Below are 115,343 nucleotides of genomic sequence, written 5' to 3' on the forward strand. Positions count from 1 at the left end.
CGGGACTTACACCCGTTAGATAATGCTCATGCCGAGCGTACAAAGTTCTCACCACTATGAGAATTTTTTCTCATAATGGTGAGAATGCTTGAGAATTGTACTTCCCTGCTAATGGTTGACTAGTTTATTTCTTATCCCTGCTTTGGGTTGACTTGAAAGATTACTAACCCTATCTGCAGTTGACCTTGTTATTGATAATTCCTATATGGGGTTGACTTGTTTCTGTATTTTCTCTACTCCCAGTTGCCTCCCCCTTTTGAAAGCAGACAAAAGAGAGGGATTCCTCGCTTTTTCCTCTTTCTGTCCTGCTAGCAGGGCATTCTTGGTCTTTTCATGGGCAAATGTATATAATTATTTCACATAAGTGCTGCATTTAGATACTTTTCTCTATAGCTGACCCATCTTTTTTTGATAGTACCTACCATTTCCCTAGCTTGTGCAGGAGTAAGCATATCCAAGCTCATATGGGGCCTTTCGTGATTGTAGAAGTGGACAGCCGTTACTAAAGTTTGACGTACTTCTTCCATTGAACTAAAACGTATTCCTTGAAGCAACTCATTCTTTATAATACCATTCACACGTTCAGCTATGGCATTATCCTTCGGATTACCATCTTCTGTCATGCTGGGAAGAATATCATTTTGCCGCAATATAGTAATATAATCCGCACTGGCATATTGTACCCCTCTGTCAGAGTGATGTATCAAGCCTTTAAGCTCCACTGAGGATATGTGGCCGATTGCCATTTCCAGAGCTTCCACCGTGTAACAGCTTCCCAGAGTATCACCTACACAATATCCGATTATCTCCTTGGTATAGGCATCTGTAACCAGAGACAGGTAACAAAACACATAACTGCCATCCGGCAACCAAATGGGAATGTAAGTAATATCACTTACCCACAGCTGATTAGGATGATCTACCAGTAATGTTCGTGTCAGATCTGGATATCGTGGAAGATCGTGAGAAGAATCGGTCGTACGGGGAGCCCGGAGGCGTTTACGCACTGTCAACTTATACTTCGATAATATATCACAGAAGCAGTCACGACCAACGCAAGCCAGACTAGTACCAAACTCATTACGGTACATCAGCCACAACTTTTCACCTCCAATTCCAGGATCTTTTGCACGTACACGCTTTACAAACTCAAGTACAAAATGTTCACGTATATAGCGGTCCATGCTATGGTCAACATACTTATAAAAGGCTTGCTTTTATACTTACCTGATAATGGTTGACTAATCCGAGTACTGATAAACTTTTAAATCAAACTTCGGAACCATTGCCAGCAAATGATCGAAGATATCGGACTGGATACGCTCGTATTCTTTCCAAACCTTATTACGAGAGAAGAAGTAAACCTGAATAGGTACTCCGTACATGGTAGCTTCTTTTTGGCTGATAATCAAATCCAAATCCTGATTGACCACAGGCAGACTGCACAAATAGCGCTCAATATACACCCTGTACACTTGAGAATTGGTAGGAACCACTCCTTCTTCCGGTTGATAATCCGCCATTAATGGAATTTCTTTCCGGTAACGGTCCAGCATTTCCGGCGTACAGAATTGAAGTGTAGTTAAATCCAAAGTGATATTCTTCATCACCCGTCGTCCTCCCGACTGTGTCATTCCCCGCCAATTCTGGAAAGTACTGCTCACTAATGTATAAGGAGGGATAGTGGAAATGGTATTATCAAAATTCTGAATCTTGACCGTATTCAATGTTATCTCCTGTACCGTACCATTTGCGTCGCCGGAAGGTAACGTTATCCAGTCGCCCGGACGGACCATGTCATTGGCAGAAAGCTGAATACCTGCCACAAAGCCTAATATGGAATCCTTGAACACCAACATCAAAATAGCTGCCGAAGCACCCAGCCCGGCAAACAAAGTGGCAGGAGATTTATTCACGATAATGGCAACGATTACAATTCCACCTACAAAGAAAAGAAGCACCTGCAAGACCTGGATAAACCCTTTCATCGGGCGGTCCTTCATCGTTTCTTTTCCGTCATAGATATCCATTATCATCAACAGAATCCCATTAATAGCCAATAGTAAAGAGAAAATAATATAAACGACACACGCCTTTTGAGAAATCAACAACAACTCTTTTCCCCGGATAAAAGCCATCGGCAACAAAGCATAAACCAGAAAAGCCGGGATGGTATGAATCAAATGATGAAACACCTTGCGCTTCATCATCAACGTATTCCACTGATGGGGCTTCCGCCTCGTATACTGTTTCATTCCTCCGATCAAAATCGCCTGGCAGAGGTAATTCAAAACGATGGCAACCACTATCATCAGTAAAGCCATAATAGTCTCATCAAAACGATCGGCAACGGCCGGATCTATTCCCCAATTTATGAGGGTTTTATTCATCCATTTTCCTAAATCTACTACTAACATAACTTCTGTCTTTTTTAATAAATAACAGTAAAATATTCATTTGGTTTAGAAAAAAAGAGACCGGCACCTGATTCATTAAAAATCAAGATGCCGGCCTACACTGCTATTCTCTAAACATATCTTCCGATGAGGGCTCTATCAGGGAGCCACCATCACTCCTATTTCATCCATATTTACTTTTGCAACGGCAGCATCAGGCGTAGTGGCCTCCAGTTTAATGAAACGCGCCTGCACTTTCTGATTGAAAGCAACCGTCTGTGGCAACGGATTATGCATGATATTGCTGAACTCCCCACTGGTAGGAACCTCTTTCCAATTCTTGCCATCCATACTTACAAAGAATTTATAACGGAATGCCATCGTCGGCTTTGCCTCCGCTTTCGCGGGAGCATACGTAAAACTGTTCAACGTTACTGTCTTTCCCAGATCAATCGTTAACGGAGAGGCAGCCACTTGTTTCCATCCGGAACGCGGCAAATTATTCCAGTCTTCTTTCGTTGTTTCTTCCTGCAAAGGTTCCGCATAATAGGCAGCAACCTGACTAATAAATGCAGTCAACCGGCATTCGTCTATTTTCACGCGGAGCTTACTGGCCTTCACTGCCGGAAAACGCAACATACGCTTATATCCTATCGTCGTACCTTTTCCAACTTCCTTCCAGCCATTATCAGTCAGGGCTTCCACCGTAAAGGCTTCTACCCGCTGCCCTTTCGTTATATCTTCCTGAAGCATCACCACATTCATCTCTGCATTCGGCTTCAATGAATAAATCTTTTCACTGCCAGGGGTTGTATTCCAGTATTTTCTACCATTCACAACCTTGTTAGAAGCGAATACCCGCTCACGATAAGCTGCAAATTCATTCAATCGCCGCACATCGGCTTCATTAATCAGTCCCCTACGATCCGGAGGAATATTCAGCAACAAAACAGAATTATAACCTACTGATTGAAAATAGATATCCGCCAAATGTTTCAATGACTTCACTTTGCTGTCTTCTTCCGCATGATAGAACCATCCCGGACGAATGGATACGTCCACTTCCGAAGGATACCAGAATAATTCCGTAGCTTTCTCCAATATCTTACGGCTTCCCAAATCTTCCGCTTTACCAAAAACTCCCAGACGGTTATTATTCTCTTGTGAACGGGTATATATGCCGGGAGTTAGCACAGTTGCACTCCATTCTGTTTCACGTCCTAATCCTTTTTCGTTTCCTACCCAGCGGACATCATCCCCCATAATTGCCATCACAGCTTTGGGTTGAAGGCGTTGGATGGTCTGATAGAAAGCATCCCAGTCATACACCTGTTTCTTTCCGTTCGGACCTTCTCCATTCGCTCCGTCGAACCAGACTTCATGCACTTCGCCATAATTGGTGAGCAATTCAGTCAGTTGCCGGATGAAAAATTCATTGTAACGGGGAGAGTCCCCGTAACATTCCGCATTCCGGTCCCAGGGAGAAAGATATACTCCAAACTTCATATCATATTTATCACAGGCAGCACGAAGTTCTTTCACTACATCGCCTTGTCCGTTTTTCCAGGGAGAAGAGGCTACGGAATGTTTGGTAGTAGCCGTAGGCCACAGGCAGAAGCCGTCGTGATGTTTGGCAGTCAGAAGCACCATTTTAAAGCCGGCTTCCTTGAGGGTACGCACCCATTGTTCAGCATCCAGTTCCGAAGGGTTAAAGAGTGCGGGATCTTCTTTTCCGTCACCCCATTCACGCCCGGTAAAGGTGTTGATTCCGAAATGGAGGAAAGCTGTCAGTTCCAATTGTTGCCAGGCATATTGCTGCGGAGTGGGCACCAGCCGTGCTGCCATATCGACTTTCTGTTCGAGAGTTGCACCTTGAGGAAATTCAACATGCTTCACATAATAGTTTTCTTTTTTCTGCGCCTGCACTCCGCTCATGAGAGCAACAGACAATAAAAGAGAGGTCAGTAGTTTATTCATGGTCTATTATTTATTGCAATCGTACAAAGATAAAATAAAGGTGCAGATTTCACGATTATCACGGAATACTTTCTTACGATATTCCATCCAATCAGTGTAACCCCCACCTTTATATATTATCTAAAAACCTATTGATTCAGTATCCATTTCACCGGATAAAGGGTAAATTCAAAACTCTGTTTCCTTAATGGAACCAAGTATTGCGGTAATACTCCGGGGCCACAAGTGGCCGTTCCCACACCTGCCTGTTCGGCATCCAGATGTACTGTCAGCAATCCATCACGTTCCAGTTCGTTGATATGGCGGGCTTTCTCTAATAATACATCCGAGAAAGGAATGATACTAAACTGGAAAGCACGATCCGACTCAACAAAGATGCCTTCGCCGGAAGTATCTGCCAATTTCGCCCAACGTACATCGGTGCGGTTGCCCGTAGATTGCGGAGCAACATAATAATGGAACATCCGTTCCGGTGTAGTCTGATATACACCGATTTTGCCGGATTGATTGCGGTCAGCGTATGTTTCATTGTCCCCGCGTCCCAAGTAAGAAACCTGATCGTAAGAGTTCGCTACCCGGAATGTCAAGCCCAGACGGGCCATGGATTTCACGATGGTCGTATCGGGCTGGAAAGTAGTGTGTACCTTCAGTGCACCGTTTTTATCCAACGAATACACAAAATCGGCTGTTCCTACCTTTTGATTTTTCGCATTTAGAATTTCTACACGGGCGGTAGTCGAAGTCTTACTTTCCTTCAGTGATATTACTTTCTGGGTCAGACCATCCAGTCCTGCATCACGCCACAGGCGTGCGCCGTTTTTATCCCGGTTGTCATTATCCGTTGCCGGGCGGAAAAGGCTCAATGTCAGCGGAGCAGCCAATAAATCTTTGCCGTTCAGGTTCAATGAAGTAAGCGCACCTGTTTTCTTATCAACGGTGAAAGTTGTTTCACCTGCTTTTTGCGGACGGTAGCCTGTGTAATTCTTATTACCGGCAAGTACAAACTGGTCGTATGCCACTTCCCAGTCCTTATCTATCATTGAAGAAGCTTCACGACGGGTCCAGCTGATATTCAGATAAGCCTCACGAACTGTATTCGGAAGTTTTACAGCACCCAAAGTAATATCGACGGTGGCGTGCGGCGCACAATCAACCGTTTTCGTACCTTCCGCCAAGATCTTACCATTATCTGCTGTCACATTCCAGGTCAGTATATACTCGTTCAAGTTAGAGAAGTCGTACCAGTTCTTAACACGGATATTCAGATTCTTCTGATTTGCCATCGTTGCTTTTATGTTCTGATATACTTTCTTTACTTCGAGCAAATGCGGGTGCGGTTCACGATTAGCGCCTACCAAGCCGTTACAGCAGAAGTTGCCGAAACTTGGAATTCCTTCCGGTCCGTAATCGCCGCCATACGTCCAGTACCATTTACCGTTCTTGTCTATTTCGCGGAATGACTGATCCACCCAGTCCCAAACGCAGCCGCCTTGTGCCATCGGGTTGTTTTCAAATACATCCCAGTATTCTTTCAGTCCACCGCAACTATTACCCATTGCGTGAAGGTATTCACAAAGAATAAAAGGACGATAGATGTCTTTCTGGTTTACATACGCTTTGATGTCATCCACACCGCGGTACATACGACAGTAAATATCTGTGTTATAGTTCAATTCGGCACGTTCATACTGCACGGGACGAGTTTTCTCTACCGATTTCAGCCAGTCATAGGTACGTTCGAAGTTGATTCCGTTTCCGGCTTCATTTCCCAACGACCAGATAACGATAGCCGGGTGATTCTTGGAACGTTCATACATACGTTGGGTGCGATCCATGTGCGCGGTCAACCAGGTACTATCCTTGGCAAGGGAAGCAGGCCCGTATCCCATTCCGTGAGATTCGATGTTTGCCTCATCAATCATGTACAAGCCGTAACGGTCGCAAAGTTGATACCAGTAAGGATGCGTGGGATAATGCGAGTTACGTACGGTGTTGATATTGTGCTGCTTCATCAGTTTGATGTCCAGTTCCATCAGTTCCTTGCTCACGGTACGTCCCAGCTGGGAGTGTTCGTGGCGGTTGGTTCCCTTCACCAGTACCGGAACGCCGTTGATACAGAAACGTCCGTCTTTGATTTCCGAGGTACGGAAACCTACTTCACAGCCGGTCAGTTCAGTGACCTTGCCTTGTTCATCTTTCAGTTCGAGCACTAATGTGTAAAGATAAGGATGCTCCGCACTCCAAGCCTTTACACCGGGGAGCTTCTTTTCGTCAAATGCGATAAAATTGCTCAATCCACGGGATTTTATCCGGATGGCATCCTGCAAAACTGCTTTGCCTTCAGCATCTTTCAGTGTATAAGCAATGGAAGAAGCAGTAGCGGAAGGTCCTTCCACGGCCACTTCAAGTCCGAAAATACCATCTTTGTATTTCTCTTTTTCTAAAGAAGCATTCAGTTTATAGTCTGCAATGTACTGCTTGGGGGTGCTGTAAAGATACACGTCACGTTCGATGCCGCTCAAACGCCACATATCCTGACATTCCAGATAAGCGCCCGAACTCCAACGGTATACCTCCAAGGCGACCACATTTTCGCCTTCATTCAGGACATCTGTAATATCCCATTCGGCAGCCGTCTTTGATCCCTGGTTATATCCCAGTAATTTTCCATTCACCCATATATAATAGAAAGAAATAACTCCTTCACAACAAAGTACTACCCTACGTCCTTGCCAGTCGGCAGGCACTTTGAAAGTACGGCGGTAGGAGCCGACTTCATTCTCTGCATAAGGTACCAGCGGCGGATTCTTCTTGAAGTTGAACATTTTATCATCAAACTCGTACGTCTCGTTGACATAGATAGCTGTGCCATACCCCTGTCGTTCCCAGTTACCGGGCACGTTGATATCCGCCCATCCTCCTGTATAATAAGAAGGTTGGTAAAAGTCCTTCGGACGGTTATCGGGATTCTTCACCCAATGGAATTTCCACTTTCCGTTCAGGCTCATATAAAAAGGAGACTGTTCATATCCTCCCGGCTTTTCAATGTCGGAAGCGTTGGCGTAAGGCCATACGTATGTGTGAGGAGCGAGTTTGTTCAGTCCCACCGCATATTGGCTTTGCCATTCGGGCAATGGCTGTTGCTGCGCTAAAGTGAAAGTAGTAGCAGCCAGCACTACCGATAAGATAAAAAAAGTTCGTTTCTTTAGGTTCTTCATTGTCATTGTTATTGATGGTATTATGCTATACAATAAATGTTATTCAATCCTGATTTCATCAAAATAAACTCTCGCCTCTTGTCCCGGACGTACATGATCGGCAGGACATACTCCCGCCCCTTCTGCCGTTACACGGACATATCTTGCTTCCGTTCCTTTCATATCCACGGAGAAATCTTCGATAAAAGCTCCTTCACGGAAGATCTCTTCAGCAGTAAAATGCAGACCGGCTATCTCACGATAGGTTTCATTATCATCCGAAACTGCTATGCGGATTGATTTCGGTTTATGTACCGCCATGCCGTAGTTGGTGATACAACCTATGGTGAAAGTATTCAATTTGTCTTTTTGCAGCAAATCTATCGTGAAAGAAATATGATCGCTCTTCTCCCAACAACACCATTCAAAGTCTGTATACTTCAAGCTGCCACGTACCCCGTTCGTCATGAGTTTCTCATTCGGCTTATTTCCGAGGATAGGTTTGCCGGTCGCTTTGTTCCAGGCAATAGGCAACACAAGCGTCTGCCCCATCTGCTCACCTTGTGCAAAAGTAGCACTCTTAATGGTTTGAGCCGCCGTTACTGTTAATGAATCGGTATATAAGGATGAACTTGCCGTCGGCTCGCTGCCATCTACTGTATAACGGATTTCCACATCGGGACGAATACACTCCAGCTTCACTCGCAACACTCCGTTTTCGGGAGTCACTTTATGCTGAATATTATACATGGAACGAGCATAAACAATTCCTTTCTCTGCAAGATGCTCATTATACCTGTCCATTCCTTTCAGGAATAAAGCCCAGTCTTTCTTATCCGGTTGTGTCCAAGCGACTTCTGCCACTGCTGCCAGACGGGGGAATAAAAGATAGTCCACATCTTCCGGCTTGTTACAGAATTCTGTCCACATCGAACCTTGCACTCCCATCAATAAGGAAGCATATTCCGGTTTCCAGTCTTTCTGCACCGGTTCGTAGTCATACACATCTTTCAGTGTGTTATTTCCAAAGTATGTCAACGGCTCGAACCACTGTGGTCCCTGATAGCGAATCAAATACATGATGCGCGCCGGAGTCATGATAAACCGATGTCCCTCTTCCGCTGCTTTCAATGCAGCCTGTCCAAATCCCTGCCAACCAAGAATGATAGAGTTGTCGGGCAGAAAGCTGCTATTGGTCAGTTCATCCCAGCCGATCACTTCCCTGCCTTTACTGCGCACATAGTCGCTGATCCGCTTCATGAAGTATCCCTGTAGATCTTCTTCATTAGCCAGCTGTTCCTTTTTCATCCGTGCCTGACACAACGGACACTGTTTCCAATGTGTCTTTTGAGCCTCGTCACCACCAATATGAATATAGCGTGAAGGGAATAATTCCATGATTTCATCCATCACATTTTGCAAAAAGGTGAAGACACTATCGTTTCCCGCACAATAAATAATTTCGGAATTTCGTCCTCCTAAACCGGGCAGTACGCCGATATATTCTTTCACTACCGGACAAGCCAGTTTGGGATAAGCCGCCAATGCAGCATTGCTATGAGCAGGCATATCTATTTCGGGCACAATCTCAACCTGACGTTCAGCAGCATAAGCCACCATTTCCCGAATATCCTCTTGTGTATAGAAGCCTCCTACCGGGGTAGGTTCTCCCTTTTTCGGATTGCGACGGGCAGGAAAAGGTAAATCCTGACGATCCACCCGCCATGCACCGACTTCCGTCAATCGGGGATATTTCTTTATTTCCACCCTCCAGCCGTTGTCGTCTGTCAAATGGAAATGAAGTGTATTCAGTTTAAGCATTGACATACAATCAATGATACGCAATACATTTTCTTTAGGAATAAAGAAACGGGATGCATCCAACAGCAATGCCCGGTATCCAAAACGTGGTTCATCCTGGATGGTCACGACCGGAATGCTCCATTCCAAATTCTTGTCCGACAAGCTTTCTCTTTCAATGGAGGGAGGAAGTAATTGGCGAATTGTTTGCAAGGCATAGAAAAAGCCTTTATTATCCGAAGCTTTAATAATGATCTCTTGGGGAGAAACTTCCAAAGAATAGGCTTCGCTTTTCAAAGATGGGTCTGTCAGTAAACGGACATTTCCCTCTCCTCCTACATTCAGTTTGGGGGTGAAACCGGCTGTACGAGTAAACAAAGCAATCAAACTCCGGGCAACTTCCGCCTGCTCTTCATTCTCCACCACAAAAACGGTCTGATCGGAGAATAAATGGTTGCCACTGCCCGGCATCATCTGTGCCGGGCGTGGAACCATAGAAATACTGTGTGTTAAGTTTGTATTATCACATCCTGTCACTATTGATACCAGAAATCCGGTCAACAGTATGAAGATATATTTTATCATGATATTATTTCAGGGTTATTCCTTGTCTCTTTCGGGGGAGAATCGGACAGGGTCATTATATTGTTCTTGTAGTTTCAACATCTCTTCTTTCAACTCTTTCACTACCGGTTCGTATTCAGGTTGCTCGTAGAGGTTATGCATCTCTGTCGGATCTGCCTGCATGTCATAGAGTTCCCACCAATTGATATCATTATAGAAATGAATCAATTTATAGCGTTCCGTGCGTATTCCATAATGACGTTTCACCATGTGCTCGGCCGGATATTCATAGAAGTGATAATAAAGTGCCTTGCGCCAGTTCTCCGGATGTTCTCCTTTCAACAGAGGAACAAGTGAGACTCCCTGGATATCCGATGGCACCTCTGCTCCTGCCAATTCGAGGAAAGTGGGTGCATAGTCGATGTTCTGTACCATTTCGGTGATATCCCCTCTACGGTCGAAGCCTTTCGGCAAGCGCATGACAAGCGGTGTGCGCATGGATTCTTCATACATAAAGCGTTTGTCGAACCAGCCATGTTCACCCATATAGAAGCCTTGGTCGGAAGTGTAGACAACGAGTGTATTATCCAGTAATCCTTTTTCTTTCAGATAATCGAGTACACGGCCTACATTGTCATCCAGAGACTTCACTGTCTTCATGTAGTCGCGCATATAACGCTGGAACTTCCAGTTAGCCAGTTCTTTTCCTTTCAGATTTTGCTTATAGAAGTCGTCGATAATCGGAGCATAGAATTTGTCCCATGCAGCACGTTGTCCTTCGTCCATTCGGCCCAAGAATCTTTCATACAGTGATTTTAACCGTGAGTTTTTGTCGGGACGCAGCATTTTGAGGTCATAGATCATATCCATATCTTTCACAATGCTCATTTCTTGTGCGGCAGCAGCCGGACGACCTTCATAATCATCAAAGAAATTATCCGGCAATGGGAAAGTCTTGTCCTCATACAAAGCCAGATTGCAGGTATCCGCCATCCAGTTACGATGAATAGCCTTGTGATGAATCAAAAGGCAGAAAGGTTTTTGCGGATCACGCTTGTTTTCCATCCAGTCGATGGCATCATCCGTAATAAGATTGGTGATATAGCCGTGTTTCTGAATGGTATCATTGTTCTGCGTGATAAAGTTCGGATTATAGTAGTCTCCTTGTCCGGGGACAATTTGCCAGTAATCAAATCCTGATGGCAAACTCTCAAGGTGCCATTTACCAACTAATGCGGTCTGATAACCGACTTTTCTCAAGAGTTTAGGGAAAGTCTGTTGAGAACTGTCGAAAACGCAAGTGGTATTATCGTAGAATTTGTTTGCACAGCTATGTTTGCCCGTTATCATGCAGGCGCGGCTGGGACCGCTTAGAGAATTGGCTACAAAACTTTGAGTAAAACGTACTCCGTCGGCAGCAATACGGTCGAGATTCGGAGTTTCCATATAGCGAGTGTCATAACAGCTCATCATTTGAGCCGTATGGTCGTCTGTCATGATATAGACAATGTTCAGAGGTTGCTGTTCCGCAGGTTTTTGCTTGCCTGCACAAGAAGCAAGGGAAGCTACAGCAGCTACTCCCGCTAAAGGAAAGAATAAGTTGGATTGCAGTTTTTCCATAAAAACAACTTTATATTAGATTATAGCGACAAAGGTAGGGGATGCCATCTATTCAGACTTCCACAAATCACCAATTAATGTCCAATATTCTACAAATCTTTTTGTTTCACCAAAAAATACAGGAAATCACTATTTACTTGCTATACTTATAAGTGGCAAAAAGGGGGATTTTCCCCCTTTTGATTGAAAGGTATTCATGTCATTAAAAAATCTGATGACAAAATAGACCTTTTACTCTCCTGCTTCGGGAATCGGTTTGATCTTATCCGCTAGTGCACTCCAACCCGCTTTATATGCTTCTACTTTATCTGTCGCTACAAAGATAGATTCCAAAGCATCACAACCTTCGAAAGCCGTAGCATTATATCCTAAGGTAGTTGCTGATAAAATAGTCAAGCTTTTTAAAGCAACACAGTTCTTGAATGCCAGATTGAAAATATTAATAGTCCCCTTCGGAAGAATAATTGTTTCAATGGATGTGTTCTTGTCCTTTTCTGGCAAAGCAGGAAGATTTATATAAAATGCGTTAGCTGGAATAGCCGCACTATATACCAATTCCGATAAATCAATATTTACCACACCACTTGCTGTCTTCAGAGGTGTAGCGATGTGATCTCTAAAACTTGGAGCTCCTCCAGAACACGCTCCTGTCACCTTAATACTCGATACCCCCTCCGGTATTGTGATAATTGCACCTGTATATTCTATAGTAGTCCACTGGATACCCGGGTCTGTAGCTGCCTTAAACGTCACTGTTTTAATTACTGTTTGAGTTTCTCCATCCGAAAGCAAGAAAGCGACTGTAGCTTCTCCGGTTGCCGGATAAACAACTTTCAATTTTGTGTTATTTCCCGAACCTGTCACTTGGATTGCCCAGTTTGAAGGATTGGTATCCAACATTCTCATAATACAGCCTTCCGGAAGCACTATCGGATAAATTTCTTCTCCTGCAGTCTCTTTACTATATTCCGCTGCTAAATAACCATTCCAGTTGATATATTTAGGAAGTTCTACCGTTGCACCTCCGTTCAATGTAATTGTAACAATATTACCCGATTGAGTAACTCCTGTCACAGGATGGGCAACCGGATATGACGGTATCGTCACTGAATTATCTCCAATGGTTAATTTGGTAGAACCGTCCTGATTTGTTTCCATTTTGATAGCATCTCCACTATTTACGTAAATAGTTTTACCATCTACCTGCAAGGGCTCACCGCCCAATGTCCAATACCATTTACCATCATCGCCTTTATCCACGCCAATACTTTCTTCATTCGTTCCACTCACCTCACCGTCTTTGTTGTAAAACAACGTAATAGGAGATGCATGAAGGAATGAGATTTTATAGCCTTCCGTTCCATCTTCTTTTGTCACCTTCTCTACATCGGTAATATAATCTGTAGCAGTAAGAATTCCCTGCAAGGAATTCAGTTGCTCAACCACTGTCTTCTGCCATTTCTCCAAAGCGGAAATTCTCTCTTCCTGTCCGTTGACTGCATCCCACAAATCTCCGTCATCATAGCTACAACTGCCTAATAAAGTTGCCGCAAATACTACACATAAAATTGATTTCAGTTTCATATTATTATCTTATTAAAAAGGTTTATTTATTCAGTTTATTAATAAAGGATCAGATCTTTCCGATATGGCATATCATGATCGGTATAGGTATCGTCGATATAGAAACGAACCCAGTCTATCTCCATACGGGGAATCAGCGCATTCGGATTATTTTTCAACATATTCCTTGCTGTCAAATAACTCATTTCCATTGATGGATAATTCGGAGCCTGTTTACCTAGGAACATCATCGTCAGAATGTAATAAAGTCCCTCGGTATTTACTTTATCTGTAAACGGCCATCTGGCACCATTAGCCAACGCTTGTGCTTCAGTTATGGTTATTGTAGTCTTACCATTGACTCCCATACGCACGGTCTGATTATCCACCCATTCCATCCAATAAATCTGGAACTGATCTATTGTTCCCGCAATGTCAGTTACGGCAACAGTCGGATTATAATGCCGGCTTCCCCCTGTTCCAGGAGCTGTATTTCCGATATGGAAAGTTTGCTCCGCTGATCTTCTATAGCTTAGATTTCCATGTTTGGTGTTATTTTCCATCACGTCTATTTCTCCAAAATCCGGCCAAACGTTCCACTGCGAGTCGCCTCCTACCTGCTCATTACCCTGGAGCCAGATACCCGGTAACATTCCGCTATTTTCTGCACCACGAATGCGTGCGCGTGTCTCGATACGCATTCCCGGATAAATACGGATGTTAGAGGATGCCCAAGTAGGACTATTTACATTTCCTCGCATAAACTTACAGGAATAAAAAGCAGAAGTTCCAAAATCTTTAGTACCATTATTTCCTGGAGTACGCTCTTTCAGTGAAATCATTCTCAAATAACCTTCGTCTGTAACCCATGCATATTTAGCATTATCCACAGAACCTGCAGTTTCTACCGCCGCTGTGTTCTGGTCAGCAAAACCTAAAGGATATTCATTACTCACATATGTTTTATCATTGCTTTCTTTTGTCGTTAAACACGAAGATATTTTATGAAATTCGTATGCACGGAAGAACTTCCATTTTCCTTCCGGAAGCACTTTTCCACTATTCGGATGAGGATCGCCCTCATTCATTACCTGATAATTAGTCTGTCCCCAAGCTTTTATAGCCGCTTCATTTTTCGGTGAAACAAACAACTGATCTGCATCTTCATATAGCCAGCGCTCATCTCTTACCTCACTGCCCATATTCTTATGAATATCAATCTTCTTTATAATCAGCTTCGTATCTTGCAAAGGATAACGGCTAAGAACAGGAATTGTAGCAAGATCAAGAGTCAGCTCTTCATCCTCGGTAGTATTCACATCTTTTATCATAGTAACCGGCGCACTTTCTACCGAGTTCGCTCCGGCAGGAATAGTCAATTCTAAAGGAAGATTTTCATAACGTTCTCCTTCTCCGGCTTTAGGAGTAATAGTAATGGTAAGTTCGTCTTTCAATGTAGTATTGACGGAAGCTACCAATACAAAAGTCTGTCCCTCCTTCACCGTATTATCGGCATTATTTTTCAATGAAACTTTAGAGTAGTGATAGTCACTGACAGTCACAATTTGCAAAGCACCTGCCATTCTATATCCACGTGCAAATGCAGATATTTCGACGGAACGTTCTCTATTCAGTCCTTCTTTCTTTACAGGAACCCGGACGGTTTTAGTCGTCTCTCCCTGCTTCATGGTAACCACCGATGGAAAATCATCAAATACCAACTGGTCGACTGCTCCTTTATCAGTAGTGGCACTCAATCTGATATTCAGATCCTCATTCATCGCTTTTTTTCCTTCTTCCGTACCTGTCACGTCAAAAGTGATTTCCATCACCTCTCCCATTACCAAATCTGTACTATTCAGTGTCATCTTTAAAGGTACAGGTTCTGCCAACGGGCTTACATTATCATCGTCAGAACATCCTGACATACTCACTGCCACCAATATAAGCAGCATCCACAAATATGTCCATTCTAAAATCTTTTTCATACAGTATATCTTTAATTATAAAGTCTATGATTATTATTTCCACCCCGGATTCTGTTTCATCTGCTTATTCAGTTCCAGTTCACTTGGAGGAATAGGTAACAGATAGTCTCTCTTAGGATTGAATTGATAACCACCCGGTATCAACTCCTGCAAAGGATCCATCCATCCGTTGCCATCTACCAATACTTTGGCCAATGCTTCATGTTTATCTTCCGCAAATGATTTGTATAAAATACCATCATGTCCCAAATATGCTCCTTTGCCACGTTTGCCAACAATTACTTTATCAGCAGCCCAACGCATCAGATCATCCAGACGATATCCCTGCAATGCCAGTTCCACACGACGCTCACGACGAATCTCCTGCATAACGGGAGTCAACGTATAACCATAATCTGTAAAGTTAGGATCTCTGACAGGTGTCACATAAGTGACTCCGGCACGTGCGCGCAGAGGTTTCAATGTTTTACTTAACACTTCATCATCACATTTGCCCAGTTCCTCGGCAGCTTCGGCATAGCTCAATAATGCATCAGCATAACGCATGAGTACCAGTCCGGTTTCACAGTCCCCCGACACGTATGTCGTATCTACTCCAAGACGAATGTGATACCCTGTTACATTTTTGGCATTACCATCACCTGCCAGAAAAGGAGGATTGATTGTTTTATCACCGGCAGAAGCATCTGCCACTTTCATCGGACGAGAACCTTTCGCAGTAGATTTAAACTTATAGCCAGTGCTCATGATAGTTTCTGTGAGACGCAAATCCCTGCTTTTAAAGGTTTCGTTAAAATCCTTAAACTTGCTATTGTTCGGATCAACGGGCGTTCCATCAGCATTCAAATAGGTATTTACCAAATCTCCGGCTATACCGGCAGGTCCATCCTGATCGACAACTCCTCCACCCACTAATCCGGTCAAAGCATGAAATACACCATCAGTAACCGAATATTTTCTCCAGAACAATACTTCTGAAATGTTGGAATAATCATTTTGATTAAACAGACGTCCGTAAGCATCTCCCGAATTGACTACACCGCCATCTGTTTCTTTCGTATTTAATTTTATACCTTGCTCGAAAAGCATATCTCCCCATCTCAACACTTCTCCAAAGAAATAAGCCGATTGGTCAGTGGCAGCCGCAAATTCATCATTCTTGTGGTATTTCTCCCACGAACCTTCATATAGCGCAACCTGCATGGCAAGCAACATAGCCGCTTCCTTACAAATACGCAAACCGCTGTACTTGCTTCTATTGAACAATAGTTTCTCTGCTTTGTCCAGATCTTCCAAGATAAATTTAGCAACTTCACCACGATCTTTCTGCGGGATCTGCAAACCAGCTATCGTGGCATGTTCATCCCAGAAAGCATCCATAATAGGAATATTACCGAACTTCTTCAACTGAACAAAGTGCCAGTAAGCCCGTAAGAAGTAAGCTTCGCCTTTCAATGATTTTACTTCTTCTGTTTCCATGTCTTCCGGTACCAGGTAATAGTGAAAGAAATAGTTCACATTACGCAGATTCCTATAACCGTTTTCCCAGTCTTCACTGCTGGAAAACAAGGTTTCCTCACCATTCAGACGCTTATTGTAAATTTCAGAAAGAATATTATCACTGTTCTTTTCTTCTCCACGCACTCCCATCCCGAATTTTGCCAATGAAGGAAGCGCTGTATAAAGACCATTGATATATCCACGCACTTGGGCTTCACCGGACAAGAACGATTCGTTGTTCGGCACGGTAAGCGGCTCACGATCCAAAAAGTCGGCACAAGAAGATACACATGTGCCAAGACCTGCCATCAATACTATATATAAATAAAATCGTTTCATACTTCTCTATTATTTATTAAAAAGTAAAATCAAGACCAAACACAAAGTTTCTGTTCATCGGATATACTTTACCGTTACCGTTTTCATTGGCAGCGGAGGTAAGTCCCGGTGCTGTGGCATTGCTACCACCCGCCCAAGTATTTACCTGATTCAATGTTTCAGGGTCAAAAGCCTTAGGCAACTTAGTAATAGTGAACAGATTGTCACACGTAAAATATACTCTCAAATTTTCCAGTCTCATCGTTTTCAGGAGTTTCTTGTCGAATGTATAAGACACGGTTAGGTTCTTCATACGCATATAGGCGGCATTGACCATATAGCGTGTTGTATTGTAACCAATATTTGTATTATAATCTACTGTTTTGGGGTCTGTCAGACGAGGAAGATATCCACGGGGATTCGACGGGCTAAAATAGTCGAGATGTTCTTTAAAGAAGTTCTTTCCACCAAAAAGATAAGTACTTCCCGCTAATGCAAAATCACGTTTCGCCACTCCCTGGAATAAAGTAGAGACAGAGAATCCTTTATATCCCAAGTTCAAATTGATACCAAATGAATATTTAGGTGTAGCATTTCCGATTACCTTCAGATCGCCATGATCCTCCAATGTTCCTTTTCCCGGATCTACTTTACCATCACGATTAGTATCCAGATATTTCAAATCACCTACTTGCCAAAGGTTGTCATTCTTAAAGAAAGAAAGGTCTTTACTATTCAGATATGAATCAATCTCCTGATTGGTCATAAACAAGTCATCTGCTACGAATCCCCAGATTTCACCTATATCCATTCCTTCATAATAACCTTTGTTGCGATCCAAACCGGTATGGTTGTTATAAATAATGCCTTCAGGATTGTTATACTTCGTTATAACAGCCTTGTAATTGAATAAATTGAATCCTATTCCATAACTAAAACCACATTTCAACTTATCCTGCCAGTTGACAGAGAGTTCCCAACCACGGTTACGAAGAGTAGCATTATTTATTTTTGCACGATCATCAGGAATGATACCGCTGACAGCCGGAATCGCTTCAGCAGGACCAATCATGTCTTTGGTCGTACGTTGATAAACATCAAACGTTACAGACAAACGATCTTTCAATAACATAAGATCCAAACCGAAGTTGGCAGTATCTACTTTCTCCCATGTGATGTACGGGCTAATCATTTTCGGAGTTAATGAGATTGTTCCTTTACCTATTACATCACCTCCTCCCGGAAGTAACCATGCATTCACATTATTCGGGTCAAGACTCATCACTCCCAGATAATCATATAATCCGGCACCATTCTGATTTCCCAGACGTCCATAAGAGACACGTACTTTAAATTGTGATACCGGCATATTTAAATCGGTAAAGTATTTAGTACGGGCAATGTCATAACCGGCAGAAAAAGACGGGAAGAATCCCCAACGATGTCCCGATGCAAAGCGGGAAGAGCCGTCATAACGTCCGCTAAGTTCCAAGAAATAAGTATTCTGATAGTTCCAGTTGATTCGAGTATAAAATCCCATCGTAGCCCAGTGGGTACGAGCCTCTCCGGCATATACGGTTCCATCAGCATTGTCAAATGAATAAGTATCTTCGCTCAACATTCCATCTTTATACATATATTCACTGGAATTTTCTTGCAATTCCATTTGATAACCTGCCATGATTTTAAAGTCATGATCCCCCCATTGATTCATGTAGGTACTGGACAAACTGGGAGACAGATAGTAATTGAAAGCACTACCGCGTGTCAGTGAACCGAAACGTGTATTTTGCCATCTCATACCCGGATATTGATACCCCTGACGGTTGCCGGAAGTCTCTATAACTTGCCCGTTAGGCAATGCATGATTGCTTTTTTTCAGTTTAAAACTATTATTTTCCACATCCAGACGAGCTTTCATTTCTCCCATGATGTCCCACCCTTGCAGCGGGGTAATAATAGCCGAGAAAGATAATGCATCCGAAACACGGTTCTGATTATAATTGGACTTTTTTAAGTATAATAATTCATTCCAGGTTGGAGTAAAATACTCCGTCTGTTCAATGGGTAATTGAGTCACACGGGTTGGAGCCGTATTGGCTATCGTACCATAAAAAATAGTCTGATTAGCCATCGGGCGATTGATTATGTTTATCGTTGCATTATTATTAAAGTGGAATTTCAACCAATCGGTTGCTGTAACCGAAAACTTAGTATTGATATTATACTTTTTTAGATCATCCTGAACCTGATCCATCAAACCTTCCTGATAAGTATATCCTAAACCAATGTAATAAATAGATTTTTCTCCACCACCCTGTACACTCAAATTATGAGAATGACGTATCGCACGGTCTTTGAAATAATAATCAAACCAATCTGTATTACCATACTGAACATTATCGGCTGCAGCCCAACCGTCACCCGCTTGATTAGGACCGATGCCGGGAAATTCTGCCGAATAAGGATTAGCCATAAAACCTTTCATTTTTTCGATGGTTGCATTTGAGATCTGCGCCGTACGTCCCATATTCACATCCCGCTGATTGCAATAGTTGGCATACTCTAATGAGTTCATCATTTGCGGCATATTAATAGGAGAACTGAAACCAACTGTTCCGCGATAGGTAACACGTGTCTTTTCCTTCCGTCCGCTTTTAGTGGTCACCAATACTACTCCATAAGCAGCACGGGCACCGTACACTGCTGATGCGGAAGCATCTTTCAAAACACTGATACTTTCGATATCGGCAGGATTGACATTCTGCATACTTTGTTCCACACCGTCTACCAATACATAAGGTTCGCCACCATTGATAGAACCAACTCCACGAATATTAAATTTAATTTCAGCACCAGTCTCACCACCTACACCGTCCGCTGCAGCATCTGACGCAAAGTTTAAACCAGCGACATTACCTTGCAGCGCACTAGTCACATCGGTTACCGGACGATTGACAATCGCATCCGACTTAACAGTAGCTACGGCAGCCGTAATTGTATTGCGTTTCTGCTTACCCATACCTACCACTACCACTTCATCAAGTACTTTTGAATCTTCTTTGAGCACGAAACGATTACCCTCCAGTTTCGTTACTTTTACTTCAAGAGGAGAAAAACCTACATAAGAAATAGTTAATGTGGCTCCAACTTTACCTTTTACAGAGAAATTTCCATCAATATCGGTTATGGCACCTTCTTGCCCTCCTTTTACCATGACTGTAGCACCAATAACAGTTTCACCCTTATCATCTACTACTTGTCCTTTAATCATTTGTTGCTGTGCAAATACTCCCGACGGAAACAACAGGAGCAGCATCAGAAGAACAACAAAGCAGCTTTGTTTTTTCATAAGCTTCTTTCTTTTCATAATATTACATTTAATAATAAAGACTTTATTTATTAGCTAACAAAAATAAATCTCAAAGATTATTAGTTTGAAAGAGTTCCTAAAAACCATTATTTGGCAACTCTTATCGGCTACAAAAATAAGAAGGCTATAAAAATAAGATGTTCCAAAATCGCTATTTTATATCCAATTTTGTCTAAAATCATCCATTTCATCGATAAATTATAGCGTTGTAGACATTATTGAACACTTTTCAAGTCAAATAAGGAAATCTATAATTATGATAAGGCCTAACTTTTCTTTTAAGCTGGATACATGTTCTATTTTTCATATCCAGAAAGATGAAACGGTTACAGAAAAAAGTACCCTGGTATAAAAAAGCATTAAGAAATTACATATATATGCATATTAGAAGAGAAATACTACATTTGTTTTCGGATAATATGCATTCTTCCCAAAGAAATTAATAAACTTCCCCGGTGAGCAACAAATCGTTCCTCGGTGAGCAACACCTCCTTACTCACCGAGAAATCTATTCAAAGCCACCGACCAAGATACAAAAGCTCTCTAAAAAGACTATTTGCAAGCTAATTCATCTTTAAATAAGCAACCGAAATAAAAAGCAGAATATTCTCTATATAGGAAAATAAGAAGCATATAAACATAAAAATGAACCAACAAGAAGCATTTTCAACTGTTATACAGTCAAACGACATATAATTTCACACTCTATAAATGAAAATGAAGCGCGTTTTTCTGCAAACTATAAGCCAGTGATCGAAAAATTGAAAGCTGGATGAATGGAATATACATTTTTTCAGATCAGCACATTTTTAATCCAATCCTTTCAGCAACCATACTCTTTCAACGTCTGCATCAACTTTGCTCCATTGATCGGCTTCACCAGATAATCATCACAGCCGGCTTTTAAAGCAGCTACCCGGTCGGCATCAAAAGCATGAGCGGTCAGGGCGATAATTGGAATTTCCGTATTGAATTTCCGAATCTCGGAGGTTGCAGCGCGCCCATCCATAACAGGCATCTTCATATCCATCAGTACCAGATCTACCGCTTGGGTACGAACAATCTCAACCGCCTTCAGCCCATTCGGTGCATGTAGCAGCTGACATTTGTTTTTTAAAATAGAAGATACTAAGAAGAAATTACTCTGAATATCTTCTACTACAAGAATTCTCTTTGGAGACTTCATTTCTCCGGAAGCATGAGATTCATCTTTCTCCCCATTCACTTCTCTTCCAAGCCGTTGACGGGAAGCCCCCGGTTCACTGTCGACCGATTCGAACTGACACGGCAAAACTGCCCAAAACAAAGATCCTTTATTAAATTCCGACTCAAAACCTATCTCTCCTCTGCAAGCCTCAACTATAGCCTTACAAATGGACAATCCCAATCCGGTTCCTTGTGCAAACTCATCCAGTTTCTCGAAACGATGAAACACCTTGTCTTTTTTATCTTCCGGAATACCGATGCCTGTATCGCGAACATAAAGATGGACACTCCCGTTTATCTTTTCATACCTCATTTCAATGGTTCCTTCAGAGGTATATTTGATGGCATTAGTTACAAAATTAGTGAGAATTTGTGCCAACCGGTTCTTATCCAGACGAACAATACAAGACTCATAAGGATTTATAGCAACCAAACGAACCTGTGGATTCACTACACGATGATGCATTGCAGCAGCCAATTCGTTGAAATAAACAGCCAGATCAAAATCTTCGTATTTCAATTCTACCGAGCCAGCTTCTATTTTCGAAAGATCCAGTATGTCGTTAATCAGTTTCAGCAGTAATTCATTGTTGGCATTGATAATCTGGATGAATTCTTCTTTTTCTTCTTTATCTTCCGTCACCATCAGCAAGTCGGAAAAACCTACGATAGCATTTAACGGAGTACGGATTTCATGGCTCATATTTGCCAGAAAAGCAGATTTCAGTTTATCGGATTGTTCCGCCCGATTCCTTTCCTTTTCAAGTTCACCAATCATGTGCTGCCGCTCGGTAACATCATCTACACGAATCACGACACCGTCAACATCTCCCTGTTCATTAAATATAGGAGTAGCAAATACTTCAATGACGTGCTTATTGTCCAGATTAAAAAAGATGGACTCTACCTGACCGGATTTCCGGGCACGTTGCATCACACAATTCTCACAAGGAGTAGTACGATTATGGGCTGTCAGATAGCAAGGTTCTCCTTTTTTGTAAGCCTCATAAGAAAGGCTTTTACTACAAAGTGAGATATTCTCCCATTGTACGATATAGTCGTTTGCAATATACGCTAATCCTGAATTAATATTGTTCAAGACCAATTCATTCTGACGAATCAAATGAATCATCCTTTGCTCGCTCTCAAGAAGTTCTTTTTTCGAGCGCACAGCCTCTTCGTAAAGATTGTCATATTTGTTTTGCCACAAAACACGTTCGGTGACATCTTGAGTTATCACCATATAGTTGGTAATTTCAGACTTATCATTATGTACGAAAGAAACGGTAATCTCGAAGAATTTGATACCGGACAAATGGGTAGGAAAAAGACGTCGCAAAGTTTCAAAATCATATTTTGCCACAAAGCGTACGGTTTCTCCCTTTCGGATCTGCTCCTTGATTTCATCAGAGAAACTGGTGTAGTTGAATAGATTATAGCCCAGAATGTCTTTTTTGTCTTTTATCCCCATTGATCTCAACCGCGAATAATTGACATCTATCATAAGACCATCCTTATCATACAACTCCAAGCCTACAGACAAGTCATTAAAGATATTATGCAAGAAGTTATCAGCTATCCCATTTACCAAAGTCTGTTCCATGCAGCAAAATTTGTATAGTATTACAATATTGATTGTTTATCTAAGCAAAGTTACTTAAATATTTTGTTACATAGAAAGAAAGAGGCCTTTTAGCCTCTTTCAGTATCTTTATCTAGTATTTTGGTATAGGAATTTTTCTGCTTTCGCCAATGTTTCGGGTTTACCGATATCAATCAGATGCAATTTTTCTGCCAGGTAACCGCCATAGTTCACTTGCCGGCAAGTGGCAAGATAGAAATCCATAATTGAGAATTTCCCATCCCAGCAAGGAGAAGTCATCCACTGGAAAATGGCTGGTGAAAGTACATGGATGCCACTGAATGCGTATTCCTGATAAAGAGAACGATCATAATAAAGACCTTCCGGTTTCACTTGTTCGGTATCCTTGTTGATCCATCCGCAAAGTCTCTTATCCATATCAAAAAGAAGATAGCGGGACGTTTTACGCCGGCTGGCCAGTAAAGTGGCAACAGCGCCACTTTGTAAATGATAGTCATATAATTCTTTCAGATTCACATCTGAAAGAATATCTACATTATGTATCAGGAAAGGTTCATCGGAATTTTCAAAGAAAGGACGGGCTTTCCTGACTCCCCCACCCGTATCGAGCAACAGCTCACGTTCGTCGGAGATATGTATGGTAAGCCCGAAATTCCCGTTGGCTTTCAGGAAGTCAAGTATTTGATCGCCAAAATGGTGGATGTTAATCACTATTTCCGTGAATCCGGCAGCTTTCAGTTTTAAAATCACATGTTCCAACATCGGACGTCCGGCTATGGGAACCATGGCCTTAGGCATGGTATCGGTAAGCGGTTTCAACCGGCTACCCAAACCGGCTGCAAATATCATTGCTTTCATTTTGCCTCAAACGTACGTTCTATATTCTGTTCCCGGTGCACCAGTTCGACTTTCACACCAAATTTCTGATTCAGGTGTTCTGCCAGATGCTGGGCTGAGTAAACGGAACGATGTTGTCCACCGGTACAGCCAAAGCAAACGGACAAATTGCTGAATCCACGTTCCATATAGCGTTTCACGGAGGCGTCTACCAAAGCATAGACATGATCGAGGAAACGGAGTATTTCACCATCTTCTTCGAGGAAAGTAATTACAGGTTCATCCAGTCCGGTAAAGGGTTTGTAACGCTCATACTTACCGGGATTGTTGACGGCCCGGCAGTCAAACACATACCCTCCTCCATTGCCGGTGGAGTCATCAGGAATCCCTTTCTTATAAGCAAAGCTCATCACCTTGACAGTAAGCTGCCGCTTTTTCAGGTCATCCGTAAACTGTTTCAGTCCGGTAAGTTCCCGTAAAACTTTGCAGAGATACGGATATTCCGGGTATTCTTCTTTTAGCAATTCACGCAGGTTTTCGATGGCATAGGGAACACTCTGAATAAAATGCGGTTTCTTTTCGAAGTATCCACGGAACCCATAAGCGCCCAGCACTTGCAACGTACGGAAAAGAACAAAGTGACGAAGTTGGCTATAAAAATAGGATTCGTCAATCGGTTGGTATTTGCGAAGAGCTTCTATATATTCTTGCAGCAGTTCTCTACGGAGACTATCCGGGTATTTCGCTTTCGCTTGCCACAGGAAGGAGGCTATGTCATAATAGAACGGTCCTTTGCGTCCTCCCTGAAAGTCGATGAGCCACGGTTCTCCGTCTTTTATCATCACATTACGGCTCTGAAAATCACGATACATGAAAGTAGCGGAAGAACTACGAAGCAAGACATCACTCATTTTCTGGAAATCGTCTTCCAGTTTGTCTTCCTGGAACTCCATGCCGGTAGCTTTCAGGAAACAATATTTGAAGTAATTCAAATCCCAGAGAATAGACCGTTGATTGAACTCCGGTTGAGGATAGCAGCGAGAAAAATCGAAACCATCGGCACCGGCAAACTGGATAGCAGGAAGCAGGCGGATCGTCTTTCGAAGCAACTCTTTTTCGTCTTCGGAAAAAACACTGGTAGCACGTCCTTTCTCTATGGCATGAAACAATAGGGTATCTCCTAAATCTTCCTGCAAGTAATAGGCTTTATCCTCCGAGACGATGCGAACTTCGGGAACAGGCAGACCGCATTTGCGGAAATGTTCTGCCATATAAAGAAAAGCTTCATTCTCGTCGATAGAAGCTCCATAAACGCCAATCAAGACTTGTATACCCGTCAACCGAAAATAACGGCGATTGGAACCGGAAGATGGTAATTCAGTGATGTTTTCAGCGGGAACACCCGTATATGACTGATAAAGGTTCTGTAGTTCTTCGATAATCATAGTCGTATATTTTCGAGCAAAGATAGAGAATCTAGCTAAATAAAGAAAAGAAATTTCATTCAAAGACTATTCTCTTACTCAAAGGAATAATAAAATAAGCTTGTTTTATAACAAACATTCATTTGAATATATTATCTTTGTTTCAGTTTAACTGACCTAATTCCATGAAAACAAGAATCTTTATTCTACTATACATAGCATTTTTTATGCAGCTTGCCGGTATTCTTCCAATACAAGCCGGGCATTACTTTTATAAACAAATTTCGCTGAAAGACGGACTCCCCTCCACCGTACGATGTATCTTGACAGATGAGCAAGGTTTTGTGTGGATAGGAACCCGTTCCGGACTAGGACGATATGACGGACACGAACTAAAAAAATACATTCATCAGGCGAATAATCCGGATTCTTCCCTCCCTCATAACATAATTAATCAAATCACAGAGGACAAGCAGAATAATATCTGGGTTCTGACGGATAAGGGATTGGCATGTTATCAACGGCAAAGTGATAATTTTTTTATTCCTACAGATGAAAAAGGGAATAATATCTGGGTCAATTCGACTTGCCTGATTAAAGACGGGGTATTGTTCGGCTCGCAAAACAAGTTTTATTTCTATAGTTATCAAGATTCCTCTCTCCGCCTTTTGCAGTCACTCAATCAGGAGTCCAATTTCAACATCACGCAACTGAGTCTATGGAATGACCATACTCTCCTTTGCTGTAGCCGATGGCAAGGGTTACTACTTTTAGATTTAAATACAGGCAAATATAGTCTTCCTCCTTTTGACTGCGGAAAAGAAATCATGAATATGTTGATCGATTCACAGAACAGGATATGGATCGCTCCTTACAACGGAGGTGTAAGCTGTTTTACTCATGATGGAACACGACTGGCTTCGTATACCACGCAGAACTCTGAATTGAACAATGACGTCGTACTAAGCCTCGCTGAACGAGAAGGGAAAATTTGGATCGGAACAGACGGAGGTGGTATCAATATCCTCGAACCGAAAACAGGAAAATTCACCTTGCTGGAACACATACCGGGAAGCGACAATTATTCCCTCCCTGCCAATTCCATCCTCTGTCTTTACAATGACCGAAACAACAATATGTGGGCAGGAAGTATCCGCAACGGACTAATCAGTATTCGGGAAGTATCCATGAAAACTTATACGAACGTATTGCCGGGAAATGATAACGGACTAAGCAACAACACTGTACTAAGTATTTATCAGGAATCCAGCGATCGTATCTGGGTAGGTACAGACGGTGGAGGTATTAACCTGTTTAATCCTGTCACAGAGAAATTCACTCACTATCCTTCTACATGGCAAAACAAAGTGGCATCCATCTGTCCCTTTACCTCCGGCAATCTGTTGCTCTCCATTTTCTCACAAGGAGTATTTGTGTTCAATCCGGCAACCGGCAAAAAAACTCCGTTCATTATTATCGACCCGGAGACATCCACACGTCTCGGAAGCCGCGGGAAAACAGTGAACTTATTTCAGAACACTCCTCACAGTGTATTACTGCTCGGAGATCATGTTTATCAATATGACTTAAAAAAACAGACGTTCAGTATCGCTACCGAGCAACAGGGAGCGGACATTATCGGCACTATTCTCCCCATAATGAATGATAAAAACCTCACCTATCTGAATGATACTAAACATATTTTCAGTCTGAATAACGAGACTAACCGACTTGAGACCTTGTATCAATGCATTAAAGATACGCTTATCAACTCCGTCTCCCGGGACGAATATGGTAATTTCTGGATAGGCAATAATTACGGACTGGTACATTACAACCCTGCTACGCAAAAACAAACCCCGATACCCACTTCTCTTTTCAGTGAAGTCACACAAGTAGTGTGCGACCAACAAGGAAAAGTTTGGATAGGAACAGATAATATGCTCTTCGCATGGTTGATTAAAGAGAAGAAATTTGTTTTATTCGGTGAATCTGATGGGGTGATCCAGAATGAGTATCTATCCAAACCCCGTTTGCTAAGTTCACAGGGAGATGTCTACATGGGAGGCGTGAAAGGATTGCTTTACATTAACAGTAAATTGCCGCTAGTTACTACCGGAGTGCCCAAACTCCAATTATCAGAGGTTGTCATCAATGGTGAATCCGTTAACGATAAGCTTACTGGCAATCCGACAGGTATATCCGCACCTTGGAACAGTAATATTACGATTCGGATCATGTCGAAAGAAGAAGACATCTTCCGACAGAAAGTGTATCGATATCAGATAGAAGGACTAAACGATCAACAAATCGAATCATATAACCCTGAACTGGTTATACGCTCTCTCCCTCCGGGAAGTTACAAGATCATGGCTTCCTGCACGGCCAAAGATGGTAGTTGGATTCCCAATCAGGAGGTACTGGAACTGACGATTTTACCTCCCTGGTATCGGACATGGTGGTTTATCATTAGTTGTGCGGTGTTCATTACTGCTGCTGTCATCGAAACTTTCCGAAGGACGTTAAAACGCAAAGAGGAAAAACTGAAATGGGCAATGAAGGAACATGAGCAACAGGTATATGAAGAAAAGGTGCGCTTCCTGATTAATATCAGTCACGAACTGCGTACCCCATTGACACTCATACATGCACCGCTTAGCCGAATATTAAAATCGCTTTCTGCCGAAGATACACAATATCTGCCAATAAAAGCGATATATCGCCAGTCACAGCGAATGAAGAATCTTATTAATATGGTACTTGACGTGCGTAAGATGGAGGTTGGAGAAAGCAAATTGCAGATACACCCGTATGCGCTCAATCAATGGATTGAACATGTATCACAAGATTTCATCAGCGAAGGCGAAGCAAAGAACGTATGTATTCGTTATCAGCTTGATCCGCATATCGACACTGTTAGTTTCGATAAAGACAAGTGTGAGATTATTCTAAGTAATCTGCTCATCAATGCCTTAAAACACAGTCCGCAAGATGCAGAAATAATCATTACTTCAGAGTTGCTTTCAGAGGGAAACAGGGTTCGTATCTCCATCATAGATCAAGGAAACGGTCTCAAACAAGTAAATACACAGAAACTCTTCACCCGTTTCTACCAGGGTACAGGAGAACAGAGCGGAACTGGAATCGGACTATCTTATTCCAAGATTCTGGTCGAACTGCATGGAGGGTCTATCGGTGCCCAAGATAATCAGGAAGCCGGTGCAACATTCTTCTTTGAACTCCCGCTGCGACAACAGTCGGAAGAGATTATCTGTCAACCGAAAGCCTACCTGAACGAGTTGATGAGTGATGACAGTAAAGAACAACTGCCGGAGGAGAGTAATTTCGACACGAGTCCTTACAGTGTGTTAGTAGTAGATGATAATCCGGACCTGACGGATTTCCTGAAAAAATCACTGGGGGAATATTTCAAACGGGTAATCATTGCTTCGGATGGTGTGGAAGCTCTCCAACTGACCAAAAGCCATGTTCCGGATATTATCGTCAGTGACGTGATGATGCCGAGAATGAATGGATATGAACTTTGTAAAAATATAAAGGAAGACATTACCATCAGTCACATTCCCATTGTGCTGCTAACTGCAAGAGATGATAAACAAAGCCAGTTTAGTGGTTATAAGAACGGGGCAGACGCTTATCTTACAAAACCTTTTGAGGTAGAAATGTTGATGGAAATCATTCGCAACCGGTTAAAGAACCGTGAATCTATCAAGAAGAGATATTTGAATACAGGATTGGTCCCTGCACCGGAAGAAAGCACATTCAGCCAGGCAGATGAAACTTTCTTATTGAAACTGAATAAAATTATTCAGGAGAATCTGGATAACAGCAATCTGGATGTCACTCTTATTTGCAAAGAAATAGGAATGAGCCGGGCTTCCCTTTACAATAAGCTGAAAGCTCTAACCGATATGGGAGCCAATGATTACATTAATAAATTCCGGATGGAGAAAGCGATCACATTAATCACTCATACGGATATGTCTTTCACGGAAATTACCGAGAAGATCGGATTTACTACTTCACGCTATTTCAGTACGGCTTTCAAACAATACACAGGAGAAACGCCGACCCAATACAAAGAAAGGCAGAAACGAGAAAGGAAAGAATGAGAATAAAAAAAGGTGAACATCATGCGGATAGGAAATATCCACGATGATGTTCACCATCCATTTTATCATTGCATCTCACTTAATTTCAGCCATTCACTTTCTTATAATCCTCCAGGAACTTCTTCAATCCCGAATCAGTTAACGGATGAGTGAGCAATCCTTTGATAGCACTTAACGGACAAGTAGCCACATCAGCTCCTACTTCCACACACTCGATAATATGTTTTGTATTGCGAATAGAAGCAGCCAGCACCTGTGTTTTATAATCATACGTACGATACATACGTACAATATCTCCCACCAGTTTCACTCCATCTTCACAAATATCGTCCAGACGGCCGACAAAAGGTGAAACATAGGTCGCTCCGGCTTTAGCTGCCAACAATGCCTGCCCTACTGAAAAGACTAATGTACAGTTGGTACGGATTCCTTTTTGCGTGAAATGTTTGATGGCTTTGATTCCATCGGCAATGCAAGGAACTTTCACTACGATATGCGGATTGAGTGCGGCAAGTTCTTCGCCCTCACGAATCATTCCTTCATAATCGGTTGCTATCACCTCGGCACTTACATCTCCGTCAACAATCTTGCATATCTTGACGTAATGTTCACGCTGGTTCTGCGTTCCTTTAATGCCTTCTTTCGCCATCAGCGAAGGGTTGGTAGTCACACCGTCAAGCACTCCGAGGTCATAAGCCTCCTGAATCTGCTCCAGATTAGCTGTGTCAATAAAAAACTTCATACTCTTAATTTTTAATGGTTAACGATCTAATAGTCAAAGATAAGAATTTATTTCTATTCATCCCTGATTAAGCGATCGTAATTGACGGATCAAGATATACATCCTGAATGGTATTCAATAATTCGACTCCTTCGTTCATTGGCTTCTGGAATGCTTTACGTCCGCTAATCAATCCCATACCTCCGGCACGTTTGTTGACTACGGCTGTAATGACAGCATCACGCAAATCGGAAGAACCATGAGATTCTCCACCCGAGTTAATCAAGCCTACACGTCCCATATAGCCGTTGGCTACCTGGTAACGGCAAAGGTCAATCGGATGTTCGGAAGCTAGTTCAGTATACATACGCTCGTCGATCTTTCCGAAACCAATGGCTTTGAAGCCACCATTATTAGTAGGAAGTTTCTGTTTCACAATGTCAGCTTTGATAGTGACTCCCAAGCGGTCGGCCTGGCCTGTCAGGTCGGCGGCAGCATGGTAATCGACTGCACCTTTCTTAAAATCATTGTTGCGCAGATAACACCAGAGGATGGTTGCCATACCCAATTCGTGAGCATATTCAAAAGCTTCGGCAATCTCTACCAGTTGACGGCGACTTTGTTCCGAGCCGAAATAAATAGTAGCTCCTACGGCCACTGCTCCCATGTTCCAGGCTTCTTTGACAGTGCCAAACAACACCTGGTCGAAGCTATTCGGGTAAGAGAGCAGTTCATTGTGGTTCAATTTCACAATGAAGGGTATCTTATGCGCATATTTACGTGCTACGGATCCAAGAATTCCAAACGTGGAAGCTACTCCGTTACAACCGCCTTCAATAGCCAGTTTCACAATATTTTCAGGATCGAAATAGATCGGATTGGGAGCAAATGATGCTCCGGCAGTATGTTCGATGTCCTGATCGACAGGAAGTATAGACACATAACCGGTATTTGCCAGCCGTCCATGTCCCAACAGGGATTGCAGGTTATTTAATACTCTTATGTTTCGATCCGAATCAATCCAGATTTTATCTATCGTATCGGGAGACGGAACATGAATTAATGATTTATCGATGGTTTCACAGGTATGTTCCAAATAATAACAGGCCTGATCTCTTAATAATTCAACTACTTTACTCATAACTTTACTTTTTAATATGTAACTATTTTATTTTTTCTTTCCCTGATTGGCAACTGCTTCCATTAGCTTTTTGATCTCTTCCGGATTTCCCAGGAAGTAGTCGCTGGATACATTCAGGTTTTCATCAAACTCAAACACGTAAGGCACAGCCGTAGGTAGATTCAGTTTGACAATATCTTCATCGGAGATGTTTTTTAGATGTTTGATGATGCCTCTCAAACTATTGCCATGAGCGACCACCAACAGCGTATGAGCTGTTTTCAGACTGGGGAATATATCACTTTCCCAATAAGGCATAATACGTTCAATGGTATCTTTCAACGATTCAGTGCGAGGTAATTCTGCATCGGGCACTTCATGATAACGGTAATCAAAATGCGGATTTCTCAAATCTTTTTCTGAAAGTGGATTAGGGGCTATATCATAACTACGGCGCCAGATGAGCACTTGTTCTTCACCATACTTCTCGGCAGTCTCGGCTTTATTCAATCCCTGTAAGTCCCCATAATGTTTCTCGTTCAGGCGCCAGTTCTTTTCGACAGGAATCCAGTCGAGATTCATTTTATCGAGTACACAATTCAACGTTTTCACTGCACGCTTTAAATAAGAGGTATATGCTTTATCAAAATTAAAGCCATACTCTCTCAATGTTTCTCCGGCTTTTTCGGCTTCGGTAACTCCTTTTTCTGTCAGGTCTACGTCGGTCCAACCGGTGAAACGATTCTCTTTGTTCCATGCACTTTCTCCATGACGGAGCAATACTATCTTTTTCATTGCTAAAAGTCTCCTTTCTTCTGTTTATATATACAACAGATTGTTTCTTCACAAAGTTCACCAGAAAACAAATAGTTGGCAATACCCAGAAATAATGATTCTTTTAGTTGAAAAGTAAAATGTAGTAATTAGACATATAAAAAAATTACCCTCCTCTAACTCTAAACTTGCATGGATTGATCGATTATGAATCAAAACAAGTTTATTGTTAGAGAAGAGTAAGCCTGTTAGAGAGAGAATTTATTTATCGGTATTTTTCCCGTAATACGCTTCTTTTGCTTTCTTTATATTCCGTAGTAAAGCCGTGTAATGTCTATAATTAAAATCGCCTTCCTTGCATACGGCAAGTTGCCTTTTCACATATTCTTCAATCTTATCCAGATGCATTTCTATAAAAAGCAAAATATCAGAACGATTCACCGTCGTATTTACATTTCCGGCCTCTTTGTCACTTGGATTCATCATACGTTCAATAAATCCCAGATAAGTCCGTTGCTGCTGACGGCGGAAATTATTCTCTAATTCATTTGAATCATTCAAAGGTTTCCACACTGTACCAAACACATCGTCCAAATATTCCTCGAGTGGATAAGGATCCGAAGCACACATCGAAGCCGAATACAAATTCTGCAACATTCCCGGCGCCAGTAATAAGGCCATAATAGAACTTTGGCGGTCACGAATTTCATCCACAGCTTTCACTCCTGTGCAATTCACTACCTTATCAGGATAAAGCCAAAGTGGAGCTACAAGCAAATTCCGTCCTAACCATTCTACAGCTTCTTTTTGCACACTACGCGGCAGGTAATCATGAGGTTCCTGTCCTGGCAGATTATTAGTATACCGCCCTCCCAAGTTTCTCTGTACATGCAGCGTATATTTCATATATTGGGCACGAACTGATTTATAAATCGTATTTAAATCGTCATATTGACCGTCAGGTTGTGCAGTCCAAGTCATAATATTTTCCATCACCCTCTTCAGGTTCTTCATACCGTATTCATTGGCCTTCATATTATTATCCCCCAAGTCCTCACTCTGGCTGCGGGGATCAGCTCCTTTTCCTTCATCACCGATAAACAACAGGCGATGGTCGCCTTGAAGTTTCTTCGTGACTTCAGAACGCAACACAGCTTTCTCCTTAAAGGGATCTTTAAACTCCGGACGATATTGATACCCCCATTTTATAGCCCATTTATCATAATCGCCAATACGGGGGAAAAGCCCTTTTTCTGAAATCCGGTCTTCGGGTTGTGCCACATAGTTAAACCGTGCATAATCCATAATAGATACTGTGTGACCATTGGCCTCCACCCATGCTTTATCACGTAATTTCTCTACCGGGGTAGCCGAGCTGGCAGCCATATTGTGACGCAAACCAAGCGTATGTCCTACCTCGTGCGAAGAAACAAATTGAATCAGAGTCCCCATTAATTTATCATCAAAGGTCATTGATTGTGCACGTTTATCCAAAGGTCCGCACTGCACCATATACCATTTCTTAAGTAAGTTCATTACGTTGTGATACCAACAGATATGACTTTCCATGATCTCTCCGCTACGAGGATCTACAATACGCGGACCATAAGCATTTTCTGATTCCGAAGGTAGATAGCGCAATACGCTATAGCGTGCATCGTCCAAGCTCATTGTGGGATCGTCCGGCCATTCTTTGGCAATAATGGCATTCTTGAATCCGGCTGCTTCAAAAGCTACATTCCAGTCATTCACACCAGCTTTAAGATAAGGAATCCATTTTTTGGGTGTCGCCGGGTCTATATAATACACAATAGGACGTTTGGGTTCAGTAAGTTGTCCTTTCCGATAACGTTCCGGATCTTTCGGTTCCAACCGATAACGCTGGATAATGGCTCCACGAGTCGTAACTTGCTGGTCATCAGAAAACTCTATCACCGGATTTTGGAAGAATCCAACCCGTTCATCTGCCAATCTCGGCTGCATAGGCTTTTTGGGTAACATCACCATACTGGTATTCAGTTTCACTGTCACCGAACCTGTTGCCGCAGCCGGCAACTTGCCGGAAGTTATGTTGTAAGTACGTAAGGTAAGCACTTCCACATTAATGGGATAGGTTTTTATGGTATCCATAAATGTACGATCCTGCGCTAAAGAACCAATGCCAAGAATAGAACGGTCACTCGATGTAAAGCCACACGTCTTATTATCACTCAAGAGAAACTTGGATACATTGATAAGCTGCGCCTGAGTCTTCGGATTTCTACCGATAACGTCAAACTTACAAATAACCGGGTCTATCGTTGACTGCTTCAATGCTTCCGCAATTTTATCACCTGTGGGAGCAAACTGTGACTGTACATATTCACGTAAAAAGAGCGTCTTGTCGTTATGCTGTTCCCAATAAACCACACTACGGTTCACCTCTTCCCCACTAAGCATTTTGAACCCTTGCGGTACAGCTTTAAAGCGAGTGACAACCAATAACAATCGTCCCAACAAAGAATCCGGTACTTCAAAATACCAATCATCCTTGATATGACGCACTGTAAACATGCCCTCACATTCACTTCCTCCATCTTTCAAAAGTTTCTCGTAAGCTGTCGCTTTCTTAACAGTGTCTTTCTTAACTGTATCTTCACGGACCACCAGACTTTTCTTTCCATGTTCAAGCGGATTTATAACACCGGACCGTGCTTCTGCTCCTTGCAGTGCCAAAAGTAGCAATACAGTTATCATCAAAATCTTTTGCATTGTTTTTCTATCTATTTTATTCGTTAGTATTTAATGTCAGGTTCGGATTTTTTTCACGGGCAGCCACCGGGAACGGAATGATGTACAAACGTGAATCCGGCTTCAACGTATATGTCTTCTGTTCGACATTAGTAGAAACTAGCGGGAAAACACGGGTGATCGTCTTTGCATAGTCCGGTTCCGTATTAAACCGCTTCAAATCCCAAAAACGACTAAAACCAAGAAGTAACTCTTTACGACGCTCATTAATAATTTCCTGCATCATCTCACGCTGTGTAGCCGGCTCCGGTAATATCGCCTCACTTCCCTTTATTCGTTTTTCACGCAACAGATTCAAGACTTCAACAGCTCCAGACAAATCGTTCTGACGGGCTTTGGCTTCTGCTAGAATCAGATAAACTTCGGCTGTACGCATACCTACAGCCATATACTGGAATTTGGCATAAGTAAGTGACGTATTCCACAAAGCAGCCCCAGAACCTTCATCAAAATAGTATTCAAGATTTCCAGTCGTCTTGAAAAACAGATTCATACGCTCATCATTCGTACCAAAAAGTTGTACCAGTTCCGGGCTGATCATACCATAAGTAAAAGCCGGATTTTCGGTAACGCCACCCATATAAGCATAATTCAAAACTTCAGGGTTTCCACCTTTAGCATAAGTTGAAACCTTCATTGGCCCTCCCTCATCCTCCAAAGCTATATAATCGATCAAACTGTTATTTCGTTTTAATGATTCCTCCGCTGCATCTTCAGCTTTTTTCCAGTCGCGATGAAACAAATAAACACGGGCAGCCAAAGCATAGCCAAAAGCTTTCGACGGATGATAGACATTCACCGGTTCTTCTTTCAAATAAGGTAATGCATCCTCAATATCTTTGATGATAAAATCATAGACCTCGGCCACAGTCGCTTTAGTAGGAGTAGCTTCAAGATCATACTCTCTGACAATGGCAACACCACCGTCAGTAGCCGCCGTCTCTGGATTATAACTTTTCGCAAAAGTGTTTACTAAAATAAAGTGGTCCCAAGCACGCATTATCTTTGCTTCCGCTTTTGCCAGTTCTTTAGTATCCTTGTCACCTGTACTATAATCCACCAATGAAATCACGATATTCGACCGCAAGATATATTCATAGCAATTCGCATACAAATTATTATCACTCAACTCCTTACGATCAGCATCTTCATTAAATGTCATATTGATTCCATCCCAAGATAGATATTCTTTGCCAATAATATTCGATTCTTTTGACCAGACATTATCACTCAACAGGGCAAAGGCCGACGGATAATAACACCGGTTAGGCAAAGCTACCAGTTCGTAATAAGTATCAGTAGAATCCACAGTCTTCTTACCTGTGGGAGTTATATCCACGTAATTCTCACAAGCCGCAAGTCCCAATATCAGCAGAACCGGCAATATATAAAGTAGTTTACGCATATTCTATAGTCTTTTTAATAATTAGAAACTTGTTGATAATCCAATAGAGTAAGTCTTGGGCGAGGCCATGCCACGAGTACCTCCGTTTAGATCGTAGCTCTCCGGGTCTATATCATTTCCTGCCTTACACCAGGTAAAAAGATTGTTCACCTGCAATTTCACCTTCAGCGAACTAAGCCGGAGTTGACGACAAATGTCAGACGGCAAATTATATCCCAAACTCAGACTACGTAGTTTCACATAGCCGGCATCTTTTACATTGATGTCACCATACCGCCACCAATCCTGAAAAGTCCCCGCATAAGTTTTCACTTTTGCAGGCATATCAATATACATACGTACATCTCCATTCGGATCATCAGAGCTCCAACGATTAGTAATATCTTTCAATGTCTGACTTCCCACCTGATCATTCATATCTACTACACTATTACGTAATTTATTACCTCCTGCATATACAAGGAAAGCATTCAGATCAATTCCTTTATAGCTTAGTCTGAAAGTCAGCGCTCCATTGAATTTAGGCGTCAGTGAACCAAGATTTACCAGATCATCTGTACCTTTAAGGGATGATCCGGTAGTAATGTTAGCCACCGTTCCATCTTCATTAAATGTTACAAGATCATTCCCGTCCTTATCCACCGCTACCGGATATCCATTCTCAATACGATCGATGCGGTAAGCCCAAAGCGTGTTATGACTGGTTCCCTCCATAAAGTAGTTCAGCGGACTCTTGATAAAGCTTGTCGATGTGTCCGAATCGCTATGATCCACTTTTATCATTTTATTTTTGTTATGAGCGAAGTTGAAATCAATGGCAAAGTTCCAGTCTTTCTTTCTGATAATATTGGTTGTGAGTGATAACTCAATACCCCGGTTACGCATTTTGCCATTGTTCACGACACGTGATTTAGCTCCCAAAGTGGGATCCATGTATCGACGTACAAGCAAATCTGACGCAGAACGGTTATAATATTCCAAGCTACCGGCAATCACATTATTGAAAAGACGGAAATCCATTCCCACATTATAAGTAGCAGTTTTTTCCCAACGAAGTTTAGGGTTCGGAAGATCATTATCTTCATAAGTCAGATAATTCGTCTTAATCGGATTACTCTGAGTTTTTTGCTTTACCACAAAATAGGTAGTCGAACTTTGGTCTACATTACCATTAATACCATAGGTCATACGTAATTTCAAAAAATCAAGCCAAAAAAGTTCTTTCATAAATGACTCGCCCGACACAATCCAAGAAGCACCGACCGACCACAGAGGGTGACGTTGGTTACGGATATCAAGTCCGAACAAGTCTGCCTGATCCCAGCGAATACTTCCGGAGACATTGTAACGTGACAGATACGAATAACCCGCATTAGCATAAAAAGACGCATAACGATGGCGTGATTCTTGCAATGTAGCCGACAAACCTGTTAACTTAATAGTATTACCGGAAAGAGCACTTGTCCCTATTCCATCGCGATATGCTTGCCAATCTATTATATCAGAAGTTAACGTTTGGGGATCGTAACCGTACATTAGCTGTCTGGTTAATTTAGGAATTTTATTTTCCCGAAATTCCAATCCGGCGATAGCTGTTACAGAATGATCCTTCCAATTTTTATCAAAATCTATCTGGTTACGGACCGTATAACGGTTACTTCCCACTTCACTTTGATAGAATCGTCCACCTTTCGGCATCCCCGAGTTCCCATCCGTATCAATCATGGAATTGTGCGTCATACGCATCAAATAAGAATCTTCTGCATCATACACCTCACTTTTACTATTGTTCCATTCATATTGATACATAAAATTGTATTTGAACATCTTCAAAAAACGAGCCTGCAAGCTGACAAACGGACGTATACTAACATCATGCGATTTTGTGCCACTTTCACCTAAGGCATCAAGCACATTGAAGCCAAATGATTTATAAGGTGAAACACCTTCCGCCTGACTTACCACTCCCCCATTATAAGAGCCACCTGAATATCCGCTTACATTTACATAGGGAGAATTGTAATGCCCGCCATCGTCATCCAGTATTCTTTCATAACGTTGTTGTAAGGTATAACCGGTAAATAGACTATTAGGCGTGTCACTACGTCCCAAGCGGGCATCCACTCCGGCATTCACATTCAGCCAACTGGTGATAGCATAGTTCGACTTGTAGTACAAAGAAAATCTATTGCTTTTGTCATTTATAGTACGCCCTTTGTTATTTTCATAATTGAAAGAAAGAAAATGATTACTGTCCCCTACTTTTTGAGAAACAGTCATATTATAACGTTGCGTCACAGCTGCACGCCAAGCATTATCACGATACTCTTTATAATAGTCGTTATTACGCCACTGATTCAGTGTATTTTCTACTTCACTGTTACTTACCGTTCCATTCTCCTTATCTAAATAAAGCTGAAATAATGGATAATAGTAACCTGATTTATAAGTGGATAGAAAACTGGAAGCACTGCCGGATTCAGCCACATTAGCATCAAATACCGCAGTCTGATAATCAATGATATCGCTTGTAGAAGCCAGATTTAAACTATTGAAATTAGGTTTGCTAGTGATGAACCAGTCTGCATTGATACTTACATGTGCTCCTTCTTCTTTAGCCTGCTTGGTTACTACCACAATAACTCCGTTTGCAGCCAAAGCACCATAAATACTAGCTGCCGCTGCATCCTTCAAGACAGTCACGCTCTCCACATTATAGGGATTTATCTCACTTAGAGTCAAGTTTGTCGGCATATCATCTACAACAATCAGCGGATCTGTTCCTACATCATTCGAGAATGTACCTACACCACGAAGGATAGGACTCATATCACCATTATTCGGATTAATATTCATACGCAAGCCGGCCACTTGTCCTTCCAGAGAAGAAGTCAGGTCCGTGTGCATCTGTCTTGTCAGTTGTTCGGAATCCACAAAGCCGAAAGCAGCGGTAGAACGCTCCCGACTAATACGCTGATAACCGGTCACTACGACATCTCCCAACTGTTGTTTGTCTTCGTGCATAATCACATTGACATGAGTACGTCCTTTAATAGAAACTTTTTCTGTCTGCATACCGACAAAAGAGACTTCCAAAGTGTGAGTTTCCTCCAACACCTTACAGGTAAAATTTCCTTCGACATTGGCAATAGCTCCGAACGGGCTATTGATTCCCCGAATATTTGCGCCTGGTAATGGGGTACCTTTTTCATCTACCACCCTTCCCTCTACACTTCTAGTTTTCCGTACAGCACCTGTGGAAGTGGTTTTCACTTTACGGATAGTAATGAAATGCTGGTTCACCTCATATTCAAAAGGTTTTCCCTCTAGAATTTTCTGAAGCGCAGACAAAGGTGCCAACTGGCGTATACTGACACTTACCCGGTACGGACCGACATCTTCACTAGGGAAATTCACCTTATAACCGGACACATTGCTGAACTGCTTCAAAGCCTCTCCCAGCGATGCTTCTTTCAGTTCCAAAGAAATCAGTTTGTTGTCCGTACTTTGTGCCCATCCATGCAAGGCAGTTACAAACATCAGCAATAAAAAGGCGGTTTTCATCCACACGATCCTTCCCGTTGCCTTTTTGTAAGACAATGTAAATTGTTGCTTTTTCATAAGAGTTGTATTTGTAAAGTTATATATGTTTAATCGTGATCGTTTCGTCTTGATAATCCACACGTACTTTCTCCAATTTATTCAGAAGTTCCAAAGCTTCTTCCAAGCGGGCATCACGGTTAGCCCAGAAGTTTAACCGGATATGGTATAGTTCCGCTTGTTCGAAATCAATATTCACGTTATACCATCTGCCTAAAGAACTCATAATGTCTTTCAATGATGCATCTTCAAAATAAAACATTCCTTCAGTCCAAGCTGTATAAGTCGCAATGTTCACACGTGAGATATTTTCTTCTCCGTTTTCCGTATAAGTGAGATCCTGACCTGGCTGAAGTATAACGGATTGATGACTGGTCATATTCGTAACCTCCACCTTTCCTTGTACCAAAGTCACGTGTCGGTCCTCCGTTTTATATGAACGTATATTGAATTTAGTACCTAAGACCCTAGTTTCCATACCATCGGCACTTACAATAAACGGACACTTTTCATTCTTCGCAACCTCGAAACAGGCTTCCCCTTTCAGTTCTACACGCCGTTCCTTCCCATTAAAAGCCACAGGATAACGCAGGCTACTTTCAGCATTTATCCAGACTTTAGTACCATCTGACAACACCAATAGAAAGCTCTTCCCACGTGGGGTAGTCAAAGTCTGACAACATATTGTGTCCGGAGTTAATGCTTCCACTTCTTTAAGATTCATCACACTATCCTCCAACAGTTGTTCACTATGACCATCTGTTTGCAGCATCACATATTCTCCATCAGTGATTGCAGCAAAGAACCGTATCGGTTGTTCCATTGACTGGGGCGTAGTTGGAAATAACGAAGGAATCAGAAAAACCAGCACTAATACGGCAGCTGCAGTAAAAGCCGCCACCCCTATATACATTCTTGATCTGACTCTACGTTTCCGTTCCAGATTCTCACGTATCACAGCTTCCTTACAAGCCATTAATTCCAAGAAAAGTTCTTTATTTTCAGGTATACTTATCCACTGAAGAAATTCATCAGTTTCCCTTAATTGCGGATGTTGTATGGCACGAAGTGCATAATCTAAATTTTTATCTGAATGGTCTATCATAGTGTCAATAGTTTCATTAAACACGTAAAGGTTACTGAAACTGATGACACCCCGATAGGATTTTTTTTTAAAAAAAGATGGTTAATTGTTTTCGGAGTATCTTTAAAGCTCTGGCAATGTGCGTTCTAACGGTATTATCACTAATACGTAACTTTTCACTGATTTCCGCACATTTCTTTTCATTTAAGAAGAATTCTTCCACTACGGTTCGCATTTGCGGAGCCATCTGGCGAATGCTCTCCTGCATCCGGTTTATCTTATCTTCATACTCACGGTATTCTTTCACAGTCCAGCCACTGTAAAGTTCTTCCAGATATCTTTCCGCATTTTTATGCACCACGTTCTGATGGCGTATTTGGTCAATACAACGATTTCGCACCATGACGAAGAATAACGGCAACAGATCCTCTTCCGTTGTCAACCGTTCGTTGCTCTCAAGCACCGAACAAAAGACATCGTTCACCACATCTTTTGCGCTTTCCTCATCATTCAGCAGATTATATGCATGAATATAGAGTTTTTGCCAATGTTCCCTGTATATAACAGTTATAGCATTTTGACTATTATTCATGTATTTATAGTTACTTTTTGCGTTTCATAGAGCGCAAAGATAACCAATTGGAGCAAAAAACATTCTATTTATTAAAAAAGATTATAATTCATATAAATACATTTGTTGTTATAGACATATTCTATTCCCATCGTCTGACTCTTAATATTTTGACACCCTGTTTCTCTCCAGAAAGATACGATTCAGAACTATATCCGGCCGTTTCCATTCATCTGGACGTTGATTTAATCTTCGCTTTATCTTTACGCTTACAGAATGTTTCGATTACTTTTTTTACACGAAGATAATTTATTGATATTCTGCTCATATATGCCCATTTTCTTTGTAGTACGGACTTTCCTCGTGATACAATCATACTATCTTTTACTTTTTTAAGGTGGAATTCAACAAAAATGATTATTTTTACGAGCAAATTATTGTCTAACTACCTGATAATACAGACATATCTTGAAAATAAACGAACAAAACGAAAGCGAATTCCTACAAAAGCTTATGAACAAAGCGAATATAGGATGGTGGGAAGCTGACTTGAAAGCAGAGACTTACAAGTGTTCGGAACTTATCTCCCAACTACTCGGAATAGGAGAAGACGGGCTCATCAGTTTCGAAGATTTCAACAAGCGTATTCTAAAAGAAGACCAAGGATACGCCACTTTTCCGTCTTTTGACAAAGTACAACAGACTGTAGAAGAAATATACTTGTTTGATACTCCCAAAGGCCATGTATGGATTCGCAGCAAGGCATGCTTTCAGGAAACAGACGAAAATGGTAATACCAAAGTATATGGAATTGCCGAAACACAAGAGGGAATTCATATTGCATCTGCTCATCAGGCTCTACAAAATAGCGAGCGTATCCTGCATAATATTTATAAGAATCTTCCAGTAGGCATCGAATTATATGATAAGGACGGTCAAATGGTCGACCTGAATAAAAAAGATATGGAAATGTTCCGTATTTCCAATAAAGAAGATATTCTAGGAGTCAACATTTTCGAGAATCCTATATTGCCGGAGGAGATAAAACAAAAGATTAGAGACAATGAGAACGCAGATTTTACATTCCGGTATGACTTTTCCAAAATCAACAAATATTATCAACCTAACAGTACAACCGGCTTCATTGACTTAACAACGAAAGTCACCACTCTATACGATCACAATCACGAACCTATCAACTACCTCTTAATTAATGTAGACAAGACCGAAGATACAATTGCTTATAATAAGATTCAGGAATTCGAGAGTTTTTTCGACCTGGTAGGAGATTATGCCAAAGTAGGTTACGCGCACTTCGATGCTTTGAGTCGGGATGGGTATGCTTTGAGAAGCTGGTACAGGAATGTAGGTGAAGAAGAGGGTACCCCATTGCCGGAAATCATCGGCATTCATTCCCATTTCCATCCGGAAGATCGGGCTGCGATGATCGACTTTCTGGATAAAGTGATAAAAGGAGAAAGTTCCAAGCTATCCCGCGATGTCCGCATTCGCAGAGCAGATGGAAATTACACTTGGACACGGGTTAACGTATTAGTCAGGAATTATCAGCCGCAGGATAATATCATCGAAATGCTGTGTATCAACTTTGATATTACCGAACTGAAAGAGACAGAGCGGATGCTGATTGGTGCCAAAGAGAAAGCTGAAGAAGCCGACCGGCTAAAATCTGCTTTTCTTGCGAATATGAGTCATGAGATACGTACCCCGCTCAATGCGATAGTAGGCTTTTCCAGTTTGCTTGAGGAAGCGGAGGATGCAGAAGAAAAACATCTGTATGCAAAGATTATTGAAGAGAACAACAAGCTCTTGTTACAACTGATATCGGATATTCTTGACTTGTCAAAGATTGAGGCAGGGACTTTCGACATTATTCCGGAACAAGTGGATGCACAACAGCTTTGCAACGAACTGTTACAATCTATGCAGGTAAGGGCTACAGAGCAAGTAGAGATTCTCTTAGCACCGGAACTGCCCGAGCTTACTTTTACCAGCGACAAAAACAGGTTGTATCAAGTATTGCTGAATTTTGTAACGAATGCTCTGAAATTTACTTCCGAGGGCAGTATTGTTATTGATTACCGAATCAACGGAAATGAAGTCAGATTCTCGGTTCAAGATACGGGAATGGGCATCGAACCGGAAAAGCAGGAAGCTATCTTTACCCGATTCGTGAAATTGAATAATTTCATTGCCGGCACAGGGCTGGGACTCCCTATCTGTCAAAGTATCGTCACACAGTTAGGCGGCAAAATCGGAGTGGAATCTGAACCGGGGAAAGGTTCTTGTTTCTGGTTTACACATCCGATTAACTAAAATCTAAATTCAAAATAAATATCAGAAAACAATGTTTACCGGTTTCTCTTTAAGAAAATACGATCTGTTATAGTGTCGGGAAGTTCCGATTCATAATGTGTCACCATAATCATCGCCTTATCTTTGCGTCGGCAGAAAGCCTCGATCACTTTCTTTACCCGCCGACGATTATAGGTGTCCAAGCCATGAAGCGGTTCATCCAGAATCAGCAGTTCCGGATCTTTGACGAAAGCTCTTGCCAACAAGGCCAAACGTTGTTCTCCACTGGATAGTTGCAAGAATGGCTTATCTTTCAAATCTGCAATGCCAAATATATCCATCCACCACTCACAGATAGCCATCTGTTCCGGTTGAGGACGTTTATACAGACCGATACTGTCATGCAAACCACTGGCTACAATCTCAATAGCGGGCAGATTTTTAAGATAAGCACGGTGCATCTCCGGACTTACGTAACCGATATGTTTCTTGATTTCCCAAATACTTTCTCCCGTCCCTCTTTTCCGTCCGAAGAGACTGATGTCACAAGCATACGATTGCGGATTGTCTGCACAGACAAGGCTTAACAGAGTCGATTTCCCGGCACCGTTCTCACCACTCAACGCCCACTTCTCACCACGACAGACTGTCCAGTCCAGTTCTTTCAGAATAGTTCGGTCGCCATAACGGATACTGACCTTATTGAGTTTTACTACTTCCTCCGAATCGTAATTGTTGCCATCAGATGGCAAATCTATAATCCGTTGCTGCAAATCATCAAAAGAGGTAACCACATCTCTACTGCGGAAAGCGTCCAGATAGGCTTCACGTTCCATTTTAGGAAAGACCTCCATTTTGTCCACAGGAATGACATGAGTGATGAATGAAGGTATATCATCGAGCATGGAAAGTACCAGAATGATCTGTACGGACGACATTTTTGTCAGACGTTCGAGCAAAGAAAACAACAGTTCACGCGTAGGAGCATCCAGTCCGATAAACGGATTATCCATAATCAACACGCGGGGAGCAGTCAACAGGGTTTTGGTTAGCTGGAATTTACGTAATTCACCGCTGGAAAGGAGAATAATTTTCTTGTCGAGCAACGGTTCGATACGGAAGAGTTCAAACAGTTCGCGTTGTAGTTGCTCGTCCTTGATTTCTCCCAACATCTCACGAACATCAGGAGCTTCATCCTGATCGTGAGCATTCCAACGCTGCTGGTAGTAGTAATTGGCATCGGCGGCTCCATAGGTATCACGGAAAGCAATGTATTTCACATTATCATAAAGAGTCTGGGTGGCAGAGGGGGAAAAATCATATTGTACGGTTCCTTCACGCAATGGATATTTTCCGATCAGGGTATCTACAAAAAGACTTTTACCACCACCATTGGGACCTACAATAGCTATGTGTTCATTCGCTCCGATAGTTGTCGTGATGGGTTTGGCTAAACGCACAAGCGGGTTGCGTGCTACGCCCCCCGCCATGCAGAATGTATTTTGGTTCATATTCTTTTATTCTGTTTTATTATTGCCCGCAAAGGTAACAATTTTATCATAAAAGACGCCAAATTGCAAACATATTCTTATTCGTTGCGTAGAAGGAATATCTTTATTTACTTACTAAACCCATAAGGTGGACATTCAAAATTGGTAATATCCAATTTGTATTCCATCATATCTTTCAACTCGTGTATGGGACGTTCCAATTCGTAAGGTATCGGTTGTCTGCTGAATTGCTGGAAGTAAAGCAAACAAGCATCCCGCCACCAGACCGCATCCCGTGCCTGAATCTTCAGGCGGTGTTGCACATCACGAAAACGTTCGGAATCAATATACGGTTCCATCCTGTCCCACACTTTTTGAAAGTTTCTCACTTCGTTTACACCACGATCATACGCGTAGCACAGTTCTGCCCAAAGTGTACGTCCGTTCTTCATCTGATGATTCCAAGGGACATGGTGAAACCAAAGGAGCAGATTCTCCGGACAAGTATTCACATTGTCCAGTTGCTCGCATAATGGAGAATGGTATTGTCCGGTAGCATTACTTCCTGTACTGCTGCGGTCGAAACCTATTCCCATGTTGTCGGCACGGTGGTAATAAGGAGGTAGCCAATCCGGGCGGGCATCGGGAATATCACACCAGGGTTCCGGTCCGTAATGATGTCCCCATGCAAAGATATGATGCAAGCCGAGAGGCATCATGTAGTCTACTACTGCTTCTCTCGATTTCTGAAGCACTTGAGAGTTGAGAAAAGAGAGTTGAGCGTCGATTTGCTCTTTTTGAATGACTTCTCCTGCCGGAGTATCGGTTTGCGCACCGGTAACGGGAAGAAAAGTTTGTTTCAACCATTCTTCTCCTATCTGTTCGGAAGAGAGCGAATGTTTCCATGCCAATCGTCCGAAAGCATACCAGTTGGCTTGAGCAAAAGGATGTCCACACCAATTAGTATCATCACCGATGTTTGCCACTCCGGAAATAGCCGTGAGCGGATGAAAGAATAAAGAACCATCTGTCACACGGGCAACGGTAGAGCCTTTGCCTTGTAGATAAGTATCACTGTCTAAACACTCTTTCCACATAGGAGCAAGGAACGCAAGATGATTGGAAAAGCCAAGATACTCTTGTGTGATCTGAAACTCGGGCATAACTGCCGTCTTCTTCATAGCTCCGAACAGCGGGCTGAATGGCTCACGGGGTTGGAAATCTATCGGACCGTTCTTGATCTGCACAATAACATTATCCCGAAACTTACCATCCAAAGGTTCAAATTCAAGATAGGCTTGTTTGGCACGGTCGCTGTCGGTAGGAGAATAAACGAAAGCACGCCACATCACAATTCCATGATAAGGCCTCAACACATCAGCAAGCATATTGGCTCCTTCGGCATGAGTGCGTCCGTAATCACACGGACCGGGCTGCCCTTCGGAATTCGCTTTCACCAGAAAACCTCCGAAATCGGGAATCAGAGAATAAATCTCTTTGGCTTTCTGCTTCCACCAGTCTATCACTTCTTTATTCAACGGATCGGAAGTGGATAAACCGCCTAAAGCTGCGGGAGAAGAGAAATTGATAGAAAGATATATTTTCAAGCCATAAGGGCGGAAAACGTCGGCCAAGACTTTGACTTTCTGCAAATAATCATTAGATAGTATCTTAGGACTTGCATTGACATTGTTTATTACGGTGGCATTAATGCCGATAGAAGCATTGGCACGAGCATAAGCTTCATAACGGGGAGAGACAACAGACGGAAGTTCGTCCCATTTCCAAAGTGAATGTCCGGCATATCCGCGTTCGATTGTACCATCCAAGTTATCCCAATGATTCAGGATACGAATTCGATAATCAGGTCGTTCGGAGATATTGAGGGATTGCAAAGCTGATTCCGGTAGTTGTCCGGTAGCTTGCAGACGGAGTAAATGATACGTTCCATAAAGTACTCCTTGTTCACCGGAAGAAGCTATCGTTATTTGACTGCCATCTTTGGAGGTCTGAATCGTATATCCCTCATTTCCAAGTGCACGAAGTTCTTTATTGTTCCGGACCTCCAAAGTAACCGGGATTCCTCCCTGCCAGAAGTTCTGTAATTCGGAAACTGCAATACGTAATGTAGGCGATTGTTTCTTACTGCTAATTTCCGCTTTCGCTCCCGATGCATAACGAAGCCACAAGGCACTTCCATCTTCTGCCCAAATAGAAGAAAAGCAAAAAAACAAAGTGAATGTCAATGCAAATATATTTCTCATAGTACAAAGTATGTTATCACAATTAATTTACAGTATGATAGCATAAGTCAATTAAGCATTCATACTTAATAATAACCGCCTCTACCTGAAAAATCCCTATTACCTAATATTCTGGTAAAAGTAGGTATGTTTTTCAAATAGAGGCGGTTGTTTTAATGTATCCTATTATTCATCTTTTCCCTCAATGGTAATAATTCGTCCGTCTGCATCATACTGAAGTTCGCAGACTTTCAAGCTACGGAGCCAAGTCTTCCCCTCCGATGGTACACAATCGTGATGAAACAGATACCACTTGCCTTTAAACTCCACGATGGCATGGTGAGTAGTCCATCCTACCACCGGAGTCAGAATGACTCCCTGATAAGTAAACGGACCATAAGGGTTATCACCTATTGCATAGCAGAGCAAATGAGTGTCTCCCGTAGAATAGGAGAAATAGTATTTACCATTATATTTATGCATCCACGAAGCTTCGAAGAAACGGCGTTCTGTATCCCCTGCTGTCAACGGCTTACCGTTTTCATCCAGAATTACCACTGCACGGGGTTCTTCGGCAAACTCCATCATATCTTCACTCAAACGAGCGACACGCGAAGGGATTGCTTCCTCATCTCCTTCCGGCAAAACAGCAGATTCCAAGGCTTTATTATTACGGTAACGTTGAAGTTGTCCACCCCACAGTCCACCGAAATACATATAATAGTTACCATCTCCGTCATCCCACACAGCCGGATCGATACTGTAACTTCCCTTCATCGGATTAGCTTCCGGTATAAAAGGACCATAAGGTTTATCACTCACAGCTACCCCGATACGGAATATATCATTCTGATCTTTCAAAGGAAAATACATATAGTACTTACCATCTTTACAAACCACATCACAATCCCATAGTTGACGACCCGCCCAAGGAATATCCTCTGTGGAAAGCACCACTCCATGATCTTTTATTTCACCGTTCATCACATCATCCATAGAATACACGTGATAATCTTTCATATTGAAATGATCGCCATTATCATTTTCGGCAATACCACTTTCCCAATCATGCGAGGGATAAATATACAGTTTGCCATCAAATACGTGTACGGCAGGGTCAGCCATATAATCACCGGGAACTAAATATCTTTTTTCTGTTTTCATGCTTTTTCGGTTTTTCTGTTAGAAACTTATTTTGTTTTTTCAGCCTCTTTGATAATCAGGTCGACTACCGGTTTCGGCTGATAATTGCGATCAAAAAGTAACGGATAATCCGTGCGACCTCTCATCGGCCAGTCATTACGCCAAGAGTTCTGATCGGCTACTCCCCAAAGAGTAACCCTAGTAATGAGGTTATGGTGTTTCAGGAACAGACGGAAAAAGTCATTCATTCTTTCAGTCCATGCTTTCGATACCTCTTCCGGTAATCCATCCGGATAAGGATTCATCTCTTTCTTATATTCAAAGGAAGCGGAAACCTCTGCACCTACATTGGGATTCGGTGATGGTATCACCGTCAAATCCAGTTCTGTTATCATTATCTTCACTCCTGTTCCGGCAAAAGCCAGCATACTCTTCTCAAATTCACTGATTTTCGGGTAGTCCATGCCGATATGCCCTTGCATACCTACGGCATCAATACGGATTCCACGTCTTTTCAAATCGTTCACCATCTTCACGACGGCTTCTCTTCTCCCCGGTTGAGCCATTGAGTAGTCATTGTAGTAAAGTTCGGCATTCGGATCAGCCTCGTGTGCATATTGGAAAGCCAATGGGATATATTCTTCCCCCAGAATCTCATAAAACTTTGTCTTGCGATATGCTCCATTATCTTCAATCGCTTCATTTACTACATCCCAGCCTTTGATGCGGCCTTTATAGCGTTTCACGATAGTCATGATATGATCTTTCATCCGCTTCTTCAGGACTTCCGGAGAAACATTGTTCCCGTCCTTATCTACGCAAAACCAAGGAGCCAATTGTGAATGCCAAATCAGGCAGTGACCAATAATAGCCATTTGATTGCTCTCACCAAAACTGACAAATTCATCTGCCTGCGCAAAATTATACTTATTTTCTTTCGGATGAATGACAGAAGACTTCATGCAGTTTTCCGCCACGATGGAATTAAAATTCTTCTTTACAACTTCAACAGCTGCGACATCCTTACCGGAACTTTGATGTGTGTTCACTGACACGCCAATCAAAAACTTGTTTTTCAAAGCCTTTTTCAGCGAATTTCCATCTTTCGCAAAAACTTCTCCATAAGAAAAAGAAAACATCACTGTCAATAACAACAGAATTATTCGTTTGAGTTTCATACGTTATATTTTTGAGTAATAAACATTCTACTATCTTATCTATTCGCCTTTTTTACAGCGCGATTCTATCTCCTCATTTATATTGTCAATCACATTATCTTCCAATTCATATTTAGAAATAATGAACATAGCGACCAAAAGCAACAACGCCGGAATAACGGCTACGAGCCACAGTATTCCCTGTTCGGCAAAAGGCGATTGTGACACTTCATTTGTCTGGTCGAATCCGACAAAAGCCATAACAAGTCCCGGTACAACTCCTCCAAGAGCCATTCCCGCTTTATAGAAAATACCAGTCAAAGCATTGACTATACCCGAAATACGTTTACCATGAGTATATTCGCCATACGAAATTACTTCGGGAACCAAAGCCCACATATACCCTGTCGCAATAATGACTCCCGTCGATTTTATGAACTGCGCCACAAAGACCAACCATATCTGCGTTTTGAGTACCGGAACCACAGAAATAATATACAGCAATGCCATACCCAATATAGCGACTGAAAGGAATACATAAAACATTTGCTTTTTTCCAATGGCACGTTTAATGGCAGGTACCATCGGCATGAAAATGAATGCGGGTATCGAGCCCAAGGCCATGAAATAGGGTAACATCTCCGGTGCACGTACATTATAAATCATATAATATGAACCGGCAGAATTACCAATCGCCATCATTGCAAAAGCAGTAATGAAAAAGAACGCCAAAATACGCAAAGGTTTATTTCTACAAAATTCTACCCACAAGTCGGACACTTTTACTTTAGATGTCTCCTCCTGATCCATAACCACACGTTCCTTCGTCTGGCTAAAGCAGAACACCAATAACGCCAACCCGATAACAGCATAAATAGTCATCGTAATAAACCATGCGTTAGCAGATGCAGTAGTATTGATTTTACCATCGGGAGACAACACCTTCACCAGTATCGGAATACCGTATGCCACGGCCAAACCGCCCAAATTGGCAAGAAACATGCGCACTGACGTCAACACCGTGATTTCATTCGTATCGCGGGTAAGTGACGCATTCAGTGCTCCATAAGGCACATTAATCAATGTATAACACATGGATAATCCAACGTAAGTGAAATAGGCATAGAACAGTGAACCCGAAAAGCCGTTCCAAAAACAAAGAATAGCAAAACCAGTCAGCGGAATTCCTCCCCAAATAAGGTATGAACGGTATTTGCCTAGTTTAGGATTGTGTTTATCGACGAAAGCACCCACCAGAGGATCCCAAAGCACATCCACTATCCTGACAATAAGAAACATCACGGCTGCCACCTCCGGTTTAAGTCCATATACATTGGTATAAAAAATCAGCAGATACATACATACGGTCTGATAAATAAGGTTTTGCGCCAAATCACCGGAACCGAATCCTATACGTTGAAGCCAAGAGAGTTTATAGAAACCTTTCGCTTCATTGGTCTTTATTGTATTCTCCATAAAATAGATAAATTGGTCATTTTCTGTTTTTCGTATTCATTTCTATCAAGATAGCTGCTGCCACTCGTTGCCCTAGCGTCTTTTTATCCAATGGATGAATATCATTCCATTCTCCTAAATCACTATTTTTAATCAGAGTAACATTTTTATTTGTATCGGCTACTTCCGCCTGCGCTTTCCGGAATTCCGCCCAGGCAGTGCGTCCTCCTTTATCTGTGGGTGAAAGGAAATCCGCCAGCTCAATGATATAGAAAGGCATATCCGACTTATTCCATCGTTGTCTCCAATCGCTAATCATAGCTGTCAACAAGTCTTTATACTCATTTCTGCGTGAGACATTCGATTCTCCCTGATACCAGATGACACCAGATACCGTATAGTTCAGCAAAGGAGCAATCATGGCATTATACAGTCCTGTGGGTTTATAATGAAAAGCCGTTTGTCCCGGAGCAGCGGGCATAGGAGCACCGAGACGATATTTCCAACTTCCCTCCAGATTGATCTCCGATTCTCCTTTTTCCGGCTGACCTTTTCCAAAAAGGATTTTATAGGGCTTCTCCTTTACAAATTGAGGACGACCGCCATAACTGAAAAGGCGTATGGTTATTGTATTTTTTCCGGCTTTCAGCAATCCGGCAGGAATGGTATAGATACGGGGAGGATATTGATAAGAGACACTCCCCACAAATGTGCCATTTACATAGACGGAATCCGCATCTACGATACATCCCAAGCGAAGAGTCGCTTTTTCTCCCGCCTGTTGGGCAGACACCTGAAAGTCTTTACGGAACCAGTGGGAACCATTGATGGTATTCAGTCCGTTTGTTGCCCAGCCGGAAGCAAACAAATCTGTTTCTTTCCAATTGCTATCATCATAATCGGCAGCATACCAAGGGGTAGCCTCATGCATTCCTTTGTCTCCCTGATACAATGCCACATTCCAGGCACGACTTTTCTTTCTCTCCTCTTTTTTCATTGATTCCACCAAGTCGTCCGATTCATAGATACGCTTTTCATTCAAATAAAATGGAAAAGGCTTCAACCCTTCTTCACTGATCCACGCTTCTACCGGTGAACCTCCGACACTGGAATTTATGATTCCTACCGGAACCTTTGTCTTTTGATAGACATCTTTAGCGAAGAAATAGACCAAAGCAGAGAAAGGCATCACATTTTCAGGAGTCATTGCCTGCCAGGAAATTCCAGGAATGTCTGTCTGCGGAGCATGAAAATTATAAAGCAGAGGTGTTTTTATATAGCGCACCATCGGATAGTTGCTGTCCGTAGATATTTCATCGCGAAAACGATCTGTAACCCGCGAAACAGACAGTTCCATATTCGACTGTCCCGAACATAACCAAACATCACCAATAAGAACATCCTTTAATTCGATATCATTAATGGTCATAGTATAAGGTCCGCCAGCTTTCAATACAGGTAAAGTCACTTTCCAGTTACCGTGTGCATCGGCAACAGTCTTATATTTCTTTTTCAGGAAAGTTATATCAACGGTTTCATCAGGATCAGCCGTTCCCCAGATATTGACAGGTTCCCCACGCTGAAGTACCATTCCGTCGGAAACAAGAGTCGGAAGTTTAACCTTTGCTCCGCCCAACAAGGCGAAGCAAAGGAACACAACTACTAACCCTACCTTATAAAACCAATACTTATTCATTCTGTCTTTTCTTTTATATGTCTTTATTTCATGATAATTTAGCAAGAGAAGAAATCCATCGGGATTCCACTTTGCAAACTTAGGAAGTTTCTTCCCACTTACCCAGAAATTCTGATTCAAATCATTACTCGCTTGTTACATCATCGTTTACGTATGTTACAAAAACTTGTTGCGATGTTACATCCAAGCTGAAACCACCGATGAACAAGAGGAAAGGGAAAGTTTTAGAACGAGCGGATTACAGTAGTTATTGTTATTCATTTGATCCACTCCAAGATAATAACAACTACTGTAACCCTCACTCTCCCCTTCTTTAATCGTTATAAAATCATTTATTCCAAATCTCCGGTAAAGTCTCCGCTGACATCTTTACCAGCCAAACCATCGGCCACTCCCTTATAAGCATGTTTACGTGCATAATTAGCATCCCAAAGGTTCGGAGCGTCATTCGGTATCCAATTCACATGTTCTTTTTCATTGTCCGATACTCCCCAGATGGTAATACCATATTGTTTGTCCGCCGGGATATACTTCTTGTACATATCAACGACATACTGATACATTTCTGCCTGTTGTGCCAAATTTTCAATAGTAGGCGACGAGGTGTTAACCTTAATATCCAACTCGGATACTTTAATCAACTTACCGGTAGCACCCAGTTTCTGGAACATTTGAGCAATATTGTCTTTATTGGAATCAATAGCAATATGCATTTGTGTACCGATACCATCCACTGTGGCCCCTTTGCTTTCGATGTATTCCACATATTTAATCAGACCGTCACACTTATTGAGGTTATACTCCAGATTATAATCATTGATGAATAGTTTGTCATCCGGATTTCCATACTGACGGGCAAGTTTGAAAGCTTCTACTGCATAGTCTTTCGGAGTCAGGAAATAATCTTGCCAGTAGAATTCATCAGAAGCCAGATCAGTTTTGCCTTTACCAGTCTTAATGTCTGATGTTTTTCCGTCATCCATCGGTTCATTGACTACGTCCCATGCATGAACATAAGGTTTGCAATGGGTAACCATCTTTGAAATCCAGTCTTCCATGGCATCTCTGATGATCTCGGCTTTTTCTTCATCGGTCTTCTCAATGATAGTAGGACCGGAAGCACGGGTGACAGCACGGATCTCCACCACTTTCTCCGACAATACGATATTATCTATATAATAATCACCCGCACTAACTCCGAAATTGATACAGAATCGATTCATATCCTCTTTAGACACTGTAAACTCTTTCTTAAATTCTGTCCAAGTCGTACTCACATTTCCATCTACATAGCATTCACCTGCATAACTTGTTGAGTTCTGAATTTGAATTTGGAAAGTAGTTGAGACACTTGCTTTAATCATAGCAGAGAACTCATAGGTCTTGCCGACTTCCAAAGGAGTATCAAAGCCATATCCAGCCTGTGCCTTATATGCATTGCCCGCCCCTCCGTCAACAGAACTAGTCAGCTTCATCGAATATGAACTTCCATATCCTTCACCTTCTTCCGAAATCGCGGCCTTTCCACTACTCCAAGCTCCCCAAGGAGTAATAGCTTTGCTTTCAAAATCTCCGTTAGAAATCAGATTAACCACAGTAGGCTCCGCATCTTTGTCTGTCACAACAATATTATCTACATAATAAGTCACATCCGGCAAATAACCAAATTCAAATGCAATCTGAAATGTAGTACTAACAAAATCATTCACTGTGATCTTCACCTGTTGCCATTGAGACGTTGTCTCAAAAGCTTCCGTCCAACTGCCACCTGTAGCATACCAGTCTTTATATGGATAATTATTCTCTAACCCAGCAAAAGTCAACCGGGCTTTACCGGGATTATCCGAACGGACAAAAAATGAAATTTCATAATTATGCCCACTTACTGCTGAAATGTCAGGAGTATATAATTGCACTGAATGAGCAGCCGTTACAGAAGATCCTACTGCAAATTTCAATGCTTTGGAAGTAGCTGTCAGTCCTTCCCCTTCCACAATGGACATCGCATCACTTCCATTTTTACGATTCCAACCATCAAAGGTTCCATCTTCAATGCCCGACAAATCCAACAAATTACTGCCCGCCGGCCCCGGAATAACTTCCGGTGCAATCAGACTATTCAGATAACTCGCATTCTGATTAGTGTGCCAAATCAGACAGTGCCCATAAATGCTGATACCCGCTTCTATGGTCTTTGTAAACAACTGATCGACCTTATCAAAATTCAAATTCCCTTTAGAATCGACCATAGGACCGTGCTTCATGGCATATCCTATCGTCAGATCATTAAAGTTCTCATTCACAATGGTAGTCGTTGTCTCGTCACCAAGATATTCATCCATCCCCACTCCGATACCCAACTTAAAGTTGGGATCGGATAAATATTCTTTCAACGGCTTGTAACGGGAAATCTTTTCAGCCAACTGTAAAGGCAGTTCGGAAGAAGTAACCGCTCCATGTGTAGGGTCTTTATACCACTCCATCTTATTATCGTCACACGATGTCAATATCAGCACCGACAAGGCAACAAACGGAAGCATATTTCTGTATTTCATAATCTTTTCAATTTAAAGTCATTATTATTCTGCATCCTCTTCTTCATCCGGGAAATCGGTATATTCCGGCTTCGTCAAAGGTACGACACGCCAGTTATCAATATAAATCTTCACGGAAGTTGTTTTGGATAGAAACTCTGTTTCTTTATCCGAGCTCGCACCTGTGATCTTATCCAATGTAATATCAGAGTTCTCAAAATAGAAACCGAAGTTGGCATAAGAAGCAGATGCACGGGTAGCGGCCACATCGGCAAAAGTGGTCCAAGCTCCGCTGGATGCTTTCGATTTGTAGAATTCACTGAACGGAACAGTTACAGTCTGCCAACCGGTTGTCTGGAAAGGAACGATCTTTCCGCCTACAAGCCACGGTACGTAATTATAACAGTCTCTCTCCCATTCTCCACCATTGAATCCGTTCTGACCACAAATCTTCAGGAATCCGGATTCAGACCAAGGTTCGGGCACATAGATTTCAAACTGAATAGCACATTCGGCAACAGGAGTTTCAGCAGGGACACCCAGCGTCAACCAGTCAGGATCAGTGCCATTACCAGCTGTCCAAACTTCAGCACAACGATTCTTCGCTGCTGCCACCGGCAACTGTCTTTCTAATGGCAAACGACAGTAAGCACCTTGCGACACATTACCTTCACCAATCGAAGCAGATTCCAGTTCGGTTGTTTGAATCATACTTTCAGAATCGCCCCATGCTCCTTGTGCACCCACTCCATCGAAGTTCAACAACAAGCCTTTCTTATAATTGAAATAGGCAGGAGAATAAGCACCACCATTCGAACCTTCTACGAAAATAGAACCGCCCTCTTCAGAAACTCCGGCAGGCATATCCACCATAAAATATTCACCGTCAAGATCAGAAATAATACCTTCTGTCACCACCACATTTCCGGGGAAAATGACTTTTGCTATTTCCGTCAATCCACTTCCATAAACAATGATAGGTTCACCTACATTCGGCATACAGTTGGAGATTTTCGTTATAGACGGGGCAGCAGCACGAATCTGGAAATCATAAATGTATTCACCGCCATCTTTTACCAAACGAATTGTATTACGTACATTCTCATCCGCTTCCGTAGTCGGAATTTTACTGTTTACACTAACCAGGAAAGATTTGTTCGAAACAAATACCGGATTAAAATAACAGTTATATCCATTAATATAAACTTTCTTCAAGCCGTTGAATCCTTCACCTTCGATTCGGATCAGCTGTCCCAAACGGGCAAAATCAACCAAGCGGTCCGGAACATTCGACTTCGCGTCTTCCAGGTAAATCCCTGTAATATTCATCACAGCGCTTCCGCCATTATCATCATCGTTGTCGTCACACGAAACAAATGAACAAGAGCAGATGAGCAGACTCACCAATAAGCCAAATGCTTTCATACTATTTTTATATATCAAGCTTTTCATTCGTATTCTCGTTTTTAGTTAAACAAATCGGTTATTCTGTCTTCCTTAAATGCATAAGGCACAGGATCCGCTTTCAACAAAGGATTTTGCACAGTCTCCGATTCCGGATAAGGAAGAAGGAATATACTGGAATCGACATCACCTATGGCACGCTTCGTTTCATCCGAATCCTCGTCTCTCTTCAAAGTCTGTGTATCCGCATCCCATACTACAGGAATAGCAGTACCCCTATCCTGTCCGGTGATATAATTGAGTACTTCCTGTTGTTTATAATAAGCTCTACGTACCAAGTCATACCAATACTGTCCTTCCAGACAAAGTTCCAGTCTACGCTCACGACGAATATCTTCGTAAGTAATCGAATTTTGAGGTTCCAAACCGGCACGCTTGCGCACTTTGTTAAAGTATTCCATTGCATCGGCATCATCTGTTGAAGGATTATTTCCCAATATAGCTTCTGCATAAATCAGATATACTTCTGCCAGACGCAACATGTAAGTATTGATAGGAGTACTTCCGGAAGTGATCTTCGCATTATCTTTGCTAGAACCACAAACATATTTCTTACAATAAATTCCGGAAACAGTACCCGATGCTTTCTTCTCACAAGTATATCCTCCGTTTGCTTTCTGTATTTCAGGATAATGATCGCCATAAGCCATCCAAGTCGGCTGACGTCGTTTATCTCCTTTTTCATACTCCCAAATCACGTCCGGTTGTGCAAAAACATAACCGCCCCATGCACGGTCATTACCAGTAATAGCCGACTCACAAGCGAAATAATCCTGTATCGTATTACATTCTCCATACGTACCATTACTAACCCATTGTAAAGCAAACAGTGTTTCCGAGTTGTTATTTTTATCAATCATAAACAAATCGGCATAATCAGTCATCAGTTCAAAATTTCTGTTTTCTATCACTTTTAAAGCCGCTTTCTTTGCCAAATCCAGATAGTCCTGATTACGGGTCGCACTATTAGGGTTACTACTATAACCGGCATACGTCAGATAAACACGCGACAACATGCCAAAGGCACTGTATTTATTGACACGTCCGGCAGCAGAAGAAACCTCCGGCAAATATTTTGCCGCAAATTCCAAGTCACGCATCGCAAATTCATAGACATCACTTACCGGGCTAGTATTGACAATTGGATTAGCCACCAGTTCATCCGTATCCTCATTTATAATAACATTTCCCCATAACATCGCCAGATAGGAATAAGCAACTCCACGCATGAACCGTGCTTCAGCAATATATGGGTTCTTCACTTCTTCGCTATTGGATGAATTACCTTTGATCCCATTAATAATCTTATTAGTTTGCTGTACTATATTGTACAATGAGCCCCAAGCCGAAACTAACGGCCCCGTCAATCCGGTTTCGGTCAAATCGGCAAAAGGATAGATATAATTAGAGGTTGTCGCACAAAGGTTGAATCCGCGTCCGTCACCCAGTCCATAATAGAACTTATCGTTAAAGTCGAACCACACCTTATTATACAAAGGAGCTGTTGCTGCCCGGAAATCATCTTCCGTTTGATAAAAGTTATCTCCTGCGATATTGGAGTTATCTTCAGAATCGAGGAAGTCACTGCATCCTGCAAACGCCAAAGCTACAGCCAACATGAAAGAGTATATATATTTACTTGTTTTCATATTTAGTCACTTTAAATGATTAAAAGGTTAAATTCAGACCGAATGTATAAATTCGCGGAGAAGGATAACGATAGTTATCAAAGCCTGTAAGCAAAGCGTCCTGATTGGCAGAACCTATTTCCGGGTCCATCCCTTTGTATTTTGTGAATGTATATACATTCTGCAGGTTACAATAAAGTTTCAGATTCTGAATACCAATCGGTGCCAGCCATTTACGCGGAAATGTATAGCCGAAAGAGATAGACTGAATACGCAGGAAAGAACCATCTTCCACAAAGCGGTCACTGAAACGATAATTGGAATCATCCGTCCCTTTGGCAATAGCCATACGGCAAGCATAAGGGTCACCGCCTACAATCTGTATATTCCGATAATCATCCGGACCATTCGGATCAATCAAAGCCAGTTGTGCATAATCCAACGCCGATTTCAGGATATTATTATTGCCACGTGGATTTTCAAGTTCACGACGTCCCCAGTTTACAACTTCATTTCCCACCGATCCGGTCAGGTTAATGCTCAAGTCGAAGCCTTTATAAGAGAAAGAGTTACCGAAGCCGAAAGTAAAGTCCGGTTCAGGATTACCGATATAAGTACGGTCCTGTTCATTGATAACACCGTCTTTGTTTACATCTTCAAAAATATAATCACCAATCCAGACACTATTCTTGGAAATCGACATACCTTCAGGCAATGCTACCGGCTTAATTGCTCCGGAAGCATCTTTATAGTAAAAGTCAGTAGCCTTTTCAAAGCGGCCAATCACTTTATAACCATAAAACTGTCCGATAGGGTTTCCTACTGATGTACGTGTCAGTACGGTTATTGTTTCACCTGTCTGATTACTCTTATCTATCAGGCTGGTTGCCGTATCCAGCGATTTTACTTTATTACGGTTCATAGAGAATACCACGTTACTTCTCCATTGAAATCCGCCTTTATCAATATTCACTGTATTTAAAGTCAACTCAAGTCCTTTATTCTCCAAAGAACCCACATTCTTCCAGGGTGCGGAAGTAGAGCCCTGACCTGAAGTTCCCACGTAAGCAGGAAGAGGCACTTGCAACAACAAATCATTTGTTTTCTTATAATAAATATCGGCTATCAATTCAATCCTGTTCTGGAAAAGATTAATATCAAGTCCCAGATTACTTGAATAAGTAGACTCCCATTTCAATTCGGGATTCGGAGTATTGCCAGCCAGCAATCCTGTTCCCCAAACGGTAGCAACAGATGAATAAATGGCTTTATATGCATTATTAGGCACATTCTGATTACCTACAACACCCCATCCTAAACGCAATTTCAGATTATTAATAATATTGTTGTCTTTCAAAAAAGATTCATTGGAAACCTTCCAAGCCAAAGCAGCCGATGGGAACCATCCCCAACGATTATCTTTGTAAAATTTGGAAGAACCGTCGCGACGAAGAGTAAATGTCAATAGATATTTGTCATCGTATGAATAGAACAGACGGCCGAAATAAGATAAAATCGAACTTTCTCCACTATTACCATTATTCTTGGCTGTTGCGGCATCTCCCAATGTCAGGTCGGTTGCGGCATTGGACAAATATCCCATACGGCTTCCCATCAGATATTCCCATTTGCTCTCCTGCATTTCCTGACCAATCATTGCATTCACATTGTGCACTCCAAAAGTTTTCATGTAATTCACGATATTTCTCCAACTCCAGAACTTATTATATGATTTGGAGAAAGTCCCCTGACGGTCCGTATTTTCAATCGCACCAAAAGTATATGAGGGATCAAATTTATAAGTATTAGCTACCCCATAATCGAAAGACAATTCCGTTTTAAACGTCAGTCCGTCAATGATAGTAGCTTCAGCATAGGTGTTTGCCCGAATACCCATTTTCTCGTTGCGGTTATCCTTAATCATGGCAAGACCCACCGGATTCGTTTGTACCCATTCGTCCGTATCCGGTCCGTCAAATGTGCCTTCAGCATTACGAACAGCCACACTCGGACTCTGCAATAAAGCAGTTCTAATCAACGACTCGTCAGATACAGTCAATTTTTGACGGGAATTACTAAACGCAAAGTTAATACCCATTTTTAAATAGCTCTTCACCTGGGCATCAAAACTACCTCGTAAGTTCAGACGCCTGAACCCTGAACCAACAGCAATACCATCCTGATTGAGGTAGCCTGCTCCCAAAGCATAGTTACTTTTATCAGTACCTCCGGTCACAGAAAGATTATGACTGGTCATCATAGCTTTAGAGAACATCTCATCCTGCCAGTCTGTACCCTCACCTAGTAAATCCGGACGAACAAAGTTATTATCCTTGTTCACTATTCCCCAATCATTTCCCGAATAGTCTTTTCCTGAACGAACATTCTTATGCTCCGCATATTCACGCAGATTCAGCATATCCAGTTTTTTAGGCATTTCCTGCCATCCTATATATCCGTCATAAGTTATTTGCGCCTCACCCTTCTGTCCACGTTTGGTAGTAATCATAATCACACCGTTTGCAGCTCGCGCACCATAAATAGCAGTGGCGGAAGCATCCTTTAATACGTCCATAGAGACGATGTCCGAAGGATTGATAGATGCCAGTGCATTATCACTTCCCGAACCTGTGGAACCGTCGATGATAACACCGTCAATGACAAAGATAGGTTCATTGGAGGCATTCAAAGAATTGATACCACGAATACGAATGGAAGAACTACCACCGGGCATACCGCTATTAGCCTGTACCTGCACACCAGCAGCACGTCCTTGCAGTACCTGGTCAACGGAAGTCACTACAGATTTCTTAATGGCTTCATCGTTGACCGATACAACAGAACCGGTCAGGTCACTACGCTTCATCTGACCATATCCAACCACAACTACTTCGTCTAATACTTTTGCATCTTCTTTGAGGGTTATATCAAACTGCTTTTTCCCGGCTACAGGAATCGTTTGTGTCTGATATCCGATAAAAGAAATCTTCAAGCTACCTTTGGCTGATACATTCAACTTAAAATTACCATCCAAATCGGTAACTATACCATTGGTAGTGCCAGCTTCTACTACACTGGCTCCGATAATCGGTTCGCCCGATGCATCTTTGACCACTCCCGTCACGGAAACAGTCTGTGCCAATACCCATACAGGGAAGAGGCAGAAAAGAATGATAAGACCTAACGGTCGAAAATAATGATTTGTGCTTTCCATAAAATCATTTTTTTAATTAATAATGATAGTGGTTAATCCAAGTTATAGGTTTTTCTCTTCTTATTTATAATAAGGAATAGAGTAAGGAATTCATGTTTCCATAAGCAGTTATTATTTTAAGGTGTCCGACAATTCATTTTTTGGTTAATGCAAATTTATGGATAATATATCAAGTATAGGTGGAGATTTTGTTTCAAGCAATTGACAGGCGGTTACACACACTTGCATGTACGTTACAAGCTATTGCACGCCCGTTACATACCCCTTCCAGAAGCATCCCTAAAGGGTTTGTACGCAACATCAGTAAAAGGAAAAGTAACAAAGCTAATGCTATTTTAATTTAATATAGTATCTTTGTCTATATAAAAAGCACCAATAAACCCTGCTTATATTAATGAGTATGAAAGCACAAATCCTATTCCTTTTTTCCATATACTGTTTCCTGATAGGAAGCACTCCTGTTATGAAAGCACAGACCGGCAAATTCTATTCAACAGACAAAGAACTTTCCAACAGTCTGATCAATGCCGTATATCAGGACCGGAAAGGATTTATCTGGATAGCTACCGAAAACGGACTTAATAAATTCGACGGGACACGTTTCTCAATCTATCGACATAATGCTACGGATAGCACCAGTTTGAAAAACAACTATGTACGGACATTATTCGAAGACAGCCGCGGTAATTTCTGGATCGGATGCATCAATGGCTTACAACGATATGACCGCGCCACAGACAGCTTTCACGAATTATTCATCTCCCGGAAAGACGGACGAAAGAATCCCCATATCACTTCCATTATTGAACGCCGGAACGGAGATCTTTGGATAGCAACTTCCGGACAAGGAGCCATATCCCTAAGAAAAGACAGCAATCCCGCCTCCTTCCATATCGAAACCGAACTGACAGACCGGATAGGTAGTAACTACCTGAATGTCATTTTCGAAGATTCCCGGCAAAATTTATGGATTGCTACAGAAGAAAAAGGACTTTACCGTTATTCTCCGGAAAGTAAAGAGCTTAAAAGCTATAAAGCACCTTATCATATAGCAGGTGATGACGTTTCTGCCATTTGTGAGGATGCACACGGACAAATTTTCGTAGGAACCTTGACTAAAGGTCTTTTCAGGCTATCATCCCGGCAAGAAGGAAACTTCGAACCTATCCTCTACCAAAACCGGATGAATTTGAATATCCGGACTCTCATCATTGATACCCGTGGAAAACTTATCATAGGAACAGACGGTGAAGGAGTAAAAGAATATCAGCCTCAACAAGATATTATTGTGGACAGTGAAATTAATGCGGGTCCCTTCGACTTCTCCAAATCCAAGGTTCACTCGTTAATCGAAGATAAAGATCACAATTTATGGCTGGGCATTTTTCAGAAAGGTTTGATACTAGTGCCCGGCATTTCAAATAAGTTCGACTACTACGGCTACAAATCAATACACAACAACACCATTGGTTCCAGCTGTGTTATGGCTATTCATACAGATGAACAAGCTACAATCTGGATAGGTACGGATAACGACGGATTATATGCCATAAACGATCAGGGAAAACAATTACGCCATTACACCCATCAGGCAGGTAATCCCCAATCTGTCCCCGGCACTATCCTATGTCTCTATGAAGATTCCAATCAGGAACTTTGGCTAGGATCTTACTTCGATGGTCTGGCACGGATGAACAAACAAACCGGAATATGTCAGGATGCCACCTCACTTTTACAAGGAAATCTTAACGCAGGCAAGCCCAAAGTTTCCTGCATCATTGAAGACAAAAACAAGAATCTCTGGGTGGGTACTTATGGTTCGGGCTTATACAAAATCAATTTACCAACTCAACATGTCACCTATTACGAATCCACCCGCAACGAAAATGATGACTGGAGCATCAACCGTCTTCCGAACGATTGGATCAGCTACCTACTGGAAGATAAAGAGGGAATGATATGGATCGGCACTTATAAAGGTCTGGCCGTACTCAATCCTCAAACGGACAATTTTATCAATTATAAAAAGCAAAACAATCTCCTCCCCGGGTATGTCGTTTACAGTTTATTGGAAAATAGTAATGGAGAGATCTGGGCTGGTACTTCCGAAGGATTGGTCTGCCTGAATAAAGACAGACTAACACCTGTACTTTTCACTACTGCCGATGGACTCCCCAGTGATATTATTTGCGGTCTGGCTGAAGACGAGAAAAAAAATATATGGATCAGTACCCATCAGGGAATCTCCAAACTGAATCCTCCGGAAAAGAAGTTTATCAACTATTATGCAGGCGACGGTCTGCAAGGAAATGAGTTTACGCGCACTGCTGTATTTAAAGATAAACGCGGCAAGATATTTTTTGGAGGTACCAATGGAGTAACAGCTTTCTACCCCCAGGATATCACCGAAATCAAAAAAGAAATGAATGTATTGATTACCGGCTTTCACGTTGCTAACCGCCCTGTGAAAAAAGGGGATAAATCCGGCAACAATGTCATCACTGATACTGCTGTCATGGATACCGAGCAATTTACACTGGCATATAATGAAAATACATTCAGCATTGATTTTTCTGTTTTGGAATTCAGCAATCCCGACCGGATTAGTTATCAATATAAGATAAAAGAATTAGGCGATGAATGGATCAGTACGCAACCGGGAACAAACCGGGTGACTTATAGCAGTCTGAAACCGGGGAAATACACTTTCTCCGTACAGGCACGCGACCATAATAATTTCTCTAATATCCGCACAGTTACTATTGCCATCACTCCACCCTGGTACCAGACCTGGTGGGCAAAAGTAATCTGGGGATGCCTCGGAGCATTACTAATCTATGCTCTTACCATGTATATTCTGTCACGTATCCGCCACCGGCAAGAAGTGATGCGACAAAAACACATGGAACAGATTAACGAAGCCAAATTACAATTCTTCATTAATATCTCACATGAAATACGTACCCCGATGACTCTTATCATCAGCCCGTTAGAGAAACTGTTAGCCGAACATTCCGAGAAACAACCGGTTTATCTCATGATTTACCGGAATGCCCAACGTATTCTACGCCTAATCAATCAACTGATGGACATACGAAAACTGGACAAAGGACAAATGCATCTGAAATTCCGGGAAACAGATATCGTAGGATTTATCAATGACTTGATGCAAACATTCAATTATCAAGCGCAAAAAAAGAACATCACATTTACTTTCGAAAAAGAACTGGAAGGTGCTGATTCTCTGAAAGTATGGATTGATCTAAATAACTTTGACAAAGTATTGATGAATGTCCTTTCCAATGCTTTCAAATATACACATGAGGGAGGAAATATCGAAGTGTTATTGAAAACCGGTCACAACGATGCCTACCGGGGTGCTTTGAAAGATTATTTCGAGATAGATATCACCGATAACGGGATCGGTATTGACAAAAACAAAATAGAACAAATATTCGAGCGTTTCTATCAGATTGACAACGACATGACACAATCTAATTTCGGTACAGGAATCGGACTGCATCTTTCACGGTCGTTAGTGGAACTGCACCACGGCATCATCAAAGCAGAAAACCGCGAAGACGGACAAGGAACCCGTTTCGTCATCCGCCTGCCGTTAGGTAGTAATCACTTGAAAGCAGAGGAACTGGAAAATCCTGAAGAAACCGGAAGCGAGCCAACAATCTCCCAACTTCCCAAAGATTCGATCTATGAAACGGAAGAAGAAAACAAAACCAATGAGTACAGGAAACCCAAAGCAAAAACACGTTATCGCGTCTTAATCGTAGAAGATGATGAAGAAATACGCCGCTACATACGTAGCGAACTGGATAGTGATTTCCGTATCTATGAATGTACAAATGGACGGGAAGGACTGGAAACCATTTTGAAGGAGAAACCCGATCTCGTCATCAGTGATGTTATGATGCCCGAAATGGATGGGATCACTCTCTGCCGGAAAATAAAACAGAATATCAATATCAATCATATACCGATTATATTATTAACCGCCAAATCGAAAGCCGAAGACCAAATCGAAGGGCTTGAAATTGGAGCAGATGCTTATATCGTAAAACCATTCAACACTGAATTATTACGAACTACTATCAGTAACCTGATAGCCAATCGGGAAAGACTGCGCGGCAAACTGGTAGGTGAACAACAAGTAGAAGAAAAAATAACAAAGATAGAAATGAAGTCCAATGATGAGATCTTGATGAGTAAAGTAATGAAAACCATCAATGACCATCTTGCCGACCCTACCCTTAATGTAGAGATGCTGGCAGCCAACGTTGGAATGAGCCGCGTACATATGCACCGCAAATTAAAGGAGTTGACTAATCAGTCAGCACGAGATTTCATTCGTTCTATCAGACTGAAACAAGCTGCCAATCTGCTACGTGAGAAGAATCTAAGCGTTTCGGAAGTTGCATACGCTACAGGCTTCTCCAACCTCTCTCATTTTTCCAATACATTCAGAGACTTTTACGGAATTTCACCGAGTGAATATAAAGAACAACAGATGTAACAAACAGAATAAGACTTGTTACAAACAAGAATCCGAATTAGAAAAGAAGCCGTTATCTTTGCCATGTATCACAAATGTTCCATTTCATTCATTAATAAAGTAGAGCCATGACGACACAAAAGATCTTCTTTTCTCTAATTATTATCCTGTTTACCATAGCTACCGGATTAAATATAACCGGATGCCAATCCATTCCCCAAACAAATGAAGCCATTTTCGACTTCTTCGAATATCAGGGAGAAGATGTTATTTTCGAAACACCGATTGATTCGATCTATGAATACCGGAATCCGATTATCTGTGGTTTTTACCCGGATCCCAGTATCTGCCGGAAAGGAGAAGACTATTACATGATACATTCCTCTTTCTCTTACTATCCGGGAATCCCAATCCTACACAGCCGTGACCTCGTACATTGGGAACAAATAGGACACGTACTCGACCGTCCCTCACAATTAAAACTCGACAACATCCGCCTAAGCGGAGGTATTTATGCACCAGCCATCAGCTATAATCCTGCTAATGACACTTTTTATGTGGTTACCACCTGCGTAGATGGCATCGGCAATTTTGTTGTAAAAACGAAAGACCCGCAACAAGGTTGGAGCGACCCGATCCTTCTTCCTGAAGTTGGCGGAATCGATCCTTCCCTCTTCTTCGACGAAGATGGAAAAGCATATCTCGTTCATAATGACGCACCAATAGGAATACCGGAATATGACGGGCATCGCGCCATCTGGATTCACAACTATGATCCGGGCACCGACCAGACATTCGGGAAAAAACAAGTCATCGTAGATGGAGGCGTAGACAAAAGCAAACATCCTATCTGGATAGAAGGACCCCATCTCTATAAAATCAAAGGAAAATATTATCTGATGGCTGCTGAAGGTGGCACATCCGTCAATCATTCAGAGGTTATTTTCACCTCCGACCATGTGAAAGGTCCCTACCGACCCGTATCCGACAATCCGATCTTAACGCAACGTGATCTCCCCGAAGACCGTGCCAATCCAATCACCTGCACAGGACATGCCGATCTTATTGAAACACCGGACGGACAATGGTTTGCCATATTCCTGGCTTGCCGCCCTTATGAAGGTGACTTATACCATACCGGACGTGAAACATTCCTGCTTCCGGTTACATGGGAAAAGGGAACACCTGTCATTATGGAAAAAGGGAAAGCAATTCCTACTGTTGTACGTCCCGAAAATTGGAAAGCTGATGTTGCCGGAATTACGCCACAAACATTTACAGGTAACTTTAGATGGAGAGATGACTTCAATACCGATGAGAAATTAGCTTTGGAATGGCTGTTCATCCGGACACCACGAGAGAACTGGTGGAGTATTCACGAAGGCAAACTTCATCTGACTCCTGCCGCTTTTGATATTTATACTGTGGGTGCACCCGCCTTTATTGGTCATCGTCAGCAACATACCAATTTCACTGTTACTACGGAAATGAGTTTCACTCCGCTCGATGAACAAACATTTGCCGGACTTGTCTGCTATCAGAATGAAAAATTCAATCTCATTTTTGGCAAAACAATCCGGAAAGGAAAACAAGTGATTACTGTAGTCCGTACTGACAATGGCAAACAGACAACTGAAGGTACATTTACACTAGAGGATAAACGAACCGACCTCCCTCTTTACCTTCGCATCACTGGACGCGGTGGAAAATACAGCTTCACCCTATCTTTCGACAAGAAGAAATGGCAAGAAGTAGTCAACGATTTAGATGCCACCATCTTAAGCACCCATAAAGCAGGTGGGTTTACAGGAACTATTATCGGTATGTATACCGGAAAATGATTCTTAATCTTCAAACAAAAGTTACTTGTACATAATCAATGCAGACTGTCCGGGAATAATTACTTCCGGTCCGGTCTGCGTACCTAATCCACGCACATCTATCACGCCATCTTTGCATACCACTGTATATTTACCAACAGGCACTTCCAAACGCGCAGGAGTCATACGGGAATTAAAAGCCACGATAATATCTTCCCAATTATCTCCATTCGCATGATCCTTCAGGCGGAATGCAATCAGGTTTTGTCCTTCCACCGGAAGAAACTCCAGATGCTTCCGAACCTTTTCCGCATCTCCCATACGGAAAGCGGGATGGGACTTACGCAGATCTATGAGTCGCTTATAATACATGAAAACATCTCCGTTCGTCGTTTTACGCCGCCAATCGATAGCATTGACTGCATCCGGACTCTTATAACTATTGTCCACTCCTTGTTTATCGCGCATCACTTCTTCTCCTGCATAGATGAAAGGAATACCTTGCGAAGTGAAGACTACCGTCTGCGCAAGCTTATCAAGTCGAACCAGTTGCTCGGGAGTAGCTCCCGGCATACTTGCTTTCAAGCGATCAACAAGGCACAAACCGTCATGGCAGGAAACGTAGCTAATCATCTGGGTAGGCTGCTCCGCCCACGGTTTCTGACTGTAATTAACAGAATCACACCGTACTTGCGGATGCTCAATAGCACCCACAATACCGAATTTAACACTCATTTCTGCTCCCGGAACTCCGGCGAGGAAAGCCCCTTTCTCCTTTTTCCACACAGGTCCGCAAAGCCCATCACGCAATTCATCCGAGAATACGGCAATTCCCGGCATGTGGGAAACATTCTCTTTCATTGCCAACGAATCTGCCGGATATTGGGGAGTGTCGGCCGCCCAACCTTCTCCATAAATACAGATGGTAGGATCAACCTTGTTCACCGCTTTCCGGATCTCATTCATGGTTTCAATATCATGCACCCCCATCAAGTCAAAACGAAAACCGTCAATATGATATTCTTTTATCCAGTAAAGAACGGACTCTATCATGAACTTGCGCATCATAGGGCGTTCACTTGCCGTCTCATTACCACATCCGGAACCATTTGCCAATGTCCCGTCTTCTTTCTGACGATAAAAATAACCGGGAACAGTATGTTCGAAGTTACTTTCAACAGTATTAAAAGTATGATTGTAAACCATATCCATTATCACACGGATACCAGCTCTATGCAGTGCTTGTACCATCTGTTTGAACTCTTTCACACGAGTGGCAGGTTGATAAGGATCAGTTGAATAAGAGCCATCCGGCACATTATAATTCGCCGGATCATACCCCCAGTTATAGTGGTTTTCTTCCAGTTTTGTTTCGTCGATAGAAGCATAATCAAAAGAAGGAAGAAGATGTACATGTGTCACTCCCAGTTCTATCAAGTGATCGATACCGGTCAGTAACTTATCTGAATTCATGGTCCCGTGTTCAGTCAATGCGAGGTATTTACCTTTATTCTTAATTCCCGAAGTAGAATCAACCGAGAAGTCACGATGATGCATTTCATAGATAATCATATCAGCAGGAGATTTCAGAGAAGGACGCCTGTCACTCTCCCATCCCTCGGGATTTGTAGTCTTCCAGTCAATAATGGCGGCACGTTTCCCATTCACTCCAACAGCATGGGCATTGATTCCCGGCGTATCTCCCTGCCATTTATCATTGATTTTTACATTGAAGGCATAGAATTTGCCAAGCAGGTTCTTATCTACTGAAGTTGTCCAGGTTCCATCTTCTGTGGGCTCCATCTTTACTGTTTCATAAGCATGTCCGCCTTCACCGGCATCATATAGCATCAGGCGTACTTCTTCTGCAGTTGGTGACCAAAGATAAAATCTGGTTGCCAACGGCGTATATTCCATTTCCGTAAGACTTCCCGTACGAACCGGATACAGCTCAAAAGAAGCATATTCCTTTTTCGCAGGGGAGCAGCTCATTACTGTTGTCACTGTAGTCACCCCTAATATTGCTAAATAATTACTTCCCATCTTCATTTAAACCTCCCCTAGATATTTCCTTTATATCTATCCCTATAATCAGTCGCTTTACTTCACCTTATCCGGATTCTTCGCTATAAAATCCTTCCAGCTATTATAACCTTTTTCCATGGTCGGCCGCCCCATTTGCAGGAAATGACAATAGGCTGCCGCCAATCCGTCTGTTGCATCCATAAAAGTAGGCATATCCTCTTTGGGAAAGCGCAACATCCGCTGCAACATATCCGCTACCTGTTCTTTTGATGCCTGCCCGTTTCCGGTGATAGCCATTTTTATCTTCAAAGGAGCATATTCCGTAATCGGAATGTCCCGGCTCAACGCCACTGCCATCGCTACCCCCTGTGCACGGCCCAACTTCAACATCGATTGTACATTTTTACCGAAGAAAGGCGCTTCAATAGCCAGCTCATCAGGCAGATAACTTTCAATAATACTCAATACCCGTTCATGGATATGGCGAAGTTTCAGATAGTGGTTGGCAAATTTACGCAAGTCGATAATCCCCATCGCAATCATTTCGGGTTTGGTTCCCTTCACTCTTAGAACACCGTATCCCATGATTGTCGTACCGGGGTCAATCCCCAGGATTATCTTTTCTTTTACCGGTTGAATCACTCTATCACCTCCATCAGGGTCGGAAACCCGATCACTTTATCTTTAAATATTTTTGCCAGTTCGTCATTCAAACGTACTCCCTGTTCCAAATGCCAACGATGCAGTAACCCACTGCTTTCCACCTCCCATTGCAAAGAATACGCACTTCCTTCTTCCCGATGACTTAATATCCGGCAAATGCGCGGTGCCTTTAAAGCACCGTGTTTCTGTACTTCAGGGATATAGCTTTCTTTTATCCAAATCATGAAATTGTCGTGAACATCCTCGTCCACTTGAAAAGTTGTATTATAAATCAGCATATCTTAATTTCATACTATTATTTACCGCAAACATAGCAATTATTTCAGAATAATGCATTATATTTGCGGCAACAAAAAAGATTCGTTTACAAACGTTATCATATAAGATAGAAAAGGGGCGTTAGCTCATCTGGCTAGAGCGCGACACTGGCAGTGTCGAGGTGATCGGTTCGAGTCCGATACGCTCCACAAACATCTCAGAAGGGTTCTAAAACAGAACTCTTTTTTCTTTTTTATAACTATTCCATCCCTCTATTCCCTTCAAAAGAAAAACTCATAGAAAAAAACGCCTAAATCTCCCATGTTTCCGGCCTTACAGCTGCATTTCCGACTAAACATCTACACTTTCAAAAAGATATCGAATACCTACAAATAGGTATTTCAATGACGTTTTATCATAAAAACATAAACAAGAAGTATTATATCTTAAGATTTTTATGTTATTTTGCATTGCGTAATTCTATTATAAAAATGAATCATTTAACGGATAAAGAATTAGTAAGTCTATTCAGCACGGATAAAGAGAAGGCTTTCAACCTTTTCTTTCAGCGTTACTATATCCGTTTATGTATGTATGCAGTACAGATTACAGATGACTTTTCCGAATCTGAAGATATCGTTCAAAGTTTTTTTATTTCATTCTGGGAAAAGAAGCTCTATAAAACCATTACTGACAATCTGAAAGGATATGCCTATCTCTGTATTCGCAATGCATCACTGAAATTCATTGAAAAACGAGAAAAGATAGACTCCAGCGATATTCTTCTCAACGAAGAAGAATACCTATATATATGTGAAAGCCTTGAAGAGAATGAACGTGAACAAAAAGAAAAGGAGTTGGAAAAAGCTTTAGCAGCATTGCCCGAACAAGAAAAGAAAGCACTCTATGGTGTCGTTATTGAAAACAAAAGCTATAAAGCAGTAGCCAGTGAACTGCATATCAGCGTCAATACATTAAAGACTTATCTTGCCAGAGCGATGAAGAAACTGCGTAAAAACGAGAAATTACTTCTAGTATCTTTATTCTTGATAAACCTATCATAAATCTTCCAAGAAAAAAAGTCTCTCGTTTTTGACACCCATTTTACACAATTCCGGATCATATAATAAAACGAGAGAAAAGATGAATCAAGAAGATCATAATAAAACGGAGAAAAATCTGATTACTTTGCTCAACTGGTACCGGTTGAAACGGGTAAATGAATTTGCGGCACAATGCGATGAAGCACAAGCATGGGAATCAATCCAGCAACGCATCCGCCACCGTAAACGGATACGAATGTACACCTATTGGAGCAGCACCGCCGCTGCCTGCCTGTTAATAGCAGCTTTCAGTTTTTACACACTCACAGAATATGACCAATCTCTATTTGCACACAGAGGGGAACAGAAAGCAACCCTGTTTGTAAATAACGGAGAATCTTACGACCTGCTGTCGCAAGATAAATCCATATTTAATGCAAACGGCATGCAAGTTGCTCAAAATACAGAAAAAGAATTAAGATACGACACTCAAACGAGTATACAAAAGAATGCAGGAAAGCATATTTTAAATGTACCCAGAGGAGGAGAATATAAACTCGTGCTTTCAGACGGTACACGCGTACACGCCAATGCCGAAAGCCGCCTTACTTATCCCGTTTCTTTTACCGGTAATAAAAGAGAAGTCTACCTCACAGGAGAAGCTCTCTTTGAAGTTGCCAAAGACACGCTCCATCCTTTCATTGTACATACCCCGTACGGTATAGTAGAAGTAGTAGGAACACGGTTTAATGTCAATACTTACGAGAAGAATCAAACTACCGTAACCTTGGAAGAAGGAGCCGTAAAAGTATACTGCGAGGAAAAGAAAGGGACAGAACAAAAATCTCTTTCACCCGGAGAGCAAGCTGTCATACAATCAAAAACAATTAATACACAAACAGTTCAGGTACAGGAATATACTTCCTGGGCAAACGGTATATACGAATATACCGATACGTCACTGGAAACTATTGTGCAACAACTTTCGCGCTGGTATAACGTCAACATGACCTTTACCGACCCGCAATTGCGTGAACGAAAGTTTGCAGGAGTCATCTTCCGCGACCAACCATTACAAAAAGCAGTAGATATATTATCCAAAGTTTCTAATGTACACTTCAGACAGAAGGGAAATGTTATTGAGATAACAGAGAACCGTCCCCAATATTAAACAGGAAAAAGCGTTGTTCAAATATGAAAAAATATCTTTTAATCCGGATGATGCAAACAGTAGCCATTATCCTGTTTGCCGCCAATGTATCGGCACAAAACCAAAATGTGGTCATATCAGTACGGAATATCCCGGTACGTACCGCACTGACCCAGATTCGGCAAGCTGCTAATGTACATTTTGTCTATGAAGAGAAGAATATTAATAGCCAACAGACTGTAACACTCAATTATCCGCAAGGGACATCATTGAGCACTTTACTCAACAACCTTTGCAAGCAAATAGGACTGACGTACGAAATCAATGAATCCGTTATTCTACTCTATCCTGCTCAAAAGCAAACCACCACTCATGACATCCATATCCTGTTATTGGAAAGGGGAAACAAACAGCCGCTACCAATGGCAACCTGCGTTCTCAATCCGCTAGGAGCTTATGCCGCAACCGACATGGAGGGAAAGGCAGTACTAAAAAACGTCCCCACAGGAAAATACATATTAAATATTTCGTATGTAGGCTTCGAGACTGTGCAACGGGAAATCAACGTTGAACAAAACCTGGATCTGACGATCCGCATGGCTCCCACTTCGCTAGCTTTGAAAGAGGTAGTAGTGGTAGCAAAACAAAATGCGGCCGGAGAATCTACCAGCTCCATTATAGGCAGACAAGCGATAGACCATTTACAGGCTATGAGCCTTGATGATGTGATGCAACTCATACCGGGGCACTTAATGAAAAATACAGATCTGACATCCCGTTCCAATGTACAGCTCCGTACTCTTGTTAACAATAACACCAATGCCTTCGGTTCGAGTATCATAATGGACGGAGTTCCCATGTCCAACAATGGTACACTATCGCAAGGAGGATTTTCAAGTACCGCATTTGTCGGAACAGACTTACGCCAAATTAGTGCGGACGATATTGAATCCGTAGAAATAATCCGTGGTATTCCTTCTGCCGAATACGGTGATTTAACCTCCGGACTTGTAGTTGTTCATTCCAAAATCGGACAAACTCCCTGGCAGATCAAGGGAAAGATAAATCCCGGAACAATGAATTACTCGCTCGGTAAAGGATTGCGTTTAAACAAAGATGCCGGTATCCTGAATTTCAATCTCGACTATGCACAAGCATGGGGAGATCCACGCCAGAAAACAAAGTCATTCGACCGTTACACCTTTAGCTTGGGATACAGCAAAGATTTTTCACGTATCTGGCATACAGACACAAAGGTACGTTACATGATGGGCAAAGACTGGAATGGAAAAGACCCGGATGCCATCGACGACGGCACTTTTCAAAAGAATCGCAACCAGCTGTTCTCACTAAGCCATAATGGCAAACTATCAATTAATAAACCATTCTCACGTACTGTTAATTACACATTAGGTGTCAGCTATACTCAAACAGAGATGGAAAAAAGCGCCATTGTTGCCAATTCGTCCGGGTTACTACCGATACTTACTGCCACAGAAACAGGGTATTATAATGTGCCTTTCGAGCAAAGCTCCTATCAGGCAAGCGGAGGTTCCCTTAGCCGTCCCGGAAATGTATATGCCAAAGTCAGCAACACGTTCTTCGTAAAATCAAAGAAAACATATCAGAACTTCAAAATGGGAGTGGAATACCACTACGACTGGAATAATGCCCGCGGATATTATAATGATGACGACCGTTACCCATTGCAACCCAACAGTAACGGACGTCCCCGTCCTTTCTCCGATATTCCGAGCATCCATCAGATGGCCGCTTACATAGAAGATAACTTCCGTTGGGATATATCAGAAAACAGATTTCTGAAAATACAGTTAGGCGGACGTTTCACCACTTTACAGCCGTGGGCGGATGAAGCAACCTTTTCTTTCTCTCCTCGTGTGAATGCTTCGTTCTCCGTCAACAAATGGCTGAATACCCGTGGAGGATTCGGACTCAACTCAAAAACTCCCGGTTTGGATTATCTCTATCCCGACAAAAAGTACATCGACCGTGTAGCTGCCAATTATATGCCTCAAGACGACAAAGCCGGACAAATATTGATGTACCACACCCAAGTGTACAACGTACAACGAACTAAAGGATTGAAGAATGCGACCAATCGCAAATGGGAGGCAGGGTTCGACATAAAGTTATCGGACAAGCATAAATTAAGCCTCATCGGTTATCATGATAAAACCGCTAACGGATTCGGATCGGCCACAGAATATTTTACGTATACAGCCAACTATTATTCTGCGGAAAAAGGACTGATTATCACTCCTGGACAAGCTACAAAAATAGATTGGGATAATCCAGAACGCACGAACCTTGTACTCAGTACGACCGGTAAAATAGGAAACACGAATGTCTCTATCAATAAAGGGATAGAAATGGACTTTGACTTCGGCGAGATTCCGGCACTGCACACTTCATTCTATCTGTCAGGAGCATATATGGAATCCAAGACTTACTCTACAGACATCAACAGTAGCAATCCTACCGATCTACCTACTGAATATCAGGTAACCAATACCGTTCCATTCAAAATTGTATATCCATCCGGGCTAAACTATAGCACTTACCGCCGCTTTACGAACACTCTGCGGATTGTGACCAATATCCCGGCACTGCGTATGGTAGCTTCGTTCTCAACACAAGCCATCTGGTACAATTATTCCAAGAGCAACAATCCTCCGATGGACCCCATCGGATGGATAGACACAGACCTCTCTTATCATGAAATAACAGCAGATATGCTGGCAGATGAGAACTACAAAATAAAAGGAGTATCATTGAAAAGCCAACGCAAGAATCCTAAAGACAATGTGCCAAGCAAAGCTCCTATTACATGGTTAATGGCGGGACGCCTCACCAAGGAGCTGGGCAATATAGGCGGCATTTCATTCTATGCCAACAACATACTCTTTTACGAACCTTTTCTCAAAAACTCTACCTCCAACACGCTAGTACAGCGTAATACAGGTAATTTCAGTTTTGGTGTCGAATTATTCTTTAATTTATAAATCACAATATGAATAGAACAATTTCTTTTATTACAAAAATGATGTTTGCGGCTGTCACAGTTATCATGGCTGCATGTTCCTCTGACGACAATGCCACACAAGCATTGACCGTACAAGTGAAAGTATCCATGCCCGAAGGATTCAAGTCCGACATTCTATATACAGGGCACACTGTTACAATGGGTAAATACACCGCCATTACAAACGAAAAAGGTATAGCCACTTTCGAAGGAGTGATTCCCGATTTGTATGACATCTCTACTTCCTGCGAAATCACTGCAGAAGAATATGAAGAAATGACAGGCAACGATCCGCAAAATGAAAATTATGTGATTTCCGGCAGTCTATTGAAATATACTGTCGGTTCGTCAGCAACCATCGAACTTCAAACAAGTATTTCTGCCAAACAATCAATTGTTATCAGCAAAGTTTACTATGCAGGAACCAAAGACAACAAGAATAAAAATTATCTGGCAGGAAAGTACATTGAGTTCTTTAATAACTCGGACCAAACCGTTGATATAGCCGGACTTTATTTCGGACTGGTAGAGTCGGAAAGTACTCCAGCATATACGCTTGGCTCCACACCGGAATATATTTACCTAAAGCAGATTTACCGTTTCCCATCTAATGTAGTCACAGAAGTTGCACCGGGAGCCTCGATAATCGTTGCCAATAGCGCCATCGACCACACAGAAAATAATGAAGTAGATTTATCCAAAGCCGACTTTGAGGCTAAAGATACGCAGGGGAAAACAACCAACAATCCTGCAACCCCGGCTGTGGAACTGATATATACAACATTTCCCGCAATCAGTAATATGAACCTGGTACAAGGTGGTCCCTGTTCTGTTGTATTATTCAGTACAGATGAAGATGTAACCTCATGGGAAACTGTATATGTTGACGGTAAAGATAAAGGTAACAAATTTGTCAAAACCCCTGTAAAATACATAATGGATGGTGTAGAATGTTTGAAAAACAAAAGTACGGGAGTAGATAAAAATTCCAAACGTCTTTACAACTACATTGATGCAGGCTATCAATACACGGAGGCTACTATAGGATATACCGGAGAAGTAGTCTACCGCAAAACAGCCAAGACAGAAAACGGGCGCACCATTCTTGCTGATACCAATAACAGCAGTAATGATTTTGCCGTATCAGCTGAAATCAAACCGAGGGAATACAAATAATAGAAAACAAAAGAGACTGTGCCCCAAGAACATATAACCTTCCGGTACAGTCTCTTCAACTACTTCACGAAATAATTAAACCAATTCAGAAATGATGATGAACCATCGATATATACTCTTTACCGGTCTGATGGTAACTACACTGTGCATACATGCCCAAGATATCGAATTACAGACAAAAGAAAAATACGAGTACGCCGATGCTACCCAGTTATGGAGACGTACCCTGAATCCTGCCGGGCTCTCTTTGGATACGCTGACCAACCGGGGAATCAGTTATTTCGAATTCTCTCATCAGCAAGGCACACACTATCGGGTTCAGGACGGTGATGAGCAAAACAAATTATTGTTCACTTCAGAACGATACCAAAAAATTGGGAAATTTCTCTACGGATACGGGCGTTTTACCTTTGACATGGGACGGCAGTTCAACCGTTCATGGAGCGACGTATTGCGTAGCCACCACTCCAATCCTTACTTTTCAGGAAGCTCCATCAAAGGAAAGTACGACTTCCAGAACTTCGACCTCTCGGCAGCATTAGCCACTCTGCCTATCAAAAACTTCACTTTCGGCGCACGACTGGATTATAAAGTAGGAGATCTTTCCCGACTGAAAGACCCCCGTTCACGCACCAATCTGGCAGACTATCAACTGACTCCTGCCGTCACCTACACGTGGAACAAACACTCGCTGGGTCTTAGCGGTTATTACCATCGCAGAAAAGAAAAAATCCCCAACATCACCACCGTACAAACCGATCCGAACCTCAAATACTACACCTTCACCGGAATGGAAAATGCTGATGGTACCACTGGTGGTTACTCCGGTTTTGAACGTGAATTCGTCAACCATGAATTTGGCGGTGAATTGTCTTATCAATATAAGAACGAACGGATTCAAACGCTTACCACCCTTTCATACGCCAAAGGCAACGAAGACGTATGGGGAGACATCAAATATTCACCGGGAAAATATCACACCACCACCTACAACCTGCTTTCTATGAACCGGATCAAATCCGGACGCACAGAACACATCATCGACATTTCCATTAACTATCAGACAGGAAAAGCCGACGAATACCGTCAGGAAAAAATAATAGAAAAAGATCCGGTAACAGGTATCGAATCCTCCTACTGGAACACACTTCTCACGTATGACGAACGTTACACCGTCGATTTACTCAATGCCAATCTGCACTACCGCCTGTTGTGGAGTAATCATCACACCGGAGAAGCCACAGCCTACGCAGGTGCACGCGCCTATTTCCAATCGGTAGAAGATCAATACAATCTTCCGTCTTCATCGCTTACAGTCCGTCAGGCAACTATCTGCATGGAAGGCGGATATTCATTCCTGCGCAAAAACAACCGTTCATTATGGATAGAAGCAGAAGCCGGATATCACATTTCGCTATCATCGGACCTGTCACTCAACGATCCGTCCACAGAATACGCCCAAAGTGTGCTTTTACCCGACATGACCTATTATGGAGCATCGTATGCGCACGGAAAACTGCAAATACAATATCAAATGCCTGTAACTATAAAGAAACACACCAACGTGTGGTTCGTCAAAGCCACAGGAGCATATCTGAAGACCGACAAGAAAACCGATTCCAAAATGTTCGGAATAAGTCTCGGACTGTACCATTAACCTTCCTCACCCCACAAAAACCAACCAGATAATTTACACCAATCATGATGAGAATTGCCAATAACAAACTTCGGTTGCTACTCCTGCTGCTCTTTCCCACCCTCCTTTGGGGTAACTCTGCCCCCATGTTTCACATCCGGCAAAACGCCAAAGGATGTTTGGTAGAAATACCCAAACGATTGATAAACCGGGATTTCCTGTTAGCAGCCCGTGTGATGACCGTCAGTTCTCCCAATAATAAAGTCAAACTTTATGCAGGCCAGCGACTTTATGATCCGGTATGGATACGTTTCAAATATGACAAAGAACAGTTATATCTGTTACGTCCCGACTCCAAAAACTTATGTGAGGACACAACTCATCTTTCATATCCGGCTTATGCGCGCAATGCCATCACTCCCATAGCGGAATCCTGGAAAATAGAACAGGAGACAGACAGCTCGATTGTTGTAAACTGGAGCAAATTTCTTAGTGAGCCCATAGAAGGTGTAGACCCTTTTGGAGGGAAAACGTCACCAGGACGTTCCCTGCCCCAACTCAATAAAATACTTCAGGTAGACGTCCACGAAAAGAACCTGGAAGTCAGCGTACAGTATGGTTTTGAAGGAACCACCCAGCCTTTCCTCACTACGATACGGAAATCGCTGTTACTACTGCCTGAGCAACCCATGCAACCACGTATACACGATGCCCGGGTAGGATATGACAATATCCCTAAACGGAAATTCAACTTCGATACTCCCTCAATCGCAGCGGAAAACTACATCACCCGCTTCCGGATTGTCCCCTCTCCTAAAGATGTACGCAGTTATTTGCAAGGCAAACAAGTGAAGCCTCAACAACCCATCGTTTTTTATATAGACGATGCCTTCCCTCCTCTTTGGAAAAAAGCCATACGCAAAGGAATACTGGATTGGAACAAAGCATTCGAAGAGATTGGTTTTAAAGAAGTTATGCAAGCAAAGACATACGCCGAAGCCGGACCGGAGTTCGATCCGAACGATATACGTTTCAACTGTTTCCGATATGTAGTCAGCGATTTCCCGAACGCAATGGGGAAACACTGGGTAGACCCGCGTTCAGGAGAAATTCTGCAAGCAGATGTGTTGTTTCACAGTAATGTCATAGCCTTGCTACGCAAATGGTATTTCCTGCAAACATCAGCCTACCATCCTGCGGCACGCACGAAAACACTACCGGATGACATAACGGCACAATTAATCCGTTACGCCGCCGCCCATGAGATAGGCCACTGCCTCGGACTGGAACATAATTTCAAAGCCTCGTATGCCTATAATACAGAAGACCTGCGTCGTCCGGAATTTACAGAACGTTACGGCACCACCCCGTCCATCATGGATTATGCCCGGTTCAATTATGTCGCCCAACCGGGAGACGGCGTCCGTTACGTATTACCTCCCCTGTTGGGAGTGTACGACCGATACGCCATCCGTATCGGATACGCCTATCTCTCCCGCGAGAACACCCGAACTGTAGCCGGATGGATAGATGAAAAACAAAACGATCCCATGTATCATTGCGGACGCATGGCACCGAGCACCATCCCCACTGATCCTACCGTTCAAACCTCCGATCTCGGCAACGACCCTGTCGCATCGGCAACCTACGGAATCCGCAACCTTCAACAAATATTGACACAATTGCCGGAATGGAACAAAAAACGTCTGACAGATAACCCGTTTGAGGAGATGCCCGCCACCTATACCGATTTGCAGCAAGCCTATTTCGACCATCTGGAACGTGTGATTCCTTTTATTGGTTTCTCCGATGAAGTATCCGGAAAAGCTGTCGAATTTCTTTGGAAAGAACTGCTTGGCGGATACAACTTCCTACGGACGGATGCCGTATACAAATATGCCGGCAACCCAACCGAAGCCATCATAAAAGCACAAAAGACAATTATTGAAAAGATGTTTGGCAGAATCATTGCCGAACGAATCTCTTCGAACGAAACACCAGCAGGATTTACCTACGCCCATTATCTGGAAGTCTCTGCCAACTATCTTTTTACGGACAAGACACCGGACATATTCACACGACATTTGCAGGAAAGCTATCTCCAGACCTTGCAATCATTGCTAACAGAAGCACGTACCTCCTCTTTCAGTGTACTCTTCTCCCCGACGGTCAGCGAGCATCTTACCCGCATCCGCGAACAGTTAACAACTAATCCTTCTACCTGGAATAATTATTTAAAAAACAAAATACAATGAAGCTAACTACCATTATTTCCACCTTCTACCTTCTCTGCCTGTTGTGCATACAGCCTGTGCATGCCGATGGAGGCTTCTGGCTACCTACTCAAATACAAGGAAAAGTACATCAGGCAATGAAAAAACAGGGATTGCGTCTTAGTGAAAAAGACATTTACGACATCAACCAGTCGTGCTTGTCGAATGCTATCCTTTCATTAAGTTATGACAACAGTACATTTTCTCCCTCTGCCAGTGCCTCTTTCATCTCCGGTGAAGGACTGGTATTGACCAACTTCCACTGTGTCGCACGTTATCTTGAACATATCTCCGATGCAAACCACGATTACGTGAAGCATGGCTGCTGGGCTACCCAACGCAGCGAAGAGACTTATCTTCCGAACTTACAGGTCAATCAATTAATCACTATCAAAGACGTAACGACAGAAATCACACAAGATACCGGAAATCTTACCGATCAGGCACTTACCCAAAAGATCAACGAGAACGGGAATAAAATTGTCAAATCCCAAGCCAAAGGTCGCGGTGTAGAAGGAAAAATCTACTCCTTATTTGGTGGCAGACAATACATCCTGGCTGTCTTTCGCTGCTTCAAGGATGTGCGTATCGTAGCCGCTCCCCCCATCTCGATAGGGAAATTCGGAGGCGACACAGACAACTGGCAATGGCCCCGTTACTCCGCCGATTTCGCCATCTTGCGCGTTTATGCCAACGATAAAAACCAACCGGCAGCCTACAACAAGCAGAACCGCCCCTATCAACCCGACGCTCATTTGTCTATCTCTACCAAAGGAGTGAAGCCCGATGATTTTGTGATGGTTGCCGGATATCCTGCACAAACAAGGCAATATGTCCCTTCGTTCGCCCTTGAGAAAATTGTATTCAAAGACACGCAAGCAGAAGCAGATATTGCCAAAATCAAGCTCGACTTCTACACACAACGTAAAGAAACGGCTGCCGACTCGCTTTATTCCTACTATAACATTAAGGCCGGAAGCGCTGCTAATGTCTATCTAAAATCAATTGGTGAGATCAGTGGTGTGAAAGAATCCGGCATCATTGCCCGGAAACAGCAGGAGGAACAGGCGATGACAGAATGGATTCTGTCTGATGACACCCGTACGCAACGCTACGGGGCAACATTGCTCGATGATATGAAAGCAAACTACGAACGTCTTACCCAACTGAACTTCACAGACCAGATGTTTCGCGAAGTCGCACTTTACGGTGCCAACGTCATCCCTTTTGCCGGAAAATTTGAAAAACTGGTGCAAATGGAACAAAGAAAAGGCAAAAATGTAAAGACTGCCATGAAAGGAGAAATCCGCAAACTGAAACCGCTTACCGTAGCATTCTATCGTGATTTCAGACCTGAAGACGACAAATATATCATGAAAAAGATGTTGGCTTATTATCTGGATCACGTAGATTCTATTTTCTACTCCACAGCATTGAAAAAGGTAGAAAAGCATTACCCTCAACATCTTTCTGCCTATATAGACAGCCTGTACGATCATTCCCCCCTGCGTAATCAAGAAAGTATGCTCGCACTTCTGGACAGTGTACCGACACAAGGAACAGCTGCACTGTCACAAGATGGGCTGTATCAGTTGTCACTCGGTTTCTATCTGGTGTATGTAGAAAAAATAAACCGTTTGAAACAAGCGTATCAGAATAAAAACATGAAACTCTACTCCTTGTATCTGCAAGCATACGCTGAAAAGAACAAGGGGACACAAATTGCATTTGACGCTAACCGCACCCTGCGTTATTCTACGGGAAAAGTAAAGGCAGCCGTTCCCAGCGAAGGAGTCATCTATACTCCATTTACAACTGTTGACGGAATGCTCAGCCGTCATCGCCTTTATGCCGGAAACAAGGACTTCAATCTGCCGGCACGTTTCGTCAAACTCATCGAACACCGCCAACCCAGTAACTACTTTAGCCAGAAAGTGACACCCACCTGTTGTTTCCTGACAGATGCACATACCACTTCTGGTAGTTCGGGCAGTCCGGTATTGAATGCCAAAGGAGAAGTGGTGGGTATCAACTTCGACCGTATCTGGCAGGGACTTAGTTCCGACTACGAAACTGCAGGCAATGAGAAAAGCCGTAACATCGCAGTAGATATCCGCTATGTATTATGGACTTTGGAGCAATACTCACATTCCCAATACATATTAGACGAATTGGACATTCACTAACTTAGTAAATTCTATATAAAAATGTTATCTCCCAAAACACTAAAATACTTACGTTTAACGCACCGTTATGTATCTTTCATTTGTGCAGGCATCCTGTTTGTCTATCTCCTTTCCGGCTTCCTGCTCAACCACCGGAAAGAATTTACATTCATGAATCAGAAAAAGGAGCGCACAGTAGACTATATATTCCAACTCCCTGCCAATAAAGACGATTTTACAGAAGCTGATGCACGAAAGATTATCTCCGATCTCTCATGCAATCCCGACCTGTATAACCGTTTCAGCCTCAGTAAAAACAAACTGACCATCTTTGGCAAAGAGCAATTGGTAATCAAGTTGGATGCAACCAGCCAGCAGGCATTTATCAAAGAAATGCATCGTCCCGCTTTCCTAACCGCATTGAATAAGTTACATCGCAATCCGGGTTCTTTATGGACAATAACCTCCGATGCATTCCTCTTACTCATGTTTATTTTGCTCATCACCGGGTTACTGATTGTTCCCGGGAAAAAGGGATTGTGGGGCATCGGCGGAATTCTAACGATAATAGGAATTTTAATACCTATATTGATTTACTGGATGATAGTATAATTTCTTATTTTTATTCATCCGTATGTATCTTTCTGTACTATCTTTCCGTATCGCAGAAAACAAAAAAGGACCTTTATTCAAGGTCCTTTTTAATCACTTCGTCCATTTCTTTTATACGTTTCTCACGGTCTTTAATGGGACCGTCTTTCTTGTCATTCTTAAATGCGTCATCGGCACGGTCGGCAACCTCGCCACTCCATTCCTCAAACTGGTTCTTAGCCGGACGACCATTCGGTTCGATATTTTCTTCGGCTATCGAATCATGCCTGTTAATCATATCATCCATAAGTTCTCGTTTTAAAAGTTTATGGCTATAAGACAATACAAACGAAGAAAAGTTTTCTATTTTAATGATTTTTGAAGAAATCAGTCATGTTATTATACTATCAAAGAAACACTCCAGCCCAATCTGTGTCATTCATCCAGATACCTATATAAATTACAGTTACCTGCAACGTCCAGTACATTCAGCTCTTTCAAGCGTTTTTCCACTTTCTTTTGTGAAACCAGCCCAAAATTCCGTAACATATCACGCAATTTCCTAAACCCATATTGAGAAGTGATTTGTAACAGTTCCCGGAGTGTTTTTATATCAGCTTCAGAAATGATCCGCTGCGACCGAATATCGAATTTCAATTCTGTAATAGGAGTATCGAGCAAAGCCTTTATCGCTTTTATATCTTCAGGAATAAAAATTTCCGGATTCGTTTCTTCTGCTTCCCTCATGAGCATATCATTATCAAAGCCATTTTGGCGGGATTTCATTTCATACGCCCGTACTGTTGCTCTAAGGCGGATATTTTCTTCCTTATAGGTCCTAAGGAATCCCGCTTGAGATTTTATTTCCTGTACAAGTCCCTCAAATGCCTTCTGTGCTTGACGATATTTCATGCGTTTCCGGACACTAAAATCCTTAATATTTCCTTGTAAGACGGTATAAAGAAATAGTTGCCGTCTTTCATCATTCCTTATCATTCCGGCAAGCTCCTTTATTATTAGCCGGATCAATGGGGTCAACTCTTTCAGTGATTGAAGTAGAAAAAATTCCTCTTCATTTTCCTTCATCTTCTCATCCATCCGGCGTTTGTGTTCTTCTTCGGAAAGACTGAACCGGATATTTCGTTCAAGACAATCCGTCAGACTGTTTTCATCAAGCATCAGATAATCACCGACTTCTGAATAAATAATCTCTTGCCTTTCACACCAAGTAATAATACGTCTGGTAGATACCTGATACTTGGTTGCCGCTTCTTCAATACCAATCCATTGTTTTGTTGTCATACCTCGTTTTGTTTTTAGATGTATGCGTCGCAACCAGATATAAAAAAAGGTGCGAACGATACATATATTTCCTAGTAGAGGTAGTCGCATACCCATAGATGAAAAATACAGTATGCCCGCACCAGAACTTATATATCGATAGGGATATAAGCTTGGCACGGACATTTGATTTATCATCTATTCGAAAATGCGACTTTCCTACTAATAAATTAAATGTCCTATAAATACAAGTCCGGCTGTCAAAGGTCCGGTCCTTGATTGCAAATATACTTCTTTTTTCTGAAAAGAAAGATAATAAATGACAAGCTTTTTAGTTACAATAGAATTTTATATAAGACAAATAAGTAAACAACTACACGGGAGAATAGTTTCATCGGTGAGAAACTAAAGTTCCATCAGTGTGAAACTATAGTTTCATCAGTAAGAAACTAATAGTTCCAAGCAAGAGAAACTAAAGTTTCAAGGCGATGAAACTGTAGTTTCGAACCGCAAAACCAATAGTTTCAAGGCTTGAAACTATCGGTTACAAGGCAGGTCCCGCCCCGTAAGTACAGGGGTAATAAATAAAATAGCTTATCTGCCTGTGGTTAATACTATTCAGGCAATGAAACTTCATCTGTGATTTTTACTTGATTTGGGTATGCATCTCTACCATACCGCCTTTGCAGTGCGTTTATCTCTTCTTTGCTTTGCAGTGACAGCATTATTGCCGTCACAGTGCTGTCACCATGTTGCTGTCACGCCATTAACTTTTCATAATCAAACAGTTAAGTTACAATCTGTGACAGATGACAGCAAATTTATTTTTTTATTTATTGGAGAGAGTATAAGTTCAACTTATAAATGCAATATTTCTTTTTTATTAATCGGACTTTAGATGCAAAGTTGCTTATTTATTCCGATAGAGTTGCGGACGGAAAGGAACATAAAGAGTGTAATTACTATCCGCCGGCTTTCCTCCCACCAATGCAGGTGACCATTTCGGCATTCCTTTGACAATGCGGAGAGCCTCCTCTGCAAATTCCGGATGAGTGGAACGTAGAATATGAGGACGAAGGATAACCCCTTCTTTATCAATAGTAAACTCACATAAAGCATAACCCGAAACATTCTTTTCCAAAAGCCCTGACGGATAAACCATTTCACTGGCAATATATTCTTCCGGAGTCATCGCAGAGAAATGAGCAGGTTCCTCCACCTGTCTTCCGGAAAGTGTCTTTGAACGGGGACCCACCGGATAAATTCCGATATACATCGGCCGCTTATAAGCATCCGGCTCTTCCTTGGTGCGCTGTTGCAATGCTTTTAATAAAGCAGCAGCCTCCACTGCCAATGTCTGTTCCGAAATATTTTCCCCTCGGGATAGCATATAAGCCGACTGACAAACCAACACGAGACGTTCCATCAACGTTCCTTTTTCCGGCGACCATTTACGTCCCATCTGCTCTTTACCTTTGGCATCCGTAGAAGAGAAAAAATAAACAATTCCATCCAAACCAGCCGTAGAACCGTCCAAATCCTGTACCTGTTCTGTCACCAAACGAAAGATAGCCCCTAAAGACTGATATAGGGAAGCACTAATGACAACCGATTTAGTATCCACCGTCACCGTCCCCTTCTCTGCCTGCCAATAAGTACGCGATAATGTGTTCGAAACCAGCGTATAACGTCCATTCCTCTTCTCTACCGACATTGCATACTCCGGCGAAAAGGAAGGGATAGCTGCAAAACGCGCATAAGGCTGTTTCTGGAAGCCCGTATTAAGTAAAGAAAACACACTACGATAATATTCGCCTAACTCGCCTGTATAAGTGGAAAAAGGTTTCACCGGCTCCAAATAGTCAATTTGGGCCGCAAGGCGAAAAGAAAAGGTTAAAAGCAGAAGACAGAAAACAATCTTTTTCATAAGTTGCCGGATTTTCGGTACATATCGGCAACAAAGATACAAATTATTTCGATGGTTCGTGATAAAATTATATCTTTGCACGGTTTTTACTAAGAAACTGAATAACAATACATCAAAAATATGATAGCTAAGATTGAACAACTTCTGAAAGAGGTGGAAGCCTTACACGCCTCCAATGCCGAAGAACTCGAAGCTCTCCGCATCAAATACCTAAGTAAGAAGGGAGCCATTAACGACTTAATGGCAGATTTCCGTAATGTAGCTGCCGAACAGAAAAAAGAAGTCGGCATGAGACTGAATGAACTGAAAACAAAAGCGCAGGACAAAATCAACGCGCTGAAAGAAATGTTTGAAAGTCAGGACAACGATTGTGACGGACTGGATTTGACGCGTTCGGCTTATCCTGTGGAACTCGGTACACGCCACCCGCTCACCATTGTAAAGAACGAAATCATTGATATCTTTGCCCGTCTGGGGTTCAGCATTGCCGAAGGTCCGGAAATTGAAGATGACTGGCACGTATTCTCGGCACTGAACTTTGCCGAAGACCATCCGGCACGCGATATGCAGGATACTTTCTTTATCGAAGCTCATCCGGACGTAGTGTTGCGTACACATACTTCTTCTGTACAGACCCGTGTGATGGAAACTTCACAGCCTCCTATCCGCATCATCTGTCCGGGACGTGTATATCGTAACGAAGCTATCAGCTACCGCGCACACTGTTTCTTCCATCAGGTAGAAGCGCTGTATGTAGATAAAAACGTATCATTCACCGACTTGAAGCAGGTGTTGCTGCTCTTCGCCAAAGAAATGTTCGGTGCTGATACAAAGATCCGTCTGCGTCCGTCTTACTTCCCGTTTACCGAACCAAGTGCGGAAATGGATATCAGCTGTAATATCTGCGGCGGTAAAGGATGTCCGTTCTGTAAACACACCGGCTGGGTAGAAATCCTCGGTTGCGGTATGGTAGACCCGAACGTACTTGAATCAAATGGTATAGACAGCAAAATATACAGCGGTTATGCCCTCGGTATGGGTATCGAGCGTATCACAAACCTGAAATATCAGGTGAAAGACCTCCGTATGTTCTCTGAAAACGATACACGCTTCCTAAAAGAATTCGAAGCGGCATATTAATAATGTGCTAAATTTACCAGTATGCCAATGTTCCCAATAAAACCGTCGGACGGTGATCGGGACATTGGCATATTCATCAACAGACCAATCAGGCCAACGGCGTTGGTTTCCAATCAACGCGAATCGGTCGATTGAACGATCATTCATTATGGCAAAGGATAGACTCATTACTCCCAGTTATTGTTTCATCTTGGCAGCCAACTTCCTGCTATACTTCGGTTTCTGGTTGCTGATTCCTGTTTTGCCGTTCTATTTATCCGAATTCTTCCAGGCTGGAAATTCCACTATCGGCATTGTCCTCTCCTGTTACACGGTGGCAGCTCTCTGTATCCGTCCATTTTCCGGTTATCTGCTCGACACGTTTGCCCGAAAACCTCTTTATCTGTTTGCTTACTTCATCTTTATGATGATGTTCGGCGGATATTTAATTGCCGGTTCCCTTACCTTATTTATTATATTCCGAATCATTCACGGCGTCTCTTTCGGAATGGTCACAGTAGGCGGAAACACGGTAGTAATAGACATTATGCCCTCTTCCCGACGAGGGGAAGGCTTAGGTTATTACGGGCTTACCAACAACACAGCCATGTCCATCGGGCCGATGTTCGGACTGTTTCTACATGATGCGGGAGTTTCTTTTGCTACGATATTCTGTTATGCATTCGGTTCCTGTATTTTAGGTTTTCTATGCGCAAGTCTGGTTAAAACGCCCTACAAGCCTCCTGTGAAACGGGAGCCGATCTCGCTCGACCGCTTTATCCTGATGAAAGGACTACCTGCCGGACTTAGTCTGCTGTTGCTTTCCATCCCTTACGGAATGACAACCAACTATGTCGCCATGTACGCCCGCCAAATAGGATTGAACACACAAACCGGATTCTTCTTCACCTTTATGGCAGTCGGTATGGCCATTTCGCGTATCTTTTCAGGAAAACTGGTGGATCGCGGAAAAATAACACAAGTAATAGCTGCCGGATTATACCTGGTTGTTTTCAGTTTCTTCCTGCTTTCAACTTGTGTATATGTGATTCAATGGAATGATACAGCCTGTACCCTGCTGTTTTTTGGCATTGCATTATTAATGGGTGTCGGGTTTGGAATTATGTTTCCGGCATTTAATACGCTGTTTGTCAACCTCGCCCCCAACAGTCAACGGGGAACAGCGACTTCCACCTACCTCACTTCCTGGGATGTAGGAATCGGTATCGGTATGCTGACGGGAGGATATATTGCAGAAATAAGTACATTTGATAAGGCTTATCTTTTCGGAGCCTGCCTGACGGTAGTTTCCGCTCTCTATTTCAGAGTAAAAGTGACGCCTCATTACCATAAAAACAAGCTACGATGAGAAAGAAAGAACGTTATGAGAAAGTAATCGCCTGGTTTCAGGACAACATACCTGTGGCCGAAACCGAACTGCATTACAACAATCCGTATGAGTTGCTGATCGCTGTTATTCTTTCTGCACAATGTACGGACAAACGGGTGAATATCATCACTCCTCCTTTGTATAAAGATTTTCCGACTCCGGAAGCACTGGCTGCCACTACGCCGGAAGTGATTTTCGAATATATACGAAGCGTGTCTTATCCCAACAACAAAGCCAAACATCTGGTCGGTATGGCAAAGATGCTGGTGAATGACTTCAATAGCGAGGTGCCGGATAATCTGGAAGATCTGATAAAGTTGCCCGGTGTAGGAAGAAAGACTGCCAATGTGATTCAGTCGGTTGTATTCAAAAAAGCGGCAATGGCGGTAGATACACACGTGTTCCGTGTCAGCCACCGTATCGGACTGGTGCCGGACAGTTGCACCACCCCGTTCAGCGTGGAAAAAGAACTGGTGAAGAATATTCCGGAAAAGCTCATACCGATTGCCCATCACTGGCTCATCCTGCACGGCCGTTACGTTTGTCAGGCACGTACTCCCAAATGTGACACCTGTGGTTTGCAAATGATGTGCAAATATTTCTGTAACACCTATAAAGTTACAAAAGAGGAACCAAAAGCCAAGAATAAATAACGATTTAATAGCAAAGAACCGAAATAAATAGTAACTTTGCGGTCGTTCTAAAAGAAGAATTTTAAAAACACTTTTAAATAAAAATAGAGTATTATGCAGACAATTGACAAATTCAATTTTGCCGGTAAAAAGGCATTTGTTCGCGTGGACTTCAATGTACCCCTGGACGAAAACTTCAACATTACAGATGACACTCGTATGCGTGCAGCTCTTCCTACTTTGAAGAAGATTCTGGCAGACGGCGGAAGCATCATCATTGGCTCTCACCTGGGCCGTCCGAAAGGCGTTGCCGATAAATTCTCTTTGAAACATATCATCAAGCATCTGTCTGAATTGCTGGGCGTTGAAGTTCAGTTCGCTAACGACTGCATGGGCGAAGAAGCTGCTGTAAAAGCTGCTGCTCTGCAACCGGGAGAAGTGCTGTTGCTCGAAAACCTTCGTTTCTACGCTGAAGAAGAAGGCAAACCAAGAGGTTTGGCAGAAGATGCAACTGACGAAGAAAAAGCTGCTGCTAAGAAAGCAGTAAAAGAAAGCCAGAAAGAATTTACCAAGAAATTGGCTTCTTACGCTGACTGCTACGTAAACGACGCATTCGGTACTGCTCACCGTGCACACGCTTCTACAGCATTGATCGCTAAATATTTCGATGTAAACAACAAGATGTTCGGTTACTTGATGGAAAAAGAAGTGAAAGCTGTTGATAAAGTATTGAACGATATCAAACGTCCGTTCACTGCTATCATGGGCGGTTCTAAAGTTTCTTCTAAAATCGAAATCATCGAGAACCTGTTGAGCAAGGTGGACAACCTTATCATCGCCGGTGGTATGACTTATACATTTACTAAAGCAATGGGTGGTAAAATCGGTATCTCTATCTGTGAGGACGACAAACTTGACTTGGCTTTGGATTTGATTAAGAAAGCAAAAGAAAAAGGTGTAAACCTGGTATTGGCTGTTGACGCTAAGATTGCTGACGCATTCTCTAACGATGCAAATACTAAATTCTGTGCTGTTGACGAAATTCCTGACGGATGGGAAGGTCTTGACATCGGTCCTAAGACTGAAGAAATCTTCGCTAACGTTATCAAAGAATCTAAGACTATTCTTTGGAACGGTCCTACAGGCGTATTCGAATTTGATAACTTCACTCACGGCTCACGTGCAGTAGGTGAAGCAATCGTTGAAGCAACTAAGAACGGCGCATTCTCACTCGTAGGTGGTGGCGACTCTGTAGCTTGTGTTAACAAGTTCGGTTTGGCTAACGGTGTGTCTTATGTTTCAACTGGTGGTGGCGCATTGCTCGAAGCAATCGAAGGAAAAGTTCTTCCGGGTATCGCTGCTATTCAAGAATAAGATAATTGTTAATTTTTACATAGTTAATATTGACAGGGCAGTTCTTTGTGAAAAGAGTTGCCCTTATTTATAAAAACAGAGTTCCTCTTATTTATAAAAACGAGGTATGAAAAGACCGGTACTATTCTTTTGGTTCATCCTTTTCTTCCTTTACTCTTGTCAGAGTAAGAAAGGAGACAGCTCTTTTTTACCTCTAACCGAACTGCAACCACTTACCCTGGGCATGATGCCTACATTGGACGGACTTCCTTTTCATATAGCCAAAACGCAAGGCATTTACGACTCATTAGGACTGGATTTGACCATTCTTTCATTCAACTCTGCCAACGACCGGGACGCTGCTTTCCAAACTCGGAAAATGGATGGCATGATTACTGACTATCCCAGTGCGGTAGTATTACAAGCTATTCATCATACTGATTTAGAATTCATCCTGAAGAATGATGGTTATTTCTGCTTCATTGTCTCCAAAGAAAGTAATATCAACCAACTGGAACAGCTCAAGGAAAAGAATATCGCGGTGTCGCGCAACACGGTTATCGAATATGCCACCGACCAGCTATTAAGCAAAGCCGGAATCAAGCATGCGGAAATAAATATGCCGGAAATCGGCCAGCTTCCTCTCCGCCTGCAAATGTTGCAGTACAATCAGATTGACGCCTCTTTCCTACCCGATCCTGCCGCATCCATCGCCATGAACAGTAAACATCGTTCATTGGTAAGTACGCAAGAGATGGGCATTGATTTCACCGCTACCACTTTTTCACGAAAAGCGCTCAACGAGAAGAGAGAAGAAATCGAGCTACTCATCACAGGATATAACTTGGGGGTAGATTATATAAAAATGCACCCGCAGAAAGAATGGGAGCAAGTGCTGATAGAGATAGGTGTGCCCGAAAATCTGACAGGACTCGTTGTCCTCCCCGGTTATCAAAAAGCAAAACGCCCCTCCGCTGAAGCGATAGACAAGGCTATACACTGGTTGAAAGAAAACCACCGAATACCTCAAACCTACTCTGAAAAGAATCTGATCGACACTACGTTTATCCCCACAGTATCAACCATAATCAAATAACAACTGACTCATGCGAAAAACACTACTCAATCTCTTCACTTTTGTATTATGTATAACAGGTATACAAAATGCCCTTCTTGCACAAGAACAAACACCACTAAATCAGGTTGTCAACACACTGAAAGAACGGATTAGTCTCTCCGGATATGCACAGCTGGGATATACATACGACGATGCAGCGAATCCCGACAATACATTCGACATCAAACGAATTATTTTCATGGCACATGGAAAGATCACCAAACGGTGGACTTGCGACTTTATGTATGACTTCTATAATGGCGGTATGCTACTCGAAGTATATACTGATTATCAGTTTCTCCCCGGACTTACGGCACGTATCGGTGAATTCAAAGTTCCTTATACCATAGAAAACGAATTGTCTCCTACTACAGTAGAACTTATCAATTGCTATTCACAGTCTGTCTGCTATCTGGCAGGAGTAAGCGGTAGCGATAAGTGTTACGGAATGACTTCCGGACGGGATATTGGCATGATGCTTCACGGGAAAGTTTTTCGCGACTTCCTGCAATATAAAGTGGCCGTAATGAACGGGCAGGGATTGAATACCAAAGACAAAAACAGCCAGAAAGATGTGGTCGGCAATTTAATGGTTTATCCTCTGAAATGGTTATCCGTAGGTGGTTCGTTCATCCGCGGAACAGGGCACGCCATAGCCGATTCGGAATATACCGGAATCAAAGCGGGAGAAAACTACGCCAAGAAACGTTGGAGTGCAGGAGGTGTTGTCACTACTCCCACTTTTAATCTGCGTACAGAATATCTTGGCGGAAAAGACCGAAGTGTGAAAAGTGAAGGTTTCTATGCAACAGGAAGCGTACGCTTTGCACGAAATTTCGATTTCATCGCTTCGTACGATTATTTCAACCCGAACAAGAGTGCAGATTTCAAACAAAATAACTATATTGCAGGCGTACAATACTGGTTTTATCCCAGATGTCGATTGCAGGCACAATATACCTTTTGTGATAAAAAAGGAGATGGACAGAAAGATTCCAATCTGATACAGGCACAAGTACAGGTGAGGTTCTAACTCAAGTATTAAGTGTCAAGTATTAAGTATTAATGCGTAATAGTTGAAAACAGACTATCATTCATTCCCATAGGGTTATGAATGAAATTATAAATAAGGAATATATTCCTTTTGGAACAAATATTAATCTTATTAATAACAGTAACTAAAAAAACATGGAAAGTAAAATCGCCGAAACCAACGCCCGAATAGACGTGGCCGACGTATTAAGAGGATTGGCAGTAATGGGAATCATCCTCTTGCACAGCATTGAACACTTTAATTTCTATTCTTTCCCGGAAGAAGTCCCTTTTGAATGGATGAAATTTACCGATCAGGCAATCTGGAGAGGATTATTCTTCACTTTCAGTAATAAAGCATACGCTGTATTTGCTTTGCTCTTCGGTTTCAGTTTCTATATTCAGGACAATAACCAACAACGGAGAGGGAAAGATTTCCGCCTGCGTTTTTTATGGAGATTATTCATCCTATTCATTATAGGACAATTCAATGCCGCTTTCTTTACCGGCGAAATATTAACCATGTATGCGATTTTAGGAATTATCCTGCCGATATTCTGCCGGATGAGTGACCGTACGGTTGCCATCTTTGCTACTTTATTAATCCTTCAACCTATCGATTGGGCAAAATTGATCTATGCCTTGTGCAATCCTGACTATGTGGCAGGTAAAAGTTTGGCAGGTTATTATTTCAGCATCGCTTTCGACGTACAAAAGCATGGCAACTTCCTTGAAACAGTCCGCATGAATATGTGGGAAGGACAAATGGCTAACATGACTTGGGCATTGGAACATGGACGTATCTTACAAACACCGGGATTATTCCTATTCGGAATGCTGGTTAGCCGCCGCAAATATTTCCTGTATAGTGAACAGAACGAACGCTTGTGGTTAAAAGCATTAGCAATTTCGCTTCTCTGCTTCTTCCCCATCTACGGATTAAATAATATGTTGCCGGAATTCATCGAACGGAGTGCCGTCCTTGTTCCTCTACAATTGATATTAAGTTCATTCAGCAGCCTTAGTTTCATGGTATTACTGGTGACAGGATTACTGTTGACTTTCTACCGTGTGAAAGACCGTAGTTTCTTTATGCGTTTCACATCTTATGGTAAAATGAGTTTAACGAACTATCTCGGGCAATCCATTTTCGGTTCTCTTTTGTTCTATCATTGGGGATTCGAATTGGGACGATATTTAGGAATCACATATAGCTTCCTTTTTGGCATCCTTTTTGTTCTATTACAAATGGCATTCTGTTCGTGGTGGCTCCGACACCATAAACATGGTCCTTTTGAGGGTCTCTGGAAACGCTTGACCTGGATTGGAAAAAATAAATAATTAGATAATGATGAACGAAAAAACGATTAATGAACAATACGCATATATACGTGCCTTACTTGAAGAAAAAAGACTCAAGGAAGCTCTGATGCAGTTGGAATCTCTGCTGTGGCAGTGTCCTGACTGGGATCTACGCACTCGCCTGGAACAATTGCAGACTTCCTACAAATATATGCTGGAATACATGAAACAGGGAGCAAATGACCCTGAACGGTGGAATCTGTATCAGAAAATGGTATCGGACACATGGGGAATTGCCGACCAATCACGTTTGCTCATATTGGATAACGCTTCATCAAGATACTATCATGAAGTACGACGTACTCCCAAATCGCCAGATTTGTCAAACTATGGTCTTAAAACCATATTACACATACTGGAGTCTTTTAATGACGACTTGGCAGTCAGCGGATTACTGTCTGACGAAAAGATGGATGAAGTATTAAAGCGGCATGAGGACACGCTCAAGTTTATGTTTATCAGAACATGGACAAACAGCGCATGGACTCCCGAAGACGAGGAAGATGCAAAAGCCATGCTTGCCTCGGAATTACTTCCGGGAGATGATTTATGTTTGTTTGTCAGTGCCCTCACATTGAGCTTGATGGAATGTTTCGACCTACGAAAAATAATGTGGTTGCTTGATGCTTACGAGCATCCCAACGTTAACGTCAGTCAACGGGCATTGGTTGGTGCGATGATTATTTTCCACATTTACAGAAGCCGCCTTACTTTCTATCCGGAACTGATAAAAAGAGTGGATCTCATGGAAGAAATTCCCTCATTCAGAGAAGATGTCGCACGTATTTACCGCCAAATGCTATTATGTCAGGAAACGGAAAAGATTGATAAAAAGATGAGGGAGGAGATTATTCCCGAAATGCTGAAGAATGTTTCCTCCATGAAAAATATGCGGTTCGGCTTTGAAGAAAGCGATGAAGAGAACAACGATATGAATCCGGATTGGGAAGATGCATTCGAGAAATCCGGACTGGGGGATAAACTGCGTGAAATGAACGAATTGCAGCTGGAGGGTGCAGATGTATATATGAGCACTTTTGCGGCTTTGAAAAACTATCCGTTCTTCCGCGAGGTGCATAACTGGTTTTATCCATTCAGCAAGCAACAGTCTAATGTGCTCAAGGCAATGAAGCAGGCGGGAAATCAGGGAGGCAGTCTACTGGATTTAATTCTTCAATCGGGATTCTTCAGTAACAGTGATAAGTACTCTCTCTTTTTCACAATCCATCAATTGCCACAGTCACAACAGGATATGATGTTGAGCCAACTGAATGAACAACAGGTTGCAGAATTGGCGGAGAAATCGAATGTTGAGACGATGAAGAAATTCAATGAACGTCCGGGAACGGTCAGCAACCAGTACCTGCACGATTTGTATCGCTTCTTCAAACTTAGTGTGCGCAAGAGTGAATTCAGAGATATTTTTAAAGAGAAGCTCGATCTTCATCATGTCCCTGCACTCGACAATATATTGCACTGGGAAGATGTATTGTTCCCCATTGCCGATTTCTACCTGTCAAAGGAACGTTGGGACGAGGCTATCGAAATTTATGAAGAGTTGGAAACGATTGGCGGATTCGAAGGAGAGAGTGCTGAATATTACCAGAAGTTTGGCTATGCATTGCAGAAAAGAAAGAAATATGCAGAAGCTATCCAAGCTTATCTGAAAGCTGACACGCTGAAACCGGATAATATCTGGAACAATCGTCATCTGGCTATTTGTTATCGGTTGAACAGAAATTACCAGGTAGCAATCACCTATTATAAGAAGGTAGAAGAAGCTGCTCCGGAAGATACCAATGTGACTTTCCATATCGGTAGCTGTCTGGTAGAATTGGGGCAATATGAAGAAGCACTGAATTATTTCTTCAAACTGGATTTCATCGAGAACAACTGTATTAAGGCATGGCGTGGTATCGGATGGTGTTCATTTATCAGCCAGAAACATGAACAGGCGATGAAGTATTATGAAAAAATAATAGAACAGAAGCCTCTGGCTATTGATTATATGAATGCAGGACATGTTGCCTGGGTGATGGGAGATATTCAGAAAGCTGCCGTTTTCTATGGAAAAGCCATTACGGCTAGTGGAAACCGGGAACGATTCCTGGAAATGTTCCATAAAGATGAAGAAGCTCTTCTCACACAAGGAATTCGGGAAGAAGATATTCCTCTGATGTTGGATTTATTATAGGTTTCCACATCTTTCAGTTTGGGATATTCAATAAATGTTCCTGCTTAAAAATACAGAAAAAGGCTGCCTCATTTTCTATTTTGAGGTAGCCTTTTTGTATTATTGGACTAAGTATATCTTGTGTATTTCATGTAATCAATAAGTTAACTACACTGATACTGATATATTCAGATATATTCAAGATACTTACTACAGCTTTTTCAACTCTCCGTACAGTTTCTGTATGGGAAGTCCCATAATATTATAAAAACTACCGGAAATTGATTTAACCCCGATATACCCGATCCATTCCTGGACGCCATAAGCTCCTGCCTTATCCATTGGCTGATAACGATCTACATAATACAGGATTTCATCTTCCGACAAGACATCAAACAACACTTCGGAGGAAGCGGTAAAGCTTTTTTGCCATTCGGTAGTAGTCAGGCAAACTCCTGTGAAGACCTGATGAGATTTTCCCGAGAGAGCACGAAGCATTTCAACGGCTCCTTCCCTACCCTCCGGTTTTCCAAGTACTTTCCCATCCAGCCAGACTATGGTATCTGCCGTAATCAATAATTCTCCCGGCTTCATCATGGTACGGTAGGCATCTGCCTTTTCACGGGCAATATATTCAGGTATTTCAGCACCCACCAATGTATTCGGGTATGACTCGTCTACATCCGGTAATGTTCTGACTACATAGTCTACTCCTAGTCCCGACATCAGTTCTTTCCGACGGGGAGAATTGGAAGCTAATATAATCTGATATTTCTTTAAGTTATCAAGCATGGTTTTATTTACGATTTGACGATTTACTATTTACGATTGAAAAAACTTTTTATTGATGTCACCAGTTGATTTCACCAGCCGAAAGCATCTTCCGCCATCCATAGACCGTGAGCTTTTAGCACCTGCTCCACTACATCACGTCCGCATCCACGACCACCGTCCGCATAAGAAATATACTTTGCAACGGATTTCACTTCCGGCACAGCATCTTTCGGGCAGCATGGCAGTCCGCACTCACACATCACTTCAATATCCGGCACGTCATCGCCCATATATAGAATTTCATCATCGGTCAATCCGTACTTATCGCGAAAAGCACGATAATCGTGTATCTTCACAGCAGAACCCATGTATAAATCCTTCACTCCCAGCCCCTCAAAACGGATACGTACCGCTTCTGTCCGGCCACCGGTGATGATAGCTATGTGAAGTCCTTTTTTCACAGCCAACTGGATGGCATACCCATCTTTGATATTCACGGTACGCATTGGTTCCCCGGAAGGATGCAAAGGTACGGTAGTCGAACTCAATACTCCGTCCACATCAAAAGCTAAAGCTTTGATACGGGATAAATCATAATTGATGGTGCTCATGGATACTTTTGCTCATTAGTTTATATATTTCCTGCAATGCCGGAGAATCTACCAACATGGCAAGATGATTACTCATCACATTCTCATCGTAACGAACAGCGGGTCCGGTCTGTGCATCACGTGGCGCCAGTTCGTGGACTTTACGTGCTGTTTCATCTATCAGCGGAAGCATGACATCGAAAGGCAAGTTGTATTTTTCAAGCAAATCAGCTGCTAATGCATACATGTGGTTGGTGAAGTTACAGATAAAAACAGCAGCCAAATGTAGGCTTTTACGTTGCTCGGAAGAAGCCTCGTAGACCTTTTCCGAAAGTGTGGCGGCAACAGCCTTCAACAATTCCACGTCTTCGGGCCTTTTCGCTTCAACAAAGAAAGGCACTTCCTGAAATTTAACTTCACGTTGTTTACTGAATGTCTGCATCGGATAAAATACTCCGTAACGTTCTGCATGCCCTTCCCAAACGCTCATCGGAATGCTTCCTGCCGTATGCACTAACAAAGACGCTTGCTTTCCTTCTGTTATCTGCGGTAACAAATCGACTAAAGCATCATCTTTCACTGATACGATATACAATTTTGCATCTTTGGAGACTGCCTGTAAATCTGTTGTATATTCAGCTTCTACTTTCTCGGCTAAGGTACGGGCAGATTCCATGGTCCGGCTATATACCTGTACAATGCGGAAACCTTTACGATAAAGAGCTTTCGCCAGATTAGTAGCCAAATTACCTGCACCGATAAACACGATCGGTGTATCTTCTATACTTCTTTTCATTATTCTCTTATCGTTTTGCAAACCAGAATAAAACGATTCCGATGATGAGCAGTGTCAATGGCAACAGATATCCGGATAACGAACCCAATAAGGACATGACCAAACCGATATTCATCACTAACCAAAGCCCAAGCAACACAAAACCAATTGATTTATCGCGTTTGAAAATAAGGAAACAGATCGAGGCGTACAATAGCATATTGTCCTTATTCATCACCCAGGGTAGCCCAATGGAAGAAAAATGAATCAGCTTATCGATCAGAAAAAGTGCTCCGATTACAATAAAGGTAACAGCAGTAGCCAGATAGGTATCTTTACTATTATTCGCTTTAGCAGCTCCCATGCTTATTTTCCTCCGAACTTATTAATATGAATTTTCTCCCATTGAAGATGTTCTTCATTGAAAGGTTTACGTTCCATCCCTTTATGGCCGATAGCAATGACAGAAAGAATCTGAAGTTGCAAGGGAATATCCAAAATTCCATGGACAAATTCATCGGAAGGCATTCCGGTGGCAGTGAAACGTTCGCGAACCTGCACCCAACAACTTCCCAAGCCAAGATCTTCAGCCTGCAACTGTATCATGATGGAAGCAATGGAAGCGTCTTCAATCCAAACATCGCTGGCCAACGGATCGGCCATTACAACAATCGCCAAAGCTGCATCGGCAATGAATGAAGAAGCCTGTTCTTTGCAATGAGACAATTCTTTCAATATCTCTTTATCATCAACCACTACAAACTGCCAACTATTACTACGTTTGGAAGAGGGAGACATCAAGGCTGCTTTCATCAATGCAACTACCTGATCTTGTGTCAATTCTTCATCGGTGAACTTCCGCATACTACGACGGTTCTTTATCAATTCACTGAAATTTTCCATATTATTTCCGGTTTCATTTGATTAATGTATGCAAAGATAATGCAAACCGAGCGTAATAGGAAATAAAAGTTTATACTAAATGAAGAATATATTGTATCTTTGCACAGAGAAATAATTTCATTATGAAAAAGCGAATTACACAGGACGATTACGTTAAAGCGAATCGTAAAGCTAGCCGTGAGGCAGAAATTGAGATGTACGGGCACCCTATTTGTCACAAACGAGTGCACCAGTCAAAGAAAGTATATAACCGTAGAAAGATAAAGGCAGCCGATAAAAAGCTGCCTTATTTTTTTGTATTCAAGATAGCGTCACTATCCTATAGACATAGCGATACCATACAATAAGGATAGTATCACTATCATGACAGGATAGCGTCACTATATTTAGAGGAATTAAAAAGATAGTTTATCTATACAATCCGTGTTAATTCTCCGGTTGTAGAATCGATAATAAATCCGTAAACTGTCACATCTGAAGGAATCAAAGGATGACGCACGATAAAATCGACTGTTCCCCTCACGGACTTTTCCGTATCTTCGAAGCCATCCAGCCAAGCATGAAAATCAACTCCGCAGAAGCGCATCATGTCAATATAATCCGGATTTATCCCCCGTGCCGTCATCTTTTCAAGCATCGTTTCACTATGCATGTGACAAGCTCCACAATCAGAATGAGCAATCACCATTATCTCCTCCACACCCAGTTCAAAGATAGCTACGAGTAAACTCCGGATCACGCTACCGAAAGGATGGGAAATAACGCCACCTGCATTCTTTATCATTTTTACATCGCCATTCTTAATTCCTAATGCGGCTGGAAGCAAAGCAGTCAGTCGGGTGTCCATACAGGAAAGAATAGCTATTTTCTTATCGGGATATTTATTGGTAATATATGATTCGTATCCCTTGTTTTCAACAAATTCCTTGTTGTAAGCTAAAATTTCTTCTACCATAGTTCCGCTTAAATTATAAAGCTCTGTTTGATGGCACAAAGATATAGAAAATATATAAAAAAGGGACATGTCATCACGACATATCCCCTCCGAAAATTAAAATTTAATCTATATTGTTATTGTAAGAATCCGTCTAAACCGGATTTTGCTGTCGTACCGTATCCATTATCCCCATATTCCTCAGCATTGTCTATTTGTTGAAGGAATGTTTGTGATATAGGTCGCCACATATTATAAGATTTGAAGCTGGAAGCAGCACGTTTGTTATATTTCGCCAAACGAGTGGAGAATGCTTGATGACGCTGTAACAACGCCCAACGTGAATGTTCTCCACAAAGCTCACGTGCATATTCATCGTAGATATCCTCTTCGGTGACAGTAGTCAGCTTGTACTGTGATTCCGAAACTCCGGTACGAGCAGCACGAGCACGAAGCGTGTTCAGATAACCTGCCGCCTTTGTTCCATTACCCAGATATTGTTCAGCTTCAGCAGCAATCAGATAAACTTCCGCCATACGCATCACAAAAATATCCCCATTACGAATTTGCAAGTTACTTCCATAATATACGCCTTCATAACTCCAGATAAATTTATTCAAACATGGGAATGTAGCATATACTTTTGAGGTGCGATCGTAACTGCTAGGCATATCGTTTTGTGTTTTCACATAGTTACCATCCGCATCAAATAAATCATCGATATTCACACATGCATAAACACGATCTTTCTTATCATTCTCCGACATCGGTTCTTTTGACAAATAAAGGAAAAAGCGATTATCATCTGCAGCTAACGGATAATCTATAACGTAAGCCTTTTTAGGAGTTGTTAAAGTCGATACATCTCCCGTAGTCACACCTTTCGGCCATATAGATGCTGCAGTATACTGATTTCCTCCATGCGACATTGTTTTACCATCACAGTCGGCATAAGGATAAATTTTCTCACCTACATGTGAAGCATCAATACCATATTTCGTACATAAATCGCTTGTCAATGTCACCGTATTTTTGGTATATGCAATCCATCCTACTTTTTCCATAGAGAAAGAACCAAAGGCTGTCTGGAATGAATTCTCCCAACGTTTATCCCACGTCGGTTCAAAGCAATCCAGCAAGTACTTAGATGGTGCGCAACTTCCATTATTAGTACGTCCATAGAAATAATTCTGCTTATCAGATGTTATCTTACAAATATCTGATAGATTTGTCTGATTCCAGTAAGTGTATGTAAATAACTTATTGTTCCCATAGTTCGAATAATCCCATGCATCATTATCACTGGCATCACAACCTGCTGCAATAAAAAGTGCCTCCTTATTAGTACGGTTATTGCCATCAGCCCACATATCCGATACATCTTTATAAAGATAACCCCCGTAAGTACCTCCACCAGCTTCCGTATCTGCAATAAAACTTCCTGCAACATCTGCAGCTCTTTGCCAGTAAGAAACGCCATCTTCACTCAATCCCTGACCAGCACCTTGTATATATGCACGAGCCAAAAGTCCCATTGCCGCTTTTCTCGAAACACGGGCACGATTATTACCGTAAGGAGTCGTATTCAGGTTATCTGCCGCATATTTCAAATCGTCAATGATATATGAATAAATTTCCGACAAAGTATTACGTTTAGGCTCCAATACGATATTAGTACCTGCCTCATTCATACAAAGAGTTATCGGACCAAAGTAAGTAGTCAATATCAGATGATAAAAACCACGCAAACAACGAGCTTCAGCCGTTAGCACACGAATATCATCCGCATTTCCTTCCACACTTTCAGAGCGGTTTATAACAGTGTTACATATACCCAAAGCAGCATAAGCCTGCATAAATAATTTATCCCATGCCTTGTTTTTACTCGGCGTTAATGACTCGTAATAAAACAATTCCTTCGAATTATCATTATTATTTGCCGTTAACCAAGTATCCGTTCCAGCTTCAGCTACAGATAAAAAGTCAGTCACGGTATACAACTGTCCATAAATAGGACTGTAACATTGAGTCTGCATTCCGTACCACCCGTCAAACGTAGCTAGCGTTTCGTCGCCGGTAACCTCCATTGGGTTATATTCTTCCAATGAACATGAATTGATAGTAACCATCGCACATAAAGCTAAGGCCACATTATATACAAATTTCTTCATTATTTATCAGTTTAAAGGATTAAAATGAAAGATTAAGACCAAAGACCAACTGCTTTGTCAATGGATAGTTCAAACTGCCATTCATTTCCGGATCATAATCCTTCAATAAATGACTTTTTGCAAGTACAAACGGATTAGTAATCGTTCCATATACACGAAGTTTACCCAATCCCAATTTCTTTGCTAGTCTATCAGGCATGGTATATCCCAAAGTGATATTCTTGATCTTGAAGAATGATCCATCTACATAAGACAATGCTGAAAAACCCGGATAATAACCTAACTTATCCTTAATAGAAGCGTCCATTGCAGGAAAATCGTTCGACGGATTTGCTTCAGACCACACATTAAAATAAGTAGGATAATTATTCAATCCTGTCGGATCATAATCTGTCAATACGGAATATTTAATCATTTGCCCCCAACGCATATAAATACTTAAATCAAAATCTTTATATGTGAACGTATTTTGGAATCCCATTGTCCAATCCGGAGAGTTATGTCCCAAAACTTGATAGTCATCTGCAGATACAGAATAAGTATTAGAAGCGTCATAGCGAATTTCCTGTCCGTCAGCATTCACTTTCGTATAGTAAACACTACCGTCTGTATCAGTATGCCGAACCATGTCAGGTACATTAATCTTTATTGATCCCGGCTTCAAACCGAATACAGCCGCATCTGCTTCCTCATCTTTCTGCCAGATACCATCCAATTTGTACTGATAAAAAGAGTTGATAGCACTTCCTACAGCATAGGTATAGTCCCCATTTGTCACTTTATCATTTTCGGTTCCAGACAGTTTCGTAATCTCTTCCTTGTTATATGCAAAAGTCAGAGCAGATGTCCACTGGAAGTTTTTTGTTTCAATATTCCGAGTATTCAAAGCCAATTCGATACCCTTATTTTTTGTTTCGCATAAATTCACATTTGTCAGATACTGTCCTGTTGCCGAATAATTATAAGCACCATTTACCACAGGCAAATATTTTTGCCATATCACACCTTCCGTTTTAGTCTTATACATATCCAATGTTAAGTTGATGCGATTATTCAAGAATGCCACATCAATACCGATATTGGTGTTTTTTGAACGTTCCCATGTCAGTTCCGGATTGGCAATTGTCTGGGTAAGATTATATATTTGCGTTTTATCGCCCCCTAAAGTCAACCATCCGGATTCCAAAGAAGAAGAGGAAGAATAAGGATCGATACTAGCCGTACCGGAAACACCATACCCCACACGAAGTTTTAAATTATCCAACCAGTTTCTTGTACTTTCCATAAACTTCTCATCAGAAATGCGCCAGCCTAATGAAACGGCCGGGAAATTAGACCATTGATGATCTTTAGCCAAACGGGAAGAACCATCCCGACGGATAGAAGCAGAAAATAAATATCGGCCTAATAAAGAATAGTTGACACGTCCTACTAATCCAACTCCTTTAGACATAGAATAACTGGACGAGTTCTTTTGCACGGCTGCTTTTTCCAATCCTTCCCATAAATATTTGTTGTTGGCAATACCCGTTCCTGTCATTTCTGTATTATCAGTCTGATTATGATTCCAGGTAGATACACCGGTAAGAGTAAATTCATGTATCTTAGCAATATTGAAATTGTAAGTTACGATATTCTCCCATTTATAATTATATGATCTGTTTTGAGTAATCTTGGCATTTGTATCTGTTTCTACGTTTCCACCCGCTTTATAAAAGTTGTATGAACCATCTCCCTGGAAACTATTCGAACGAGAATAAGTCAATGTTCCGTTCACACGTGACTCCCAGGTCAGTCCCTTTATAGGAGTAATTTTAATATACGGATTCACATATAATTTAGTATTCTGGGATTGGTTTCTCCAGTTACTTTTATTATTCATCAAAAGATTTAAATAATTGGCATCTCCCTCAATCGGATAAGGATTAATATTGCCATTTTCATCATAGATCTCACCGTAAGGAATAGCAGTCATACCATCTTGAATCTTTGCAAAAGGCTTATTCTGATGCACATAAGATGCCTGAATACTGATTCCCGTGCTAAACCATTTATTGATCGTATGATCGATACGAATATTAGTTGAATACAGTTTATAATTATCATCATTATATTGTCCATTTTCATCGGAAAAGTTCATAGACATATAAGCCTTTGTATTTTTCGTACCTCCCGAAACCGACAAACTGTAATTCTGAACAGTTCCCGTATGCAGTAACTCATCCACCCAGTCGATATACTTCCCGTTTTTGTATGCCTCATAATAAGCAGGATTAGTAAACATATTGGCATCATCTACATAAGTACCCGCATTTTTATGAGCTGTACGCAATCCTTCCATATAAGTTTCCCCCTGGCGGACTTCCGGCATCGTAGACCAACTGTTTATACCAAAAAATGCATTAAAATTAGCCGTCAACTTTCCTTCTTTTCCACCTTTGGTAGTAATGATAACGACACCATTGGCACCGGAAGAACCATAAACAGCAGTGGAAGAAGCATCTTTCAACACCTCGATAGATTCGATATCATTCGGGTTCAAAGTAGCATAATCACCCGGCATACCATCAATAATAAACATAGGATTACCACTTGCTGTCAATGAACGGTTACCACGCAATTGCATTTTCACTCCTGAACCCGCTTGACCTGATTCTTTCGTGATATCCAATCCCGCTACTTTACCTTGTAATGCTTCCATGGGGTTCGTTCCGGGATTCATCGTGATATCTTCCGATTTCACCGAAGCAACCGCTCCCGTCAAATCACGTTTTTTCACTGCACCGTAACCAATTACAACAACCTCATCCAAAGCCTTTGTATCCGAAACCATTTTCACATTGACCGGTCCATTCCCCGCCACTGTTACAGTTTGTTCTTTGTAACCGATATAGGAAATGACCAGTTCTTTTCTTCCCGCCGGAAGATTGATAGAGAAATTACCGTTAAAATCAGTAATCGTACCTGTACTTGTTCCTTTCACAACAATAGAAACGCCAATCAGCGGCTCCCCGCTTTCATCAATGACAGTTCCTTTCACTGTCTTCGTTTGTGTGACAACTTGCACCATAGTATTAGATACTCCATCTTCTGCATAAACAGAATATGACAGAGGGGCAGACAATAAAGACAACCCTAAAATCATGGAAGCGCGTCTATGATGATTCTTCCATGCTTCAACAAATGCATTGTATCTCATTCGTTCTAATTTAAAGTTAATATTAATTCTCGTTGTTTTGCAAAAGCTATTCGATTATAATCTTATTTAGAGACGAACATAATTTATACACGTACTCACTTTTCACACCATTTTTCTCTTAAAAGATACATTTTTTCCAATAAATCCGCAAAGATAAACAGTACTTTACTTCAAGCATCTCCAACAAATTCTTTGTTTTGTTGTTGAATAAAGAATAAAAAGTGTAAATTTGTACCTAGATGCCACTTAAACTAACGACATATTATCAAGGGAAGGATATTCCTGAATTGCCGGGAAAAAATACCTTCCATTCCAAAGAGTTATTTCAGATTTATGAAGCAACTCCTGGATATACTCCTTTATTAATAGTAGCAACGGAAGACGGCAGACCGGTAGCACGCCTGCTAGCCGCTATCCGCAAAGCAAAGAAGTGGCTCCCTTCCTCTTTAGTGAAACATTGTGTAGTATATAGCGAAGGTGAATTTCTAGACGAATCCCTTTCTGCCAATAAAGAGAAAGCAGAAGAAGTCTTTGGGGATATGCTTGAACATCTCACGCAGGAAGCATCACGCAGCTGTGTCCTGATCGAATTCCGAAACCTGAACAATTCGATGTTCGGTTACCGGGTTTTCAGAGCCAACGATTATTTCCCTGTCAACTGGTTGCGGGTACGCAATTCGTTACACAGTATGAAAAAAGTGGAAGACCGGTTCAGTCCGTCACGCATTCGGCAGATCAAAAAAGGACTCAAAAATGGAGCCAGAGTAGAGGAAGCACATACAGTGGAAGAAATACGCGACTTCTCACGGATGCTGCACAAAGTCTATTCCTCCCGCATACGCAGATATTTTCCTGCCAACGATTTCTTCCGCCACATGAACAACATGTTAATCAAAGGAAAACAGGCAAAAATATTCGTTGTAAAATATAAAGAGAAGATCATCGGCGGTTCCGTCTGCATCTATTCGGGAGACGATGCATACCTCTGGTTTTCAGGAGGTATGAGAAAGACGTATGCACTTCAATATCCGGGCGTGTTGGCCGTTTGGAAAGCATTGGAAGATGCGCACCAACGGGGATTCCGCCACATGGAATTTATGGATGTGGGACTTCCATTCCGCAGACACGGCTATCGTGATTTCGTTCTCCGTTTCGGAGGAAAACAAAGCAGTACTCGCCGCTGGTTCCGCGTCAGTTGGAGTTGGTTGAACAAACTTCTAGTCAAATTTTATATCTAAATGTAATCTCAAGATTACAAAATGACTCTTTATGTTCCTTTCCCACCATTTTTTCTGCTTTATTACCCAACAATTAAATGCAGAAATATTTCTTTATTAGGTAAGAATTGTCTTTCTTTGTGCTGTTTTATGCCTTATAAGCACAGATTTAAAACCAAATAAAAAAAGTATAGTTATGAAGATTTCACACATTGAACATCTGGGCATTGCTGTAAAAAGCATTGAAGAAGCCCTTCCTTACTACGAAAATGTATTAGGTCTGAAGTGTTACAACATTGAAACAGTGGAAGATCAGAAAGTAAGAACCGCTTTTTTGAAAGTAGGCGAAACCAAAATCGAACTGTTGGAGCCGACTTGCCCTGAAAGTACCATTGCCAAATTTATTGAAAACAAAGGTGCAGGTGTTCACCACGTTGCATTTGCTGTAGAAGATGGCGTAGCTAATGCTTTGGCAGAAGCAGAAAGCAAAGAAATCCGCCTTATCGACAAAGCTCCCCGCAAAGGTGCTGAAGGTTTAAGTATCGCTTTCCTTCACCCGAAATCAACTCTGGGCGTGTTGACAGAACTCTGCGAACATTAATCATAAACTCTAAAACCAACAAGAACTCATGAGTAATCAACTTGAAAAAATTAAAGAGCTTATTGAACGCCGTGCCGTAGCACGTATCGGAGGCGGTGAAAAAGCAATTGCGAAGCAACACGAAAAAGGGAAATACACAGCACGCGAGCGCCTGGCTATGCTGCTTGACGAGGGTAGCTTCGAAGAAATGGACATGTTCGTTGAGCACAGATGCACGAACTTCGGTATGGATAAGAAACATTATCCGGGCGACGGTGTAGTAACCGGTTGCGGTACAATCGAAGGACGTCTGGTATATGTGTTCGCACAGGACTTCACCGTTTCTGCCGGCTCACTGTCAGAAACAATGTCACTGAAGATTTGTAAAATCATGGATCAGGCAATGAAGATGGGTGCTCCATGCATCGGTATCAACGACTCGGGTGGTGCACGTATCCAGGAAGGTATCAATGCTTTGGCCGGTTATGCAGAAATCTTCCAACGCAATATCCTTGCTTCCGGTGTTATCCCACAGATTTCAGGTATCTTCGGTCCTTGTGCCGGTGGTGCTGTTTATTCTCCGGCTCTAACCGACTTCACGCTGATGATGGAAGGTACTTCTTATATGTTCCTTACCGGACCGAAAGTTGTAAAAACCGTAACAGGTGAAGACGTTAGCCAGGAAAACCTCGGTGGCGCAAGCGTTCACTCCACTAAATCAGGTGTGACTCATTTCACCGCTAAAACAGAAGAAGAAGGTTTCGCCCTGATTCGCAAACTGTTAAGCTATATTCCTCAAAACAACCTTGAAGAAGCTCCTTATGTAGATTGTGTAGATCCAATCGACCGTTTGGAAGACTCTTTGAACGATATTATCCCCGACAGCCCAACTAAACCGTATGATATGTACGAAGTAATCGGCGCTATCGTGGACAACGGTGAATTCCTTGAAATCCAAAAAGATTATGCAAAGAATATCATCATTGGTTTTGCCCGTTTCAACGGACAGTCAGTAGGTATCGTTGCTAACCAGCCTAAATACTTGGCAGGTGTGCTCGACAGCAATGCATCTCGCAAGGGTGCACGTTTCGTACGTTTCTGCGATGCATTCAATATTCCTATCGTATCGTTGGTAGACGTACCGGGATTCCTTCCGGGAACAGGTCAGGAATATAACGGCGTTATCCTTCATGGAGCTAAATTGCTGTATGCTTACGGTGAGGCTACTGTGCCTAAGGTTACGATCACATTGCGTAAATCTTACGGAGGTTCTCACATTGTGATGAGCTGTAAGCAACTTCGCGGTGACATGAACTATGCATGGCCTACTGCCGAAATTGCAGTAATGGGTGGTGCCGGAGCAGTAGAAGTATTGTACGCACGCGAGGCTAAAGATCAGGAAAATCCTGCTCAATTCCTTGCTGAAAAAGAAGCAGAATACACGAAACTGTTTGCCAATCCTTACAATGCAGCTAAATACGGCTACATTGACGATGTGATTGAACCGCGCAACACACGTTTCCGCGTGATCCGCGCTTTGCAGCAGTTACAGACTAAGAAATTGAGTAATCCGGCTAAGAAGCATGGTAATATTCCGTTGTAATCCAACTTTTCACATTAAAACAAGAACGATTATGAACAAAACCAAAATCGGAATATTCCTTTCTTTGCTATTGCTGATTGGGCTGACTTCTTGTGGAGAGAAAAAGTCTAACAACAAGTTGGTGCTGAATGAAATCCTGATAGACAATCAGAGTAACTTTCAGGACGACTATGGATTGCACAGTGCATGGATTGAAATATTCAATAAATCATTCGGTAGCGCCGATCTGGCAGCTTGCTTGCTGAAAGTAAGCAACCAACCAGGCGATACAGTTACTTATTTTATTCCGAAAGGTGACGTACTGACCTTAGTGAAACCACGTCAACATGCCCTGTTCTGGGCAGACGGCGAGCCTAACCGCGGTACTTTTCACACAAGTTGCAAGTTGAATCCGGAAACAGCCAACTGGATTGGCTTGTACGACTCCGGCAGAAATCTGCTTGACCAGATTGTAGTGCCGGCAGGCGCTCTTGGTCCCGACCAATCATACGCTCGCGTAAGCGACGGAGCGGTAAACTGGGAAGTAAAAGGTGGAAGTAGTGACAAATACGTCACTCCGAGCACCAACAACCAGACTCTTGACAGCAATGCCAAGATGGAAAACTTCGAAGAACATGATGCGGTAGGTATCGGTATGTCTATTTCTGCCATGAGTGTAGTATTTGTCGGATTGATTCTTCTTTATATTTCCTTCAAGGTTGTAGGCAGAGTTGCAGTCAACTTGAGCAAACGTAACGCCATGAAATCCAAAGGCATCGACAAACAAGAAGCGAAAGAGCTGTCACAGGCTCCGGGCGAAGTTTATGCTGCTATTTCTATGGCATTGCACGAAATGCAGGATGAAGTGCACGACGTAGAAGAAACGGTACTGACCATCACTCGTGTAAAACGTAGCTACTCACCGTGGAGTTCGAAGATTTACACCTTGCGTGAAACTCCTCCCAGAAAGTAAGTCACCTTTTAAAAAGTAAAACGATGAAAGAATATAAATATAAAATCAACGGTAACTCATATAAAGTAACCATCGGAGATATTGAAGATAATATCGCTCATGTAGAAGTGAACGGTACACATTATAAAGTGGAAATGGAGAAACAGCCTAAAGTGGCTCCGAAACCAGTAACAGTACGTCCTATGCCTAATGCTCCTACTGCTCCTACTCAAGTAGTGAAACCAGCTGCTCCGTCTACCGGAAAATCGGGAGTGAAATCTCCGCTGCCGGGCGTTATCCTCGACATCAAAGTAAATGTAGGCGATACTGTAAAGAAAGGCCAGACTATCATTATATTGGAAGCCATGAAGATGGAAAACAATATCAATGCGGATAAAGACGGTAAGATTACTGCCATCAACGTAAACAAAGGTGACTCTGTTCTTGAAGGTAATGACCTCGTAATTATTGAATAATATGGGAGATTTTATAAACTTTTTAGGAAATAACCTCGCCGACTTCTGGACATATACGGGCTTTGCAAATGCTACTGTAGGGCACATTGTTATGATTCTTGTGGGTTTGGGGTTCATCTATTTGGCAGTAGCCAAAGAGTTCGAACCGATGTTGCTGATTCCTATCGGTTTCGGTATATTGATCGGTAATATACCTTTTAATATGGATGCGGGATTGAAAGTCGGCATCTATGAAGAAGGTTCTGTATTGAATATCCTGTATCAGGGAGTGACCTCCGGCTGGTACCCGCCGCTCATATTCTTGGGCATCGGCGCTATGACGGACTTCTCGGCACTTATCTCCAACCCGAAATTGATGTTGATCGGTGCAGCTGCACAGTTCGGTATCTTCGGTGCATACATGATCGCATTGGAAATGGGTTTCGACCCAATGCAAGCCGGTGCTATCGGTATCATTGGTGGAGCAGACGGTCCGACGGCTATCTTCCTTTCCTCCAAGCTAGCACCTAACCTGATGGGAGCCATTGCGGTGTCCGCCTACTCCTACATGGCGTTGGTTCCGGTGATACAGCCGCCTATCATGCGTCTGCTCACCACTAAAAGCGAACGCGTCATCCGTATGAAACCGCCGCGTGCAGTTTCTCACACGGAGAAGGTGATTTTCCCGATCATCGGTTTGTTGCTGACTTGCTTCCTGGTTCCTTCCGGTCTGCCTTTGCTGGGTATGCTGTTCTTCGGTAACCTGTTGAAAGAAAGTGGTGTAACCCGTCGTTTGGCTAATACTGCCAGCGGTCCGTTGATTGATACTATCACTATCCTGTTGGGTCTGACAGTAGGTGCTTCTACGCAAGCTTCCGAATTCCTGACGCTCGATTCTATCAAGATTTTCGCCCTCGGTGCATTGTCGTTCATCATTGCAACTGCATCCGGTGTAATTTTCGTTAAGATATTCAATATCTTCTTGAAGAAGGGCAACAAGATCAATCCATTGATCGGTAATGCAGGTGTTTCTGCCGTTCCCGACTCTGCACGTATCTCACAAATCATTGGTCTGGAATACGATTCGACCAACTATTTGCTGATGCACGCTATGGGTCCGAACGTTGCCGGAGTAATCGGTTCAGCTGTCGCTGCCGGTATCCTGCTTGGATTCTTGATGTAAGAGGCATCCCTACCGGATTTCTATTCGGTATGCTTTAAACATTTATAAGATCACCCGTGTTACATTCAGTTGCAACACGGGTGTTCTTCTTTATATGTAGCCATAGTGTTATCTTCTCTTATCATTCCGTTAATCTATCCAAAACAATCTACGAACAATTCGTAAATAAAATATTTTTAGTAACTTGCAACCAATAAGTCAAACAACTAAAATAAGATTTTATGAAATGGATTATTATTCTGTTCTTCCTTGGTTGCACCATCCCTCTCATGGCACAACACACAGACCATATCCAAGAAGCTATGGCAAACTACGACTACGAGACAGCCCTTTCTCTTATCGCCCAGAAGAAGCCAACTCCTCACCTACTCTTACAGAAAGGCAAAGCATTGCGCGGACTAGGACTCACCACAGAGGCACTCTCTACCTATGAAGAAATTATCTCTAACGATACCACCAATGCCCGCGCATTCATTGAAGCAGCCGAATGTTGCCGGGCACTGGCCAAATACAATCAAGCGCTAAACTATTACGAACACGCCCTTGATCTGAATCCGGAAAACAAATATGTACGTATTCAATACATCAGTTTGCTCCTGACCCGGCAAAAGTTTCGCGATGCACTTGGCGAAAGTAGCCTGATGACGGAAAAAGATAGTTCCGCCATTGTCCTGCATCTGCAAGCTCAAAGTTTTGAAGGGATGGGCGAACTTCTGCCTGCTGCAGGTTGCTATTACAATATTCAGGAGAAATATCCCGACGATTACCTGGCTGCCACCAAACTGGGCGCCTTGAATATATCCGGTTCATATTTCGATGAAGCCATCGAAGCTACAGAAAAATACCGACAGATTGACAGTACCAACATCTCCGTCAACCGGCAGAATGCCTTGGCATATTGCCTCAAACAAGATTATCCCACTGCTATCCGGCGCTATGAATATCTGGTCAGTCAGGGGGACAGTTCCTTCCATACTTGCTATTATCTAGGCATTAGCTATTATGCAGTAGAGAAATATTATGAAGCCCATGACTTTTTGGAAGTCGCCCGTAAATACGATCCCGATAATATCAATCTCCTTTATTACCTCGGCCGGGCCTGCTCTAAAACTTCCTGGAAAAAAGAAGGCGTAAACTATCTGGAAAAAGCAATTGACCTATCTATTCCTAAAGATAGCAGCATGACCAGACTCTATATCGGAATGACCGACTGCTACAAAATGGCACAAATGTATAAAAAGCAAATCGAATCTATCAAAGAACGTTACCAACAGTATGACAAACACAACCATAAACTATTGTACGACATGGCCTATATATACTTCTACGACCTGAAAGACAAGAAAAACACCGAACGCTGCCTGGAAGCATTCCTAAAAACACGCCCCCAAAACAGCAAAGAAGAGGAACCGGAAATAGACGAAAAAGGTGAACTTATTTTGGGAAAATCCAATTATTACAATGCCGCTACCAACTGGCTGAAAGTACTTCGAGACAAACAAAAAATAGAAGAATTCTTTCAAAACGGACACTCGGCATCCATGAAAAATGAACAGAATAAAAAATAAGTATGGCTCTGCTCCGCAATGATATTCGCCGGGACCATATCTAAACCAACAAAAAGGCTGCCACCGTCAACCGGTAGCAGCCTTTCTTTTATTTATGGAATAATCTGGAGATTATTACTGTGCCAATTTGTTGTCAGAACCGAGCACATTAAGGATTTTGTGCTTGTACAGTTTTTCCATGTTGTCACGAGCCGGACCAAGATACTTACGCGGGTCGAATTCAGCTGGTTTTTCAGCAAAAGTCTTACGGATAGCAGCAGTCATAGCCAAACGTGAGTCAGAGTCGATGTTGATTTTGCAAACAGCAGACTTAGCAGCCTTACGCAACCATTCTTCTGGAATACCGATAGCAGCTTTCAGTGCACCACCGTATTTGTTGATAGTTTCCACTTCTTCTTGAGGAACTGAAGATGATCCGTGAAGAACGATAGGGAATCCCGGAAGTTTTTCCATTACAGCGTCCAATACTTCGAAAGCCAATGGAGGAGGAACCATTACGCCTGTAACCGGGTCGATGTGGCATTGTTCCGGAGTAAACTTGTAAGCACCGTGAGAAGTACCGATTGAGATAGCCAAAGAGTCGCAACCAGTGCGAGTAGCGAAGTCGATTACTTCTTCAGGGTCAGTATATGTGTGGTGGTCAGCAGAAACTTCATCTTCTACACCAGCCAATACGCCAAGTTCACCTTCTACAGTTACGTCGAACTGATGAGCGTATTCAACAACTTTCTTAGTCAATGCAACGTTTTCTTCGTAAGGAAGATGAGAACCGTCGATCATCACTGAAGAGAAACCTGAATCGATACAAGATTTGCAAGTTTCG

The 115,343-nt window shown here is 42.2% G+C and carries 73 protein-coding genes, 1 tRNA gene and 1 pseudogene (1 of these 75 running past the window's edge); 29 read left to right on the forward strand and 46 right to left on the reverse strand.

Features of this window, described 5'->3' with window-relative positions:
* Positions 1-356: 356 nt before the first annotated feature.
* The 13 genes and pseudogenes from DXB58_RS17910 to DXB58_RS17975 all read right to left on the reverse strand — a co-directional run.
* A pseudogene (locus DXB58_RS17910) lies at positions 357-1,193 on the reverse strand (IS3 family transposase); the annotation flags it as partial.
* 48 nt (positions 1,194-1,241) lie between these two features.
* The gene (locus tag DXB58_RS17915) at positions 1,242-2,417 is read right to left on the reverse strand and encodes a mechanosensitive ion channel family protein (protein WP_122137752.1); all 1,176 of its coding nucleotides are present in this window, start codon (positions 2,415-2,417) and stop codon (positions 1,242-1,244) included.
* A gap of 138 nt (positions 2,418-2,555) precedes the next feature.
* Entirely contained in the window at positions 2,556-4,373 is a 1,818-nt protein-coding gene (locus DXB58_RS17920; RefSeq protein ID WP_122137753.1) for an alpha-L-fucosidase, read from the reverse strand.
* A gap of 128 nt (positions 4,374-4,501) precedes the next feature.
* Positions 4,502-7,591, reverse strand: coding sequence for a glycoside hydrolase family 2 TIM barrel-domain containing protein (locus tag DXB58_RS17925; protein WP_122137779.1), 3,090 nt, complete (start codon positions 7,589-7,591; stop codon positions 4,502-4,504).
* A 39-nt stretch (positions 7,592-7,630) separates the two neighbouring features.
* Positions 7,631-9,955, reverse strand: coding sequence for a family 20 glycosylhydrolase (locus DXB58_RS17930; RefSeq protein ID WP_122137754.1), 2,325 nt, complete (start codon positions 9,953-9,955; stop codon positions 7,631-7,633).
* A 15-nt stretch (positions 9,956-9,970) separates the two neighbouring features.
* A complete protein-coding gene (locus DXB58_RS17935) occupies positions 9,971-11,554 on the reverse strand; it encodes a sulfatase (RefSeq protein WP_117934059.1) in 1,584 nt (527 codons plus the stop codon).
* A 231-nt stretch (positions 11,555-11,785) separates the two neighbouring features.
* The gene (locus tag DXB58_RS17940) at positions 11,786-13,138 is read right to left on the reverse strand and encodes a PL29 family lyase N-terminal domain-containing protein (protein ID WP_117934061.1); all 1,353 of its coding nucleotides are present in this window, start codon (positions 13,136-13,138) and stop codon (positions 11,786-11,788) included.
* 38 nt (positions 13,139-13,176) lie between these two features.
* Entirely contained in the window at positions 13,177-15,105 is a 1,929-nt protein-coding gene (locus tag DXB58_RS17945; RefSeq protein WP_117934063.1) for a DUF5006 domain-containing protein, read from the reverse strand.
* 33 nt (positions 15,106-15,138) lie between these two features.
* The gene (locus DXB58_RS17950; protein ID WP_117934065.1) at positions 15,139-16,944 is read right to left on the reverse strand and encodes a RagB/SusD family nutrient uptake outer membrane protein; all 1,806 of its coding nucleotides are present in this window, start codon (positions 16,942-16,944) and stop codon (positions 15,139-15,141) included.
* Positions 16,945-16,960: 16 nt separating this feature from the next.
* On the reverse strand, positions 16,961-20,293 hold the full coding sequence (locus DXB58_RS17955; protein ID WP_117934067.1) for a TonB-dependent receptor: 3,333 nt from the start codon (positions 20,291-20,293) through the stop codon (positions 16,961-16,963).
* Positions 20,294-21,119: 826 nt separating this feature from the next.
* Complete coding sequence (locus tag DXB58_RS17965; RefSeq protein ID WP_117934069.1) at positions 21,120-23,105, reverse strand: response regulator; 1,986 nt, start codon at positions 23,103-23,105, stop codon at positions 21,120-21,122.
* 108 nt (positions 23,106-23,213) lie between these two features.
* On the reverse strand, positions 23,214-23,963 hold the full coding sequence (locus DXB58_RS17970; RefSeq protein WP_199487982.1) for a nucleotidyltransferase family protein: 750 nt from the start codon (positions 23,961-23,963) through the stop codon (positions 23,214-23,216).
* The gene (locus DXB58_RS17975; RefSeq protein WP_117934071.1) at positions 23,960-25,387 is read right to left on the reverse strand and encodes an RNase adapter RapZ; all 1,428 of its coding nucleotides are present in this window, start codon (positions 25,385-25,387) and stop codon (positions 23,960-23,962) included. Before DXB58_RS17975 ends, DXB58_RS17970 begins: the two co-directional genes overlap by 4 nt.
* A 164-nt stretch (positions 25,388-25,551) precedes the next feature.
* Here DXB58_RS17975 and DXB58_RS17980 point away from each other — a divergent pair, with 164 nt between their 5' ends.
* Positions 25,552-29,499, forward strand: a complete 3,948-nt coding sequence (locus DXB58_RS17980; RefSeq protein ID WP_122137755.1) for a two-component regulator propeller domain-containing protein — start codon at positions 25,552-25,554, stop codon at positions 29,497-29,499.
* A gap of 85 nt (positions 29,500-29,584) precedes the next feature.
* On the opposite strand, the gene fsa is transcribed toward DXB58_RS17980, so the two are convergent.
* The 8 genes from fsa to DXB58_RS18020 all read right to left on the reverse strand — a co-directional run bounded on the left by fsa (position 29,585) and on the right by DXB58_RS18020 (position 41,585).
* A complete protein-coding gene (gene fsa / locus DXB58_RS17985; protein WP_117934075.1) occupies positions 29,585-30,241 on the reverse strand; it encodes a fructose-6-phosphate aldolase in 657 nt (218 codons plus the stop codon).
* A 67-nt stretch (positions 30,242-30,308) separates the two neighbouring features.
* The gene (locus DXB58_RS17990) at positions 30,309-31,361 is read right to left on the reverse strand and encodes a class I fructose-bisphosphate aldolase (RefSeq protein WP_117934077.1); all 1,053 of its coding nucleotides are present in this window, start codon (positions 31,359-31,361) and stop codon (positions 30,309-30,311) included.
* Between the two features lie 27 nt (positions 31,362-31,388).
* Positions 31,389-32,135 (reverse strand): 2,3-diphosphoglycerate-dependent phosphoglycerate mutase, encoded by a 747-nt coding sequence (gene gpmA / locus DXB58_RS17995; protein ID WP_117934079.1) that lies wholly within the window; start codon positions 32,133-32,135, stop codon positions 31,389-31,391.
* 240 nt (positions 32,136-32,375) lie between these two features.
* Positions 32,376-34,865: a zinc-dependent metalloprotease gene (locus tag DXB58_RS18000; RefSeq protein ID WP_117934081.1), complete on the reverse strand. Its 2,490-nt coding sequence runs from the start codon at positions 34,863-34,865 to the stop codon at positions 32,376-32,378.
* 16 nt (positions 34,866-34,881) lie between these two features.
* The gene (locus DXB58_RS18005; protein ID WP_122137756.1) at positions 34,882-36,309 is read right to left on the reverse strand and encodes a RagB/SusD family nutrient uptake outer membrane protein; all 1,428 of its coding nucleotides are present in this window, start codon (positions 36,307-36,309) and stop codon (positions 34,882-34,884) included.
* A 21-nt stretch (positions 36,310-36,330) separates the two neighbouring features.
* Complete coding sequence (locus DXB58_RS18010) at positions 36,331-39,930, reverse strand: SusC/RagA family TonB-linked outer membrane protein (RefSeq protein WP_117934085.1); 3,600 nt, start codon at positions 39,928-39,930, stop codon at positions 36,331-36,333.
* A gap of 19 nt (positions 39,931-39,949) precedes the next feature.
* Positions 39,950-41,014, reverse strand: a complete 1,065-nt coding sequence (locus DXB58_RS18015; RefSeq protein WP_117934087.1) for a FecR family protein — start codon at positions 41,012-41,014, stop codon at positions 39,950-39,952.
* Positions 41,015-41,081: 67 nt separating this feature from the next.
* A complete protein-coding gene (locus tag DXB58_RS18020) occupies positions 41,082-41,585 on the reverse strand; it encodes an RNA polymerase sigma factor (RefSeq protein ID WP_004300832.1) in 504 nt (167 codons plus the stop codon).
* 492 nt (positions 41,586-42,077) lie between these two features.
* Between DXB58_RS18020 and DXB58_RS18025 the strand changes: the two genes are divergently transcribed.
* Positions 42,078-43,898, forward strand: a complete 1,821-nt coding sequence (locus DXB58_RS18025; RefSeq protein ID WP_187343882.1) for a PAS domain-containing hybrid sensor histidine kinase/response regulator — start codon at positions 42,078-42,080, stop codon at positions 43,896-43,898.
* Positions 43,899-43,933: 35 nt separating this feature from the next.
* Here the strand turns inward: DXB58_RS18025 and DXB58_RS18030 are convergent, their stop codons facing one another.
* The 10 genes from DXB58_RS18030 to DXB58_RS18075 all read right to left on the reverse strand — a co-directional run bounded on the left by DXB58_RS18030 (position 43,934) and on the right by DXB58_RS18075 (position 61,901).
* Positions 43,934-45,388, reverse strand: coding sequence for an ATP-binding cassette domain-containing protein (locus tag DXB58_RS18030; RefSeq protein WP_117934091.1), 1,455 nt, complete (start codon positions 45,386-45,388; stop codon positions 43,934-43,936).
* Between the two features lie 107 nt (positions 45,389-45,495).
* A complete protein-coding gene (locus DXB58_RS18035) occupies positions 45,496-47,631 on the reverse strand; it encodes an alpha-glucuronidase family glycosyl hydrolase (RefSeq protein WP_117934093.1) in 2,136 nt (711 codons plus the stop codon).
* A 165-nt stretch (positions 47,632-47,796) separates the two neighbouring features.
* Positions 47,797-48,774, reverse strand: coding sequence for a glycoside hydrolase family 43 protein (locus DXB58_RS18040; protein ID WP_122137757.1), 978 nt, complete (start codon positions 48,772-48,774; stop codon positions 47,797-47,799).
* A 26-nt stretch (positions 48,775-48,800) separates the two neighbouring features.
* The gene (locus tag DXB58_RS18045) at positions 48,801-49,931 is read right to left on the reverse strand and encodes an endo-1,4-beta-xylanase (protein WP_122137758.1); all 1,131 of its coding nucleotides are present in this window, start codon (positions 49,929-49,931) and stop codon (positions 48,801-48,803) included.
* 39 nt (positions 49,932-49,970) lie between these two features.
* Positions 49,971-51,386, reverse strand: a complete 1,416-nt coding sequence (locus DXB58_RS18050; protein ID WP_122137759.1) for an MFS transporter — start codon at positions 51,384-51,386, stop codon at positions 49,971-49,973.
* A gap of 16 nt (positions 51,387-51,402) precedes the next feature.
* On the reverse strand, positions 51,403-53,061 hold the full coding sequence (locus DXB58_RS18055; protein ID WP_122137781.1) for a sialate O-acetylesterase: 1,659 nt from the start codon (positions 53,059-53,061) through the stop codon (positions 51,403-51,405).
* A 332-nt stretch (positions 53,062-53,393) separates the two neighbouring features.
* Positions 53,394-55,616, reverse strand: a complete 2,223-nt coding sequence (locus DXB58_RS18060) for an endo-1,4-beta-xylanase (RefSeq protein WP_122137760.1) — start codon at positions 55,614-55,616, stop codon at positions 53,394-53,396.
* Positions 55,617-55,640: 24 nt separating this feature from the next.
* Positions 55,641-57,047 carry a glycan-binding surface protein gene (locus DXB58_RS18065; protein WP_122137761.1) on the reverse strand — a complete coding sequence of 469 codons (1,407 nt, stop codon included), beginning with the start codon at positions 57,045-57,047 and terminating at the stop codon, positions 55,641-55,643.
* Positions 57,048-57,061: 14 nt separating this feature from the next.
* Positions 57,062-58,708 (reverse strand): RagB/SusD family nutrient uptake outer membrane protein, encoded by a 1,647-nt coding sequence (locus tag DXB58_RS18070; protein WP_008774779.1) that lies wholly within the window; start codon positions 58,706-58,708, stop codon positions 57,062-57,064.
* Positions 58,709-58,727: 19 nt separating this feature from the next.
* Positions 58,728-61,901, reverse strand: a complete 3,174-nt coding sequence (locus tag DXB58_RS18075; RefSeq protein ID WP_117934107.1) for a TonB-dependent receptor — start codon at positions 61,899-61,901, stop codon at positions 58,728-58,730.
* 394 nt (positions 61,902-62,295) lie between these two features.
* On the opposite strand from DXB58_RS18075, the gene DXB58_RS18080 reads away from it, so the two are divergent.
* Both DXB58_RS18080 and DXB58_RS18085 read left to right on the forward strand, forming a co-directional pair.
* Entirely contained in the window at positions 62,296-66,429 is a 4,134-nt protein-coding gene (locus tag DXB58_RS18080; RefSeq protein WP_122137762.1) for a two-component regulator propeller domain-containing protein, read from the forward strand.
* A gap of 107 nt (positions 66,430-66,536) precedes the next feature.
* Positions 66,537-68,249, forward strand: a complete 1,713-nt coding sequence (locus tag DXB58_RS18085; protein ID WP_122137763.1) for a glycoside hydrolase family 43 protein — start codon at positions 66,537-66,539, stop codon at positions 68,247-68,249.
* A 21-nt stretch (positions 68,250-68,270) separates the two neighbouring features.
* Here the strand turns inward: DXB58_RS18085 and pulA are convergent, their stop codons facing one another.
* The 3 genes from pulA to DXB58_RS18100 are packed head-to-tail and all read right to left on the reverse strand — an operon-like array spanning position 68,271 to position 71,194.
* Positions 68,271-70,277 (reverse strand): type I pullulanase, encoded by a 2,007-nt coding sequence (gene pulA / locus DXB58_RS18090; protein ID WP_122137764.1) that lies wholly within the window; start codon positions 70,275-70,277, stop codon positions 68,271-68,273.
* A 51-nt stretch (positions 70,278-70,328) separates the two neighbouring features.
* Positions 70,329-70,895: a crossover junction endodeoxyribonuclease RuvC gene (gene ruvC, locus DXB58_RS18095; RefSeq protein ID WP_004300848.1), complete on the reverse strand. Its 567-nt coding sequence runs from the start codon at positions 70,893-70,895 to the stop codon at positions 70,329-70,331.
* Positions 70,892-71,194, reverse strand: coding sequence for a DUF4286 family protein (locus tag DXB58_RS18100; RefSeq protein WP_032844683.1), 303 nt, complete (start codon positions 71,192-71,194; stop codon positions 70,892-70,894). The genes ruvC and DXB58_RS18100 overlap by 4 nt, the downstream gene beginning before the upstream one ends.
* Before the next feature lie 115 nt (positions 71,195-71,309).
* Between DXB58_RS18100 and DXB58_RS18105 the strand changes: the two genes are divergently transcribed.
* The 9 genes from DXB58_RS18105 to DXB58_RS18145 all read left to right on the forward strand — a co-directional run bounded on the left by DXB58_RS18105 (position 71,310) and on the right by DXB58_RS18145 (position 84,272).
* A tRNA-Ala gene (locus DXB58_RS18105) sits at positions 71,310-71,383 on the forward strand.
* A 282-nt stretch (positions 71,384-71,665) separates the two neighbouring features.
* Positions 71,666-72,238 carry a sigma-70 family RNA polymerase sigma factor gene (locus DXB58_RS18110; RefSeq protein WP_122137782.1) on the forward strand — a complete coding sequence of 191 codons (573 nt, stop codon included), beginning with the start codon at positions 71,666-71,668 and terminating at the stop codon, positions 72,236-72,238.
* Between the two features lie 79 nt (positions 72,239-72,317).
* Positions 72,318-73,388 (forward strand): FecR family protein, encoded by a 1,071-nt coding sequence (locus DXB58_RS18115; protein WP_008999827.1) that lies wholly within the window; start codon positions 72,318-72,320, stop codon positions 73,386-73,388.
* A 23-nt stretch (positions 73,389-73,411) separates the two neighbouring features.
* The gene (locus DXB58_RS18120) at positions 73,412-76,390 is read left to right on the forward strand and encodes a TonB-dependent receptor (RefSeq protein WP_122137765.1); all 2,979 of its coding nucleotides are present in this window, start codon (positions 73,412-73,414) and stop codon (positions 76,388-76,390) included.
* Positions 76,391-76,398: 8 nt separating this feature from the next.
* A complete protein-coding gene (locus DXB58_RS18125) occupies positions 76,399-77,586 on the forward strand; it encodes a DUF4876 domain-containing protein (RefSeq protein ID WP_122137766.1) in 1,188 nt (395 codons plus the stop codon).
* Positions 77,587-77,677: 91 nt separating this feature from the next.
* Complete coding sequence (locus DXB58_RS18130; protein WP_122137767.1) at positions 77,678-79,243, forward strand: DUF6850 family outer membrane beta-barrel protein; 1,566 nt, start codon at positions 77,678-77,680, stop codon at positions 79,241-79,243.
* Positions 79,244-79,287: 44 nt separating this feature from the next.
* Positions 79,288-81,477 carry a zinc-dependent metalloprotease gene (locus DXB58_RS18135; RefSeq protein ID WP_122137768.1) on the forward strand — a complete coding sequence of 730 codons (2,190 nt, stop codon included), beginning with the start codon at positions 79,288-79,290 and terminating at the stop codon, positions 81,475-81,477.
* Positions 81,474-83,681: a S46 family peptidase gene (locus tag DXB58_RS18140; RefSeq protein WP_122137769.1), complete on the forward strand. Its 2,208-nt coding sequence runs from the start codon at positions 81,474-81,476 to the stop codon at positions 83,679-83,681. Before DXB58_RS18135 ends, DXB58_RS18140 begins: the two co-directional genes overlap by 4 nt.
* Positions 83,682-83,702: 21 nt before the next feature.
* Positions 83,703-84,272 carry a PepSY-associated TM helix domain-containing protein gene (locus tag DXB58_RS18145; protein WP_004321502.1) on the forward strand — a complete coding sequence of 190 codons (570 nt, stop codon included), beginning with the start codon at positions 83,703-83,705 and terminating at the stop codon, positions 84,270-84,272.
* Between the two features lie 73 nt (positions 84,273-84,345).
* Here the strand turns inward: DXB58_RS18145 and DXB58_RS18150 are convergent, their stop codons facing one another.
* The 3 genes from DXB58_RS18150 to DXB58_RS18160 all read right to left on the reverse strand — a co-directional run bounded on the left by DXB58_RS18150 (position 84,346) and on the right by DXB58_RS18160 (position 87,459).
* Positions 84,346-84,558 (reverse strand): hypothetical protein, encoded by a 213-nt coding sequence (locus tag DXB58_RS18150; RefSeq protein ID WP_117934125.1) that lies wholly within the window; start codon positions 84,556-84,558, stop codon positions 84,346-84,348.
* A 128-nt stretch (positions 84,559-84,686) separates the two neighbouring features.
* Entirely contained in the window at positions 84,687-85,553 is an 867-nt protein-coding gene (locus DXB58_RS18155; RefSeq protein WP_122137770.1) for a hypothetical protein, read from the reverse strand.
* 889 nt (positions 85,554-86,442) lie between these two features.
* Positions 86,443-87,459 (reverse strand): energy transducer TonB, encoded by a 1,017-nt coding sequence (locus DXB58_RS18160; protein WP_004300861.1) that lies wholly within the window; start codon positions 87,457-87,459, stop codon positions 86,443-86,445.
* Between the two features lie 120 nt (positions 87,460-87,579).
* Between DXB58_RS18160 and pheS the strand changes: the two genes are divergently transcribed.
* The 8 genes from pheS (at position 87,580) to DXB58_RS18205 (ending at position 97,658) form a co-directional block, all read left to right on the forward strand.
* Complete coding sequence (gene pheS / locus DXB58_RS18165) at positions 87,580-88,599, forward strand: phenylalanine--tRNA ligase subunit alpha (RefSeq protein ID WP_004300862.1); 1,020 nt, start codon at positions 87,580-87,582, stop codon at positions 88,597-88,599.
* Positions 88,600-88,747: 148 nt separating this feature from the next.
* Complete coding sequence (locus DXB58_RS18175) at positions 88,748-89,947, forward strand: MFS transporter (RefSeq protein ID WP_122137772.1); 1,200 nt, start codon at positions 88,748-88,750, stop codon at positions 89,945-89,947.
* On the forward strand, positions 89,944-90,621 hold the full coding sequence (gene nth / locus DXB58_RS18180; RefSeq protein WP_004300865.1) for an endonuclease III: 678 nt from the start codon (positions 89,944-89,946) through the stop codon (positions 90,619-90,621). Before DXB58_RS18175 ends, nth begins: the two co-directional genes overlap by 4 nt.
* A 93-nt stretch (positions 90,622-90,714) precedes the next feature.
* Complete coding sequence (pgk, locus tag DXB58_RS18185) at positions 90,715-91,974, forward strand: phosphoglycerate kinase (RefSeq protein WP_117937411.1); 1,260 nt, start codon at positions 90,715-90,717, stop codon at positions 91,972-91,974.
* Positions 91,975-92,080: 106 nt separating this feature from the next.
* Positions 92,081-93,049, forward strand: coding sequence for an ABC transporter substrate-binding protein (locus DXB58_RS18190; RefSeq protein WP_122137773.1), 969 nt, complete (start codon positions 92,081-92,083; stop codon positions 93,047-93,049).
* Between the two features lie 10 nt (positions 93,050-93,059).
* A complete protein-coding gene (locus DXB58_RS18195; RefSeq protein WP_008999818.1) occupies positions 93,060-94,103 on the forward strand; it encodes a porin in 1,044 nt (347 codons plus the stop codon).
* A gap of 155 nt (positions 94,104-94,258) precedes the next feature.
* Positions 94,259-95,443, forward strand: a complete 1,185-nt coding sequence (locus DXB58_RS18200; protein WP_122137774.1) for a DUF418 domain-containing protein — start codon at positions 94,259-94,261, stop codon at positions 95,441-95,443.
* Positions 95,444-95,450: 7 nt separating this feature from the next.
* Positions 95,451-97,658: a tetratricopeptide repeat protein gene (locus tag DXB58_RS18205; RefSeq protein WP_199487981.1), complete on the forward strand. Its 2,208-nt coding sequence runs from the start codon at positions 95,451-95,453 to the stop codon at positions 97,656-97,658.
* 189 nt (positions 97,659-97,847) lie between these two features.
* Here the strand turns inward: DXB58_RS18205 and DXB58_RS18210 are convergent, their stop codons facing one another.
* The 5 genes from DXB58_RS18210 to DXB58_RS18230 form a co-directional block, all read right to left on the reverse strand.
* A complete protein-coding gene (locus DXB58_RS18210) occupies positions 97,848-98,429 on the reverse strand; it encodes a Maf-like protein (protein ID WP_122137775.1) in 582 nt (193 codons plus the stop codon).
* A gap of 71 nt (positions 98,430-98,500) precedes the next feature.
* Entirely contained in the window at positions 98,501-99,022 is a 522-nt protein-coding gene (locus tag DXB58_RS18215; protein ID WP_004304399.1) for an HAD family hydrolase, read from the reverse strand.
* Positions 99,003-99,797 (reverse strand): Rossmann-like and DUF2520 domain-containing protein, encoded by a 795-nt coding sequence (locus tag DXB58_RS18220; protein WP_008999814.1) that lies wholly within the window; start codon positions 99,795-99,797, stop codon positions 99,003-99,005. The genes DXB58_RS18215 and DXB58_RS18220 overlap by 20 nt, the downstream gene beginning before the upstream one ends.
* A gap of 7 nt (positions 99,798-99,804) precedes the next feature.
* On the reverse strand, positions 99,805-100,140 hold the full coding sequence (locus DXB58_RS18225; RefSeq protein WP_004300874.1) for a hypothetical protein: 336 nt from the start codon (positions 100,138-100,140) through the stop codon (positions 99,805-99,807).
* A 2-nt stretch (positions 100,141-100,142) separates the two neighbouring features.
* Positions 100,143-100,679: a nitroreductase family protein gene (locus DXB58_RS18230; RefSeq protein ID WP_008999813.1), complete on the reverse strand. Its 537-nt coding sequence runs from the start codon at positions 100,677-100,679 to the stop codon at positions 100,143-100,145.
* 122 nt (positions 100,680-100,801) lie between these two features.
* Here DXB58_RS18230 and DXB58_RS18235 point away from each other — a divergent pair, with 122 nt between their 5' ends.
* Positions 100,802-101,026 carry a hypothetical protein gene (locus DXB58_RS18235; protein WP_008999812.1) on the forward strand — a complete coding sequence of 75 codons (225 nt, stop codon included), beginning with the start codon at positions 100,802-100,804 and terminating at the stop codon, positions 101,024-101,026.
* 65 nt (positions 101,027-101,091) lie between these two features.
* Here DXB58_RS18235 and DXB58_RS18240 read toward each other — a convergent pair whose 3' ends face one another.
* From DXB58_RS18240 to DXB58_RS18250, 3 genes are all read right to left on the reverse strand, one after another.
* Entirely contained in the window at positions 101,092-101,634 is a 543-nt protein-coding gene (locus DXB58_RS18240; protein WP_008999811.1) for a carbonic anhydrase, read from the reverse strand.
* 116 nt (positions 101,635-101,750) lie between these two features.
* Positions 101,751-103,784: a RagB/SusD family nutrient uptake outer membrane protein gene (locus DXB58_RS18245; RefSeq protein ID WP_122137776.1), complete on the reverse strand. Its 2,034-nt coding sequence runs from the start codon at positions 103,782-103,784 to the stop codon at positions 101,751-101,753.
* Positions 103,785-103,803: 19 nt separating this feature from the next.
* Positions 103,804-106,983 carry a TonB-dependent receptor gene (locus DXB58_RS18250; protein ID WP_122137777.1) on the reverse strand — a complete coding sequence of 1,060 codons (3,180 nt, stop codon included), beginning with the start codon at positions 106,981-106,983 and terminating at the stop codon, positions 103,804-103,806.
* A gap of 239 nt (positions 106,984-107,222) precedes the next feature.
* Here DXB58_RS18250 and DXB58_RS18255 point away from each other — a divergent pair, with 239 nt between their 5' ends.
* The 7 genes from DXB58_RS18255 (at position 107,223) to DXB58_RS18285 (ending at position 114,520) form a co-directional block, all read left to right on the forward strand.
* Positions 107,223-108,221: a GNAT family N-acetyltransferase gene (locus DXB58_RS18255; RefSeq protein WP_008999808.1), complete on the forward strand. Its 999-nt coding sequence runs from the start codon at positions 107,223-107,225 to the stop codon at positions 108,219-108,221.
* 175 nt (positions 108,222-108,396) lie between these two features.
* Positions 108,397-108,801, forward strand: a complete 405-nt coding sequence (mce, locus tag DXB58_RS18260) for a methylmalonyl-CoA epimerase (RefSeq protein ID WP_008999807.1) — start codon at positions 108,397-108,399, stop codon at positions 108,799-108,801.
* A gap of 28 nt (positions 108,802-108,829) precedes the next feature.
* Entirely contained in the window at positions 108,830-110,383 is a 1,554-nt protein-coding gene (locus tag DXB58_RS18265) for an acyl-CoA carboxylase subunit beta (RefSeq protein ID WP_008999806.1), read from the forward strand.
* 31 nt (positions 110,384-110,414) lie between these two features.
* Positions 110,415-111,335: an OadG family transporter subunit gene (locus DXB58_RS18270; RefSeq protein ID WP_008999805.1), complete on the forward strand. Its 921-nt coding sequence runs from the start codon at positions 110,415-110,417 to the stop codon at positions 111,333-111,335.
* Between the two features lie 23 nt (positions 111,336-111,358).
* Positions 111,359-111,790: a biotin/lipoyl-containing protein gene (locus tag DXB58_RS18275; RefSeq protein ID WP_008999804.1), complete on the forward strand. Its 432-nt coding sequence runs from the start codon at positions 111,359-111,361 to the stop codon at positions 111,788-111,790.
* A 1-nt stretch (position 111,791) separates the two neighbouring features.
* A complete protein-coding gene (locus tag DXB58_RS18280; RefSeq protein ID WP_008999803.1) occupies positions 111,792-112,952 on the forward strand; it encodes a sodium ion-translocating decarboxylase subunit beta in 1,161 nt (386 codons plus the stop codon).
* A 221-nt stretch (positions 112,953-113,173) separates the two neighbouring features.
* Positions 113,174-114,520 (forward strand): lipopolysaccharide assembly protein LapB, encoded by a 1,347-nt coding sequence (locus tag DXB58_RS18285; protein ID WP_122137778.1) that lies wholly within the window; start codon positions 113,174-113,176, stop codon positions 114,518-114,520.
* Between the two features lie 114 nt (positions 114,521-114,634).
* Here DXB58_RS18285 and DXB58_RS18290 read toward each other — a convergent pair whose 3' ends face one another.
* Positions 114,635-115,343, reverse strand: the 3' portion of a protein-coding gene (locus DXB58_RS18290; RefSeq protein WP_008999802.1) for a class II fructose-bisphosphate aldolase. It continues 296 nt past the right edge of the window; only the last 709 of its 1,005 coding nucleotides appear in the window; its start codon lies off the right edge, out of view; the stop codon is at positions 114,635-114,637.

It is taken from the genome of Bacteroides sp. OM05-10AA (assembly GCF_003439055.1).
GTDB lineage: Bacteria > Bacteroidota > Bacteroidia > Bacteroidales > Bacteroidaceae > Bacteroides > Bacteroides intestinigallinarum.

What these genes read in the sequence shown, in the direction of transcription:
- DXB58_RS17930 (WP_122137754.1), bottom strand. Translation starts at nt 9,955, where the DNA reads ATGATAAAATATATCTTCATACTGTTGACCGGATTTCTGGTATCAATA.
- DXB58_RS18025 (WP_187343882.1), top strand. Translation starts at nt 42,078, where the DNA reads ATGAACAAAGCGAATATAGGATGGTGGGAAGCTGACTTGAAAGCAGAG.
- DXB58_RS18190 (WP_122137773.1), top strand. Translation starts at nt 92,081, where the DNA reads ATGAAAAGACCGGTACTATTCTTTTGGTTCATCCTTTTCTTCCTTTAC.
- DXB58_RS18055 (WP_122137781.1), bottom strand. Translation starts at nt 53,061, where the DNA reads ATGAATAAGTATTGGTTTTATAAGGTAGGGTTAGTAGTTGTGTTCCTT.
- DXB58_RS18210 (WP_122137775.1), bottom strand. Translation starts at nt 98,429, where the DNA reads ATGCTTGATAACTTAAAGAAATATCAGATTATATTAGCTTCCAATTCT.
- DXB58_RS17935 (WP_117934059.1), bottom strand. Translation starts at nt 11,554, where the DNA reads ATGGAAAAACTGCAATCCAACTTATTCTTTCCTTTAGCGGGAGTAGCT.
- DXB58_RS18040 (WP_122137757.1), bottom strand. Translation starts at nt 48,774, where the DNA reads ATGAAAACAGAAAAAAGATATTTAGTTCCCGGTGATTATATGGCTGAC.
- DXB58_RS17970 (WP_199487982.1), bottom strand. Translation starts at nt 23,963, where the DNA reads ATGAAAGCAATGATATTTGCAGCCGGTTTGGGTAGCCGGTTGAAACCG.
- DXB58_RS17945 (WP_117934063.1), bottom strand. Translation starts at nt 15,105, where the DNA reads ATGAAAAAGATTTTAGAATGGACATATTTGTGGATGCTGCTTATATTG.
- DXB58_RS18030 (WP_117934091.1), bottom strand. Translation starts at nt 45,388, where the DNA reads ATGAACCAAAATACATTCTGCATGGCGGGGGGCGTAGCACGCAACCCG.
- DXB58_RS18230 (WP_008999813.1), bottom strand. Translation starts at nt 100,679, where the DNA reads ATGGAAAATTTCAGTGAATTGATAAAGAACCGTCGTAGTATGCGGAAG.
- DXB58_RS18275 (WP_008999804.1), top strand. Translation starts at nt 111,359, where the DNA reads ATGAAAGAATATAAATATAAAATCAACGGTAACTCATATAAAGTAACC.
- DXB58_RS17965 (WP_117934069.1), bottom strand. Translation starts at nt 23,105, where the DNA reads ATGGAACAGACTTTGGTAAATGGGATAGCTGATAACTTCTTGCATAAT.
- DXB58_RS18065 (WP_122137761.1), bottom strand. Translation starts at nt 57,047, where the DNA reads ATGAAAAGCTTGATATATAAAAATAGTATGAAAGCATTTGGCTTATTG.
- nth (WP_004300865.1), top strand. Translation starts at nt 89,944, where the DNA reads ATGAGAAAGAAAGAACGTTATGAGAAAGTAATCGCCTGGTTTCAGGAC.
- DXB58_RS17915 (WP_122137752.1), bottom strand. Translation starts at nt 2,417, where the DNA reads ATGTTAGTAGTAGATTTAGGAAAATGGATGAATAAAACCCTCATAAAT.
- DXB58_RS18060 (WP_122137760.1), bottom strand. Translation starts at nt 55,616, where the DNA reads ATGAAATACAGAAATATGCTTCCGTTTGTTGCCTTGTCGGTGCTGATA.
- DXB58_RS18245 (WP_122137776.1), bottom strand. Translation starts at nt 103,784, where the DNA reads ATGAAGAAATTTGTATATAATGTGGCCTTAGCTTTATGTGCGATGGTT.
- DXB58_RS18195 (WP_008999818.1), top strand. Translation starts at nt 93,060, where the DNA reads ATGCGAAAAACACTACTCAATCTCTTCACTTTTGTATTATGTATAACA.
- DXB58_RS18050 (WP_122137759.1), bottom strand. Translation starts at nt 51,386, where the DNA reads ATGGAGAATACAATAAAGACCAATGAAGCGAAAGGTTTCTATAAACTC.
- DXB58_RS18135 (WP_122137768.1), top strand. Translation starts at nt 79,288, where the DNA reads ATGATGAGAATTGCCAATAACAAACTTCGGTTGCTACTCCTGCTGCTC.
- DXB58_RS18250 (WP_122137777.1), bottom strand. Translation starts at nt 106,983, where the DNA reads ATGAGATACAATGCATTTGTTGAAGCATGGAAGAATCATCATAGACGC.
- DXB58_RS18125 (WP_122137766.1), top strand. Translation starts at nt 76,399, where the DNA reads ATGAATAGAACAATTTCTTTTATTACAAAAATGATGTTTGCGGCTGTC.
- DXB58_RS17990 (WP_117934077.1), bottom strand. Translation starts at nt 31,361, where the DNA reads ATGAGTAAAGTAGTTGAATTATTAAGAGATCAGGCCTGTTATTATTTG.
- pgk (WP_117937411.1), top strand. Translation starts at nt 90,715, where the DNA reads ATGCAGACAATTGACAAATTCAATTTTGCCGGTAAAAAGGCATTTGTT.
- DXB58_RS18080 (WP_122137762.1), top strand. Translation starts at nt 62,296, where the DNA reads ATGAGTATGAAAGCACAAATCCTATTCCTTTTTTCCATATACTGTTTC.
- DXB58_RS18145 (WP_004321502.1), top strand. Translation starts at nt 83,703, where the DNA reads ATGTTATCTCCCAAAACACTAAAATACTTACGTTTAACGCACCGTTAT.
- DXB58_RS18280 (WP_008999803.1), top strand. Translation starts at nt 111,792, where the DNA reads ATGGGAGATTTTATAAACTTTTTAGGAAATAACCTCGCCGACTTCTGG.
- DXB58_RS18035 (WP_117934093.1), bottom strand. Translation starts at nt 47,631, where the DNA reads ATGAGAAATATATTTGCATTGACATTCACTTTGTTTTTTTGCTTTTCT.
- DXB58_RS18020 (WP_004300832.1), bottom strand. Translation starts at nt 41,585, where the DNA reads ATGAATAATAGTCAAAATGCTATAACTGTTATATACAGGGAACATTGG.
- DXB58_RS18175 (WP_122137772.1), top strand. Translation starts at nt 88,748, where the DNA reads ATGGCAAAGGATAGACTCATTACTCCCAGTTATTGTTTCATCTTGGCA.
- DXB58_RS18240 (WP_008999811.1), bottom strand. Translation starts at nt 101,634, where the DNA reads ATGGTAGAAGAAATTTTAGCTTACAACAAGGAATTTGTTGAAAACAAG.
- DXB58_RS18285 (WP_122137778.1), top strand. Translation starts at nt 113,174, where the DNA reads ATGAAATGGATTATTATTCTGTTCTTCCTTGGTTGCACCATCCCTCTC.
- DXB58_RS18100 (WP_032844683.1), bottom strand. Translation starts at nt 71,194, where the DNA reads ATGCTGATTTATAATACAACTTTTCAAGTGGACGAGGATGTTCACGAC.
- DXB58_RS18000 (WP_117934081.1), bottom strand. Translation starts at nt 34,865, where the DNA reads ATGCAAAAGATTTTGATGATAACTGTATTGCTACTTTTGGCACTGCAA.
- DXB58_RS18270 (WP_008999805.1), top strand. Translation starts at nt 110,415, where the DNA reads ATGAACAAAACCAAAATCGGAATATTCCTTTCTTTGCTATTGCTGATT.
- DXB58_RS18015 (WP_117934087.1), bottom strand. Translation starts at nt 41,014, where the DNA reads ATGATAGACCATTCAGATAAAAATTTAGATTATGCACTTCGTGCCATA.
- DXB58_RS17940 (WP_117934061.1), bottom strand. Translation starts at nt 13,138, where the DNA reads ATGAAACTGAAATCAATTTTATGTGTAGTATTTGCGGCAACTTTATTA.
- DXB58_RS17920 (WP_122137753.1), bottom strand. Translation starts at nt 4,373, where the DNA reads ATGAATAAACTACTGACCTCTCTTTTATTGTCTGTTGCTCTCATGAGC.
- DXB58_RS18235 (WP_008999812.1), top strand. Translation starts at nt 100,802, where the DNA reads ATGAAAAAGCGAATTACACAGGACGATTACGTTAAAGCGAATCGTAAA.
- pheS (WP_004300862.1), top strand. Translation starts at nt 87,580, where the DNA reads ATGATAGCTAAGATTGAACAACTTCTGAAAGAGGTGGAAGCCTTACAC.
- DXB58_RS17980 (WP_122137755.1), top strand. Translation starts at nt 25,552, where the DNA reads ATGAAAACAAGAATCTTTATTCTACTATACATAGCATTTTTTATGCAG.
- DXB58_RS18070 (WP_008774779.1), bottom strand. Translation starts at nt 58,708, where the DNA reads ATGAAAACAAGTAAATATATATACTCTTTCATGTTGGCTGTAGCTTTG.
- DXB58_RS18200 (WP_122137774.1), top strand. Translation starts at nt 94,259, where the DNA reads ATGGAAAGTAAAATCGCCGAAACCAACGCCCGAATAGACGTGGCCGAC.
- fsa (WP_117934075.1), bottom strand. Translation starts at nt 30,241, where the DNA reads ATGAAGTTTTTTATTGACACAGCTAATCTGGAGCAGATTCAGGAGGCT.
- DXB58_RS17925 (WP_122137779.1), bottom strand. Translation starts at nt 7,591, where the DNA reads ATGAAGAACCTAAAGAAACGAACTTTTTTTATCTTATCGGTAGTGCTG.
- DXB58_RS18005 (WP_122137756.1), bottom strand. Translation starts at nt 36,309, where the DNA reads ATGCGTAAACTACTTTATATATTGCCGGTTCTGCTGATATTGGGACTT.
- gpmA (WP_117934079.1), bottom strand. Translation starts at nt 32,135, where the DNA reads ATGAAAAAGATAGTATTGCTCCGTCATGGAGAAAGTGCATGGAACAAA.
- DXB58_RS18155 (WP_122137770.1), bottom strand. Translation starts at nt 85,553, where the DNA reads ATGACAACAAAACAATGGATTGGTATTGAAGAAGCGGCAACCAAGTAT.
- DXB58_RS18110 (WP_122137782.1), top strand. Translation starts at nt 71,666, where the DNA reads ATGAATCATTTAACGGATAAAGAATTAGTAAGTCTATTCAGCACGGAT.
- DXB58_RS18010 (WP_117934085.1), bottom strand. Translation starts at nt 39,930, where the DNA reads ATGAAAAAGCAACAATTTACATTGTCTTACAAAAAGGCAACGGGAAGG.
- DXB58_RS18160 (WP_004300861.1), bottom strand. Translation starts at nt 87,459, where the DNA reads ATGAAAAAGATTGTTTTCTGTCTTCTGCTTTTAACCTTTTCTTTTCGC.
- DXB58_RS18255 (WP_008999808.1), top strand. Translation starts at nt 107,223, where the DNA reads ATGCCACTTAAACTAACGACATATTATCAAGGGAAGGATATTCCTGAA.
- DXB58_RS18115 (WP_008999827.1), top strand. Translation starts at nt 72,318, where the DNA reads ATGAATCAAGAAGATCATAATAAAACGGAGAAAAATCTGATTACTTTG.
- DXB58_RS18085 (WP_122137763.1), top strand. Translation starts at nt 66,537, where the DNA reads ATGACGACACAAAAGATCTTCTTTTCTCTAATTATTATCCTGTTTACC.
- DXB58_RS18215 (WP_004304399.1), bottom strand. Translation starts at nt 99,022, where the DNA reads ATGAGCACCATCAATTATGATTTATCCCGTATCAAAGCTTTAGCTTTT.
- DXB58_RS17955 (WP_117934067.1), bottom strand. Translation starts at nt 20,293, where the DNA reads ATGAAAAGAAAGAAGCTTATGAAAAAACAAAGCTGCTTTGTTGTTCTT.
- DXB58_RS18075 (WP_117934107.1), bottom strand. Translation starts at nt 61,901, where the DNA reads ATGGAAAGCACAAATCATTATTTTCGACCGTTAGGTCTTATCATTCTT.
- DXB58_RS18130 (WP_122137767.1), top strand. Translation starts at nt 77,678, where the DNA reads ATGATGATGAACCATCGATATATACTCTTTACCGGTCTGATGGTAACT.
- DXB58_RS18150 (WP_117934125.1), bottom strand. Translation starts at nt 84,558, where the DNA reads ATGGATGATATGATTAACAGGCATGATTCGATAGCCGAAGAAAATATC.
- DXB58_RS18140 (WP_122137769.1), top strand. Translation starts at nt 81,474, where the DNA reads ATGAAGCTAACTACCATTATTTCCACCTTCTACCTTCTCTGCCTGTTG.
- DXB58_RS18120 (WP_122137765.1), top strand. Translation starts at nt 73,412, where the DNA reads ATGAAAAAATATCTTTTAATCCGGATGATGCAAACAGTAGCCATTATC.
- DXB58_RS18225 (WP_004300874.1), bottom strand. Translation starts at nt 100,140, where the DNA reads ATGGGAGCTGCTAAAGCGAATAATAGTAAAGATACCTATCTGGCTACT.
- DXB58_RS18265 (WP_008999806.1), top strand. Translation starts at nt 108,830, where the DNA reads ATGAGTAATCAACTTGAAAAAATTAAAGAGCTTATTGAACGCCGTGCC.
- DXB58_RS18220 (WP_008999814.1), bottom strand. Translation starts at nt 99,797, where the DNA reads ATGAAAAGAAGTATAGAAGATACACCGATCGTGTTTATCGGTGCAGGT.
- DXB58_RS17975 (WP_117934071.1), bottom strand. Translation starts at nt 25,387, where the DNA reads ATGATTATCGAAGAACTACAGAACCTTTATCAGTCATATACGGGTGTT.
- DXB58_RS17950 (WP_117934065.1), bottom strand. Translation starts at nt 16,944, where the DNA reads ATGAAACGATTTTATTTATATATAGTATTGATGGCAGGTCTTGGCACA.
- pulA (WP_122137764.1), bottom strand. Translation starts at nt 70,277, where the DNA reads ATGAAGATGGGAAGTAATTATTTAGCAATATTAGGGGTGACTACAGTG.
- DXB58_RS18045 (WP_122137758.1), bottom strand. Translation starts at nt 49,931, where the DNA reads ATGAAACTCAAACGAATAATTCTGTTGTTATTGACAGTGATGTTTTCT.
- DXB58_RS18205 (WP_199487981.1), top strand. Translation starts at nt 95,451, where the DNA reads ATGATGAACGAAAAAACGATTAATGAACAATACGCATATATACGTGCC.
- mce (WP_008999807.1), top strand. Translation starts at nt 108,397, where the DNA reads ATGAAGATTTCACACATTGAACATCTGGGCATTGCTGTAAAAAGCATT.